The sequence below is a fragment of the Maribacter sedimenticola genome, from assembly GCF_900188415.1.
GTDB lineage: Bacteria > Bacteroidota > Bacteroidia > Flavobacteriales > Flavobacteriaceae > Maribacter > Maribacter sedimenticola.
The window spans coordinates 1-115,343 of sequence record NZ_FZNV01000008.1; the positions used below are offsets into that span (position 1 = coordinate 1).

Here is a 115,343-nt window from a genome sequence, read left to right on the forward strand (position 1 = left end):
ATTTGTCCGCATGACCATTAAATCGATTGATTTCAATTCCACTACCAACATCTAACCCCCGATTTGATAATGAATCAAATTTTACATTTCTCCAGTGAATTATTTTCCAGCAAGTACTGTCTCCCGAAATTTGAGTTTCAAATGGCTTTTTAATTCCGTTTACTTTCGCAATAGTTATTGCCTTTTGAAAAGAAACATAATATTTATTGTCAAAATCCAAAGTCTCTTTTAGCTCACCATTTCTTTTATAGAACTCCCAGACACCTATCGGAATGAAATTGTGGTAAGTTTTCTTTTTGATAAATTTCAAGTTGCCGTTTTTGTAATATTCTTTAAAAAACGTTGTGTCATTTACAAAGTCATCATAGTGTTTAAACCACAATTTTGTACTATCCGACGGATAGTATCTTACCACGGCATTGTAGTGTAATGAATCGATATAAAATCTTTTTCCGTAACCATCATTAACATGTCCAACCTTATATTCTTCATATTGAAAATAATTTGGTGTTTCTTTTTCAATTGTGGTGTCTTTTCTTACGATTGAATTTTCCGATTCCTGCTTGATTTTGTTCGTTTCAGTTTTGCAACCAACAAACAAGGCAACCAAAAATATGAGGAAGATTTTTTTCAATTGAGAATTTGTTTAAACTTACAAACAACAAGTATACATAGTTACCGGTAACTATATATTTCCCTATCAAGATATATAATCACCAGTACTTATATCCAATTTATATAAATTATTTTAGCTTAAGTAGTTGGGGGAGCGTACTTTGGTCTGTATTGCAAGTATAAGAAGTGTCCCTTGCAAAAATTTACGACTTTCTATAAAAATTTAGGAAATACACTTGTTGTTTTGTTGCGGAGTGGGGTGGGGCGTTTAGGCTACGTTCCCCATTATGATATTATTCTTAGTTTGTCAAAAACGAAACTCTGAAGGTTTGTTTTACTATTTGGCAGGTTACGGTTTTTGTATGAACAGTAGCGGATTACGTAGCAGATTTCCATCAAGACATACAAAAGTTGAAGCAGTCTGCAAGTCTGAATTTACTACTAATTAGGCTATTACTTATGCATTGTGACCATACGTTAATTTCATCATTTGTCCAACTAGTTTTTTGGATAACGGATATTTACCCTTTTTTTATAGGTCAGGCTACGCCAAATCCATTCCAAGGGGCCAAATTTATAATGTCTTAACCAGATAGTGCTAAGAATAATTTGCGATACTAAAATAAAAATGGCAATACCTGCTGTAGGTAACAAACCAATTTTACCAATTAAATTAAATCCAAAATTGTAAAATATAATAATCATGATTATGGTCTGAAACAAGTAATTGCTCAGAGCCATTCTCCCTACAGGGATTAAATATTTAAATGCTCTTTTACCTATAGAAGTTTGAACAATTTTAGAAATGGAGGTTATATAGAAAATGCACAGAAATATCTGGCCAGCTAATACTAAGAACTTATAAAGCATATTTAATGGCGTTGATGGGAACATATAGGAACTTCCACCAATCATTTTAGCTGAAAAAGTAGCTAAAAGACCTACTATTAAACTGGTTATCAACAATAAAGTTGATTTTGGCTTTTTTGTAAAAAATTCAATTGAAGCCAAATAGTAACCAAGAAGAAAGATTCCAAGGAATTTAAAATACCCGCCTGATGGAATATAACCTAAGTATTTCCAGACAAGATTATGAATGTTTAAAAAGAATAGGTCTACAATTGAACCATTCTGGAATGTATTGATAACTGCTTCAACCGTCATATCCGGATATTGAACATGTGCCAGGGCAGCCATTTTTTCAGGACTAGCAGAACTTAAAGCCTCAGAAAATGGCAAGAGACATAAATCGATTAAAAGGGGAAATAACAGGAACAATAACGACCAGAGAATAAGATTTTTTGATTTGACATTCCGGAATAAAATGAGGATAAAACCAAATATGGAATAGGCAAGTAGAATGTCTCCAAACCATATTAAACTGTGCAAAAAACCTATCAATAACAGTAGAAATAGTCTTCTTCTATATGTTTTTAAAAAATTTATAGAATCTTCTTTGTTCTTTTCATATTGAATATAGAACCCAACAGCAAAAAGAATTGAGAAAAGGGTGTAGAACTTTCCTGTGACTACGATATTTAAAAACGCATATAATTTTTCATCCAATTGAAAGTCGGTTATTTGTTTGAGCTCATCAAAGGGCATAAAAACGTATCCGCTAAAAAATCCCATGTTCATGAAAATGATTCCTAATAAAGCGAAACCTCTTAGGATGTCTAGAATTTCAATTCTTTGTTTAGGTTCAATTGGTTGATTAGATGTCATTTGTTCAATATTTTATTTAAAAGCAGAATTATATTCTTATCTAAAATTTCAATAAGGTGATTTTGACCTTATGCATGGTAAAAAGTATATATAGTTACCAGTGATTATATATTAGCATATCAACATATAAAATCACCAGTACCTATATTCATTTATATAAAATTTCCACTAAAGTAGTTGGGGGAGCGTACTTTGACCTGTATTGCAAGTATAAGAAGTTTCTCTTAGAAAATTATGCTTTCTATATAATTATAGAAAATGCACAGGATGTTTCGTTGCGGGGTATTGTGGGGCGTTTAGGCTATGCTCGGCTTTATGTCATGTAGCACATATCGACGTAGGTGTTACAAGCATACTGAACAAATGAATACTTAAAATACATATTAAAAAAGTTTATGAATAATGCAACATTATCGCTTAGTATATAAAAAGTAGGCGATTTTGAAGCACAAATTTTTCAGTTAAGCGCAAACTTTGATTCGAGTCAAGAGCGTTAATTTTATTGCTGTTTTCGCCTATTTTTCATAGGATAGATTATTGTGCTTCTTTATTCTGTTAATTGTTCTAAGGATGCAATTAATTGTTCTGCTTTTTCTTTTGTTTCTTTCATTACTTGCTGTAATGTACCTGTTGCATAATTACTTGCATAGATGGTATTAATCACATGGTCTTTACCTATTATTTCTAATGCTCGTATATTATATGCTTCATTTGAAAGTGTATAATTTGGAAATTCATTAATTAGTAGATTACTCACTTTCTTTGCATAGTAAGTTTGTTCAAGAGCCGCAATTTTTAGAACTGTATATCGCTTTTCATAGTAATCAATGATTTTAATTTCTAAAGAATCACCATAATTAGGTAAAAGTCCACTTGAAACGGATGATTTATAGACGGCATTATTTGGGCGAAAATCCCAATATCTAATATTTAAACCCAATAATTTTTTGACGTTACCAGATTTAGTATTAGAAATGCTATCAAAAATAACAGCGGAAGTATTCAATACTGAATCATTTATAATTATAGATTTATCAAAAGCTTTAATGTCACTCTCTAATTCGTTAATTATTGATTTAGATAGACTAATAATCTCCTTATTCAATTTTTTACTTTCATTCCAATTATTAATTGATAACGCAATTAAAATTCCGACAACAACAAGAATAATTTCGCCAATGGCATAAATCAAATACTTACTGAATTTGTTTTCAGAGAGTAAGTTCTGTCTAATTTTTCTAAAGAATTTTATCATTGTTTAAGGGTTGACTAAAACTAGCAATTAATTTTATACGGTGTTAGCAGTAGTTATTTCACACTTTCGCCTAGCAATATTACTTTTTTTAGCCATTTTTCTCTAAAACCCGAAGTTGAATTTTTTATTGAGGCAATATACGTTGTTTTCACAGGACTTATTCCGCAAAATTTTAAAGTTCCGTTCTTAAATTGGTTGATTGTCGGGCTTTTCATTATTAAAAAATTGTACCATTTTGGTGTATCTGCCGTAATAATCAATCGTGCAGATTTTCCTTTCAATAGCTTTTCAGGTAATGCTTTTCCTTCAATCGGTTGATATGTAATTGACGGTAAAAATGTTCTGTCTATAAATCCTTTCATAAGAGCTGGATAACCATACCACCACATTGGAAATACCCAAACAATATGGTCTGCCTTTTTAATTTTCTCGATGGCTTTTACCAGATCAGGCTCCAATTCCATTCGTTTTCGATAACCAAATTGCAGATTTGGATTAAATTCCAATTCTGCAATATTAATTTGAGATACTATAGAATTTGTTTTATTTACTCCTTTTATATAGGCTTCCGATAATGCGTAATTAAAGCTCTCTTTGTCAGGATGTCCGTTTATTATTAATACTTGTTTCATATTTGTTCTTTGTTTTGTACAAAGAACAATTCTCCATTAGTTTTTTAAAAGGACATTTGTCTAATTCGTAATCGTTTTTCTTATTCTACTTAAATGTCTTTGAGTAATTCCTAAATATGAAGCTAGAAAATTTAAGGGAATTGATTGTAAATATTCAGGTTGATTTATTAGTAAATCTTTGTATTTTATTTCTGCGGATTCTGTTTGCAACAAGAAGACTCTTTTTTCCATTTTGATGTATTCTTGTTCAGCAATTACTTTGAAAAATCTCAGCCAATTTGTACTCGATTTCTCTAGAATTAAAATTTCCTCTCTTGATATCGTTAATAATTCTATATCTGTTAATGCCTGAATATTTTCAATTGTTTTTGTTTGAGATAAGAAAGAAGAGTACGCACTTACAAAAGAGTTTGAAAAGGTAAAACAATAGGTGACTTCCTCTTCGGATGATGAATAATAGAATGACCTAAACAAGCCTGAAACCACAAACGCTACTTCTTTGGATATTCGATTTTCTTTGATGAAAAAATCTCCTTTTTTCAATCTTTTATTTTGCACTTTACGCTCAAAAAGCTCAATTTCTTTTTCGGTTAAAATATCAAATGATTGTAGGTAGTTCCTCATTTTTTTTTAATTACTGCCAACGTTTTAACTAAGCGTAGTGTGGAGACAAGGAAACTTTTCGTTTCCATCTGGTCTGTTAGCCAGAGCTTTTTGTTTTGTAATTAGTTTCTCTTTTTAATTGCCAACTTAGCGAAGCGTTATCGCGAATTCCTTTTTAAAAATAGAAATCACATGAGTAAATTCAAAAGATTTGGCGGACTTAATAAATAATACCAAGACATTAAGTTTAGCACTTTTTCGCCCTATTTGCTATAGGTATTGTTGTAACTAGTTTTTGTTAGATAGCCTAACTCAACTAATTCGCTTTTGTCATTGATTTCTTTTAAATATCCATTTTGCAAATACAAAATACTATCCGCTAAATTGATTACATTTTCATAATCGTGGTCCGTAATAATATATCCTTTGTTCAACTTCATTTTCTTAATGTATTCTATGATATAATCCCGAACAATGGGGCTTACTCCGTTAAATGGTTCATCAAGTAAAATGTACTCTGAATCAGAATAAATGATTAGTAATATTTCCACTATTCTTTTTTCGCCGCCAGATAAGTCTTGATTTTGTTTGTTCAACAATGGAATTATATGCTCGTTCTTAAATAGAATATCAGAATTCTCTTTTGAAAGAAATAGCTTTATTAATGTGCTTATTTTTATGTTATTTGGTAAGAAATTGTCTTGTGGCAAATAGTTGATTAGATTTCTACCATCTGAAATATTTTTAATTATTTTTTCACCTATTCGTACAAATTTCGATTCAGCCTTTTCAGTCCCAAATACTATTTTTAAAAGCGTAGATTTTCCAGAACCATTTCTACCAATCAAACCCGTTATTTTGCCTTTATCGCACGAAAGGAATATATCACTTAGGATGACTTTATTATTGTATTTTTTGGTTAAACTGTCAATATGTAGTCCATTCATATTAATGATAATATCAACAGATTAATTAAAGCTATTATGAATGTAGAAGCCCAAAGTTCAAGATTGCCTAATCCTAAATTATAGTAGAAGTAATATTCGTTTTTATATTTTATGTCATAGACATAATATTGAATTATTGGAGCAATGAAAATGAAACAAAATCCGATAGTAGAAAGTTTGCCGCCAAGTAATATTCCAATCAAGATTGAAATAATATACGAGATTAAAAATATTTTTTTTTGGAATAATAATATGTTTTTTAATATTCTCAAAGGTATTTTTTTAAATTACTTACAGCGGTCTAGCTAAGCATAATAAGGAGGCAAGGAAACTTTTCGATTCCGTCTGCGCATGAAGCTAAAGCTTTTGGTTTGCTTTTTCTTTTTTTGTCCAAAGCTAAATCCCAAAGATTTAGCGGACTTCATAAATATACATAGACCTTTCGATTTAGCTCTAAAGTCCGCATTACGTTTATGCTTTGTTGGCGTTAGTTTTTTATTCAGCTTGGTGAGAGTTGCATTTAATTTAAAGTCCAAAAGACCGACCTCCTCAATATTTAATTATTACAATTTATGTTCTACCGTTTTATTGGGAAACAACGAAAAATAATAAAGGATATTTCCCAATAATACACCTCCTAACGTTGCGTAAACATCTTCAATATCATAGATTAGTCCAGTTCCTTTTTGCAAAACCTCATGTCCAATTAATCCAACAAGAGCTATAATGTTTGTAGCTAATAAGACCAGTAGTTTATGCTTATTAAAAATAGTTAAAGACAATAAGTATTCTCCTATTATTATGATTGCCGCACTCCCAGATAATATTCCAAACCCCGCTAAAAAATTCGGTAACCACCCGAGTATATTGTTGATTATAGGATGTTCATTCTGATTATAAATAGGTCTAATAAATGTCCTAATTAATTCTAACCCCACAAAAATAATAGCTGGGATAAAAGAGAAATATGTTGCTTCTTTTTTTGTCATTTGGTAAAGATGCTTAATTGCATATTTGATTTTTCAAAATTAACGCCAACAAGTATATATAGTTACCGGTAATTACATATTGCCCTCTCAAGATATATAATTACCAGTACCTACTTAATTTTTATAAACTATTTCCAATCAAGTAGTTGGGGTATACTTTGGTCGGTACTACAAGTATAATAAGTTTCCTTTACAAAAACCTACGCTTTTCTGTATAATTGTAGAAAATGCACGGGTTGTTAAGTTACGGAGTTTGGTGGGGCGTTTAGGCTACGCTACCTTTTATTTGAAGCTTTTTTTAGTTTGTCAAAAAACGACATTCTGAAGGTCTGTTTTACTATTTGGTAGGTAACTGTCTTTACTATGCGTAGTTGGGTGGGTTAGCACTTTACCTTGCAAGTACACATCGCGTTGAAAATTCCGCAGGAAATTTCAAAGTAGGCAAGAACAAGCAATGATGTATGGCCATTGTTGGCATACGTATTATTCATTTACTTTATATTCAATTCCGTTTTTATAAATTGATAGCACAGTTCGGATGTTCTCAATGTTATTTAATGGATTTTCAGTTAGCACCACTAGATTTGCATACTTTCCCTCTGAAATCGACCCATATAAATTCTCAATTCCAATAACTTTGGCATTATTTAAAGTTGCCGCCTTAATAGCATCAATGCTGCTCAAACCACATTCAGTTAATAATATGATTTCATCTTGAACCCATTTAATATCTGAATTAAAATCTGTTCCTGCAGCGATTGTCACACCATTTTCATAAGCTGATAAAGTAATTGTCCGTGCCCAGTTGTCCATTGAGGCAACGTCCATTTTATTTGCAGCATTTGAAAGCTGTTTGGTTGGATTTACTTTTTCAATACTTTTATTTGCTTTAGGTTTTTCTGAACGTAATTTTAAACTCCAAGCTGATAATGTCGGTTCAAAGATTGTATTATTTGATTTCATTTTCTTGAATAGCTCTATAAATTCAATGCTAGAAGCGTCAGTATTTTTAAAGTCTTGTAATGGCACAGAGATTCTTATGGCCTCATTAAATGAAAAGGGCATTTCACTTTCCATTTCAAAAATCATCCCAACGCTATGCGATAATACGTCCACTTTGGCATTTACTGCGTCAGAGGGTCTGCTAGGGAAAATACTAGAATGACTCCACATCTTAAGGTCGTTTTTATGTGCGACATTACTAATTTTAGCAAGTAATTCCGCATTTACGTTAGAGTACACTTTTAAACCGGTGACGCCGGCTTCTTTGGCTTCAAGTACTATTTTTTCCAGATTGGAATTTTCTTCCACTAGCCGCATCCAAGGGGCTGAACCCGGTTCAAATCCCATATTGGAAAATTTGGTTCTTGGGTCTTTTAGAAAAGTAGGGCCAAAAACATTTGCAGAATAGTATATGTCAGGTCCTATTAATTTGTTCTGTCCAATTTCTTTATTCAGCGATTGATATACCCTTGCATCTCCACCCATATCGCGAACTGTAGTTATACCTGAATACAACAGTTTGGTTAAAATCTCTTTCCGATTTTTTGGTCTAAAAAGATGAACGTGTGAGTCAATAAGTCCGGGAATCACATAATTTCCCTTTAAATCAATTTTATTTGTAATTCCTTTTAAATCTATTGAGCCGCTCGGATTTATAGAGAGAATTTTGTCTTTTTCAATGATGATGGTCATATTCTCTAACTCCTGAGAACTTTCAACATCGATTATTGAAACGTTGGTTAATGCGATAGAATTTTTAGAAATTTCTTGAGAGTTGATTTGACAGACAAAAGTCAAACAGAAAGCGATCACTAAAACTATTTTAATTTTTTTCATTGCTCTGGGTTTTTTATATGTATGCCAACGGTTATACATAGTGGTAAAACGTTTTTAGTGTTTTTCAGTTTTAATACTCCGTGCATCAGAAATTAAATGTGCTGTTATAAACCAGTCGTTTGTTTTTTCAAATAATCGGTAATGTGATGTTCTTCTAATTCCCAAATCCTTGTTATCAGATGATTTCTGTCCTCTTCGCTCAACTGTGGTAATTACTAAAATGGCATTATTAGATATTTTTTTGAACTTAATAGAGGTTTGTTCCGTATTTCCCACCATTACGAAATCAAGTCCAAAAACTTCAGTTAAGTATTTTTGAATTTCCGATTTACCAATTCTATTAAATCCGAATGCATTTGTAAAATCCGCATTTTCAGAATACCATTTGCAAGCTAATTCAGCATCTTTAATTTCCCAGGCTTTGTTCCAATCATCAATTTTACTTGCAATTTTTAAGCTTTCTAATTCAGATATATTTTGGGAAAAACCTGAATGGCTTCCTATAACAATTATTAATGTCAATAAAATCTGTCTCATTTTTCATATGTTTTACAACAAGTATATATAGTTACCTGTAATTATAGATTGCCCTATCAAGATATATAATCACCAATACTAATATCCAATTTATAAAAACTAATTCCGCTTAAGTAGTTGGGGGAGAGTACTTTATCTGTATTGCAAGTATAGGTATTTTCTTTTACAAAAACTTGAGCTTTTGTATAAACTGTTGAAATTCACTGATTGTTTCGTTGCTGAGTGTTGTGGGGCGTTTAGGCTATGCTCCCTTGGGCTCAGCGTAGTGCGGTGGTAAGGAAACTTTTCGTTTCCGTCTGCGCACGTAGCTAAAGCTTATTGTTTAGTTTTATTTTATCTTTTGCAAAGCTAGATCCATAAGATTTAGCTACATCATAAATATACACAGACCTTTCGGTTAAGCCCATATGTCCGAATTACGTTTAGGTATTGTTAGACAAAGTTTTATTCACTCAATTCTTTGATCATTTTTTTTGAAAAATCAATATGACGTTGTTCATCACTGGTTGCTACCTCAATCACTTTTTTGAAATATTCAATGGCCTTTTCATTATTTCCATATTTTTTGTAATAATGAGCTAATCCAATATATCCCTCAAAGTTTTGGGGAAATTCCATTTTTACGAAAGTAAAAACATTAAAAGCATCTTCTTTTTCATCTTTTCGTAAGTAGCTAAAGCCTAAACGGGTCAAATCTTCTGTATCGACTTTGTAGTTGTCCTTACTTACGATGAGGGTATCATAGTATGTTTTTATTTCCTCACTTCCATTATTGGTAATCTCCTTTTCGATCATCACATCAATAGGTATAGGTAGTTGTCCATTGGAATATAAGCTTGCAAGAAAAGCAGCCGTACGCCGTAATCCTCCAAAATCCACGGTATTTGTAAAAATAGCTACGCTTAGTTTCTCCGAAGGAATTCTCAATGAAATGTTTATAAAACCGGTAGTACTACCACTATGCCTTAAATATTTTTTACCGTTTTCCATTTCAATAAACCATCCAAATCCATAGCCATTTCCCTCAGTTTTTCCGTTTTCGTCCCAACTGGAAAATGCATCGTTAAGCAAGTCCGATGAAACAAGGGTTTCATCATATAAACTGTTGTCCCACTTAGCATATTCGCTTACGGAGGAATAAACTCCGCCATCGCCTTGTATGGCCGACCAAATGTTCTGGTCTATATTTATGTATTTGTTGAGGGAATCATTAAATGTATAACCAAAAGCACGATTTTTAATGGGTGCGCCTTTCACATATATCGTGCTGTTGGTCATTCCAGTATTCTTAAAAATTTCTTCTTCCATAAATCTTTTAAACGTTTTTCCTGAAACCCGCTCAATAATCATGGCCAACACGGCATAACCGGAATTACTATATTTAAATTGTGTATTCACAGGAAACAAAAGACTGTCCTGCGCTATTAGAAGGTTGAGCACTTCTTTATCCACAAGCGGTATTTCTGAATCCCTTGGATATAATTTGGAATAATCCTGTAGGCCTGATCTATGCGTCAGTAAATTTTTTATTGTGATTTCTTTTCCATAGTCAGGAAATTCAGGAATTACTTGGGTCAATTTAGTTTCAAAATTTAATTTGCCTTGGTTTATTAAAATTAAAATTCCCATGGCGGTAAACTGTTTGGTTACGGATGCAAGTCTATAATTCGTTTCACAATTCGCCCGGATTTTATTTTCCAAATCGGCATATCCAAAACTTTGGCAGTCTTCTATTTTGCCATCTTTTATAACAGTAAAACTTGCGCTTGGCCTTTCACCTATGTAATTTCGGAACACAAAATTTATTAAATCTTGGTTGGTCTCCCTTTTTTTTACTAATTCTTCCGTAGGCTTACATCCACTAATGATGAATAAAAAGATTACTAATAAATATGTGTATTTCATTTTTTCAAATTTTGCCTAACAAGTATATATAGTTACAGGTAAATTATAGATTGCCCTATCAAGATATATAATCACCAATACTAATATCCAATTTATAAAAACTAATTCCGCTTAAGTAGTTGGGGGAGAGTGCTTTATCTGTATTGCAAGTATAGGTATTTTCTTTTACAAAAACCTGAGCTTTTGTATAAACAGTTGAAATACACTGATTGTTTCGTTGCAGAGTGTTGTGGGGCGTTTAGGCTACGCTCCCCATAATTTGTTATAACAATTCCCTTTGTGCGAGCGACATTAGCGAAAGCTATGGGCGAGTAGTAGCGTTGGAAAAACTAGATGTAGCACATAGGTCATAGTAGGAGTCACGAGCATAGCGAACACATGTATACCTATAAAAGCATTAAACACGTTTATGAATAATGCAACATCATTACATAAGCTAATTGCCGGCAGGCAGGTCTAGTTTTATTTTTTCTTGTCCAAAGCTAAATTTATATATTTCGCGAATGCGTAATTTTCAATTTAGCGACTTTATAAATATACCCAGACCTTTCGGTTTTACCCTAAAGTCCGGGTTGCGTTTCGGTTTTGTTGTGTGTAGTTTTTTAATTTCAGATTTGTCAACAACCACAAAGTCCATAAACGTTATAAATCTGTTTATTCCCTTTTTTATCAACTATAATCAGTTCCGCATTGTATGATGTATTCTCATACCCTTCGTCAATCTGTATTTTATTTTGAATGTAAGCAGTAAAATACGCATCGCTGTAGTTATTTCCATTTGGTTTGAGAAAAATAATTTTGTTGTCAATTGAGATTAAACAATTGTCTCCAAAGTCATCAAAGTATATATATTTTTCCGATTCAAATTCTTCTTTAGTTTTTGAAAAAAGGCACGAACATCCATATAAATACTCTGGTATTTCAGATAATTCAAATGCAGTACTATTAATTTTCCCTTTTGGATCATTACAGCTCAAAGCAAATAAAAACGTCAGAAGCAAAGAGAAATATTTCATAGATTTTTTAATTCAGTTGGTGGCGTTCTTAAATTACGGTCTCGTGTATGAGTAGTAGCGGGTTTCAACTCACAAACCTTTCGGTTTTAGACCGACCTTTATTTTATTTTTATACTTTCGTTCTATCACTTAAACCGCTATCACTTATACACAATGTTGTGGGTAGTTATTAATCTATCTTTTATTTCTTCAACCGTTTTATCGTAATCAGAATCTATCTTCTTTTTGAAGTCTTTTTCTGCATTATTCTTATCGGTGTAATTAGCTCCCCAACGATAAATATCCATAACGATAGGAACAAGGTCAAGGCCTTTTTTTGTCAAGGAATATAAATAGGCAGACCTATTATTTGAATCAACTTCTTTCTTGATAATTCCGTTTGCCAAAAGTCTATTAAGTCTATCTGTAAGAATATTAGTAGAAATACTCTCAACGCTAACCAATTGGTTGAAATGGCGATTGTCAAAAAAAATGAAATCACGAAGAATTAAGAGAGTCCATTTATCTCCGAAAATATCAAGAGATAATGTTATCGGGCAATCTGACCTCCTTTTTAGTTTATCCATATTCCAAAGGTATTAAAAAGTACTTGCATAACTAAAGTTCTTTTATATATTTGTGCTTGTAAAATGCAAGTACAAATGAAAAATAAAATTTATGTCTTATACTACAAGTGTTTCAATTAAAGCAAATTCAGAAGTTGTATTTAACGCAATAGCCCAGTCAGTTCAAAAATGGTGGGGAAATACAGATAATTCAGTTTCTTCAGTTGGTGATGAATTCACAACAAGTTTTGATAGTACTTATTGGAAGTTTAAAATCTTCGAATTTGAACCTAATACAAAAATTGTATGGAAATGTATTGAGGCTAAACATATTCACAAAGGTTATGATGGAATTGAAAAAGAGTGGGAAGGAACTTTTGTTGAATGGGTTTTGGAAGATAAAGGTCAAAACGCAACAATTCTAAATTTCGCACATAATGGATTAGTTCCCGAGTTAAACTGTTATGAGATTTGTTTTCCTGCTTGGGAAAGATTTGTAACTCAAAGTTTAAAGAGTTTTGTTGAAACTGGAACTGGTATGCCTCATCTTTCTTAAATTACCTACAACGTTGGGTGTAAGAATAATTGCGTGATTAGGCAACTAACTTACTAAAAATGGAACGGACCAGAGGAAAATCCGTAGGATTTTTCGAGTAGGTAAGACCCAAGCAATTATTTTTACAAGGTGTTGCCCACAGTCTTTATTCAACATCGAAATGTTCTGCTATCAACTTACCATTACTATCAAATACATAAGTCTCAGGTAGTCCTGTTAATTGATAAGAAATTGCACTACGATTTGAAACTTCAATTGGGTTGAAAGTCAATCCTTTTTTTTCATTTAGTTTAATTACATCTCCATAAGAACAGCCATAATATATTGGAATGAAATTCACTTTTTGTAACGCAAGTTTATTACTATTTAACTCAACTTGTTCTAGTTTCTTAACACAAGGCGCACACCATGTTGCCCAATAATAAATGACTGTTTTATTATAATCTTTAAAAATATCCGAATTTACAGTGTTGCCGTCCGATAGTTCGATAGGAATAAAATCAGAAATATAACTAATATCGTTTTTTGGTTCAAAGACAGTTTTGTTAAGCTCTCTAAAATCTGTTTTATTATCAATGGAATATGTTACCTCATTATGATTTATCTTATTAGTTTTTTTTAAAAGTGATAATATTGGTCTTCTTTTAAAGGGTGATTTCACACCATAGTAATCAATTCCTATTTCGCTGTAAATTCCATTACCATTCCAATCTATTAAATACCATTCTGTTTGATTTGCACTTAGTTTAATTCCGTTTTTATTTTCATTCTGATATAAGTATTCATCTACAAACATTGGTTCATTATCATAAACAGCAAATTCAAAACTTTCAATCATATTGGGTTCTGGGTTTTTGCAAGATTTGAAAACTGGAAAGAATATAATTAATATGATTAGTGATTTTTTCATAATTGCGTAGAACGGTTTAGCTAAGCATAATGCGGTAGTAAGGAAGCTCTTCGTTTCCGTCTTAGCACGAAGCTAAAGCTTATTGTTTTGCTTTTTCTTTTTTTGTCCAAAGCTAAATCCATAAGATTTAGCGACTCAATAAATATACACAGACCTTTCGTTTTAGCCCCAAAGTCCGCATTACGTTTAGGTTGTGTTGTACTTAGTGTTTTTTTTCTCCGTTGTAATTTCGCCCAGTTTTGAATCCGAAATAAGCTAGTAATACTAGAAGTACTATTTGAACTGTAAATAGAATTCGTGATATAATTTTCAATGCGTTTCCAACCTCATTTACTCCATCAACCATAGATTCATTATTGGGAGGTCCACTAAAAAAGTCTAGCATGCCAATTGTTTTCCCAAGAACTACTGCGACCAAAATCGTTGCAATTATCAGCACTAGATTTGCCGTAATATTTTTAAATCCATTTCGAACTGCTCTAATCAGATAAACCGTAAAAAAAATGAAAACAAATAATAGTAAAACTAAACGGACATTGGCAATAACAAAATAAGTATCATGAATATTTATAGCGAAAGTAGAATCGACATTAAATCCATCTATTCCAAATAGGATTAGAGTCCAGACTAACACAAGTCCTGCGGTTCCAAATAACCAAAAGATTTCTTTTCTATTCAAATTTTCAATTTTGGTACATTCTGCAACATTAAGCACAACGGTTGGGCTAAGCGTAGTGCGGGGGCAAGGAAACTTTTCGTTTCCGTCTACGCACAAAGCTAAAGCTTATTGTTTAGTTTTAGTTTTTTTGTTCCAAAGCTAAATCCATAAGATTTAGCGACTTCATAAATATGCACAGACCTTTCGTTTTAGCCCAAAAACCCGCATTACGTTTGGGCATTGTTGGCAAACGTTTTTATTCTATAGCTTTTTGAGGATTTTAGATGTATTCACTTAAAAGTTAAGTTTTTTTTAATAATATTTGTAATCATGACTGAATAGTTTAATATTGTACTTAACTTAAAAGTGAATTCCAACCGAGAGATAATTGTTGAATTATTTGAAGAGCATTCTGAAGTCAATTTCTACTCAATCAGATATTCTGATAATGAATTGTCTGAGGCAGATTTGTTTTTCGATAAAGTTTTGGACAATGAAGAGTTGGATGAAGATGTTGAAATATTATCCAAATTATTAGATAAAATAGGTGAGAATGGCGCAGAATTAAGGCATTTTAGGCATGCTGGTACAAAATCAGATAAAGTTGCTGCTTTACCAGAATATCTTTCAAGCACTAATCTAAGACTGTATGCGATAAGGCTTAATGAAAAAATAGTTATTCTTGGAAATGGCGGTCTTAAAAAGACAAAAACTTACAATGAAGACCCTTTTTTAAATGAATGTGTTGAAACATTAAAGCAAATTGACCGTTTTATAGGTGCCAGGATAAAAAACGGACAGACAATTGTCTTTAGAAAGGAATTAATGGGCAATTTGAAATTTTACTTTAAAGAATGAAAAAAAATAGGATATTAAACAAAATACGTAAGTATCGTTCAAAATATGTTGACATTTTTGTTGACTATACATTTGATTTATCTCATAGAATTCAATTTCTTTTGGACCAAAAGTCTATGGAACAAAAGGACTTAGCAAAAGCTTTGGGTAAAAATGAATCTGAAATTAGTAAATGGATGTCAGGTTCTCACAATTTTACTTTAAAAACTATAGCAAGAATTGAAGAAGTTCTAGGAGATAAGTTGCTTGAAATAGTTAATGAAGAAAACATAAGTAAGGGCGAAAAGGTTAGTGTGGTTTTCATTAATACTGAACACACATATACCCCTAGGCACTACATTCCTTTAAGAGAATCATCTCATTTGAAAAAGTATTCTCCAAATTATAGAAATACGGTAATTGCTGATTGTTAACTAATGAATAAAGAAGCTACAGGTTTAGGTATTAAAATTCAAGAGATAAAAGAAATTTCTTTCTTTAACAAAGTAAATGATGAGTTAGTTAAGAACTTTGACGATGAAAAAGTAGAAATTAAGTTAGGATTTGCTGTTAAAGGTGATTTCAAGAAAAATACAATTATCATTTTGATTATAGTACAATTCCATTCTCTGCATGCAGTTAAGCCAAAAGAGTTTCTGAAATTAGAGACCAGTACATCTTTTAATGTCAATAATTTTTCAGATGAGGATATCAAATTTATAGATGGAGATAAAGAAATATTTATAAATGATGAGTTAATGACTGTGTTTTTGAATACAGCAATTGGAGCTACTCGTGGTATGTTAGCATATAAAATAGCTAGTCTACCAATTAATATTTGTTTACCATTGTTTGATATGGATGATTTAATTCCCAAAAATAGTTCTTCTAAAAAGTCAAATACAAAGGTTAAAAAATAGATTTTTCAAAATGTTTGCCAACAAGTATATATAGTTACCGGTAATTATATATTGCTATATCAAGATATATAATCACCAATACCTATTTATTTTTTATAAACTATTCCCACTAAAGTAGTTGGGGTATACTTTGGTCGGTATTGCAAGTATAATATGTTTCCCTTACAAAAACTTACGCCTTTCTATAAAAATTTAGGAAATACACTGATTGTTTTGTTGCGGAGTATGGTGCGGGACGTTTAAGTTACGCTACCTTTTATTTGAAGTTTTGCTTAGTTTGTCAAAAACGAAATTCTGAAGGTTTGTTTTAATATTTGGTAGGTAACGGCCTCGACTATGAGCAACCATGTGGGTTAGCACTTAACCTTGCGAGTATAGACCAAGTTAAAAATTTCGAAGGAATTTTCAAAGTAGGAAAGAACACGCAATTAGGTATGGCCATTGTTTCCAGTAGTCATTCTTTTAACTCCATATGTAAAGTGGGATAAGGTTTTCCGGAAGAATCCAATTCAGAGCGTTTAATAGTTTCAAACCCAAAATGCTTGTAAAAACCTACAGCTTGTTCATTCTGTTCGTTTACATCAACTTTTTTTACACCCATTTGTTGAATTGAATAAACCAACAACGTTTTTCCTATTCCTTTTCCCCTAAAGTCAGGATGAATAAATAACATTTCCAAATTTTGGTCCGCCACTCCAAGAAAACCAACTATGTTCTTTTCGTTATTTCTTACGCATCTTAGTTCAACAGCATCCAAATAGGTATTTAAAATCAGAGGTTTAAAATATTTAATATCTTCCTCTTTTAGAAAGTGATGGGTCGCTCTAACGGAAGACTCCCAAACACGTACCACTTGTTGGTATTCAGATTTATGTATGGTATCTATTTCCTTTATCATTTTTTATTACGGCCAAAGGTCTTGTGTAACTACCGTGACGACTTATTGGAACACATGTTACACAATGGTACACTCAGTTTTTATTTTTCAAAATGTTCAATTCCCCAAAATCTACATCAAGTAGGTTTTCTTGGTCAATGGAGAATCCTAGTATTTCTCTTTTTGCATTAAAGTTGAACGTCAAAAACCCATCAGGAATTCTAATATCGTCCCAATCTATTTTAAACGTATCATAATGCCAATGCTCCAGTTTCCCTTTGAATACTGCAGAATGCGAAAATGAAATTTCTAATCCGCCACCCTCGGTATGATCTATTAAAATGTCACCATACATGCGGTCGCTATATTTCCCGGCATATTGCTGAATGTTTAACGAAGGTTTTGTCTTGGGCGTTTTGGCAATGGTCAATGGGCTTTCTTTATGCTCTTTTAAGTTGGCGTCTCTCCAATCCTTTATCCTGGAATATAGGTCATACGACTTGTCATCAAGGAGCTTTTCTAAAATTTTTGCAGTTAATAAAAATGTGGCCGGCTCTTCCGCTTCATTGGTAAGTATTACAAACCCTAAATTCATATCCTTTATCATCACAAGATTTGCTGCCATACCATCAATACCTCCACTATGTTCAATTATTTTGTGTCCATTTTTTGGTGTTAACCACCAGCCAAATCCATACGATGTAAACTCATTGTTAAAGGGAGCCCCCATAATAGGATATATAATTTGAGGCTTAAAAATTTCATTAATTATTGCGGGACTAACAATAGTGTCATTACCAATGACTCCATTATTTAACAGCATTCTCATGTAATTGGACATATCGTTAGATGATGAATAAATAAAGCCACCAGGAGCAAGATTGTCCCCTTTTTCCTGTTCAATAGCTACTTTTTCATAATCCTCGTTCCAAATATGTGGCTGGGCTAGATTACTGTTAGCCTCTCTTTCTGCGGATAGGGATGTGGTGTTATCCATTTTAAGTGGATCAAAAACCCGGGTTTTCACGAAATTATCCCATGACATTCCAGAAACTGTTTTCACGATTTCTGAAGCCACCACATACATTACATTTTGGTAGGCCGGCTTTTCCCGAAAGCCAGATACGGGTTCTAAATATTTTAGGCGCTTTATGATTTCTTCCCTCGTATAATCCGAGTGATACCAAAGCGTACCTCCACTAACATCTTTAAGCCCGCTTCTATGGGTGAGTACATCTCTAATCGTAAAATTATCCGTTACATACGGAGCGTATAGTTCAAAATAGGGGAGATACGTTTTAACTTTATCATCCCAATCAATTTTCCCTTCGTCTACCAAAATTCCCAAGGTTAAAGCTGTAAAGGATTTGGAAATAGAACCTATTCCAAAAATGGTATTTTCATTTACTTTTTCGTCTTTAGTTATTTCTAAGTTTCCGTAACCTTTGGAAAATAGTAGTGAATCGTTCCGTACAACACCAATAGAAAGACCAGGTATGTCAAAGTCCTTTATCAGTTGGTGAATTTGTGCATCAAGTGAATCTAATTGTATTTGTTGGGCGGATGCATTGGCGTAGAGCATTAACCCCATTACGGTTGTGAAGAATAGTTTCATTTTCATTTTTTTAGTGGTGTAGAACGGTCTTAAGTGTGGTTGGTTACGTGGTTAAGCAACTAATTTAGCAAATAAATCACAGGTAGATTATTCCGCAGGTATGTTCGTAAGTCATTAGTGACCAAGCAATTAATTGTATGTGTAATTAATTTTTATATAAATACAATAATCCATCATAAATTGCTCTTGATAACACAGAATGATGATTAGCGTTTTTGACTGGTTCAAATTTGTAATTCAAATTTTCAAGTTCTAATTCTGTTAAAATGTTATTTACACCATTATTGGAAGTTCTTATGCCCTTTATTTCCTTGTCACCATAGCTATGATAAAGTTTAATTTTACTCTTTGATTCTTTTAACTTAGAGAAATTTTCTTTAACTACTAATTCAGATGAATTCCAAGATAAAGAAGCAGATATTAATAGTAGGTCTTGGAATAATTCTGGACGATTTTGTAAAGTGTAAAATCCGAAAAGCCCTCCGAAAGAATGTCCAAGTAAACCTCTTCGTTTATTAAGGTTTGGATATTGTTTTTCTACAAATTCAATTACCTGATTCTCTAAAAAATCTAAAAATAAATTTGCACCTCCAGTACTTTCATTATTGAGTTGATTTCCACTTCCAGTTTTGACGGTAATTTTAATGTTATTATCTAGGTTGGATTTTTTTAAATCATCTAAAAGCCCAAGATTTTTAAATTGCGAAGGCGTAAAATCCATATCTCTTTGCTTATTCCATTCTTTTTGAGTGCCGTTTAATGAAATGCCAACAAAAACAACATCTTCCACATAATCGCATAAATCCAATATAGTATAAGAACCAAGAGTGATTTCTGTAAGCCAATAAGCATCTAAATAATAAAGCGTTTTATATTCTTTGTCAGAACTATAATTCCTCGGAAAAGTTATTTTTAGGATATATTCATCTTTATCTTCTGAATAGACTTTATGATTCTCTGTTGTATATCCTAATTCAGTATTTTGTCCTAAAACATTAAGGAAGACAAATAAAAATATTATAAATGTAATTTTAAATTTAATGTTCGTCATTTTTAATATTGCCAACGTCTCAGCTAAGCGTAGTACGGAAGTAAGGAAACTTTTCGTTTCCGTATGCGAACGAGGCTAAAGCTTTTTGTTTTTCTTTTTCTTTTTTAATCAAAGCTAAATCCCTAAGATTCAACGACATTATAAATATACACAGACCTTTTGGTTTTGCCCTAAAGTATGCATTATGTTTACGTTTTGTTATAATCAGTAATTTTCGCCCGAGTAAGTACTCTCGTAAAATTAGTTTGTCAATAAGCGCAAAAATTGTGTCTATGTGAGGTCAATTTGAGCAAGTTTTATTAATTATTTCAGTTTAGTCCAATTATACTTACCCAAAAATTTATTCAGTCTGACTTTCCAGTTTAATGATTTGTCCTTTTGCGCATTGTATCCACAAATGCGACATTTTCTAGAGTTGATTTCCACTTCATAGCCACCATACCCATAACTCCTTAAGTCTGTATCTTTAATTTGCATAAAGTCTGACGATTGACAACGAGGGCAATTATCAAGAGATATTTTTACTTTTTGATTTATTAAATCCATGACTTGCAAATTACCTAAATTTCTTTTCTTTAATTCCGTGCGAACTTTTTCTTGAGATTCAGGCATAAATTCAGTTTGCCGATAAGTAAAGAAAAAAGCAATTTCCCTATCGGTCATACGATTCAAAAACTCTTCTAAATTTTCTTTTTTCAAGATTAATGACAACGTTCAGTATAAGAAATCGTAGGGCAGGTAATAAGCACTTTCGTTTCGGTTTATACTTAACTAAATATAAATATTTTGCTTTTAGCTTTTTTATTATAAACGCTAAATTCTATGTTTAGCGGACTTTGTTAATATGCACAGACTTTTCGTTTTAACGATTAAACCCCTATTGTTTTTTATACAATGTTGTACGCTGGCTTTTTACACATTTTTCAAACTAGGATTCTGTTCAGTATAAAAATCTCCAACTGTGTATTTGTCAATATTTAATTCATCAGGAATAAACGAGGTTGTATATATCATCTGGTAATTTTCGGAATTAAATTTCTCTGCTTCTTCCACTAATATTTTCTGGAAATTTTCCGCTCTTATTTTCTCAATTCCTTTATCTTCCATATTGTCACAGAAAATAAATCTTGGATATCTCATTCTGTCAATTCCTATTGAAGCTAGGAAAATAGAGTATCTGGCAGAGATTTTTAAATAGAAACTCGAACTGGCTGAATATTTTGCATCTTTATCGGATATGTACGCCATGTTATTTCTGAAATCTATATGAAACTCTTTCGCCTCATAAAAGTCTTCTTGCCTTTTTAAATCATTATTTAATAAATAAATACCTTCTTTTTCAATGACATTTTTAATTTCAATTTTTAGCTTTTCTTGTTCTTCGGTTATTTGTTCAATAGAGTATTTTAGTGCTTCGATTTCTTGTTCTAAATCGGATTGCAGTTTGATTAAACTCTGATATATTTCTGCATTTTCGTATAGTGTTCGAAGCTGAATAATTTCCCCTTCAATAAATCCTTTGTCAGTGTATAATTGGTCTAGTCTTTCTTGCCTAACTGTTTTGACATCGTTGATACTACTATTAACCTTTTGTTGAAGATGGAATAATTTTAATTTGTCTGATTCAAGTTCAGCCAATAACTCAACTAGCTGTCTTCTCTTTATTCCAATAAGGTTTTTTGATTCCCTTATTTGAAAATCAATTTCTTGCTCAATTTTTCTAGCTTGTGTAATTCCAAAACTATCATCAATATCTGTTTTACAAAGTTTACATACGCTAGCGTCCTCAATTGGTTCAATAGGTGATAAGCATTCTGGACAATTTTGAATTGGAAAATTACCTAACAAATCTCTTGTTAAAATAGATTTATTTAGTGCCTTTAACTTATTTTGAAGCGCTTGAATGAAGTATTCAGTATCTTCAATTTCATAATAGTAATTCTTGATTTGCTGTTCAGCATTCTTAACTTTTGTTCTTTGGACTATATTTTCTTCATTTAGTTTTTCAAAGTCAAGTTTTGTTTTTTTAGTAAAGCGAACCTTTTTTTCTTCATTCTTTAATTCGATGATTTCATTTTCAATTTCATTAATCTCTTTTTCTTTTGCTGAAATTCTTTGGGTTAGATTACTTGGTATTAAATCATAAGGATTTTGAATGAAACGTTTTATTACTTTTATTTCTCTTTTGGTATCTTCTAATTCTTTGTCAGCTTCAACTTTTCGTTGTTTTTTGTCGTATAGTTCTTGTCTGTAAACGCCTAGAAGTAAATCGGCAGTGGTTTCTCTCGTCAATGTAGTATCAAATTCTTCATAGTAAAATAAAGAATTAGTTGGCGAATCTTGGTCTAGATATAACAATCGTAATATTTGATGGAAAGTAATATTATTGTCACCCTTAACTATTGGCAAATCAAGGTTTTCAAATAAAACGTTTGAAAAACTTTTCTTGCTATCCGTAGTGTTGAAATTGAACTTTTGCCATCCTTCAGTTTCCTTTTCCGCTTGTTCGATTTCTCCCCAATAGATAAACATTCCTTCGGTCTTGTTTGCTTTTCCAAAATTGTTTAGGTTAATTTCTCTTTTAAGCGTCAAAGTTGCTCCGTTTAATTCAACTTCAGCAATCACATATGAACATTTTTTAGCTTCTTTAACCCAATCATTAAAAGCACCTCCAAGAACATAAAACATAAAATGCGTAATAGTAGATTTACCGCTACTATTATTACCTCTTATTATGTTTATTCCTCTATGAAATTTCTCATCATAGGCAATAACACCTTTTCTGGTGTAAATTTTCATTCTATTTAAAAAGAGGTTATTATGCATCATATTTACTTTCTAATAATCCTGTTCTACTTTTAAGACCATCAATTCCAAAAAGCGAGATTTGATAAAAATGGCTTGTTAAGAGTTTAATCGCATTTTCTTCTTGTACACTTAAGTTTTTAAAGTCTTCGCTATAATCTTCGAAAATATTCTTGTTGATATTTGAGATTCTATTTTCTTGTAGATAATCTTTATTTACTATCCCATAAGAGGCAAGACATTTTATTGCTGTCATTTGATATGGTTTTATTTTTTCAAACATTTTCCTATCATTAATTACCATCTCATATGGATTGTCTTTAGTTAGAATATAATTTTTAATAATTTTTTTGATGTCTTTCTCTTCTCTTTTTAAACGAATTTTATCCATTTTATTAGGATATAATAAGTAGTAGTCCCAAATCCGTAATCTATCTATTTCAATTAAACCGTCTTGTTTAAAATGAGCTAAAAGTTTTATCATTCTATAAACTGTGTGATATAAATCAAATGCTTTTTGATAAACAATCATACTTCCCAATTTATATGGCAGTTGCCTGTTAGATAATGAAACATCCCTTGAATTTCAGTTGAAGACAAACCTATAATATCGTCACAGCCTTCGGATTCAATTAAAATTAAAATCGGATTCACGATTTCGTCCGAAATCGTTAAAAGGATTTCTCGTTCCGAAATTCCTTCTCTCAACATAGGCTTAATAAGATTTGTATATTTCTCAAGTACTATGGCTAATATGAAAGCAAATATTTCTTGAGCAGGTTCGTAATTTTGGTAATAAACTAATTTTTTATGGAACTCCTGTTTTAACCAAGCAAAGTCTTCATATAAATAGCTTTTGTCAGCATTTTTTAATTTTTCCTCTAAACCTATTGTATCTCTACGAGTTGTATACCTTTTTAAATCATCAGAAATCTGTATAATTTTCTCACTATTATCAACACTTGCTTTTAGCTTTTCGAATAAGGTTGAAAGTTTTCCATTTGAACCAAAATAGTTATTGGTTTGAGAATTATCGTTACCACCAACTATCTTGTTTCCCGAGCCTTCAATATTCGCATTATTTTGGTTAGTGTTTTTCAACATTAGCTTTTAGAGTTGTCGTCTCCACCAATTACTTTGTTTTTATTTCCTTTGATTTTGATATTGTCTTGACTAGACTTTGTATTTCGCTTTTTCGACCTATTTATCGAAATCAAAGCACCACCAATTATTGCTGTGATTAATGCAATAACTGCGATTATTATTTCTGTTTTGTTATCTTCCATATGTTTGGTTTTCAGCTTGCGTAAAACGTTTGGTATATGAAAAGTAGGCTATTTCGAAGCACTAAACTTTCGATTAAGCACCAACTTTGATACAAGCCACTAGCCTTAATTTTAGTACTATTCCGCCTATTTTTTATATACATTGTTGTGCTTTCATTATTCTTCTTTTACTACTGTTAAATCAACTAAATCTTCAAATCTTCGGAGCAAATGTTTATCTTGTATGTCGGATTTTATTGGACGTTTCTTCCTTAATCCTTCTAAAATTGTGTTGGCTTTTATTCCATCATTTTCAACTATTCTTGCAATTATAGGAGCTGCTCCATTACTAAAAAACACAGGTCTTGAGCCACTATAAGGTCCATAACTTCTTTCTCCAATGTAAAATATTACGATTGATTTCAATAAATCTTCGTAATGTTCAGTTGGGCAGTATTTTAAACCGCCTATATCTTCAAGTTTAGCACAAAACTTTTTTTGCACGCCCCAATCATTACCAATTTTTTTTGCTTCATTTTTGAGAGTACCGTAAAAATCTTTAAGTCGGACTTTTTTAAAGTAACCCATTGCTCCACAGGCATTACCTATTTTTGCTGTTTTTAAATCTATTCCTGTTCTATCTAATTTTTTTTCTAAAACAGAAGCCATTTCAATTGTAACTGTTTTATCAGTAATTGGATTAATGTGTCTCATCAATTCAACACTATTTTCTCTAACTATATCAGGTTTAGCATCATCAGAAGCAAATGATATTAGTAATTCGGATATTTCCCTTTGTCTTCCTTTTGGGGCACTTTTGTAATCCGTTAAAAACTCTTCAGTTACTGAAATATTTGTTGAAGACTCAACAAGGTCTTTTGCATCTATGACTTGTAAAAGCTCAATTGGATCTTTTGAAAGTACCACATCAATTGAAGATTTGAATATATAAAAGCAATCTTCAAGTACTGCTTCATATTCATCATCTTCGTGTTCTAAATCTCTTCTAATCTCATAACACCTATGAATTCTTCTCCACTCTGGACGAGTTAATATGCCAATTCTATACGCTAAATCAATTGTTTTAGATACGTTATATTCAAGTATATCTTCTTCTCTTTTAATAGGAGGAAGTTTATAGTTGGTTGCAATCTCATTTGCTAAATCAACTCCCATTATTAGGATTTTCTCTTTTAAATCGTGAGTGGCTGCATTAAAAAGCCTTTGACAGGCACTACTTGGGTCTATTGGTAGTAATCGAACTACTCGTTCAATTAAATTACGACCTTTCCAAACAGGTCGAATACCATTTAGTAAAGTTTGAATACCACTTTTACTAATCGGTTCTCCTGCAGGAATAATTTCGTAGTTATTATTTTCCATTCTTTATTTTTTTAATGAAGCACATCAAGTATATATAGTCTATTAGTAACTATATATTGCTATATAAACACATATAATCAGCAGTTTTGATATCAAAACTTTCCAATAAAGTAGTAGGGGGGTATACTTTGGTCGGTACTACAAGTATAAGAAGTTTCCCCTACAAAAACTTACGCTTTTCTGTAAAATTGTAGGAAATACACTTGTTATTTTGTGAAATAATTAAAAGGGTGTGTAGAAGATAGTATCCCTAACACACTGTTCTTAAACTGTTGTAATCCATTTGGGTCATTGTGGAGCGTGTTTTTACTTCAGAAAAAATGCATCGGGAGAACGGGGGAACGCCCTATTTTCCCAATGCATATATCACTTTATAGTGTAGATGCTAGTCGTCACTACACGGTAGCACCATTTCCGGTATCAATTACGGTTATTATCAAATGATTTGTCCGGGTAGGCCGGTGGGGCGGGGACTTCCCTTGGGTCTTCCTTGATCTGCTTTTTAAGGAATTCTATGGCGGCATTCAACTGCGCATCTTCCCCGTTAAAGGTGGCATGGGGCAGGTTGTCCACAACAATATCGGGCTCAAAACCGTGTCCTTCTATGATCCACTCCCCATCTTCACTATATACGCCCAACATGGGGGCTCTGGCCAGTCCGTTATCGCTCAATCGGTTACTGCTGTCCAACCAAATTTCGCCGCCCCAGGTGCGGGTACCAATGGTGGTGCCTAGGCCTAATTTCTTAAAGCCGTCCGCAAAGGCCTCGCCGTCAGAATAGGTATTCTCGTTCACAAGGACCACAATATGCCCCCTAAAGGCGTAGGGCATGTTCCAGAACGCTTCCCCAGACCTTCCTTTCCAGTACATCCAGGCTTTGCGCAGTAATTTTTCAAGCACAAAACTGTCAATGTTGCCCCCAAAATTATACCGCACGTCCACGATTAGGCCAGATTTATTGAAGACCGGGTAGAACTCCCGGTAAAACTGACTGATATCATTACTGCCCATGGCCCGTAAATGCAGGTAGCCAATGTCTTGGTCGCCCTTTTCCTCTACCTTGAGCCTGTTGCCATATTCCCAATCGCGATAGCGTAGGTTATAGGCATTACTAATCGGTTTTACGATGATGTCCCTAGAAGTGCTGCCGCGCATCACGGTAAGGCGTACCTGCTTGCCGGCCTGGTTTCTGATCAGCGCTCCCATATCCAAGGCGGTAAGGGCATTTTTTCCGTTGACATGGGTAATGACGTCCCCAACCCGTACATCTAGGTAAGGGTCGTCCAATGGCGATTTTTCATCGGGGTAATCTGGGTCCGCTTTATAAATATAGTCAATGACAAAGCCCATTTTGGGTTCGCTTCTACTGAACAGTGCCCCCAAGGTTGCCACCCCAATGTCCGCATCATCGGTCCTTTCGTCTCCGCCCCTTACGCTGGTGTGCAGTGCGGAAAGCTCGCCCACGAACCTGCCTATAAGGTCGGAGAGTTCATTACGTGTAGTTACCCGGTCTACCAAGGGCAGGTACTTGGCATGCATGGCATCCCAATCTACCCCATGCATATTTTTGTCATAGAAATAATCGCGTTCCATGCGCCATGCATCGGTAAAGATCTGTTTCCAATCTTCCTTGGGCACAATGGGAAATTTCCAATTGCTGAGATTCACCTGGTGTTTGGACAGGTCGCTGATTTCAGATGTACCCGCATCTACCATATAGATTTTGGAATCCTTGGAAAGCAGTAGCTTGGCGCCCTTACCGGCAAGCTCAAACCCATTAATGTCCTTGGCCATGGTCTTAAGGGCAATGTCCTCGTTGCCAATGGATACAAAGGATAGGTGGCTTTTGGCCTTTACCCCGGTATCACTGGCCATGAGGTACAGGGCCTTATCGGTTACCTGTAGCGCGGCATAATTACCGGCCGAAACAGGTACCTCCATAATCCTTTCCTGTATGCCTTCACGGTCTATATGTACGGTAATGGTTTCCTTGTTCCCGGCATCACTGTCCTTCTTCTTTTTATCCGTTTTTGCGGAGGGTTCCGCTTTGGTATCGTCCGCTACTAGTTCATCATTTTCCCTAAACGGGGAGCGGGTGCCTTTTTTCAAGGCTACATGGTATATTTTTTCACTGGCATCAAAATACGGTTCCGGTTGCCTTGGTCCCCACGGACTACCGACCAACGAGGTAAAACTTCTATCCGATAGAAAATAGATGAATTTTCCATCTGGGCTCCATTGGGGGTCGGTGCTATTGGCCCGATCCGTGGTCAAGTCAAACAGGTCACCGGTCTTTACGTTGTACACCTTGATCTGGGCCATGGTATTAGGGGCTCCCTGTACAAATGCCAGCCAAGTATTGTCCGGTGACCATGAAAAGGTACCAATACCTTCTTGATTGGTGGAGATTTTGGTGCTGGTTCCGCTTGCCAAATTAAGCACGTACAGGTTGTTTTCCAGGTCATTGTAGGCCATGTATTTGCCATCCTTGGAAGGCGTGCCCCCAAAACGTAATAGGCTGCCGTCACCGGTCAACTTTTTTTCTTCCCCTTGGCCATTGGCGGGCATACGAACAAATTCAAACTCCCCCGTTTGGTCAGATAGCGCATAGATATTTTCCCCGTCATGGGAGAAAACGGCATCGCGGTAGCGAACGCCCTTTTGTTCCGTAAAGGATACGAATCTCCCGGATTTTACGGGCGCCACAAAAATTCTTCCCCTTGCCGTAATGACAATATGTTCTCCCACAGGGTCCGGATGTACAGAGGTGATGTATTGGGAGGGGTTGTCATCCCACTTTTGGCGTAGCTGGTCCAAATCGGACACCAATTTTATGGTAATCTTTTTGTCGGACTTGGTATTCAGGTCATAATGCCAAAGGTCCGCCGCCTTTTGGTAGACCAGGTTTCCGTTAGAGATACTGGCGGCGCGGACATCAAAATCCTTATGGTTTGTATGTTGTTGAAGGTCCTCCCCATTTTCGGTCATGGACCAAATATTCATCATCCCGTCCCTATCCGAAATAAAGTAAACTCTGCCGTTATACCACATGGGGTGATGGCTTTCGCCCAGGTAGTCCGTGGTCAGTTTTACGGCCTCCTGTGTGCCTTCGGTAAATTTATAGATTTGCCTTGCGGTACCGCCCTTATATCTTTTCGTCACGTTCCTGTGGTATGCCGGTCTTACAAAATATAGGGTTTTGCCACTTGCGTCATAGGTGGCCTCACTGGCCTGCGCCAACGGAACTCTTTTCTTTTCCTTGGTCTTCAGGTCTATGGATACCAATTGGTTGTCCGGAACTTTGGAATAGGCACGTGTATGGTAGACCACCGCTCCGTTGGGTGTCCAGGTATTGGTGTAGGAAGCATCCCGTTCATACGTCCACCGTACGGGCAGGCCACCTTCCATGGGCATGGTGTACACTTCAATTGGGCCCTCATAGCTTGCGGAAAAGGCTATGGTTTTCCCATCTGGGGAGATAGTGGGGTAGTTCTCATCTTCGGCATGGGTGGTAAGCCGTTGTGCCATTCCGCCATTTAAGGCTACTTTCCAAAGGTCGCCCTCAGCGGCAAAAACAATGGTATTGTCGTGCAGGGCCGGATTTTGGTAATACCCTTCAAAACCTTGTGCAAAACAATTTGTAACGGATAATAGGGTAAGGATGGCCAGTAAAATAGTCTGTGGTGTTCTTAGGTAATGTGATATGCCCATAGGATTGGTTTTTGTAATGATCAGGTTATAGGATGCCAGAGGCGATTAGTTATTTTTTTTATGTGGGATTTCCGGTCGCGTGTTCTGTATGCGAAATGGTCCATAAAAGCAACTGAGGGAATGAATGTTGGCTATTACACTACAAGATACTAAGATCACGGTATTAAAGTGACAGGATGCAACAAAAAAACCTTCATGAATTTTTATGCCATGAAGGTCGATGCTTTATAGAACTATTAGGTTTACTTACACAAAGAGCAATAGAATGGTCAGGACCATGCCGCCCAAAGTGAAATAGAGCCCTTTTTTAAAGACCGTTGTTTTTGGCATGAACATCCAAAAAGAGGATATTACGAAGAAGAGTAATGACAGGCCAAAAAAGATGTTCAGAAAGTAGACCGGACTATTGGTCGTAGCCTTATGCAGATGTTCCATTTTATCTAGGATAAAGGGCAGTTCCATTTTTTTGACGGTGGCCAGCCCTGTTTCGGTATTGTATTCTCCTTGTTTAAAATAGACAACGTCCCCTAAGGTCCTTTCCGGTTTTACCCCGCCTTTTATCCGTAGTGCTCCGCTAAGCTCTTCTGCGGACATATTGGGCTTTAATTGTTGTGTGGTTATTTTTTCGCTCTTTAAAAAATCGGTCGTCCTAAAGATCATAATGATTCCGCTAATGGCATACATGGCCATAATGCCTGCCAAAAAAAAGCCTAGATAGCGGTGGATAATTCTCATGCGTAATCCGGTGGTCATTCTCATTGTAAAAAAATTATAAGGTTGTGATGTTTTGGGCCAATACCTTCACATGGATATTGACACGGGTTTAGATGCATATATGGGCCAAAGGTTTAATGGCGATGTTTATTTTTTTTATGATAATACCGGTGGCATAAAAAAGCCCCGGTAAAATAATCCTACCGAGGCTTTGGGTCACTAGTTGAGTAGTTACCTGTATTTTTTTACACGGGCATCATCAATGACCCCGTTCCAATTTAGTCCGTATGCAAAATCATATGAATTTCCATCAGCATCGGTATAAGGTTTCATATCCCTGGGTACATCTTCCAATTGTGCCTCTACGGTCAACATATCCGCCGGCATCTGAAAGGGGAGAAGGGCAGAAGGTTCCGCCGCACCCGTAAGAATTTCCATTAACGCCTGGTCCTGAACGCCCATATGTACCAAAATGGAAGCGGCACTGGGTTCTATTTCGGCGAAAACCATAGGTTTGGCCACTTTTACGGAGACAATGACCGGCTTGTCGCCCATTTTTTTCTTGGTATCGTTCACCAAATCCATATCCGTGGTATTGATCGTGGAGACCGATTTTCCTTTGTACGTACGGTTGGTAAAATCCTCCAGCGGACTACCCCCGGCCAAACTGACCTCCCGTGCGGTATCTGCGGTATAATCGCCATATTGTAAATTGATCGGTACATAGCCATTTCCTCCTTTTTCCAAGTCGGCGCTATCATACCCTACACCACCATCCGGACTATGAATGCCCACCAAGGCAAAATCCGCTTCCTCCGGGGTGCTTACCACTTCAAAAAATTTGGCGACAACCTCCATGTTAAAGGCATCTACCGTTTTTGGTTCTGTGGTGATCCCCCACCAGTTGGTAGTGGGTGCCACATAACGTTGAGGTACGTATACCTTCATTTTTTCCTTTAGCGGTAATGTCTTGTTGTGGTTTTTGAGCATGACGATGGACTTTAATTGTGCATCATAACCCGCTTTCATATATTCGCTATTCCCAACAATTGCAGTTGTTTCCGCTACATCTAAATACGGATTTTCAAAAAGTCCCACCCTAAATATATTGGTCAATAAACGAACTGCAGACTCTTCAAAACGGGCACGCATTGCCGTTTCGCCTAGTTCAGCAACCCCTAATTTATAAGCCTCCAAAACAGGTCCCATATCATTATTGCCTCCAAACTGATCCATTCCTGCTGCGATAGCCTTGTAATGGCGTTCAGCAACGGTCAAATTTTCTACACCAAAAGGTTTACCTTCAAATTTAGATACCGAAGTCATGTCTCTTGTAATGCCCCAATCGGTACATAATACCCCTTCATAGCCATATTTGCCTCTTAGTATATCGGTTATTAAATAGGTATTGTATCCATTGGCAACTTTTTCTCCTTCGCCATCAGAAATGGTATAGTAGGGCATAACGGCAGCCGCCATTTTAGTAGGGCCATCTAGTTTAAAGGCACCTTCTGTAAATGGTTTCATGTGATCTGAAATATTTTTACCAGGGTAAACGGCGTATGCGCCATAGCCAAAATGTCCGTCACGGCCGCCTTCTTCGGGTCCGCCACCGGGCCAGTGCTTTACCATAGCATTGACGCTCTCCATGCCCCAATCGCCACCATCTGTAGACTGAAAACCATCTACATAGGCACGTGCCAGGTCCGTAGCCAGATCAGGGTCCTCACCCATGGTGCCGTCAAAACGGCTCCAGCGTGGTTCTGTGGCCAGGTCTATTTGGGGCGATAAGGCCGTGGCGATACCAAGGGCCCTATATTCGGTTGAGGCTATATCGCCAAATTGTTTCATCAAGGCGGGATCAAAAGAAGCCGCAATGCCTAAAGTACCGGGCCACATAGATATATCACCACCCGCACCGGCATTGAATTCCGCATAGGAATCGCTCCCATGCCTTGGGTCTGAACTGGTGTTTACAGGAATGCCCAAATATAGGCCCTCCGCAAAGGCTTGTGCGTTATTGTTCCATTGTGCGGCCACGGCGGGACTCTCTACCGAGGTGATCAGCACATGACGTAAGTGGTCATCCGTCAAAAATTTCTTTTGTTCATCGGAAAGGTCACTGGCTTTGGCACCACTTTCTGGAAATGGTTTACCCTCATAAGTAGAAGAACCAAATCCACGGCTACTACCGGGAAGAGATTGGTGTGAGCTGTACAGCATTAGACCTGCAATATCCTCTAAGCTCATTTTTTTTGCCAGGTCCTTGGCACGCTGCGCTACCGGCAAACGCCAGTCCTCATACTCGTCCAAGGTTCCATTTTTGTTCAAATCTTTAAAGGCATACCTGTCTAAGGTCAATAGCGTTACCCCAGAGGTATTGGAGTATCCTAACGTGGCACCCTCCTCATTATGGACAAAAGTAATTTCCTCTTTGACCTCAGTGGTATATTTTTCGCCACATCCGGTCAGGATTACACCTGTAACCAGGGCGGTCAAGACATTTAAATGGTTCTTAATTTTCATATTCCGGTACATTATTTATTTCTTACAATTTCAAAAAGTTCTTTATCTAACTGTGGTTTCACTTCACAGGTAGTGTTAAAATGCATGGTGGCCGTATTCTTGCTGTTGTAGGCGGGCCATTCCGGTAACCCATCATGGTTGGGATTGCCCGTCCTGGCAAAATTAATCCATGCCTTGCTCATTTTTTTGGCTAGTTTATGGGCTTCCTCACCGCCACCGGTCATATGGTTGGCAAGGTCAATATTGTCAAACACAAAGGGAAGTTCCATGCAGTGCAGCGCCTTATATTTACCGTCAAATACAGGAGACTGCCAAGTAAATAGATACATATACACCGGGGCACCGTTAAGTGAGGATTTGTCGTTGGCCTCCATAACTGCACCGGGCCTGAACATGGTATCCACATCCAATAGGTCCTTAGGGTCGGTATCTTTTGGATAGGCCTTTTTAACGGCACCGATATAGGCATCTGCCTTGTCCTTATAGGTTTCCTTGATATGTGCCATTATGGTTTCTTCCGATGCACCTACAAAACGCATGTTTGCGAACGGGGCAAACTCATTTTTTGCGGTACCGATCATGAACGGAATATCCCTGGAGACGGCCAAGGCTTCCTTGGTACCCAATTGATAGGGCAGTACATTGCCATCTTTGCTTGGTCCCCAATTAAGACCAAAACCGATTACCGGTTTCCCGGCGGCCCTCATTTGTTCTGCAACAATTTTTAAGGCCTGGCTACTGGTGCTGGCCAAGGTCTCAAACGGGATATGTTGAATACTGTCCACCGTATTGGCATTGAGCCCTAAAATGGTCAAGGTTTCCTTTGCAATGGCCTGCGTATCCTCTTTTTCCAGCATTGCGGTCCTGAACGAACCACTCTGGTTAATGGCCTTATGGAAAAGACCTTTGGCCTTGGGCATGGCCATGAGCGTACTCACTTTTGCACCGCCGCCAGATTGCCCAAAAATGGTAACATTGTTGGGGTCACCGCCAAAATTGGCAATATTGTTCTTGACCCATTCCAATGCCTTGACCATATCCATGATGCTATTATTGGCAGACTGTGCGTATTTATCCCCGTAGGCCGATAGGTCCAAAAACCCAAGAACGTTTAAACGATGGTTGATGGATACGACCACCACATCCCCATTTTTGGCCAAATTTTCACCATCATAGGAAGGTAGTTCATGGCTGGATCCAGTGGTAAAGCCACCCCCATGGATCCAGAACAGAACCGGTCTTGTTTTACCGTCCGATACGTTTGGAGACCAAACGTTCAAACTCAAACAATCTTCATTTGGAAACCCCCAGTCATGATCGAATACAAATTCCGATTCATCTTGGATTGTTGTTGTTGGGTTTATTAATGGAGAAACTGGTCCGTACATGGTGGTACTCCTTACGGCATCCCACTTTGTAGGGTTTGTTGCCGCCTCAAAGCGGTTGGCTTGTGCGTAAGGGATACCTTTAAACGTATGTACATTGTCGTGAATGTACCCACGTACGGGTCCGTTTTCGGTTTCAATTACCGGAACCTTGGAACCGGTAATTACGATATCTTGTGCCGATGCTATGCCCGTCATCATACATAGGGCAAGCGTTAAAAGGTGATAAAATGGAATTTTCATGATGTATAGCGATTAGGTGTTTCGTTTATTTAAATCCGATCTCCTCTAGACCATCATGACTAATTTTTATGGCATCCAAAGGTTTTAATCCGTCAAAGGTCATATCCTGTTCTACCATATAGTATTTCATTCCGGAAAGTTCCTTGTTGTCCAAAATATTCTTAAACCCTATGTTACCTTTGCCTACCGGAGCAAATCTGCCCTGCTCGTCCATATCCTTTACATGCCAGATTTTAAACCTACCGGGATATTGGTGGAAATAGGCAATAGGATTGGCACCTGCTTTGGTAACCCAGTACAGGTCCATCTGAAAGTTCAATAGTTTAGGGTCTACATTTTCCAATAGATAATCTATAGGTACTATACCCTCGGCATTTTTCTTGAATTCAAAATCATGGTTATGGTACAATAATTTTAAACCGGCCTTGTTGGCTTTTTCACCTAGTGTAGTTAGAATTTGAGCCAGGTCCTGAACCGTACCGGTCATACCCATTGTCCTGTTTTCCTGGTTGAACGTAAACATTCCCATTGGTGGAATAGGCACGACAAAATATTTGAAACCGGCAGCCTTGGCATCTGCCATCATCTGGTCTGCATTGTCTAGGGTAACGGAGCTTTGGTGCGTACTGATCGGTTTTAACTTGAGCGATTTAAGCAAGTCCTTAAAATCTGCCGGAGTCATACCGTAATATTTTCCGTCTTCATAGCCCGCGGCTTCAATATTTTTATAGCCTGCATCCGCTACGGCCTGTAGGGTAGCTTTGGCATTCGTACCCATATCATCCCTAACGGTGTAAAGGGCAAGGCCGCCAAATTTTTTCTGTGCATAGGTCGTTAAGGTACCGCACATGAATAGGACCAGTGCCATACCTTTAAAAAAGTTGTTTAAGATAGATGTTTTCATAAGTGTTGTTTTAAGTATAAAGTTTTCGTTTTATTTAAAGCTATAGAGATAGGGGGCTTTGTGGGCCTTACCTTGAAAAAGTTTTTCGTGTCGTTCAAGAATATCCAAAGAGAGCATTTTACGCTGAAAAGTTGTTCTTCTTAGTTTTTGGTCCAATATGGCCTCAAACACGGATTGTAACTGTTTCATGGTAAATTTTGGCGGTAACAAGTTCATTCCGATCAGTTTTTCACTGAGATTGTTGCGGAGTACGATCAACGCTTTTTCCACAATTTGGTTATGGTCCATCATAAGATCCGGAAGTTCGTCAATGGCATACCAACCTATACTGTCCGAAAATTGGTCTGGGGTAGGGGTTACCTCCTCATAATTGATCAGGGCGTAATACCCTACCGTGTTGAAACGATCCAACATCCATTCATTCTCCTCTGTGAGGTCATTGTTGGCGATCAATATCTGGCGCATATGTTCAGGATCGGCACGGTCAACTTCCCCAAATACATGAAATTGCTCCAAAAATACATTGTCCAGTCCCGTACGATCTTTGACTCCTTTTTTTGCGGCCTCATCTATACTTTGGTCAACCTCTATAAAACCTCCCGGAAGTGCAAAAAATCCCGTGTTATGATATTCCAGTACAAGAATCTTCAACAATTTACCGTTGAACCCAAATATTACACAGTCAAAAGAAAGATTGGGTATGAAATTCTTATTTTCTAAACCTTTCATTGATTGATTTCATAAAATTTAAATGCATTTTTCAAATAAAGCATAAAATTCAATGTAAACAAAGGATTATTGTCATAAAGTGAGACAATAATAAAAAAGTACTGATTTTGAATTAATTTTCATTCAAAATCAGTACTTGATCGGGGGAAGCGGCATAATAAATACCAGCCATTACATACCCTATTAATACATGGGTAAAATGTTGATGTTACTCGTTTTTATAATACCATACGTTCATGCTTTCCATGGTATTGCGCACCATACAATTATTGGTCAGGGTACCGGCAAAAGTAAATCCGTGTTTACTAAAGGTGATGTTCAACCCATAGGAAGTAGCCCTTACCATGGCATAAACGGTTTTGCACCCGGTGGATTTCATTTGCTTTTTGATATCCTGAACCAAAAAGTACGAAAGGTTTTGCCCCCTATAGTCCGGGTGGGTCACAAAATCCACGATTTCCATATTGGATTCATGTACATGGATATCCAAGATTGCGGATACCAAAAGCTCATTATTTTCAAACAATCCGTAAAAGCTATGGTTAAGTTTTTGCAGCGTTAGAAAATACTCCACATCCTTTATCTGGTCGGGGTGGTATTTGTACGCTTTTCTATGCAATTCTTCCAATAAGGGAAAATCCTTGGCATCCAATTCTCTAATGGTGGTTTTGGATGGAATGGAAAAATGCGGGTCTGTCTGCGGTTTGCTCGCCGCAAAGGCGATCGTTTTAACCGAATCTATGGTCTTACGGCTTTTTTCATCATTAATGTGCCGTTCCTTCTTCACATAATCCGCCAAAAAATAGCCGTCAATACTACCGTTGTACAAACCGGGAATCTTTGCTTCTACTGTAAAACCGTTGGATTGCAGCACACCTCTTGCGCTTTCTGGTGCCCGCCCCAGGATTTTTTCATAATTTCTTTGCTTGGCAAGAGCCTTGATCTTTGGAACAAAAGTATTTAGGTCCGTATTATCCGCATCGGTAAAATAGATACGGTTATGCATATTGCCATGGTATACCAAGGCACCTTCTATGTTTTCAATTTTCTCGAACATGAATATAGATTTTTAGTCTTTGAGAGAGTGAATTCGTTATGCCCTGATCTGGCCATCGCCAAATATGTAGTATTTGTTGGTGACCAATTGTTTCAAGCCCAGGGGCCCCCGGTGATGCAATTTGTCCGTACTGATCGCCAACTCCGCGCCAACGCCCATTTGTCCCCCATCGGTAAAACGGGTAGAGGCATTTTGGTATACGGCCGCGCAATCTACCTCCTCCATAAATTGCAATGCATTTTCCTTGTTTTTAGTCATGATGGTTGCAGAATGTCCACCGGAATTATGGTTGATTTTTTCAATGGCCCCATTTAGGGAATCCACGGCGCCCAAACAGCATTTCATGGCCAAAAATTCCTCTTTCCAAATCTTTGGGTCTTCAATAGGGTCTGCCTCCGTAAGGAATTCATTCACTTTGGAATCTACCAAGGTTTCCACACCGTTTGCGGAGAGCAGTTTATAGAGGTCCTTTAATTTATGGGCATAATCCTCAATATTGGAACTTATCAATATTTTGTCCAAGGCATTACACGCCGATATTTTTGCGGTCTTTGCATTTAGGATCACTTGAACGCTTTGCTCCCAATTGGCATCTTCGTCTATAAAAAGAAAGTTGTTTCCACGACCACTGACCAGTACGGCACAATTGGCATGTTGCTTTACAAACGCAATAAGTCTTTCTCCTCCCCTGGGAACGATTAAATCCAATTTCTCTGGAGGGTTCATTAAAAATTGTTGGGTTTCCTGCCTATTGAGGACCAATTGCTGAATATAGTTGGTAGACAAGTTGTTTTCCTCCAATGCTCGGTGCCATAGGTTGGTAAGTGCCTTGTTGCTATGTAGGGCTTCCTTACCACCTTTTAGATAAATTTTATTATTGGCCTTGAATGCCAATACCGCTGCCTCTATGGTAACATCTGGCCTGGACTCGTAGATAATCATAATTGTGCCAAACGGTGCGGTCTTGTTCGTGATATCCAATCCGTTTTCCAATTTTTGGGAAGAAATTGTCTGTCCAACAGGATCTTCCTGGGACCTGACCTCCTTAATGGACGTGATCATGGCATCTATTTTGGCATTGGTAACGATCAGTCTATCATACATGGCCTGATCCTCAAGATCAAATTGATCCAAGTCCTGTTTGTTCGCCTTTAAAATGGCCATCCTGTTTTCGTCCAAAAGACGCTCCATACTTTGTAAAACATTGTTTTTTATTGTTGTGGATAATAATTTCATTATGCTTCTATTTTTTCTTCGAGGGTAACTTTGGTACCCACATTTTTTCCTTCTATAATATCTATTATGGTACGGGTTTTTTTGCCATTGGCTATAAACGTAGGAATATTGTTGGCAGCGGCCTGTTGGGCATAGTCCAGCTTGGAACCCATACCGCCACGGCCTTCGCCCGCCTTTTTGTTACTGTCCTTTATAAAATCATCCAGATTGTCCTCTGGGTTGACATGCTGAACAAGGTCACTATTGTCCGCATTGGGGTGACCGGTATATAAACCGTCAATATCGGTAAGGATAATAAGTTTGTCCGCATCTATCAACTGTGCAATTAAACTTGCCAGCTCATCATTATCCGAAAACATACTCATGGTTACCGAAACCGCATCGTCCTCATTGGCAATGGGTATAACCCCTTCCGATAGTAGCCCCTCTACACAATTGATCATGTTCTGCCGGTGTACCCCAGGAGTAAAATCCCGTTTTGTGGGCAATACCTGTGCGCATTTCATACCATAATCGTTAAAAATGTTATAGTAATGGCGCATCATGCGGGGTTGTCCAATAGCGGAATACACCTGTCTACGCTTGGTGTCATGTTCTATACTACTTGTGCCTAAAACCTCCTTACCGGCAATAACAGAACCAGATGATACAAGTACGGTAATAATATCCTGTTCATACAATTCTGCAATCTGTTGTACCAAATTGCGCAGAACCGGTCTAACGATACGGTTATCCTTATTGGTCATTACATTGGTACCTACCTTTATAACTATCTTTTGTTTATACATGTACTTTTTCTTTTCCTAGTTCCACGGCACGCTCAAAAGCTGCGAAAGCCGCATCCTTTATTAATTCACCTACATTGTTGTTTTCCATTGAATCCAGTGCCGCACGGGTAGTACCACCCTTACTGGCCACCTTGTCCATCCAAGAATTTGGGGATAGCTCATTTTGATTGAAAAGCTCAATGGCCCCTGTAAAGGTCTGTGCCACCAAAATTTTGGAGACGTTTGGGGTAAATCCCATTTTTAGGGCGGCCTCCATCATACTTTGCATAAAGTAAAATACATATGCCGGTCCGCTTCCGGAAATTCCGGTAGAGGCATCGATAAAATTTTCATCGCTTACCAAAACAGATTTGCCCGTGGTATCCAAAAGGCTTTCAATGGTCAACAGTTCTATTCTGGACACATCTTCAGAGGCCACAAAAGAAGTAAGTCCCCTACCTATCTGTGCAGGTAAATTGGGCATTGCCCTTACAATCTTGGTAAGTCCCGTAAGATGTTTAATGGTATCTATGGTGACACCGGCCATAATGGAAATGAGTATTTGGCCAGGTTTTACCAATGGGTTCAATTTTAGGAATACACTTTCTGCATGGTACGGTTTTACTGCAATAAAGATGATATCTGCCTGTGGGGCACATTTCTTTAGATCGTCAAAGGCATCAAACTGTGGATTATTCCTTAATTCCTCCAGTTTTTCCTCAGAGGTGTCTAGCACCATGATATTTCTTTTCTTAAGTAATTTTGATTTAGACATGCCTTCCGCATACGTCAACCCCATGTTTCCAGCTCCTATTACTAGTATTTTCATGAATTCTAATGATTATATGGATAAAATTTATTTCCGATTAAATGAATAGCATTTTCTCTATTGCGTTGTTCTTGCGCTTATGATAGATTTGTTGATAGCTATGGATTTTTTTAATAGGTATTCCTAAGAAATATCTTGTAATAGAAGTGACCTTAGAATTTTTTCTGCCGGTCTTTGTTCTATACAGTTCCTTGATAATACTCTCTCTTTTTATATAAATAAGTTTCATGTTTTCATTTCTTGTTGTAACATAACATAAGCCCATCCATGACCAAATATGGCATGTTAAGCTTGTGTTATAATGATTAAAAATTGGGTAAAGCTGCTTTGCGGCAATTGTAGAACCACATTACGGTCTAATTACAGGTACGCCCTTAGAACTTCGGTATCGGTTTTACGTCTTAGTGCCCGTAGACCTTTGTCCTTTATTTGTCTGACACGCTCACGTGTGACATCGAAAATTTCGCCAATTTCAATTAGGCTCATGGGAGGTTGTCCCTCAAGTCCAAAATAAAGTTTGATGACATCGCGCTGGCGTTCTGGAATTTTGTTCAGGACTTCGTCAATATCGGTTTCCAATGATTCGTGAATAACCGCTTTATCAGGAGTGTCCATGTCATTGGATTCAATGACATTGTATAAACTGGCGGTTTCTCCTTCCCTAAAGGGCGCATCCAAGGAAACGTGTTTTACCGAAGAATTAATGGAACTTTTAACTTTGGAAACATCAATATCAAGTTCAGATGCAATTTCGCCGGGGCTAGGTGGTCTTTGAAAAGTCTGTTCCAAGGTAGAATAAACCTGATAAATTTTGGAATTGGTGGCAATCTTGTTCTGGGGCAAACGTATAACCCTCGATTTTTTGGAAAGTGCTTGTAAAATGGATTGTCTGATCCACCAAACGGCATAGGATATAAATTTAAATCCCCTGGTCTCGTCAAAGCGTTTGGCCGCTTTTACCAATCCTAGGTTGCCCTCGTTGATGAGGTCGGTAAGTCGTAATCCCCGGTTTTGGTATTGCTTGGCGGCAGAAACCACGAACCTTAAATTGGCGTTGACCAATTTATCCAGCGCTTTTTGATCTCCTTCACGAATTTTTCTAGCCAGTTCCACTTCTTCATTTGCGGTGATTAAATCTATTTTGCTGATCTCCTGAAAATATTTTTCCAAAGATTTGGCATCGCGGTTAGTTATTTGTTTCGTGATTTTTAATTGTCGCATAGCGTGCTTTTGAATTAATGTATAACATAGTATAATTAAGTTAAAATCCAAGAAATTGACGCTTTTTATGAGTTTTTTGACTCTTTTTAATGCTTTTTTGTATAATTTTAATTGTTTTTGGTCAAAATTAAAGCTTTTTTGAAATTTTATGTTTTTAAAGGCTATTTAAATTCATTTACATTGTCGCTTAGGTCAAAAACGTTGGTTTGGGTTACGTTTTTGGCTAAAATACTAAAGCCTGCGGCACTTCTGTAACCTCCTGCGCAGTGCACCACAATGGGTTTGTCCGTAGGAATTTCATCTATAGTGTCCCGCAAGTCGTTAAGGGGTATGTTGATGGCATTATCAAAATATTGTTCTTGGTTGAATTCACTTTTATTACGGATATCTACGATAGTGTATTTATGCGTATTCTTTCTGAATTCCTCAAAATTAAACCGTTTAGATTTTTCCCTAACGGCATCACCCAAAGTCATTATGCTAAGCATTTGGCTTTCGTACCCAATTTTGGCAATACGTGATAACATATGCTTTCTTTGATTGGCTTTTTCTATAATAAGATGAAATTTCTCGTTAGGTTTTACAAGGGCTCCTAGCCAGGTTTCTATCTTATCATCCTCATTACGCGCCATTATATTTATGGAATTTGGCAAATGATTGTTCTTAAAATCCGTCTCATCCCTAGTGTCTACAATTAATTGTGTATTGCCACTGCAATCAACGTTCATGGAAAAAGGAATGTCAAAAATACTTTTCTCCATATTTTCCGCACCTTTTTTGTTGAGGTCAACATCAAACCCAAAATAAGACGGTATAAAGGGTTGTTCGTCCAATAGATGGTCTATAAACTCCTGTTCCGATAAATCTTTAAATGCCCAATTCTGTTCCCGTTCCTTCCCTAGGGTACTTGATGATTCTGAACCCATATTCTTACCGCAAAGTGATCCGGCACCATGGGCGGGATAGATTAGGGTTTCATCAGGAAGGTGATTAAATTTTGTTTTTATGGTGTTGAACATTGCCTTGGCCAGCTCTTGACGTTTCGCTTTTTTATTCCCTGCTTTTTCCCTAAGGTCCGGTCTACCCACATCGCCCACGAATAAGGTGTCTCCAGTAAACAATACAGGGGCATCATTTTCTTTTTGGGCTACTATGGATATACTGTCCGGAGAGTGCCCTGGTGTATGCAAAGCGGAAAACCTTACTTCGTCCATTGTTAGAACATCACCTTCATCAAAGCTTTTATGGGGATAATCCGCCCCTATTAATTTACTACAATATATGGTGGCTTTAGTTTCTTTGTGCACTTGTAAATGTCCACTTACAAAGTCTGCATGGGGGTGTGTTTCAAATATGGCGACAATATGTGCGTTGTGCTCATCGGCAAAGTCATAATAGGGTTTTGGGTCCCTGCTTGGATCTATAAGGGCAATACTTTTATTGCTTAAAATAGCATATGAATAATGAGCCAAAGGTTTGTCCTGAAATTGTTTTATAATCATGATCGTTTTGTTATTAGAAAAATGCTAAATTTATCTTTTTAATATGTTCTTCATGGTAACCAAAGTTACGCAACTGCTTGTTTTTAAAATTGTTAACAGTTGTGATGTTGGTTGGTTCAATGCATGTAGCTATATATTTTTCCTCTTGTTAACCCATTTAATTATGGATGTTATTAGTAAAGGTTTTCTCTTCTACAAGCTCTAAAACAATTGCTTAAATTTTTAACGCTATCGAATTTATTTTTAGAATAAAGTAGGCGTATGTACTCCAATTGATTTAATTTTAAATTTGATTTTAACGGGGAACCTAATTCCAGATTAAAAATTAAAACTTAATGGCGGACACGAATAAGGATTTTTATTTTTTGGAGGATGGTGGTGAAATGAGCCAATTAATGCGCAATAGGGACTGGTCAAAAACACCCATTGGATATCCCGAAACATGGCCCCAGACCTTAAGGACGACCATTAGCATTATGTTGAATTCTCCTTTTCCCATGTTTTTGTTCTGGGGTAAAAAATTAAAATGTTTTTATAATGATGCGTATAGGCCAAGTTTGGGAATAAATGGAAAACATCCATCTATTTTAGGAATGAGCGGAAAGGAAGCTTGGCCGGAAATTTGGGAAGATATTGCACCATTACTTCATTCGGTCACAGAAAAGGGGGAATCTATTTGGAGGGAAAATCAACTTATTCCAATTTTTAGAAATGGACGTATAGAAGATGTGTATTGGACATTCAGTTATAGTCCCGTAAAGGACGAATCCGGTAATATAGCCGGTGTGCTTACCGTGTGTACGGATACTACGGAAGCGGTTAAAGCCGCCAACAAATTACGGGAAAGTGAACGGCGATTTCGTGAAATTGCGGATTTATCCCCTATTTGGATTTGGATAACCGATGCGCAAGTCAATGTGGAATATGCCAATAAAGAACTTTTAAAATATATAGGATTAGAAAAATCTTCTGACTTTACGGGGCAGACTTGGGAGAAAATGGTACACCCAGATGATATTCAGTTGGTATATGATGGCTTTGGGGAAGCTGTTCGTAAACAGGAAAATTTTGCTTTGGAATATAGGGTCAAAAATGCAAGTACCGATCAATTTGAATGGTTCAAGGTGTTGGCCGTGCCCAGGTATGAGGACAAACAACTAAAGGGTTTTATTGGCACCGCTATGAATATAGAGCAGCAAAAGTCTTTTGCCAATAACCTGAAGAGCGAAGTGGAGGTACGTACCAGGGAGCTTGAGGACAGTAATATTCAATTGGAAAAAATGAATAAGGAACTGCAGTCCTTTGCCTATATCTCCAGTCATGACCTACAGGAGCCGCTTAGAAAAATACAAATGTTCGCAGAGGTGTTGTTGGATAAGGAAATTGATAACCTTTCTAAAAAAGGGAAGGACAAGTTTGAAAAGATACAATCTGCAGCCAATAGAATGCAATCGTTGATCAATGATCTTTTGGCCTATTCCCGAGCCGATACCGAAAAAAGGATATTCAAGAAAATTGAATTGCAACATATTATTGATGAGGTTAAAAATGATTTAGCGGAAGAATTCAAGAAAAAGAACGGACAGGTAATCGTAGAGGAAAGTTGTTCCCTGGAGGTAGTGCCATTTCAATTTAGGCAGTTGATGTACAACCTTGTTTCCAATTCCTTAAAATACTCAAAACAAGATGTTGCGCCAATAATTACCATAAAGGGCGAAATTGTCAATGAGCTGACAATTTCAGGCCTAGTATTGAAACGGAATACCCAATATGCCAAAATAACCATTACCGATAACGGTATTGGGTTTGAGAATCAATTTTCCGATAAGATATTTGAAGTATTTCAACGCTTGCACGGAAAACAAGAATATGTAGGTACCGGGGTAGGGTTGGCTATCGTTAAAAAAATAGTGCAAAACCACAATGGGTATATCAGTGCATCTGGAGAGCCCAATGTTGGATCCGTATTTCAAATTTTTATACCGGAAATCCATAAAGGATAAAAACTTAAAAAATACGTTTTGGTAAATTGCAATTGATTAGGCCTGGGGCAAGAATATTTTGAATGTTGCACCTTTGTCAGGCTCCCCATACGCAAAAATGCGCCCATGATGGTTTTCTACGATCCTTTTTGCAATGGCAAGGCCAATACCTGTAGATTTGTCATTGTTATCAGCATTTAACCGTTTGAACATTCCAAAGATACGTTCGGCATATTTTTGTTGAAAACCAATGCCATTATCCTTTACGGTAACCATACAATATGTAGTTTGGTTATTGAGTCCCTCTACATTAAATACGCCACCTTTGCCCGAAGTACATGCAATGGAAATGGTTAAGGGCCTATTGGGACATCTATACGCAATTGAGTTGGCCAATAGGCCGTAAAACAATTGTTCCAATTGTATGGGTATGGCGTTTACCTCTTCCATACTGGTCAATGATATGGTGCCCCCACATGCGGTAAGGTCCTGTTGAATACGGGTAATGGCCCGCTGTACTATTTTCTCTAAATGGGTAGTCTTAAAACGATCAACAAATTCCTCTGTTTCGGAGTAGTCCAAAAGGTCTTTAAGGATTTTACGCATTTTATTGGCTTCGCGTTCAATTCCCTTAAAATAAGTGGCCACGTTTGGAGGAAGATTATTGGCTTCCCGTTCACGAATAATCGTTGAAAATGTCTGAATCTTACGTAGCGGTTCTTGAAGGTCATGACTTGATATGAATTCAAAAGCTTCTAAACGCACATCTTGTTGTCTAACTTTCTGGCGAATTGCCCGTAAGTTTTCTATGGCCTGTAAATGAAAGGAAATAAGGTCTGCATATAGCGTAAACATGCCAATGACCTTATCATTGTTCAATTTATTGGGTTTAGGGTCTATAGCGCACAAGGTGCCAAAAAAATCGCCATTTTTTAAGATTATGGGAACGGAAATATAGCTTTGAAAACCATATTGCAACGGGGTAGGGTGGTTGCGGAAATAAGGATCAGTCTCCACATGGTCTATGACAACAAGTTTATTGGCCTGTCTTATTTCATGGCAAATGGTTGTCTCCACTACCAGTTCATCACCGGGTTTCAATCCAAAATTGACATCATCCAATGCGCTACAGGTCAACCATTTTTCTTGGGTTACCCTGGCAACCGCAATAAATCCCATTTGCGTGGTTTCCTTAATTACATTAAGAATGGTAGGGAGGACTTCAATAGATTGTATGTCTTCTATATTTCTTTTATAGGAATCGTTCAAGGGCATACTCAAATATAAGATTAATTTAAAAGGCTAATTCCCATTAATGCCATCTTTCATCATTAATGATAATGTTTAACTTGAAATTGTTATGTTGTTACTGTTAAAATAGATAATTTAGCTAAATTAAGGTGGAATTAGTTTACTAATAATGAATGGAATTTAGTCTTGTATTTGACCCGGATAAAATTGTTTCAGCATTAATTGCGGAAATAATGGGTAAAGAACAGATTGATTATGAAATCATTGAGGGTAGGACAATTAAGATTACCGAAAATATAAGTAAGGAAAATCTAGCGCTGGTTAAAGAAAGCCTAGAACGTTTTTCCATTGAATTGCGGTCAAAAAATGATCTTGATTTGGTAGAGGACATAAAATTGTGCGTTAGGGAGATGGTGCGGCAAGGGAATACTAGGAACATAAAAATGTCTGAGCGGTTAACCGATCAGTTAGGTTTCAGCTATTCTTATCTATCCAATCAATTTTCTAGTCAGACGTATACTTCAATTGAGAATTTTTATATATTAGTGCGTATTGAGAAAGTTAAGGAAATGGTATTATTGGAGAATGCTAAATTGAGTGAGATTGCCTATGAATTAAACTTCAGTAGTGTACCACATTTATCAAATCAATTTAAAAAAGTGACCGGGCTTACCATTACCCAGTATTTAAAGTTTAAAAAGAAAAAGGAGAAGAATTCTTCAGCCAATACCTAAAACAACGAAATGAATAAATTAAGAATACTTCTTGTAGATGATGATGAGGATGATAGGCAGTTTTTTGCCGATGCCCTAGAGGGTATAGAATTAAATACCCAATTGCATTTACTTGAAAACGGCAAAAGCTGTATGGAATATTTAAACAAGGAAACGGAAAATTTACCGGATCTGATATTTCTTGATTTGAATATGCCCATTATGAACGGTTTTGAATGCTTGGAGGCTATACGCAGTACACCCCATTTAAAGGATATTATGGTAGCCATATATTCCACGAGCTCTGCGGAAAGGGATATAGAGGAAACTTTTGAGAAAGGGGCCAATATCTATATTAAAAAACCTTCTAGTTTCAACGAACTTAAAAAGTCGTTAAAGCAAGTGGTGAAGATGAATTGGTCGTACCACTTAAATGATTTTAAGAAAGAAAACTTTTTATTGAAGGTTTAATTTTTATCCTAAAGAATAAATGAAAGTTGTTTCCATAGAAACAACTTTTTTAGTTTTAGCATTAGTCGTTTTAATTCATTTTTACGTATTTCGTAGTTGATTGTTATTCTTCGCTTACTTTTAGAATATCCAAATTTTTAATTAGCATGAACTTTTTGAAAAATATTGTTGACGATTCTAAGGACGCAATAGTATATGTAATGCCTATTGATCCACAAGAAAGTAACAATACGGATTTCAAGATTGTATATGCCAATGTTGCTGCGCAAACGCTATTGGTTTCATCTAAAAATACATTGGTTGACCATACAATAGCCGAAATAGAAAAATTATCGTTGATCGAAGGATTGCAAAATGCATTGCAAGAGGTTTTTGAAAGCCAAGAGCAGGTAAACATTCCCTTGTATGCTGCATTGGCAGAGCAAACCGGGTATACCTATGCCACATTAAAAGGCAATGGGGAAGGAGTTGTGCTAACGTTTTTGTTCAATATAGAAAACGACATATTAAAGACAAATGCGGGCTTTTTGGAAAGTGCCAATGATAAGCGGATTATCAATGAACAGGAGTTGGCAGGTATAATCAACAATAGTGTTCTGGATAGCTTTAATAATATTATTTGCTATGTGAAGCCTACTTATGATGCCAATGGTGAAATAGAGGATTTTAAAATAGAATATATTAATAACAGAATGGTGGAGATCACTAGGGAGGAACCTAGCTTGATCATTGGCAAGACATTATTGGAATATTATCCTCAGAATAGTACCAATGGGGTACTACAGTTGTTGAGGGAATGTTATACCACGGAAGAAAATGTAGAATTTCTAAGGCAGTACCATTTTAACGATGAAGATTTTTGGTTCAGCAACAGGGCCATAAAAATGAATGATGGGATCATGTTGTTTTCCAAGGATGTTTCTAGGGAGAAAGAATATGAGGAACAACTTTTTGTTCAGAATAGATTATTGACAGAGGCGGAGTCTGTAGCCAGTATTGGAAGTTTTAGATGGAATCTGGCAAAAACGGACGTAAAATATTCGGACAATGTATATCGCCTGTTCGGGTATGAGCCCAATGAATTTGAATCTAATTATGAACGTCTACTTTCCTTTGTCCATGTAAATGATGTAGAAAGGGTAAAAAAAGGGTTTAGGGACGCTCGTGAACACAAAGGTAGAACGGACCTGGTCTTTAGAATAATGACCAAAACAAAGGAAATCAAGTATTTAAATACCATAGGAGAATGTTTTAAGAAGGATGTAAACTGGTATATGGTTGGTGTTATACGGGATGTTACCCGGCAAATTGAAATAGAATCCAATTTACAGGCCAGAAATGCGGAGCTCAAAAGAACCAATTCTGACCTTGAGGCCTTTAACAGGGTAGCCAGTCATGATTTACAGGAACCATTGCGAAAAATTCAAATGTTCATTAGTAGGTTGAGCGATGAGGAAAAGGGACGTATGAACCAAAAGTCCCAAGGATATCTTGAAAAGGTAAAATCCTCGTCTGACCGCATGAGAAACTTGATCAACAATTTACTGTCGTACTCCAAAGTGGAGGAAGTAGTAGAATTGCCCAAAAGCGTAAATCTAAATGATGTATTGGACAATGTTTTGGATGATCTGGGAGAACGTATCAATGAATTAAAGGCACAAATTAGTGCTGACGACCTGCCCATTGTCAACGGAGTGCAATTTCAGTTAGAACAATTGTTTACCAATTTAATTTCCAATTCCTTAAAATACATTAAGCCGAATACGGAAACCAACATACAGATCAAGAGTACCATAATCTCTAAAAATGAATTGCCCCAAGAATTGAGTTTGAGCAATGATGTCTATGTAAAATTGCAGTTTTTGGATAACGGGATTGGTTTTGAAGCACAATATGAAAAGAAAATCTTTGAAATTTTCCAGCGCTTGCATGGCAAAAACGAATTCACCGGTACGGGATTAGGGTTATCTATTTGTAAAAAAATTGTAGAATCGCACAATGGTGCCATTATGGCCAAGGGCAAACCCAACGTTGGCGCTGAGTTTATCGTGTATTTGCCCGTACTTATTTAACTACATTCCTTCTTCAGTCTTACACTATTAATTGGCCAATCTTAAAATTGTGTAACTCATTCTTAAAATGATGTAACATAAAACCCCATCAATACCTAGATATTTGTAAAAGAAATTATTAGTCAGTTATGAAAAATCTACAATACGCCAGAGTTGGCATGGTAAGAAAAAAGATGGTGAGTAAGTTGAATGCCATGAACACTCCACAGGAAATGGGTGTGCCAACAAATATGGGCACGACTAATAATGCATTAATTATTAATTCTCAAAAACCATTATTATGCAAGTAGTCCACAACCAGTTAAATTATTTTAATAACGTATTAGGAGGAAGTATTTCTAGTTTTGAAGGAGATCGTATTCTTCAATACGATAATGAAAAAGGAACCGGCCGTATACAGACGGTAGCGTTGGAATCTGGAATCTCTTATACGGAATACGATTTAAGTTTGGCCCAGGACTTTAATTTTTCCCTTGAAATGAACGGTCATAGATGTTTATATTTCATCTATTGTTTAGAAGGTGATTTTACCGTACAACGCAATTACGGTACTACTAAATCCTTAAAAGTGGAAGCTTTGCAAACCGTGTTGATCGGTGGTAAAAACGATACTATTGATATAAAATTGAAAGAGGGAACAAAATCTAATATTGCCATTATCAGGGTTTCTGAGGACGATGCCCCAAAAATTCAAGGAGAAAAAGGAAGTGACCTTTATCAGCAGTTGTTTTCTTCTTTTTTACAAGAAGATAGTTATGAGCATATTGGTACGTTTAACTTGAAAATAAAGGAGCAATTGTTACAGATACGTTCCATACATCAAAAAGGGTTGGTTAGAAAATTGCTTATTGATGGTATTGTGAGCTTTACTTTGGCACTTGAAATTTTACAGTGTAGAGAAGATATCAACAATGAAGGTCAAGTGTCAACCATTTTAACCAAGAGTGAGTTGTTGAGAATTGAGGAAGCGGTGAACGCAATTAAAAGAAAACCGGAATACCCTTATACCGTTACTTATTTAAGTAGGGAATATGGATTATCCCCGACAAAATTGCAGGAAGGATTTAAGGTAATGGAAGGTACTACCGTAACCAACTTTATTAGAAATGAAAGATTAGTTCTAGCAGAAGAATTGATACAGACCTCAGATTTGAATATTTCCGAAATTGTATATACCATTGGTTTTACCAGCAGAAGTTACTTTTCTAAAATATTTAGAAATAGATTTAACTGTACGCCTAAGACCTATTTAATGAATACTAGAAAAGTATCGTTATCCGCATAATTTAAAATAAAGGACAGACATGTAAAAAGCGCCAACTATGATATAGTTGGCGCTTTTTTTATAGGTTACATTAAAATCAATGTTCAAATATTAAGGATTTTATTTGTTTCCAAAACAACCTTACCGATGCGGAATCATTGTTGTGGTAGGAGGATAATATCAATAGATTGTTTTCAAACACCTTTAATTCTACCTCATCGGTTTTTTCGTCCGGTGAATAATAGGCCATGTGCCATCCATCAAAAACCGCTTTAGTTGCTGAACCTTCCCATAATAAATTCACCTCATCATGGCGCATATCGGATTCAATATTGTTATACACATTAAAGATGTGATTTTTTGCACCTTGTAGGGTTTGTACAAACATACCTTTGTGGTAGATTAGACACCCTGTAATGTTCAAATTTTTATTGTTGGCAACTGAGGTCGTTAGAATATTTTCTAAATCATCCTTTGTAAGGTTGGACTTGGCCGTGGAACGATAGGTTAATTCGTGCATTCTTTTATTTTGGATTTATCTATAAAAAGATATTTATATCTAGCCCACAAAGTTAACCATTAACAATAGCCATAAAGTTAATTTGTATTACTATTAACTAAATATAATAAAGTTTGTATAGAAAATGAATGCGGTAATTGAAAACTAAATAGAAATCACGAACTCAGGTTCTGCAGTTTCGTTTTTGGAAGTGTTTTTAATATAGCTTAAACATTTATGCAATAATGTCTTTAGCTGATTGTAAGATGATGGTTTTTGAAGATATAACGAAGCACCCATTTCCTTTAATCGCGTAATTTCCTTTGGGTGATAGGATGTTGAGTAAATAATGATCGGTGTGTCTATATACTGCGGCAGTTCCCTAATATCCGCCAGGCATTCAAAACCGTCCATCATTGGCATTTTAAGGTCTAAAAATATAACATCTGGGCGTGTTTCGTTTTCGGATACCAAATCGGCCATTAAGTCAACACCGTTGTTAAATTCGGAGACTTTGGTTTTAATGGGTATTTCTTTCAATGCATCAGAAAAGAATGTTCTATCATCGCTATCATCATCTGCGAGGTAAACATTTATAAGGGTTTGATTCATAGTAACTAACAATTGTACATTTTAAACGCTTTTGTGGGGTAAAGAATTGTATGTAATTTTTATAATGTTAACTAATTAATAGGTCGTTGTTTAGTTCAATTGCTTTGCAATATATAAAAAATACTATTTTTTTTATATCCCAATTAACTCAAATGATGACTCAATCCGCAATTAAAAATACCTTGATTAATCGGCATAATGTATAATGGCGGTGCCACCTAAGCTATTGTTTTTAATAGAGTGTATGGTTCTACCTAGGGCAGTTGTAAGAATTTTAAACGAGGCCGGTTTATGCAAATATCGATTAGCACCCAATTCAAATAAGTTGGATATTCTATCAATATCATACAGATTGGAATAAACCACAATGGGTATGTTGTCAAAGGAACTGTTGGCCCGCAGTTCCTTTAGACATTCCTCTCCATTTTTTTTAGGCATTAGCAGGTCTAGGAATATGATATTTGGTAATGTGGAGGTCGTATCCATTTCGTGTAACAATGTTTCTCCATTATCAAAAAGTTGAATATTGATATTCTGGTCGACCTCTGCTATAGCTTCCGTAAAGATTTGCTGATCGTCGGTATCGTCCTCCGCCATAAAAATTAGAAAATCATCATTATCGATCGTGCCCATAATTCCATGCCATTTTAAGTTAACCCCCTATTATTTCTCCGCCATTGATATGAATAACCTGTCCTGTCATGTAGCTACTATCCTTACTGGCCAAAAACACGTAAGCCGGACCTACTTCAGCCGGTTGTCCCGCCCTTCCCAAGGGTACATCCTTACCAAAATTTTCAAGGTCTTCGCCCTCAAAAGTTGCTGGTATAAGCGGTGTCCAAATTGGGCCTGGGGCAACAGCATTTACCCTAATGTTTTTTGGTGCCAATGCTTTGGAAAGGCTTCGCGTAAATGAAACTATGGCTCCTTTGGTGCTAGCATAATCTATTAAATGTTCAGAACCACGGTATGCCGTTACAGATGTAGTGTTGATAATGGTATCTTCAGCGGTAAGGTGGGCCATAGCCGCCTTGGCCAAATAGAAATAAGCGTATATGTTCGTTTCAAAGGTTTTTTGAAAATTGGACGAGCTTATGTTTTCCAATCGTTCCGCAGGAAATTGCATGGCAGCGTTATTGACAAGAACATTTAATTTACCATAATGTGAAACGGTCTTGGCAATGGCAGATTTACAGAACTCCTCGTCCTTTACATCTCCTTTAAGCAGTAGACATTTACTTCCTTCGGCTTCAATTTCTTTTTTGGTCTGTTCCGCATCTTCATCCTCGTTAAAGTAGATGATGGCAATCTTGGCGCCTTCCCTGGCAAAATGTAATGCGGTACTTTTACCTATTCCACTGTCACCGCCAGAAATCAAGGCTATTTTACCAAGTAATTTTTCGCTCCCCTTATAATCTTTTCGTATGGTAATGGGGGTAGGGTTCATCTTATGCTCATTGCCAGGTTGTTTAGCCTGTTCTTCACTTTTTTTTATATCAATATCTATCATTGTTTAATGTTTAGTTATGAAAGGTTAAGATGCATCTTGGATTATATCGTTTTAATTATATAATTATCCTAGAGATGTTGTTAACCATGTATTTTTTAATAACCTAAAATTAAAACAGGATTTTACTATGGAATAACTCAAAAAAAATGAAGTTGAACGGTAAAGGATTTACGATCGTTTTTTAAGAAAAAGGTGTCTATGTCGTTTCAAGAAAATTACTTTTTTTTAATATGTTTCATGCCCTCATTACATCTTGCATAATCCATAAGCTAAGGGGTTTGTCATCTTTTTTGTGCAATACGGAAATATCTCCCGTAGTCTCAAAAACCACCGCTTTGATCTGTTGTAGGTCCGTTACGTTTGCTTCACGTAATTTTGAACGTAGGTCGCCCTCCGTAACCCTTGCCTTTAAAAGATTGGCGTCGATAATTTTTTCGCCATCCATTAATAATAGGGGAGAATTGTCCACAAGTTCTTGTATGCTTTTTTTTCTACGTGCCAATGCAATGGAAATTTGTAAACCATAAATGGCTATTAGACCAATAATACCTTCTATCAATTTTACGGAGGACGATAAAATGGTTGTAGCCACAATGGAACCTACAGCAACGGTCATCGCAAAATCAAAACTGGACATTTTTGAAAAACTACGCTTGCCACTTATTCTTGTCAAGATTATGATTGCTAAGTAAATACCAATAGCGCTAGCAATGATCAACAGTACATTTTCCCATGTAGTATCAAATAATGTTTTCATGATATTGTATTTTTAATTTGTACGTAAATAGAACAGTCAATTAAGAAGCGTGGCCCTTTGAATTATCCATTGAACACCGTACGGTATCTGTATATCAGTACGAGCATGGTACAATTTAGTACTACGGATATTCCATTGGTTACGATTATGGGAACATCGGCCTTTAATATGCCATATATGGTCCAAAGAAAAACACCAATAGTAATGATATAGAACATTTTTGGAGAAACATCATCGACCTTCTTGGAGCGCCATGCTTTATATATTTGTGGCAATGCCGCTACGGTAGTAAAAAATCCAGCGAATGTTCCTATAAGTTCTTCCATACGCATACACATTTTTTTAGAGGGCTATAACTAAAAGATAGTCGCAACGCTATGTGCGTTTTAGCAAAGTTAGTAGCATAAGTGAGATGCCTTTAATGATAACCGCTCAACTTTTAGCGCATTCACATGAATTGTTTGTTCAATTGATATTGCCATGTGCACATTATAAAATTTTGTATGATTTTTATATTTGGATATCTTTTTTAGCATGGGTATGGACGTAATACTGATCATATTGTCTGGAATATTGGGAACTATGGTAATGACCGTTTTTAGCCATATTTTGGAAAAAGTGAGCGGTCATAAATTTAATGAGGCGCATCTTCTCAATAAATTGATCGATCGTTGCGGTACATTTGATTCTGATGCTGAGGATAATGACATTAGGGGGTGGGCCATACATTTGGCCATTGGGATACTTATGGCCATGGGTCTGTATTTTTATATAAATTACGCCAAGGAATTCAGTGTATTGCTTTCTGGAGTGGTTTTAGGATTTTTTCTAGGTATCATAGGTGTACTGGGATGGACAATTATGTTTAAAAAACATTCCGATCCACCAGAGATCAATTTGGTTTATTTTTTTGTTCAGTTGATCTGTGCACATATGATATTTGGGGTATCGGCATTGTGGATATTGACCAAAGTAGGGTAGCATACCAATACATTTTAAAGCGGTGAATTTTGGGGTTCGCTTCTAATATTGAATTTTAGTTTATAAAAAATGCCAAAATCTAAAAATTCCTTTAATTTTTTGGTTTAAATGAACATTTTTATGAGGATTTACGTAAATATTATAGAACATTAAATCGCTACCTAATAGATAATCGACTACATTTAGCAATAACCCCCGTATATAGCAATAACCCCCGTATAGATGAAAGAACATAAATTACATATAGCCTTGGTAGATGATGATGAGGATGATAGGTCCTTTTTTGAAGAAGCTATAGAAGAAATTAACATAGCCACACAACTCTTTCTTTTTGAGAATGGCCAGGAAATTTTGAAGTTCCTGAACTTAAACCAACCCATCTTGCCAAAATTGATTTTTTTGGACTTGAACATGCCAATAATCAATGGCCTTCAGTGTCTAAAGGAAATCCGATCCCATAACCATTTGGATATCATAAAAGTGGCCATATATTCTACATCTTCATCTTCTACGGATATTGAAAGTGCATTTGCCGAGGGGGCCAACCTATATGTGACCAAGCCGGATTCCTTTAAAAAATTGACGGAAATCATACATAATATACTACGGATAGATTGGTCCAAGAGCGATAAGGAGTTAACCAGGGATAATTTCATTTATAGCTAACGTATGGACATTAAACGAATTTTAGCCTCTACCAAAACGTATGTATTTTTATTGATACTGGCTGCGGCCTTATTGCTATATACCGCCGGTGTAGGCTATAAGCAGGTAGAGCGGCTTTATAGTTCTGGGGAAAAGGTAACCCATACGCTTGATGTACAGCGCGCCATAGTAGAATTATCCGCAAATTTTTTATTACTGGAATCCATTCAGCTAAAAGCGCAAATACAACAAGATCACGAAAACTTGGGCGATATGGTCATAATTGAAATTGACCAAGGGCTAGAGCGTTTACAAGCGTTGACCAAGGACAATGATTCCCAACAGGAACGGGTAAAGGTATTAAAGGCCCTGAGGAACGATATGATATCTGAACTACCGGTCACACCTATATTGGACAGTACGGAAGTTGCCAATAAACAGCCCCAGCTAGACCGTTTGGAACGTATTTCCAAAATTGTGAACAAGGCCCAGGTAATCAAAAAGAATATGTTATCCGAGGAAAACTATTTAATGGTCTCCAGAAGGGAAGAGTTTACATCCCAATCATTCTTAACACCACTGTCCTCTTTATTGGTAGCCATTACATCAATGATCATATTTGTCATTGGTTTTATTAGTATTTATAGTCAAAAGCGGGAGATTACCAAAGTCAATTCCCATATTATTGAACAGAATAAAAAATTACAGGAGACAGAAACGTTTTTAAAGGGTGTCTATAAAAGTTCCAATAATGTAATCAGTCATTTTGAACCCATTAAAGATGACCAGGGTAAAGTAATTGATTTCAAATTTGTGTACGCCTCTAACGCCATTGAGGAAGTTACAGGAAGCGATCAAGCTGAAAATATTGGTAAAACGTTGGTGGAGATGTACCCTATGGTAGTAGAGAATGGTCTTTTGGACCTTATGAAACACTGTTACAATACCGGAGAGGCCCAAGAGCATGAAAGTGAATATGTCTTTGCAGATAATACAAAGACTATTTGCAACACCATTGTAAAATCTGGTGGAGGTATTACCAATACGGCATGGGATACCACCAATATTAAAAAAACGGAAAAAGCCCTTTATGAGCTTAATGAGGAGCTTAGTTTGCAGAATACCATATTTAAGGAAGCGGAAATTGTAGCAGGTATTGGCAGTTATATATGGTATTTAGATGATGGCTCGGTAACCATATCGGATAATTTTTATAGGCTATTAGGGTATGAGCCCAATAGTTTTCCCATTACCTTGGAGAACTATCGGAATATGGTTCATCCGGATGACAGGGAAGATTATGATACCTTATGTGCGGAGACCATTGAAAACGGAACCTCTTCCATTTCTACATTACGGATAATCACAAAGGATAAAAAGGTACTGCACCTTAATATTAATGGGCGATTAATACAGATAGAAAATCAACCGGTCTCTGTGGGCATTGTACAGGATATTACCGAGCAAGTCAAGAAAGACAATCAATTAATTGACAGTTACGATAAACTTAAGTTGAGCAACGAGGAATTGGAATCCTTTAGTAGGGTGGCTAGTCATGATTTACAGGAGCCGTTAAGGAAAATTCAGGTGTTTATTTCCCGTATAGAGGATGATGCGCGGGAATCCCTGCCTAAAAAATCTGTGGTCTATTTTGAAAAAATAAAGATTGCTGCCCTAAGGATGCGAGATCTCATTCAAAATCTGTTGACCTATAGCGGTATTGAAAGACAGGATGGTGAATTTGAAGAAGTAAATCTCAACGGGGTGGTGAGTAAGGTAACCGATGAATTGTCACAACTGATCAAAGAAACCAATGCCCAAATAAGCAATGGCCCTTTGCCAAAGGTAAAAGGGGTTGCCTTTAAATTAGAGCAGGTATTTGCCAATTTAATCAGCAATTCCATTAAATACAGAAAGAATGATGTAGACCCTATCATCACTATTTCATCTACGCAGGTGAACGCTCAGGAAATACAGGAAAAATTTTCCAAAAACTTTACGGCATACCACAGAATTGCGTTGGCCGATAATGGAATTGGATTTGCGCCAGAATATGCAAAGACCATTTTTGAGGTATTTCAAAAATTACATTCCAAAACAGAATATTCCGGTACCGGTATAGGGCTATCTATTTGTAAAAAGATAGTTGAAAACCACCAAGGCCATATTCATGCCGTTAGTACGCTTGGGGAGGGCGCCACTTTTGTAGTGTATCTTCCCGTACATTGATTATGTTGTTTCTAAGTTAAACGTATTCAACTATAAGGTCGGTAGGTATTAAAAAATATGCCCCGTTCAAATTATATTGACGGGGCACATTATTATTGTTCCAAAGGATATTACTTATTTGGTGAATATCAAAGCGCCATAAGCGGGAATATCCACAAAACCTGTCCATTTTTTATCATCGGTAGATTCCTCTTCAATATCCAGGTCCTTGATTTCTTCTGCTGTAAACGCATGGTCATATTCCTTGTAAACGGAATTGATTCTTAGTTTCCAATCAGAATTATCTTCAACACCAATACCGTATTCCGTATAATTCTTGTTGGTGAAATTTAAAATGATCAATACCGGTTCATTTTCCTCATTTTCATCATGACGTACATAGGCAAGGATCTTGGTATCTTGATTAAAATGCAAGATGGTAATGCCTTGGGCCCGTAGACCAAAACTACGATCGCTCTTTCCGGTACGAAGATTGATCAGGTCACGAATTAAATTTTTAATACCCGTATGCTTTTCCAATTTAGTCCAGTCTAATCCTTCCGTATCTTGAAAATACTCGTCCTCTATAAATTCCTGACCTTGGAACAGCATGGGTATACCGGGTGCGGTTAAAGTGAGTACCATACCTAGAATGGCCCTTTTCTTTGCAAAATCGCTTTCGGCATCCCCTGGTTGTATTTCCTCAGGAACCCTTGCCTTACCGTTGGCTACCTCGTCATGAGATTCCGTATAGACAATACGTTTAAAGTAGTCTCCGCTGTATTTAAATTCAAGGGCATTCACAATTTTTTGTAAATCCCTGCCATCATCATGGGTATCTTGGATTACTTCCCTTACCGGATGTACAAATTCCATATCCCATTGGCTTCCATATCCTAGTCCGCCATCTATTGGGTCGTCCGTTACACGGCTATCACCTTTTAAATCTTCTGCAATGGTAAGTACATGCGGGTATTTCTCTTTTATTTCGGCATTGATATCGCGCATAAGTATATTCCCTTCCTCAATCTCGGTATCGTATCCTAAGCCTCCACCTTCATAGCGTATATAGGATGTTGCATCCATTCTAAGTCCGTCACAATGATATTTTTCTATCCACATAAGGGCATTGTCCCTTAAGTATTGGCGCACTTCCTTTCTGCCGTAATCTGGTCGGGTATCGCCCCAAGGGGTATCACTTCTATGGTCATTGTAGAAATATATTCCTCCCTTGTCATTTTCGCTCCAACCGTCAAACTGCCATAGGTCAACATCAGAGGGGCCAAAATGGTTATAAACGACATCCATAATTACGGCAATGCCCATTTTATGGCATTCGTTCACCATTTTGGCAAATGCGTCCGGGCCACCATAATCCTGTTCAATGGCAAATGGGTGGGCCGGGTTGTAGCCCCAGGATATACCTCCGGCAAATTCAGCAACCGGCAATAGTTCAATACAATTGATACCCAGTTCCTTTAAATAGGGTAACTTCTCTATAACATCGTTGAATGTTCCTACCTGGTCCTCTTTTTTGCGGTTAAATGTACCTACATGAAGTTCATAGATGACCAGTTCGTTCCATGCCGGAATTTGAAACCCGTCATCTTCCCAATCAAAGTTCAACTGTCTAATGATAGAGTTGCCGTTACTATTGGTAACTTCAAAAGCATATGGGTCGTTGCGTTCATATGTAGTGCCGTTATTATGAATAACATATTTATATTCATCGCCTTCTTTTGCCAATTTGGTTACCCCTGCCCAATATCCGTTGGATTCAGATTCAAGTGCAACCCCATCATCCTTCCAATCATTAAAATCCCCTTTTACGAATACATTTTCCGCATGGGGTGCCCATACCCTAAAGGTAACCACGCCATGCGCTATGATAGCGCCCATGCCCGCAGACTTTTGGATATCCATATCCATAGTCACATTATTATCTATTTCCATATTTTTAATTCTATTTAAGTGTCATAATTATATAAATCCGTGTGTATTTGATTTCTTTGAAGATGAAGTATATTGGCCAAATTGCAAGGAATATCCGTAGTGCCAAGAAGTTGATCATATTGTTGAAGTTGTTCATAGGTAGCCACTTGCAAAAGATGTTCAATTTCTAACATGCTCTGTGCCGAAAACAGCTCTTGTATATCTATCCATTGTTTGGCGGGCGGTCTACATAAACTAGTTGAGCAACCATGGACCATCTTTAATTTTTTAAGTTCCGTAGTAATTTCAACGTAGAACTTATGCACGTTGGAATAGCGTTGTTTTAGTCTCAGATTTTTGGACAACCTATAATCCATCCTGTCCAATAACTGCTCTAGGACATAAAGTAGGTGGGCAGATTTTTCTGAAATCTGATACAATCTGTTGTACGTTTTATTAAATTGATTTGCTGCATTCATTATGGTGCAATTTCCAACACCTAGGGTATGCGCATTAGCATTATCAGCTTATATGTTAGCCCAAAAAGAAATAATTCAAGAAAAAATTAGGGGTAAAATTGGTTTGGGATATTTGCGCTTTTGATAGGATTAACAAACAACCTTTTAGAACCAATCTCATTTAATCTACCATGGTACTTTTAGCTTTGAACAATGCAATCTTATGGCAATTGGCAAAAAATGCCGACCGTTATAAGTTTGTCCAAATAAAAGTAGGATGAAAAAAATTCTTTGGACCATTATCGTTATTCTTGTAATAGGCTGGATGCTTGGCTTTTTAGTATTCAAAATACTAGGAGCGGTCATCCATATTTTACTTGTTTTGGCCATTGTTCTGGCCATATATAATTGGTTGAACCACAAGAATACATAAGAATAAAAATGGGCGGAAGTCCTGTAGCGGCGATCTACTAAATTCGGAAAGAAATAGGTGTAACAAAAAAGCCCCTAAAAGGGGCTTTAGAGTGATCGCAGGAGGATTCGAACCTCCGACCGTCTGCTTAGAAGGCAGATGCTCTATCCAGCTGAGCTATGCGACCGTACACTGTTTTTTCAAATGTGGGTGCAAACTTAGTGAAATTTATAGACTGGTAAAACCAAAATCACTTAAAAATTTTAATATTTCCCAATAGCCAAGTTTTAGGGCTATGAACGGCCTTCATATTGGTCAAAATTCTCATATAATTGGTCGAGCACTTTATAAAAAGTTTCAAATTCCTCTTCGGTAATACCTTGGGTACTTGCCTTTCGCAAATCCTTTATAAAAGGCATTACTTGTTGTATAAGCGCCGCACCTTCTTCTGTCATGACCAATTTATATCTTTTTTGGTCATCCCTAAACCTGGATTTTCGCAACAGGCCTTTTTTGCATAAGCCGCTAATTACTCTTGAAGTAGTAGCGCGATTCCTGAAATTGGATTTTGCAATATCCGCTTGCGACGCATCTTTTCCTTCTAGGTGTACCCGTTGTAAAATTACCCATTGCTCAATGGTAAGGTCAATGTTGTTTTCGGCGAACACCTGCAAGAACGTGCTCTGTACTTTTTTTAGGGTGCGGTCTATATACACGCCAAATCCCTCGGTCCTGTCCATAGTAAAATGATTGTAATTTCAAAAGTAACGGAGTTTATCGATAATTTTGTTGTTAATGCAACAAAATTAATTATTTTTTGTAATTTTATACTTTACAAATAGGTAGAAAAACTATGCAATTAGGATATAAGAGTTACATTTTAGAGGACAGTACCTATAAGGGTGGAGGTAAAAAGATTGTTATGCCAGATGGTATAGAGGTTCATAAGCTTTCTTCCAACGAAAATCCTTTGGGGTATTCCCCAAAAGTTAAGGAAGCTTTGGCAAGAACCTTAGATGATTTGAGCCTGTATCCGGATAATACCGATATTCGATTACGTGAGGCATTGGTAAAAGATTTTGATGGTGTACTAACAGCAGATAATTTTATTACCGCAAATAGTGGTTCAGAAATTATAGATATGATTTCCAAGGCATTTTTGAACGAAGATGATGAGGTAATTGTGAGTCAGCCATGCTTTTTGCCGTACACGGCCTTTACCCGTTGGATGGGTGCAAAGGCGATCAACGTACCCATGACCGAGGATTATGATTACAATTTGGACGGTATTCTAGAGGCCATTAACGAAAAAACAAAATTGGTTTTTCTTGCATCGCCCAACAATCCGTCAGGAAATTATATTCCACTGGCAGACCTAAGAAACTTCATTGATAAATTACCTGACCACGTGGTGCTGGTTTTGGATGAGGTGTACAGACATTTTGCCGAAGCCGAGGATTATACATCGGGAATTCCTTTTGTTATAGAAGGTAAAAATGTAATTGCGATCAATAGTTTTTCAAAGACCTATGGTTTGGCAGGTCTAAGGGTTGGTTATTGTTATGCCCCATTAGCTATTAGCAATTATATGCGGAAGATTTGCAAGCCCTTCTTGTTGTCTTCATTGGCGTTAGAAGGAGCAATTGCTGCCCTGGAAGATGTAGGGTTTGTCAATAAGACCGTAGCATTGGTTAAGGAAGAAAGAAGGTTTGTTTTGAACGGACTTGATGCAATGGATATAAAATACTGGCCAACACAGGGTAATTTTGTACTCATAGATCCGCCGATCAATGATATGGAATTCACCACTTTTTTAGAAAAAAGAGGAATCATGGTACGACCTGTAGGCAATTTTGGAGCACCTGGTAAAGTGCGTATTTCCTTTGGTACCAGAAAAGCGAACAAAGCACTTTTGGCAACCATGGAAGAACTTATAAAGAGCGAGATTACAACATAAATTTTTTTGTTATAAATGTTGCATAAGCAACAATAATTAAACTATAAAAAACTAAAACTATGTCAACTTCAACAGTAGCGGAAAACAAACACAAAGAGGCACAAGATTTTATGCCTATTAACGGTACCGATTATTTAGAGCTTTATGTAAGTAACTCTAAACAAGCGGCACATTATTATAAAACCGCTTTCGGTTTTAAATCTTTAGCTTATAAAGGTCTTGAAACCGGTAGTAGGGATTTTGAATCTTATGTGGTAGAGCAAGATAAAATTAGATTGGTTTTGACCTCACCGTTAAAGAGTGGTACAGATGTGGGTAGGCACATAGATAAGCATGGTGACGGAGTTAAGGTAACGGCACTGTGGGTAGATGATGCTACCTATGCATATAACGAGGCTATGAAAAGAGGAGCTAAAAGTTACATGGAGCCAAAAACCGAAGAAGACGAGCACGGTAAGGTGGTAAGTTCTGGTATTTATGCTTATGGTGAAGTAGTGCACATTTTTGTAGAGCGTAAAAATTATAACGGTACATTTTTACCAGGCTACCAAAAATGGGAAAGCGATTACCAGCCAACGTCTACTGGATTAAAGTTTGTGGATCACATGGTTGGCAATGTAAACGAGGGTAAAATGAATTATTGGGTAGATTTCTACGCCAATGTAATGGGCTTTAAGCAAATAATGTCTTTTGATGATAAGGATATTTCTACCGATTATACAGCGCTCATGAGTAAGGTAATGAGTAATGGTAACGGTCGTATTAAATTTCCGATCAACGAGCCTGCTCCAGGAATGAAAAAATCTCAGGTAGATGAATATTTAGAGTTTTATGAAGGTGAAGGTGTACAACATATAGCTGTAGCAACCGATGATATCGTAAAAACGGTTTCTGATTTAAAAAGTAGAGGTGTAGAGTTTTTGAGCATACCAACTACGTATTATGATGTATTGACAGAAAGAGTTGGTGAAATCGATGAGGATATTGAATCATTGAGAAGACTAGGTATTTTGGTGGATCGTGATGATGAAGGATATCTGTTGCAGATTTTCACAAAAACGGTACAGGCAAGACCAACCATGTTCTTTGAAATTATTCAGCGTAAAGGAGCAACTTCTTTTGGAAAAGGAAATTTCAAGGCTTTGTTTGAAGCTATTGAGCGCGAGCAAGAATTAAGGGGAACCTTATAAGTTCAACAGATTTCTTGACAAGCCAAGAATAGTTTAATTTTAATAAAACAGTAGTAACTAACAAAACGAACGTATATGCCTATCTATCATAAGCAAGGTGCGTTGCCGCCAAAAAGGCACACGCAGTTTAGAAAACCCAACGGGGAGTTGTACTCGGAACAATTGTTCGGTACCATTGGTTTTGACGGTATGTCCTCTTTGTTATATCATCATAATAGACCTACCATGGTCAAAGAGATCGTAAAGAGTACCGATGTGTCTCCTAAAATTGCATTGGAGAAGAATATACGTTCATTGAAGTTGGTTAGTTTTAATGCACCCGCAAAAGACGATTTTTTAATAGCTCGTGAGCCACTTTTGGTCAATAGTGATATCATCATTGGGGTAGCGGCACCACGAAAATCGTTACGCGAATATTTTTATAAGAATACCGATGCCGATGAAATGTTGTTCATACATAAAGGCTCAGGTACCTTAAGAACTATTTTTGGACAGATTCCCTTTGAATATGGTGATTATCTGATCATTCCCAGAGGAACCATTTATCAAATAGATTTTGATAGTGAAGACAATCGCATATTATATGCCGAGTCATATTCGCCGATCTATACGCCAAAAAGGTATCGCAATTGGTTTGGGCAATTATTGGAGCATTCTCCGTTCTGTGAACGCGATTATAAATTGCCACAAAACCTTGAAACATTTACCGATACCAATGAACATTTGATAAAGGTAAAAAAGCAAGGGGTCATGCATGAAATGGTGTATGTAGGGCATCCTTTTGATGTTGTGGGTTGGGATGGATATAACTTCCCATACGGATTCTCCATTCATAATTTTGAACCTATTACGGGCAGAATTCACCAGCCGCCACCAGTGCATCAAACTTTTGAAACAAATGCCTTTGTAATTTGTTCTTTTGTGCCAAGACTTTACGATTATCATCCGCAGTCCATTCCGGCACCATACAACCATTCCAATATAGATTCAGATGAAATGCTGTATTATGTAGACGGAGATTTTATGAGCAGAAACGGTGTGCAACCGGGTAATATTTCTTTGCATCCCGCAGGTATACCACACGGTCCGCATCCAGGTGCTGCAGAACGTAGCATAGGTCAAAAAGGGTCTGAAGAATTAGCGGTTATGATAGATACCTTTAAGCCGTTGATGGTTACTGAGAATGCCATGAAATTAGATGATGGCGATTATTACAAATCTTGGTTATAACAGAAATAAGAAAAACACTTGACAACACTTAAAACATGGGTCAGCGTACCCCATAATTCAGATTTTTCCATTTACAATCTTCCTTTTGGCATTTTTTCGGTGAACGATGATCGGCCAAGAGCAGGTATTGCTATTGGAGCGCAAATTGTTGATTTGGTTGTGGTATCAGAGTTAGGGTTGTTAGAGGTCGATGCCAACTATTTTAATCATTCAACTTTAAATGAATTTATCGCTCTAGGAAAGAAGATTACCAATAAAGTCCGTTTAGATATACAGCAGTTGCTGGTGATAGAAAATTCGCCATTAAAAAATCATCCTGAAGCATTTATGCAACAGAAAGACGCTACGATGCATTTACCGGTGCAAGTAGGCGATTATACCGATTTTTATTCGAGTATTGAGCACGCTACCAATGTGGGTAGAATGTTTCGTGATCCAGAAAATGCGCTATTGCCCAATTGGAGGCATATTCCGGTAGGCTACCATGGGCGAGCTTCTTCCATTGTGGTAAGTGGTACCGATATTCATAGACCTATGGGTCAAGTGAAAACCAATGAAATGGAAACACCGGTTTTTCAAGCATCGGGGCGTTTAGATTTTGAATTGGAAATGGGTTTCATAGTAGGTAAACCTACACAATTAGGAGAACGGATTGCAGTTGAAAATGCCTCCGATCATATTTTTGGATTAGTGTTGTTCAATGACTGGTCCGCTAGGGATATTCAAAAATGGGAATATGTACCTTTAGGCCCGTTTTTGGGCAAAAGTTTTGCATCATCTATGTCTCCATGGATTGTTACGTTAGAGGCATTGGAGCCATTTAAGGTTCAAGGTCCTAAGCAAGAACCAGCGGTACTTTCGTATTTACAATATGAGGGAGCCAAAAATTATGACATACAGTTAGAAGTGGGGATGTCTTCCAAATCTTCGGAAGAAACTATAATCAGTCGCTCAAACTTTAAGTACATGTATTGGAATATGATGCAGCAATTGGCGCACCATACTGTTAATGGATGTAATGTAAATGTAGGCGATGTCATGGCATCGGGTACCATATCGGGCAAAGATGAAAGCTCCTATGGATCGTTGTTGGAGATTTCGTGGGGAGGTAAAAAGCCTTTCGAATTAAAAGACGGAAGCAAACGCACTTTTATTGAAGATAATGACACCATAACCTTGAAAGGATTCGCGGAAAAAGAAGGCGTAAGGGTTGGTTTTGGTGAAGTAACGGGTACTATTTTACCCAGTAAGTAATTTAGAATATGAGCACAATGTCACAACATGAAGAAATAAATACAATAGACCCGGCAAGTATATCTCAACAAGAACTGCATGGGTATTTATTGTCTGCTGTAGCGCCAAGACCTATTTGTTTTGCCAGCACAATTGATAAGGACGGCAATGTAAATTTGAGTCCGTTCAGTTATTTTAACCTATTCAGTGTAAACCCGCCAATCATGGTTTTTTCCCCTTCTAGAAGAGGTCGTGACAATACCACCAAGCACACCTTGGAAAATGTCTTGGAAGTAAAGGAAACGGTAATCAATATCGTGAATTATGACATGGTAGAGCAAATGTCCTTGTCAAGTACGGAATATGGTGATGGTGTAAATGAATTTGTAAAATCAGGATTAACGCAAGTACCAAGTGATAAGGTAAAGCCGCCGAGAGTAGGGGAAGCTCCCGTAGCTTTTGAGTGTGTTGTTGACCAAGTAATAGCACTGGGTGATGGTCCAGGGGCAGGAAATCTAGTGTTGGCAAAAGTGGTTCAGATACACGTAAAGAAAGCATTTTTAGATGCCGAAGGAAAATTGGATACGCCCAAGTTGGATTTGGTTGCCCGTATGGGCGGTAATTGGTATTGCAGGGCTAATGGCGATGCTTTGTTTGAAATACCTAAACCTATACGAACCAAAGGTATTGGGGTAGATATGTTGCCAGAAGCTGTGCGAAACAGTACGGTACTGACGGGTAATAATTTGGGTAGATTAGGTAATCTGGAAGAGTTACCTACAAAAGAAGCAATAGCTGCTATTGCAGAACATCCTGAGGTGAAATCTATACTGAACAACGATGAAGATGCTGTAGCATTGCACCAACTGGCACAACAGTGGTTGGCAGAAGGCAATACGGAAGATGCCTTGGCCTTGTTGCATCTATAGACGGGCATTTAATATAACTTACATTTTATTTATTGATTCTCTAGCCTCTTGATTATTTCTTTCATTTGCATAATTTCGCGCTCTTGAGCTTTTATAATATCATTGGCCAGCTTTTGTACCTCTGGGTCATTGATATTGGCGTTGTTACTTGTAAGTATTGCAATAGAATGATGTGGAATCATTGCTTTCATCCATGCAATGTCGTTTATTGGTAGTTGATTTCTGACCAAAAATGTGGATATCCCCATTATCAATAGACTTACACCTACAATGGTCATATTCTTTATTTTGTTGGTATACATTTTACGCATAAATAGGAACATGATAATAGCCATTCCAGAAACGCCAATTAGGGTCATGTATAAACGTGTCCAGCTAAAATAAATATGGCTAATTTCATAAGTATTGAAATACATGGTTATATACATGGAAAATGCAGAGCAAATACACATTAATAAAAACGTGGTATATTTTTGGTTTTTATTGTTTTCAGGATGTTCCATAAACTTCTGTTTAATTGTTATTGTTTAAATTATGGTAAGGGTTTAAAAGATGCCTACATAAGGGGGAAACAATGTAGTTTCTTTTATGCCTTAATTTAAAATATGAGACTAACAATTAAAAACTATGATGTCCTTTGTGTTAGAAATTTTATGAAACGCGTCAAATTTTTTTTGAAGGACTATTCTATTTGAAAATATTGAGGTTAAAAATAGTCTTGATGTGTGGCATCATTGGGTTCAATATGAATATGGACATGGCCCAAAACGGGAATTTTTTCGCATAAATGGTCCGTTAGGTTATGCGCAATATCATGGCCTTCGGTAACGGTAATCGTTCCGTCTACCAAAGCATGTAAGTCTACATGAAATTTCATTCCAGCTTTGCGGATAAAACATTTTTCTGTTTCCGTTACACCGGGCACCTGTAAAGAGGTAACACGTATTTCTTCCAAAAGGGAATCATACCGTTGTTCGTCCATAATTTCACCCAGAGCAGGTCTTAGAATTAAATAGCTATTATATAAAATAAATCCAGCAGCAAGCAAAGCGGCCCAATCGTCCGCGGTTTCATATCCCTTGCCGAAAATAACGGCAATGGATATACCAACAAATGCCATTATAGATGTAATGGCATCACTTCTGTGGTGCCATGCATCTGCCTTTAAGGAAGTGCTATTGGTCTCTATACTTTTTTTAATAACTATTCGGTATGAGATCTCTTTCCATAAAATGATGGCACCTAGAACAAATAATGTCCAAGGTTTAGGAACTTTATGGGGAGTAAGAATATTGTCTATGCTTTCATGAACAATAACCGTAGCTGAAATGACCAAGAACGCAACTACCAAAAATGTAATTATGGGTTCAATTTTACCATGTCCGTATGGGTGGTTTTTATCTGCAGGTCTTTCCGCATACTTAAAGCCCAATAACACCAAAATAGAGGAGAAGATGTCAGTGGTAGATTCAATGGCATCTGCAATCAAGGCATAGGAATTGCCAAAAAAACCTGCCAACCCTTTTATAAGGGCCAATAGAATATTACCTATAATACTAAAGTATGTCGTTTTAATGGCAGTCTGTTCAATACTCATATAACAAAGGTACAGTGCCAAGAAAATGTATGATAACTTTATACGATATAATTGATGAAAAGGTTGTGTTAAACAGCCTTTTCATAAGCCTCTTTCAGCCAATCAATTAATTCAGTATCCACTTGTGAAGCTTCGGTAAGTTGAACCCTATGGGTACACATGGTGCCGAACGGACCGGAATTTTGCAAGCGCTCTGTAGTAGGTTTGTCTTTTATTTTAAGTCCTAAATCTATTCTGGTTTTAGTAGCAGGTTTTATCAATGCAAATTGCTTTTTGCGAATAATACTTACGGTAGTTTTCTTGGGAGTTATGGTAATATCGTCGCCAAAAGGTTTAATCGCAAGAAGGAGCTTTTCATAAATGGGTAATAAGCTTTCTTTTCCTTTATATTGCTGATCGACCAAATCTGTTGGAGCATGGTTTTCTTCTTTTGAAAGGGTAACAATGGTATTGGCAAAACCGTGGGTAACACCATGTTCTTTCTTTAAATAGTTAACACCCTCAGAATGTTTGGCAAATGATTTTTCTTTGAGAATGGTCTTCCATTCATTCAATGATTTACCTGTTTTTTCAGGCATATTGTCAATCATGGTTTGTAAGGCCTTTTCCATTGGTAGCGGTTTAAATGTGGACAAAAAAGATACAAAATTTTAGGGATGCATTCAATTAGGATTTAGATATCCTATGAATGTATTATCAAAGTTTAGGTATTTAGTTTACCGGTATTAATTTCAATTCTACCGTTTATGGCACAGGACTTCATTACCGTATTATATATTGTCCCAAATTTTTCTATATTTTTTTTAAGTAAGGATAGGTTGATATGTAGGTCCGTACTATGAATATGCAAGATGTAGTTTATATCATCCATACGTGGTGGTTTTTCTAGGCGTGTAGCGCTCAGTGTAATTTCTGCGTTCGTATACTCAAAATTCATAAATTCAGAAAATCGTTCCACATTTTTTAAGATACAGGCGGCCAACGAAGAAAGAAAGAGTTCTGCCGGGTTGGCCAAGGTTTCTGAAGTAGCTGGAGTAATGCCAAAAACAATGGTCGTTTGTTTAATATCTAGTGTAGCCTTTAATTTTGAAGTTGAGGTTGCGGTGACGGAATATTGCATGTAAGGGAATATTGATAAATGAATATTTAGGGGAGCTATTAAAGTAAGGAATTTCTATGCTAGAACCCTAATAAGGTAAGTAATAAATAAAATACGGAGGGAAAGAGTAAGCAGCCTAGCCCGGTATAAAAAGTAGCGGTTAAGGCACCGTAAGGTACAAGTTTCTCGTCAGTTGCGGCCAAGCCGGCCACTACACCACTTGTTGTACCTATTAAACCTCCAAAAACAACCGCTGCATGGGGATTGTCCAGCTTTATCCTTTTTGCGATAATAGGCGTCATTATAGTGGTAAATATGGTTTTCATGACACCTGTTGCCACACTAATGGCTATTACATCTGAACTTGCGCCTAAAGCCGTACCTGTAACAGGACCAACAATATAGGTGCCTGCCCCGGCCGCAATGGTGGTCATGCTAACCGCATCTGTATATCCCATGAAATAGGCGATCGTTGCACCAAGGGCAAAGGTAACCGTCACCCCTGCGCATAGTGCAATTATACCCGCCAACCCAGCTTGTTTTATTTTTGAAATATCAGCACTCATGGCGGTAGCGACCACTGCAAAATCGCGAAACATGGATCCCCCAAGAATGGCCATACCCGCAAATAGGGGAATATTGGCAATACCTTTTTGGTCCCCCAAAAATGCCAAGGAGAGCCCTGCAAGTATGGCAATGGCTACCCCAGGAATTTTATTTCGCAATAATTTCCTGGAAATTATAAATGAAAAAAGCATTACAAAACCAACAAAGAGAAATGCGAATATGAGTCCGTTTTTGGCAATGACCTTTTCTATAATATCCATTTCTAAATTTTTGGATGTTTATCATTTTGGCCAATTTTGGAAAGTACGGGCACAAGTAGCATACATGCAAACGTCGTTACGATACCGGCCACAACTGCCACAAAGCCGCCAGATAGCGCGGCTTTTACATTTAATGTCGCAGCCATGGCAACAATAATGGGAATATACATAGAGCTCCAGAAAAGAATGCCTTTTTCGGTTTCCGGAATTAGCCAGCCTTTCTTTCTAAGATAAATACTTGATCCGATCAAAAGAATCATGGCAAAGCCCACACCGCCAATATCACTGTCAATACCAATTAGTTTGCCCAACAGATTTCCTAAGAATTTACCCGTTAGAAAGCAAACGGCCAGTAATGCTACTCCATATATTTTCATGTTATGTTTTAAGAGGTGAACATTTTTTTGATTTCGTTTTTGGTTACTTTACCCATTACATTTCTTGGCAAATCTTCCTGAAAAATATATGTTCTGGGCGTTTTATATGCCGGTAATTTTTCCTGTATCCACTTGGTCAATTCATCTGTAGACAGTTCACCATGTTTTAAAATGATACTGGCACCTATAATTTCTCCCCATTCCAAATCTGGTATGCCAACAACTCCACAATCCTTTATTTGTGGATGTGTACGAAGAACTTCCTCAATCTCTAGGGCAGATATCTTATACCCTCCGGATTTTATGATATCTACGGAATTTCTTCCTAATATTTGATAGCTGTCCTGATCATAAATGGCAATATCTCCAGATTTGAACCATCCGTCCTTGGTAAATGATTCTGCGGTAGCATCTGGTTTTTCCCAATATTCTTTAAATACGTTGGGGCCTTTAATCTGTATTTCTCCAGGTTCACCTTCATTTACGGCTTGGTCATTCTCATCGGCTAGTCTAATGGAAACACCGTGTAACGGCTGACCAATATGGCCCGGTCTTCGTATGCCGTTATAAGGGTTGCTTATTGCCATTCCCATTTCGGTCATACCATAACGTTCCAATAAAATATGTCCGCTGATTTCCTTCCATTCTTCCAATACACTTACAGGAAGGGCCGCTGAGCCAGAAACCATTAACCTAAATCTTGATAAATGTTGTGATATGGCCGTTTTTTCCGATGGTGGTAATTCATTATAATAAGTAATCAGTTTAAAATAAATGGTAGGTACGGCCATGAACACATTGACTTCGTCCTTTAAAAAGATGTCAAAAATAGCTTTGGGGTTGAATTTTGGCAAAAACTGACAACAAGCACCGCTCCACAAGGCGCAGCTTAACATATTGATGATACCATGCACATGATGAAGAGGTAGCACGTTTAACACATGGTCGTCTTTGTTCCATTCCCAAGAGGTGGTCAAAGCCGTAATCTGTGCTTCAATATTGGCATGAGTGGTTACTACACCTTTGGGTAACCCTGTAGTTCCACTGGTATATAAAATCAGTGCGCTACGGTCTAGACTTATTTTAGGTAGCTCAGATTTTTTAGGAGCAATATCCGCATAATTTAGAAATTGAATAGTGGTGTTGTTAAAAAGAGGTGAAAGCAATTCTTCAAATGCTTCTGTATAGATGACAGTAGTAGCTTTAGTATCCTCCAGTACATATTGAATAGACGGTAAGGGATGCTTTTCACATAACGGAACCGCAATTCCACCGGCTTTCCAAACGCCCCATTGAACAGCGGCATATGAAAAACTAGCAGGAACTAAAAAGGCTATTCTAGCTTGATTTAAATCTTTTTGGTCTTGAAGTAGGTGAGCGGCAACAGATGTGGATTGCTCTAATAATTGATTGTAGGTATAATTTTGGCTATCACTTTTAATGGCTATACGGTCAGTAAATGAATTAGCTCTTTCAATTAATGTAATCATTTTTTATAGGTGCTTAAAAATTGTGTCAGCATAACAAGGTAAGCACCATAAGTGAATATGCCAAAACTGAATACATATTTACTTTTTGGCAATTTGTTTATGATATTGATAGTAGTACGGCCGTATTATCATAATAGCTGTTATTACGGAGCTGTTTTCGTTAATAAAGTATATTAGTAATTTATAGCATTCCTACCTACATCTATACTAGATTGAAGTAATGCTCAGCATTGTCTTAGAATGTAGTTATCAGGAATTTTTAAGTAAATATATTACTGTTCATGCGTGAAGAAAAGTGTAGATTTTGTGATGCGAGTGGGAAAAAGGCCATACCTACCAAATCAGTTAGTTCCCCCGAAATACTTTTTCAGTAGGATGGCCAAAATTATATGTAGAATTTACGCCCCAAACCTAAGTGCTAAAATTTTAAAATTTTTACGGTATTCCGTAATGAATTATAAAAATTACATAATACCCTTATTTTGTTGGTATTTCTAAATGGGTCAAATACAAAAACGGTTTGTGTTGTCACAAACCGTTTACGGTATTCAATATTAAATTTTCTTTTTCAATTGTAAAATAAGGTGCATTAGTTACCGCTTTTTGCCAATTTTTTATACATATCATATTGTTCCGTAGTAAGTATTTCCTCTAATTGCCTTTTACGTTCACTATCTATGGAACCCATCATTTCTCCACTGGCCATATTTTTTTGCTGTTTCTTAAATCTGTCCATTGCCGCATTATAGGTGTTGATTTGATCTTTTGTCATTCCTAATGTGGCAAATAACGTTTTGTCGTTTTCCAGGCTTTCTGTTGAGCTTGATTTTGCCAATTGGTTGTTCATTGCACCGGTAGAACCATTGGCTTGGGCAGCCGGGCTAACATTTAAATGACCGGGCGTGTTATCCGTATTTTCCATATCCGTAGGGACTTCGGGAGCTTGTGTCTTCGCGGTGTTAGTGGTTACTTCTGTTGTAGAAGTAGAAGAACCGGGATCAGTGGCAACCGTTTGTTTGGAACTGGAACAGGATGCCATAATGAGTGTAACCGCAATGGTGCTTATTGCATATTTGATCATGATTGTTTTCATTTTTAGTTTCTATTGGAAATTTAAAGCATATTTTATGCAGAGAAAGACCCTATCAATTAGATAATTGACTGGTATCATTATTAAGGTGGGTAAGGATCATTATATCAGGATAATCATGCCTAACTTTACATCGTAAATCTGTAATTAGTGAAGGAGAAACTTACGCAGTTGGAGTTGTTTTTTAAAAGCTCAAGTTTTGACCGAGGGCTAAGGTTGGGTGTGGGTATTATTGTGCCATTTGCCATTCTTTACGCAGTGGGGTATTTTGAATATGCGCCCGCAATTGTAGTAGGAGTGTTGTTAAATGCCCCAAGTGATGTACCGGGTAGTGCTACAAGGAGGGTAAATGCCATACTTATTAGTATTGTGTTGACAATGCTCGTTACACTATTGGTCTTATTTGCAAAACCTATATTTTTCATTTTAGTATTGGTTATTGCCGCTGTCTCCTTTATGGTCTCATTAATTGCCGTTTATGGATTTAGGGCGTCCTTACTTTCTTTTTCAGGTCTTTTGTCCATGGTATTGGCATTTGCTATCCAAAAGGAAACACCTTTGGAAATTTTTATTCAAGTAGGCTTAATGGGTGTAGGCGGTTTGTGGTATTTGGCGGTTTCCCTAATTTTTCAAAAATTGGCTCCGGAGAAAGATCAAAACCAATTACTATCCGACACCTTACAAGCATTAGGAACTTATTTAAGGTTACGTACCCAATTATGGGCAGGTAATGACCAACAGGAAGAACTTTTACGGGAATCATTTTTTCTTCAAAATCAGATAAACGATAAACAAGAAACCTTGCGGGAAATTTTACTCACCCAACGTAAGCGTTCGGGACTTTCCCCTTATGAGGAAAAACAATTGCTAATGTTGCGTGCTTCGGTAAATATATTCGAGCTTATAGAAGCAATGCATATCAATAATAAAGTGGTTCATAGTATTCATGCGGAACATCGCAACTATCTACTACCTTTTAAAGAGGTCAACTACATTTTGGGCAATCATCTTATCCACCTTGCGGAACTATTGATCCAGAAAGATAAAATTCCAAATAAACATGTGTTGCTGAACGCATTGGAAAAAGGCAACAAAACAATTGCCTCATATATTGCGGAAATAGGTTTGCCGGCCGCAAGGGAAGGTGCGTTGACCCTTAAGACAATTTTTGATTATCAAGAGCGATTGGTAGCCGAAATTAGGGTTGTACGGCGTATTATGGCGAATGTAAAGAATACCCCGGGCCTATCCTTGAAAAAAAAGGACTCTGCTTATTTTTTGACCAATCAAGAATTTGGTTTTAAGGTATTGACCCAAAATTTAAGTTTTAAATCTACCTTGTTTAGGCATGCATTCCGGTTCAGCGTAGCGCTTTTGTTTGCGTATCTGTTGGGGTATTTTTTGGATATACAGAATACCTATTGGATTCTCTTGACCATTGTGGTTATTATGCGGCCAAGTTACGGTCTTACAAAGACACGTTCTACAGATAGGATTATAGGAACGCTCATAGGGGCCTTGTTCGCGATAGGGGTAGTTGTGTTGACCCAAAATACAATTGTGTATGCCGTTTTGGCATTTGTTTCCTTGATTTTGGCCTTTTCCTTGATACAGAGGAATTATAAGTTTGCGGCCGCTTTAATTACTATCAGCATTGTATTCGTGTATTCACTGATAAACCCCAATGCTTTTGAAGTAATCCAATACCGCGTAATAGATACCGTATTGGGCGCCATTATTGCGGTGGTGGCCAATTATACGATATTCCCTAGTTGGGAAGCGGATAATTTTAAACAAGTGTTGTTAAATGCGTTTAAAACCAACAATGGTTATCTCTTGGCAATGCAAAAATTTTATACGGATACCGCTACGCATAAATTGGCCTATAATGTGGCAAGAAAGGAAGCCTTTTTGGCCATTGGTAATTTAAATGCCTCGTTTCAACGGTTGACCCAAGATCCAAAATCAAAACAGAAAAATTTTCAACTGTTATATGAGATGGTAACCTTGAACCAAGCTATTCTTTCCGCAATTGCCGGCATAGGTAATTTTGTGGTCAATCATAAAACCACACCCGCATCTTCGGAGTTACAGCGTTTATTCCATAGAATCTCTAGTACCCTTGGTATTGCATATGAAATTTTGGAACAGGGTAGTGCATCCAAAAATGTACCTACAGAGGCATTAATGGACGCTGAGGAAAAATTACTGGACAAGTATGTTCAATTATCTAATAGACGTGATGAGGAAATTAGCCTAGGCAAAACTACAATGGATACGGATACCTTGCACGGACTCCAAGAAGCGTATTTAATTTCAAACCATATAATTTGGCTCAAATCGCTTTCGGAAAATTTACAAAAAACAACGGAACACTATGTAAAAACTACGGTACAGGAATAGGTTGATGGGTAATCATTTTTTTTCTTCATATTCAATGAAGTCTTAAGGGGTTTAATTGGTATTTAAGGTATTATATCTCGCGTCGATTATCGAAAGTAGCTTAGAACTGGCCATAAATTATATACGGTGTCAGCCAATGGGTTTTCTTGTTTATTCATTGACGGTCCAGAGCAAAATTCTAAAGATTTGGCGGGCATTAAAAAAATATACGAACCTTTGGTTTTAAGCCCCAATCCCGTAATGTTTAAAAGTTTTGTTGCAGTGCGTATTTATTCCGTCCGAGTAGCTACAACTTCTCCAGTTTCATTCGGGACACCATAGAATTTCAAAACATTTTCATTTACCTCACTAATTGGTAAAGTGACTCCTTTTCTTCCTCGTTTAAATATGGAAATAAAATAAGTTGATTCTAATTTTTCTATTATCCATTTCGAACCTTCTTTCCATTCCAATTCTTTCAATTTTTTCTTATCCCACAGTTCTTTGTTGAAAGCTATTTTGGTTTTTGATTTACCTTCTACTTGAAATTCAAAATTTAAGCTTTCAATTTCTTCCTGGCTTAAGTCCGTCTTAGTGGGTAGAAGTCTTACAAAGTCCATTTCAATAATAACGTTATCATCGTTAAAAGTTCCATTCACTAGAAGTCTCAAAAAGTTTTCATTGAGCAACTTTAAATCCGCATATTTTTCTCCATTTTCGAGAATTAGCGTATTATCTTTTACGTTTAAATCCAATTCAGATTTTGTCAATTGCAAATTGGTAAAAAGTCCTGCTTTATTAGTTTCAAAATTTAGAATTTGAAGTCCGGGATTTTTTTTGAATTCCTTATAGCCAACTTCTTTCAGGATCCATTTTCCATCCAATTGTTGACCATTAGTAGTTTTGAAAATCATAAGTGTTGTTATCAGCAGTTTTCTTTTTTTCCAAATGCGCCACAACGGCTAAGCTATGAAAAGTTGCGGTGTGAAATCCGACAGGATTTCGGCCCGCAGACTAAATGTATTAAATATGTGTGGATTTTCTCAAGGTAAAATCCGACCGGAATTAATTGTAGGTGTTGTTACCTGTAGTTTTTATTCTGCTATTCTCTTTAATAATTCCGCTGTTTTTGATTCAATTGCTCCAATGTATTTTAAATCAATTGCTTTTTTGTGAGTCAGCATTTGATAGAAAACACAAGCATTTAAAAAAGAACCGTTCGCATTTGGATGACTATCATCATCGTAAAGTTCAATATCTGGATATTCGGTTAGGATTTCATAGTATTTAGTTCCGTTGTCGGATTTCTTAATTCCATTTTTTTCTGCAACTAAATCATAAGATTCGTTAATCAGTTTAATTTCTTGTTCTAAATTTTCAATCTTTGGCGAACAACACTTATCCTTTTCAATTGATATGTCAATCATTCTAGATTCATAACAATATTGTTTTGGATATTCCTTTTTTGAAGGCCAAGTATTGAACAATATAAATTCGCAATTAGGATTGTCTGCCAAATATTTGATATCTAAAACTGCTTTATTAACTTTTAGTTCCCTGTTTTCAGGAATAAGGACACTTACAGTCCCAGTTTGTAGAATAATAATGTCCCATTTTTTTTCTTTTAACTTTATTTCCGTTTCTGTGATTTCGCCATCTTCTTTTTTCCGAACGCTAATTCCGTTCTCTGTTCTTAAGGTTACAATGTCAGTTAAATGTCCAGATAAAGATTGTCCAGGATTTGTCATTTGGTCAATTTTTATGTTGGGATTGGTTTCATCCAACATTTTTTGAAGCGTTTGAGGCATATCGTAAAAATAAGTCAAACTATTTCCAATGAACAAGACATTCAACTGTTGGGATGATTGTTTTTTTTGAGAGTTACAACTAATAATTGTAAAAGCTAAAATGATTAGCAGAATGTTTTTCATAAATTATAGGTAACGGTTGAGTTAAAGCTTAAGGCCTTCCTGCCGGCAGAAAGGTTTAGTTTTCTTTTCTTGTCCAAAGCTAAATTTGAATATTTCGCTAACGCGTAATTTTCAATTTAGCGACATTATAAATATACACAGACCATTCGGTTTTGCCCTAAAGTCCGCATTACGTTTAGCCTTTGTTAGCTACTGCTTTATTTGTTTTTACAGACTAATACTTCCAAAAAGTTGTTGAAAATACATTTGCTTGTTTGGTGCTTTCAATTTCATAATTCTTTTACCTTTTTCGTCCGTTATTTCAATTTTATATTGTCCGTTCATTAAATCAATATTTGACTTAATCACTATCGAATCGGTTCCCCTAATAATATAATTAGCCACTATATTCTTTCTGTTTTCATGCTCCAGAAAAATAATTAATTTACCATTTTTACTAAATATTGCTGGCTTTACAATATAAGATAGTTTACTATCTAAATATCCTAAAAATTCTGTTGTGTCTAAAATAATATACTTAGCAGACCATTTCCCGACAATTTCATTTTCTGGTTTTCTGTCGCCACAAGAAAGTATTGACATTAAGTTTATTATCAATAAAGGATATAATTTGATTTTGACATTGTATTTTTTTAAGTTGTAGCTAACGCTTGAGCTATGAACAGTACGGGAGCAAACTAGCGTTTACTTTCCGCTAAGCACATAGCGAAATCTTTTGGTTTTGTTTTTTCTTTTTTTGTGTCAAAGCGAAATCCCAAAGATTTTGCGAACATCATAAAAATACGCAAACCTTTCGATTAAGACTGAAACCCGTATTGTTTATAGGTTTTGTTGTCATTAGTTTTTTCCGCAATAGTTTCTTATTTTTTGACCGCTCTAATGCACATAAAAGCTGGAAATTCATTGAGTTCTTTATAATGTTTTTGGTCTAATTCTTCAAATTCCTTCAAAGGTTTTGGTTCTACTAATTTGTCAATATAAAATCCGTTTTCTGTTAGTGGTGCAATACAATCGTGTAGTGGTCTTCTGTGACTATTAATTTCAATTGGATTACCAAAACCAGACCAAACACAGTTAACAGCTTCTGTTTTAAAGTATTCGGTCGATTTATAATAATTATATTCAAAAAAAGGATGTTCGATTGAGATGATTAATTGACCATTATTTTTGAGAACTCTATGGAATTCTTTAATTGTTAAGTCCCAATCTTCTAGGTAATGCAAAGCCAATGCGCACAGGACAAAGTCAAAGGATTTGTCTTCTATCATTGTCAAAGGCTCACATAAATCGTGGACAAAGAATGTTCCTTGATTCTTGTTTCTTTGCTTTGCAAATTTTATCATCTCTGAACTAAAATCGAACCCAGTTACTTGCGCATTTTTTGAAAGTAAGATTTCTGCATATTTACCAGGTCCACAAGCTGCATCAAGAACCGATTTGTTTTTTACTTCTTTAAGTAAATTCAATGTATTAGGTCTATCGTAATAAGCATTATGAGGTTTGTGTTCTATTAATCTGTTATAGCTTTCAGCTAATTCATTATAGGCCTTTTTGATTTTCTCATTGCTCATAGCTATTCCTTGTTATATTGAATTAATGATATTCCTGAACATAAAATCCAACCTGCGATACTAAAGACAAATATTCTGAAACCTGTAAGACTTGTAAATACAAAATTCGTAGTTGCACCGATTATCGCAAAAATTAAAATTACAATACCAAAATATCCAATCCATTTAGGTAGTTTTTTTGATTTAATCATAATTAAAGAATAAATACTTATCGCAGTACAAAATGAAATTATAAATACATAGTCCAAAGCTTTATTTACAGCAAAACCATAATTAATTATAGGTTTTATAGTTGTAATATTCTGTTCAAGGTTTTCTGAATATTGACCAAAAAAATTAGGTAAGACTAAACCATTAAAAAGTGCTGCTAGCATTGCTGAGAAAAGTCCGAATGCAATTATGATAAAAGCTAAAGATGATAACTTCCATTTGTCTGAAAGCTTAAAGGTTAGACCATAAAAACCAAACAGAATGAATGGTAAACAAAAGATTGCTAATGCGTGTGTTATCTTTAATGGTGTAGACATTTGAGTAATATGCTCAATGTTACCTCCTGATGGGTGTAACATCATTGTTGTGATAGCTAAAAAAGAGCCAACAGTTAGTGAAATTCCCGTGCTTTTGTAAAAATTTGTTTCCATTATTATTTTGATATTTTATTTAAGGACAAATATCAAAGGAATATGAAAAAATAGCACTTGATTGAGATCAAGAAACAAATTAATTTTAGATAAATCTTTTTCTAACTCTACTCAATGTTTCTGGCGTCATTTTAAGGTATGAAGCTATGATTGTTTGTGGAAATTTTTGAAGAAGGTTAGGTTTGTTTGTTATTATATAATTATACTTCTCATCAGGTGAAAAATTATTATCAAAAAAATCTATTCGTGAAGTAGATTCTTCTAGAATTTTTCCCATCTGAAGAAAAGACTGTGATTGAGCAATCAGCTTATGTATTGCATCTATAGAAATTTCATAGAAAGAACTGTCTTCAAAAGCTTGAATGGAACATTCCGATGGTTTTCTTGAAGTAAAACTTTTGTGATTTATTACCCAATCATTAGCAATATTTAGGTCGATGATATTCTTATTAAAACCGGAATCTATGCTGTATTGATAAAAGCTGCCTGAAACAATAAAACATAATGAAGAGCAAACTTTCCCTTTTTCAAGTAGAATATCTCCTTTTTTTAATTCTTTAAATTGAAGTTCTTGTTTTAGAAGTATCGATTCCTTTTCGGAAAACTTTCCTGCTTTATTTAGAAATTTCGAAATCGATTTATCCATTAGTTTAATTGTCTCTCAATGTTTCTTCAAAATTAATGCCAACGCCTGGGCTATGATTATTGCGGGGCAGAAATCCGACGGATTTCCAGCTACGCGCTAAGCTAAAGCTTTTGGTTTTGATTTGTTTTTTGTTTTGTCCAAAGCTAAATCCAACAGATTTAGCGACTTCATAAATATACACAGACCTTTCTTTTTTGCCTTAAACTCCGCATTACTTTTAGGTTTTGTTGGCAACAGTTTTTTTTATTCGGCTAATTATACTTTCTGTTTTTAGCTTATCAAAATCATCTTTTAGCTTTTTCCATTCTCGATAATCAGAATCCACTTCTTCAGGCCTTTTGCCTTTCATTTCAGAGTAATTCGTAACATGATTTACTAATTCCAAGTGAGCAAGCCTTTTGGTTAATTTACGGTCAATCTTTTCATTCCGACTAAATAGTTCTTGAAGTTTTGTTTTTAGTTCATTTGGATATCGAGTAAGTAATTCAGCCGAACCTAACAGATTAACCTCAATATTCGATTTCGTTAATAAAGTCCACAATTGGTCAAAATTCGGTTCTGGTAATTTTACAAATCCGTATTCATTTCCCCAACCAGAATCCCATAGGATTTCATTCATCCATAAATTCCCTTTTTTGTCAACAAAATGTTCTGTTCCGTCAACTTTTCTCAACCCGAAATCTTCCGGCTTACTTTTATTATATCTAAAAGAAGCTAAAAAATGCTTTTCGTTAATGTCGATGTTCTCTGGTCTCATTAAATTGTTGCCAACGTGTTTGTATATGGTTTGATGCGTGGTTAAGCACCTAATTTAGTAAATAAAAAACCGAATAGAAAATCCGCGAGGATTTTCGTAAGTAGGCTAGAACTAGCAATAAATTATACATGTTGTTAGACATAGTTTTTATTCTAAAATCAGTTTTAACTCTCCGTGTTCAGGAATCAAATTCCACTTTTTGCAAAGTTGGTCAAATTCCGATTTCATTTTTTCAATAGCTGATAAGTTCATAATCGGAACTCTAATTCCACTGATATTTTTAGATTCCCAATTTACTAATTCAATGTATTGTTCTGTTTTTGCTGCACCAGAACCAATGGATTGAAGATTTCTCGCCATAATTTCTGATAGCCAAGTTTCAGAGCCCAAATTTTGAATTATTTTTTTATCGGATAATTCTTCTATTGTCATTCCAGATTTAACCTTTCCGTAAAAACCATTTTCCAGTTTGAATCCTTTTTCAACAACATAGTGAGCAATATCATGATACGGGATATCTGGTCCAAGATTTACACTTGTTATTGTTCCATCTTTTCTTTTACAAATTAAGGTATTTCTATTTTTACCTTTAGTGATTATTATTTCCATTTCTCAAATTGCAAATAACGACTTTGATTAAGTACTAAACCACAATTATTTTTATAAGGTGTTGTAAATTTTGCTGTTACTTTATTCTACTAATTCCATCAACATTATTCTACCACCAAAATCTATTTCTTGTTTCAAAATCTTTCTTGTTGATTTATCTATGAAATAGTTCATTATTGCGGTATTATCTGAAATATCATCAGTAGTTTCAACTTTCCATACTTGAGTCTTTTTGCCATTAAAATTGATGCTTGTCTCTTCTGTGTTTTTAATTGTTGCAGTTATTACTCCAATTTTAGAATTAGGATTATAGTCAAAAATCGAAATAGTATTTGAGTAACCATTTTTTAGAGGAAGTAATCTTATTAATTGTGGATAAAAATTACTGTCAAAAAAAGGTTTATCTTCTTTTTCTAAAATTTCTGTTTTTTTGTCAGTTTGTTTATCTAAATAATAGCCTGTAATTTTTTCTCCAAATTCTAATATCATATCTCTTTGTTGATTAAATGAAGAATGATATATGGGTTTAAATGTTTTATTTTCAACTATTGTACTGTCAATCCATTTGGTTGGTGACTGTTTCATGCTGACGGTTGTGATAATATATATTTTCTCTTTTTCTTTCTGAATTTGAGTTTGTATAGTTCCTATTTGAATTTTGAGAGTATCTTGAAGCATAAACCAAGACATCTTTGATGTTTCAGAGTTTATTAGTTGTTCATTAACAGTATTATTTAACGGACTCAATAAAGTTTCTTGACTAAATAATTGAACTGAGGCTCCGAAAATAAATAGTAAAATGTAAAGGGTGTTTTTCATTTGTTTATGTTTTATATGCGCTTTTAGGCATAGATTATTAGTTAATCTCTTAATTGGAAAATAATATCCATAATTTCAATATTTGGCGCATCATTAATAGCGTAGGCTGATGGAATACTTTTGGCTAAATCAGATTCTTGGTATTTTTTTAGAGATTGTAGAGAGTCCCAAACGTATACTCCTCCATATTCTCCGTCTTTACTTGTTTTTACATAGTATTTTTGTAGAAGACCTGAGATAGATTTAAAATTAGATTCTCTTTCTTTTGCTCTTTTTAGTAACTCATCTTCTGGTAAATCCGATTTCAACTTAATAATTTGTAATACCATAATAATTAGATTTTGATTTTTAAAATCGCAATCTATTTATTTTTGATGATGGAAAATTGTAAAAATCGGTCGTTTTCATTTTTTAGCAAAGTAGAAGGTGTAAATCCTGTTATTTTCTTTATTTCTTTAATAAAATGTGATTGATCAAAATAACCTTCTAAAGGATATAACTCTCCGTTTTTTATCTGGCTATATGTGATAGCACCTTTTCGGATATTGCAATAACTTTTTAAGGAAAGTCCAAAAGTAGATTGAAAATATCTATTTATTTGTCGTTTCGACCAATTCGCTTTTTGCGAATAATATTCAACTGTTTTATTTCCTTTTGTTTGATTAATAGATTTTAAAAGAACTGATTTTCTGGAATCAATTCTCTCTTTTTCTTTAATAGACGCTAACAAACAGCTGTTGAGGTATTCAAATAACCAATCATCGCTATTTTTATTAAACTCATCAAGTCTTAAATAAGTTTTATCTATTTGTTTTATTTCATTAAGAAGTAAACTAATATTCTCTTTAATTATATTTTCGACAGCAAGCAATCTAAACTGTACTCCATATATTGTAGTTTCAGGTGAGATAACTACATTGGTTTTATGATTCCATAGACCAGATAAAAACACATTTTGTAGATTGTCATTATGATAGCAAATTAATAAATCGAAAAAGCCATCAGGAAATATTGTATACTGCTGATAATTCTCATTCTTATTTTCAATTTTCCAGTAACACCTTATATAATCTTTAAGATTTTGATGTGGTTGTTGTTGAGAGTAAATCATCCAAAACTCTATTTAATATTTGTTGCTTCTTGTTTGTTTACGTTTATTAATTCGATTTTCAATTAATTATGTACAACGCGGCGCTATGTGTAGTCCGCGATATTTTATGGAAATATAGTGAAAACCCTTTTTGGTTTTCGACGGTATTGGGAATAAAATATGGCGGTCCTTCCGAGCGTAGCGAACACATGAATTCGTTAATAAATAAACAGTTATGAATAAATTACATATAGTGACTGGATATGTTGGGTTATTTTCTTCCGTTAAGCGTCGTACTTAGAAAAGATACCCTTATCCTACGGTTTTATGTGATCTGACATAGCGCTGCGATGATGTTGCATTTCCCTTTGTGCGGGAATCGAGGTACGAGATGTAGCACATAGGGTCGACGTAGGAGAATGCAACATCATCGGTTTGGCTATGATTTCGGTGTGGAATCGTCCGCAGGACTATTCCGCAGAGAAATCAACTTAAATATATGTTTTACTTTCGGTTTTTGCACTGTCGCTACGCTGAATTATAGCCGGTGTTGTAAACCGTTTTTATTTTTTATACCGTATTTCTCCGCCAACTTATTGATTCCCTTTTTATGAACTTCAGGGCTTTGGTCTATATATTCTGGGTATAATTTTTCTAGTTTGCTTATCATTCGATATTCTCCATACATTATAAACTTAAGCAAATTCACGTCATAGTCTTTATACTCGTTTTCTAGGAAATCAATTAGGTTAAAATCATTGTCCACCTTTGAGAAAAAAGGTAAAATTTTTGTTTTTAAGACATGCACGAGTTCATGTTTTATTTTAGTCGTGTCGGTATTCTCTTCAATTTCGTACCATTTGTCATTTCCGTCTAAAAACTGTCCAATTCTTTTTCTAACCACGCAAACTGGTTCTGTCGGATATTTAGGTGGATTAGACTCATTCTTGAAGTTAAATCGTGCTTTCCAAAATACATTAGAAAAGAGTCCGGTATTAACTGTGAAGGAAATTCTATCCTTTGAACCAAACATAGTTTTCTGAATATTAATTATATGTCCGAATTCCGATAAACCTTTGTAAAAGTTGTTGGATTTTTTTTTGAATCCGAGCGGTTTTAATTCTTCATGAAAACAAGTTTTTATTATTTCTTCAAATTTTAATTCAGCATTAGTTTTCATTAGAGTGGAAATGGTTTACAACGGTTTAGCTATGAACAGTACGGGAGCAAACTAGCGTTTGCTTTCCGCCACGCACATAGCAAAATCTTTTTGTTTTGATTTATTTTTTCCTGTCCAAAGCTAAACCCATAAGATTTAGCGACTTTATAAATATATACTGACCTTTACGTTTGGCCCAAAAGTCCGCATTACGTTTAGGTTGTGTTAGCAAATGTTTTTTGGTTCTATTCAAACATAAAACTTCTTAATTCACCTTTTTTATACTGTTTTAAAGCTTTTTTTAAATTTTTATTCAAGAGTGACATGTCATTTTTATCCAAATATTCCATAAAAATCTCACCGCCTTTAAATAGTATTTCTTGAACTTCGGGTAAGTCTATAAATTTAATTCCCTCCTGTTTTTCGGGATGTACATATCTATTGTTATTTAGATGTTCATTCAGTAAATATTTAGTCATTGAAGCCATATAAATATTTTTCAGGTATGATTTTTCATCAATTATATCCATTAATTTACCACCTATTATTATTCGATAGTTGGAAGTTCCATCCATCCAAGTGATTAAGGATTTGTGTGCATAGTAGTATTTTTTTGTTTCTTCTTTGTAAGGTCGATTTAATAAATAATCAACAGCATTTTGAATATCGGAATCTACATTATCATATTCTTCTTGAGATTCGAAGTTGCTTACTTTTTTATACAATTTTTCAAAATCTTGAGAATAGCCTATTTTGAAAAATGTTAGTAGAACTATTAAGAGTATTTTTTTCATTTGATTATAATATTTGCTAACGGTTTTGTGTATGATTTCGTTGCGTGTTTCAGCAACTAAATTAGCAAATACAAACCGAATAGAAAATCCGCGAGGATTTTCGTAAGTTGGCTAGTACTAGCAATGAATTATACACGGTGTTGTGCAACGTTATATATTTTCACTTATGCAAGTTGCACCTTTTTTAATTGCTTTTATTTTCTGTTTTGTTTTTCCTTTTGCTTCTAGGTCAACATGTTCTCCTTCGTCTGTATCTGGAATTCTAATAATATCAATTTTAGATTTAGTCAAACTTTTCAATTCCGAATTGTTTAATAAAAATGTAAAAGAATAAGCTGTAAAGTTTTCAGAACTTGTTGTGTTAAACCCGCCACCAAATCCAGGGAAAAAAGGTCCGTTAGATGAAGATGTAATATTTTCAATTTTTGGTTTGGATTGTTTTATTGTTTTTAGTTCAATTTTAGAGCCGTTTTCAAGTTTAACTAATATTTCAGTTCCTTCAGGAAATTCATGCTTTCTTTCTCCCCAATAGCTAAACTTAATGTCAAATCTTATCGAGTCATTTTTTATTTCAAAATAAACAGTTTTATTATAAAAATCAAATGATGTTATTTTCTCATTTGTAAATGGGTCTTTGTCGGTTTTACACTTTTGAGAAAATGTTTTTATTGAAATTAGTAACAATAAGATTAGGGCTGTTTTTTTTCATATCGGTTTTTTCTAATGTTGCACAACGTAAGAATATAGATCATATGATCTATATATATTTCATATGCGGAACTAAGATAAAAGATTTTTTATACCATTAAAGGAGGATTCTGCCAATGGGTGTAAATTTCTGTTGTTTTGGTAGAACTATGACCCAATAATACTTGTATATGCCGTCTTCCATAAGGTGTGTGGTAAAACTGTGCTTGAGCATATGCGGGGAGCTACTTTTTATGGGTTCCCACTCTTATGGCGGCCATGGAAATCAGTTTCAATCCGTAGGATACCGTATAGGCCTTCTATTTTGGGTCTAAAAAATAAAGACCTTTGGATTTGTATTTCTTGTAATAAGTGCGAAGTTCCTTTAATAGGGTAGGGCTTAATACGGTCATTCTATCTTTCTTGTGCTTATATTTATTCGCGTCCCTCTAAAAGGGCGTTTAACGCTACAACTTTCCGGTTTTTAGGGTCATGTAACGAAAAATAGGTTTACCACTGCATTGAAAGATCACCATTGGCGGCATATATTTTAGGGACAGTAAAGTTTCGTCTTATGAATCATATGCACTTTCATATTCATTACTGTATTCAAAGGTGGGCAACTTTTTGAAATTAGGCATAAAAAAAACGGTCTAGCGAAAGCTAAACCGTAGATTTTGTTACTTAGTAGCGGGGACTGGACTCGAACCAGCGACCTTCGGGTTATGAGCCCGACGAGCTACCTACTGCTCTACCCCGCGATATGGGTTTCATCTATCTTGTTTTTCAACCTCAGTTCATTACCCTGACAAGATGAGCGCTACTATTTGTAACGGGCGACAAATATACAACCAATTTATTCTATTTTCAAAACTTATTTAAAGAATCTTTTTTGGTGCACCTGCCACTAAAAAACTTAAAATCCATAACTTCGAATTTTAAGCAATTTATGGAGACGATCAACGATTTTATTGCCAGTGCATTACCTTATACGGAATGGCCAATGTTTCTTTTACTTATTGGGGGCGGACTTTTTCTGGTCTTTTATTCTAAGTTTATGCCATACCGTTTTTTTGGTCATGCCGTAGCGATTACAGCTGGTAAATATGACAACGCAAACTCTGTAGGCGAAGTAAGTTCGTTCCAGGCATTATCATCCGCTGTGGCGGCCACAGTTGGTTTGGGTAATATTTCGGGGGTGGCAATTGCTATACATGATGGTGGTCCGGGGGTTGTGTTTTGGATTTGGATGACCGCATTGATCGGTATGTGTATAAAATTTTATTCCTGTAGCTTATCTATAATGTATAGGGGTACTGATTCTGATGGTAAGTTACAAGGAGGCCCTATGTATTATATTACTAAAGGTTTGGGGGAGAAGGCCCGTCCTTTGGCAACCTTTTTTGCCGTATGTGGACTATTTGGTTTTCTGGGCGTATTTACGGCAAACCAGTTTACGGAAACCTTTATGAGTGTGGTAGAGCCCTCAACTACAATTCTTGATATGGGAGATGAAAATTGGAAATGGACTATTGGCATTGTTCTGGCCATTGTAACCTCTTTTGTTATTTTTGGCGGACTCACAAAAATTGCCAAAGTTGCATCTGCTATAGTACCTTTTATGGTGGCGCTATATCTAGTAGCGGTTGTAGTGGTCATGGCTTTAAATTCGGAAATGATCCTGCCTTCGTTAAAAATGATCATCAGCCAGGCATGGGACTTGAAATCTGCCGCAACCGGTGGTTTCTGGGGTTTGGTGATTATTGGTGTGCGCAGGGCCATGTTTTCCAATGAGGCAGGTTTGGGTAGTGCACCAATGTACCATGGGCAATCTAAGAATGATGAGCCCATAAGGGAAGGGCTGGTTGCAATGTTGGGTCCTTTTATAGATACGATTTTGGTTTGTACGTTTACGGCTATAGTCATTATATTGAGTGGGGCCTACTTGGAAGATGTCAGTGGCATTGTAATGACCTTGTCCGCTTTTGAAACTACACTTTTTGGTTGGGGAGATGTGTTATTAATGGTCATTGTTACCGCCTTTGCATTATCTACACTATTTACCTATTCATACTATGGCGTAAAATCCCTTTCGTTTTTGACCAATGCCAAAATTGGCAAACTGTACAATTGGTATTTTGTAATCATGATTGTATTTGCAGCGGTAGCTTCATTGAATTTGGTAAAGAATTTAATTGATTTGTCTTACGCACTTATGGTAATTCCCAATATGATTGCCGTACTTTTGTTGGCTCCCAAGGTTAATGCGGAAATGAAGAAATACCTAATTAAATTAAAAGATGGCAGAGCATAAGGCAGGATTTGTAAACATTATCGGTAATCCCAATGTGGGCAAATCCACATTAATGAATGCGTTCGTAGGGGAGAAGTTATCAATAATTACTTCAAAGGCACAGACTACAAGACACCGAATTTTGGGAATCGTCAATGGTGACGATTTTCAAATGATATTGTCGGATACTCCAGGTATCATAAAGCCGGCCTATGAGTTGCAGAGCAGCATGATGGATTTTGTGAAATCTGCATTCGAAGATGCGGATGTCTTGTTGTATATGGTAGAAATAGGTGAAAAGGCGCTAAAGGATGAAGCTTTTTTCGAGAAAATAAAGAACAGTAAGATTCCTGTTTTGTTATTGTTGAACAAAGTGGATACCGCCACGCAGGAGCTATTGGAAGAACAGGTGCAGTATTGGCAGCAAATGTTGCCCAATGTAGAGTTGCATCCTATTTCAGCGCTATCAAATTTTAATATTAAAGGTGTTTTTGAGCGCATTATAGAATTGTTGCCCAACTCGCCCGCTTACTATCCAAAAGACCAATTAACGGATAAACCGGAACGCTTTTTTGTAAACGAGACCATACGCGAAAAAATCCTGTTAAACTACAAAAAGGAGATACCCTATGCCGTAGAAATCGAGACCGAAGAGTTTTTTGAAGATGAGGATATTATTAGAATGCGATCCGTAATAATGGTTGAACGCGATTCTCAGAAAGGTATTATCATTGGTCATAAAGGTTCTGCCTTAAAAAAAGTAGGGATAGAGGCTAGAAAAGACTTGGAGAAGTTTTTTGGCAAACAGGTCCATATTGAACTTTATGTAAAAGTGAACAAAAATTGGCGTAGTAACGCACGTCAATTAAAACGCTTTGGATATAATAGCTAAGAAGATTTCATAATTAATTAGTTCTTTTCGAAGAAACTTTAATTATTAACTTTTAATTAGGTTTATATTAATGTCTAATATTTAGTAAGTTATATTTTAAATTTTATTTATGCTCTTTTTTTATTGACTTAAAAAATAGAATTAATGTCTGAAAATCAAATTCCTTGTTAAAGATAAGAATGAAAATACTATCTTTGTCTTTTCGATGAAATGCATAAAAACCCGATGAAATGCACAATGTTATTATTTTTGGAGCTTCTGGACATGGAAGTGTTGTGTTGGATTGTTTAGAAAAAGAAGGTAGATATAACGTTGTTGGATTTGTCGATTCTTATAAAAAGAAAGGGACTACAATTAATGGATATCAAGTATTAGGTAGTGAATTTGATCTTCCTTTTCTAATGAATAGATTTAATATTTATGGAGGTCTAGTGGCTATAGGTGATAACTGGACTAGAAAGCTCATTGTTGATCGTATCATTAAAATAATTCCTAATTTTAATTTTGTGAATACCGTTCACCCAAAGGCTGTGATCGGAAAGGATGTTTTAATGGGCTGTGGTAGCGTAATTATGCCTGGCGCTATTGTAAACGCAAATGCCGTAATTCATGATTTTTGTATTATTAATACAAATTCTTCTTTAGGTCATGATGGCGTAATGGATAGTTACTCAAGCCTTGCTCCATCGGTATGTAGTGGTGGTAACTTAAGCTTAGGACAGTTTTCTGCCGTAAGTTTAGGTGTAAATATCATTAATGGAATTAAAATAGGTTCTCATACTGTAATAGGTGCAGGAGCATTAGTTGTTGATAATTTTGGCGATTACGTAGTTGCTTATGGCTCTCCGGCAAGGATAATTCGCAAAAGATCTAAGGGTGAATCATATTTGGGATCTTCTAAGACAAAGCTAGATGCTACAACATTAGAGTATAAAGATAAAATAGAGCTAAACCTCTCTAGTTAGGTTTTAGTGTTTGTGCCATATTAAGTGTTACCTTTGCGCCAAATTTAAGCTATGAGTGCAATTGTTGCCATTGTGGGGAGACCCAATGTAGGTAAATCAACGTTTTTTAACAGATTAATTCAAAGACGCGAGGCTATTGTAGATGCCGTCAGTGGCGTTACCCGTGATCGTCACTATGGTAAGAGTGATTGGAACGGAAAGGAGTTTTCTGTTATAGATACGGGTGGTTATGTTGTTGGTAGTGATGATGTGTTCGAAAAGGAAATTGATAGACAGGTTGAGCTTGCCATTGAAGAGGCAGATGCCATAATTTTCATGGTTGATGTAGAAACAGGGGTAACGGGTATGGATGAGGATGTGGCCAAACTGTTACGTAGGGTCAAAAAGCCTGTTTTTTTGGCGGTGAACAAGGTGGATAATGCTAAAAGGGCAGAAGATGCCGTAGAATTTTACTCATTAGGATTGGGTGAATATTATACACTTTCCAGTATAAACGGTGGTGGTACGGGAGATTTATTGGATGCGCTTGTAGAGGAATTGCCAGATGTGGTCGAGGAAAAGAGCGAGTTACCACGATTTGCTGTTGTAGGTAGGCCCAATGCGGGAAAATCTTCGTTCATAAATGCATTGATCGGGGAGGAAAGATACATAGTGACAGATATTGCCGGTACTACCAGGGATAGTATAGATACCAAGTACAACCGATATGGATTTGAGTTCAATTTGGTGGATACGGCCGGTATACGCCGAAAGTCGAAGGTAAAGGAGGACTTGGAATTTTATTCGGTTATGCGTTCCGTAAGGGCAATTGAGCATTGTGATGTATGTATACTCATGCTAGATGCCACCAGAGGTTTTGATGGTCAGGTAGAGAATATTTTTTGGCTTGCACAACGTAACCATAAAGGAATTGTAATTCTGGTAAATAAATGGGATTTGGTAGAGGATAAGGAGACCAATACCATAAAACATTATACACAAAGAATTAAAAAAGCAATTGAGCCGTTTACAGATGTGCCAATTCTATTTGTTTCGGTATTGACCAAACAACGTATTTTCAAGGCTATTGAAACTGCCGTAGAAGTCTATAATAATAGGAACAGAAAAATCATTACGCGTAAATTCAATGAGGTCATGTTGCCTATCATTGAAAATTATCCTCCACCGGCGTATAAAGGAAAATTTGTAAAGATCAAATTCTGTACACAGCTGCCTACGCCTTACCCACAATTTGCATTTTTCTGTAACCTCCCGCAATATGTGCGTGAACCCTATAAACGTTATTTGGAAAATAAAATCCGAGAGGAATTTGATTTCTCCGGTGTACCCATTACAGTATTTATGAGGAAGAAATAGTGTAATACTATCTGTTTTATTAATGGTCAAATGATTTTATTAGGTAAAATCGTTTGATCATTTTTATTGGTATTTGCCAACAATCGTAACTACCAACCACCAGAAGCGCCGCCGCCGCCAAAGCCACCGCCGCCGAAACCTCCTCCAAATCCTCCGCCGCCAAAACTTCCGCCGCCACCGCCAAAACCTCCTGATCCGTTGGAGCGTCCCATATTGCTAAGAATGATCATATCCCACGGGCTAAGACCTTTTCTTCTACCTCTACCGTTATTGTTATCATCATCTTTTCTGCTCCACAATAAAAATAAGATCAGGATAAATATTATAAACGGCAGATAAGAGGAGAACGGAGTACCACTACCGGTATCAAAGGAACGTTCTTCCTTAAACTCACCGTTCAATACTTGAAAAATGACATCTGTTCCTTTATCCAGGCCTGCATAATAGTTTCCGGTCCTGAATTCAGGAAGAATAATGTTTTCTATAATACGTTTAGATAAGGCATCGGTCAACGAACCTTCAACACCATAGCCGGTATTAATGGCTATCTTTCTATCATCCTTGGCCAATAAGATCAGTATACCGTTATCCTTGCCCTTTTGTCCAATGCCCCAGGCTTGTCCCCAATTTGCACCCAGGTAGTTGATGTTTTCGCCCATGGTACTACCAATAATGGCAACTACAATTTGGGTAGAGGTACTGTCGGAATAGCGCACCAGTTTCTGGCTCAATGCAACTTTTTGTTGACTATTTAATAGGTCTAGATAATCATATACGCTGGTTTCTAGCGCTGGCTTTTCAGGAATTTCAAATTGACTCCAAATGGGGTTGCACCAAAAAAAAAGAATTAAAAGACTAGCCTTTAGATATCTCATTGCTCAATTCATTGGTGTCGTCCGTTTGCCACGGAAAATGCGCTTTTAATTCCAAACCTGCCTTAAGGATTCCTGCTATAATACCTTCTTTGTAAGCACCTTTGATAAAATGTTTTTGAATGGTATCTTTTGTAGTTTGCCAAAAATCCGCAGGAACTACCTTATCTATGCCCTTATCGCCGCAGATAACAAATTTTCTATCATTGACCGCCACATAGAGCAAAACACCGTTCTCCTGTTTGGTGTTATCCATTTTTAAGATATGGAATACCTCCTTGGCCCGTTCATAATGATCTTTTGTGGTATGTGCCTCTATATGCACCCGTATTTCGCCAGAGGTATTGTTTTCGGCCTCTATAATAGCCTCCACAATTTCTTGTTCTTCGGTTTGTGTCAAAAAATCTTCTACTCTGGACATATAGGGATCAATCAAATTCAAAATTCACGTCAGGTGCGTTTTCAGAACCTACATCCGCTTTGTAGTATGCTAGCTCATCAAAATTCAGAAAACCTGCCAATATTGAATTTGGGAATTTTTTAATGTGCAGGTTGTAAGGCTCAACGGATGCGTTGAATCTGTCCCTGGCCACGTTTATTCTATTTTCAGTGCCTTCTAATTGTGATTGAAGTTCAAGGAAATTTTGGTTAGCTTTTAAATCAGGGTAACGTTCTACGGTCACCAATAATCTGCTCAAAGCACTGCTAAGACCACTTTGTGCCTGGTTGAACTGCGCTAATTGCTCTGGAGTTATATTGGCAGGATCAATGCTAACGGAAGTTGCTTTTGCTCTTGCTTCGATGACATCGGTCAATGTACCTCTTTCAAAATCTGCAGCACCTTGTACGGTTTTCACCAAATTGCCTATTAAGTCATTTCTACGTTGATATTGACTTTCGACATTGGCCCAACTTTTAGTGGAAGTTTCCTTTAAAGCTACGGCTGTGTTGTTGAATCCTACGCCCCATTGGTATAGCCCAAATGCAATGACGACAATTACGATTAATGCAATAATTCCTTTTTTCATAATGGTAGTGTTATATAGTGTAGTGTTATAATTGGTCCTTTATTTTGTTCAGTTCTGCTTTAACCCGTTCCAGCTTTTGAATGATATCAAAATTGGAAAGCGTTTTTTGCTTTTCTTCCTTTAAATGTATTTTGGCCCCCTCCAAGGTAAAGCCCCGTTCTTTGACCAAATGGTAGATCAGTTGAAGGTTCTTTATGTCTTGGGGTGTAAATTTTCTATTGCCCTTGGCATTTTTTTTAGGCTGTAAAACGTCAAATTCCTTTTCCCAAAAACGAATTAATGAGGCATTGACCTTAAAGGCCTTGGCCACTTCGCCAATTCCGTAATATCTTTTTTCTGGGAGTTCTATCTGCATTAATCCAGTGATTGGTTTTCCTGATTAGCGAATTTCAACATGTTTTCAAATTCTTCGGCAGATAAACTACCATAGTAGAAATTGATCGGGTTTATACGGTCATTCTCTTTCCAGACTTCATAATGTAAGTGTGGGGCCTCTGAACGCCCGGTACTTCCTACAAAACCAATTAAATCCCCACGTTTTACCTTTTGGCCCTTTTTTACATTGTATTGACTTAAATGGGCATAGAGACTTAAATAGCCGTAACCGTGTTCAATTCTAATGTGTTTGCCATAACCAGATGAATTATTGTCGGCCCGGGTGACCTTGCCATCTCCAGAAGCGTATACCGGTGTACCCTTAGGGGCGGTAAAATCCATGCCGTAATGCATTTTTCTGGCCTTGGTAAAAGGATCGGAACGCCAGCCGTAACCAGACGCCATGCGCGTAAGGTCTTCATTGTTAATAGGTTGTATGGCGGGTATTGACATTAGCAATTTTTCCTTTTCCTCCGCCAATTTGGTGATTTCATCCAATGACTTGGACTGGATCGTCATTTGTTTTTTAATGATATCAAGCCTTTTCGTGGTGGCAATGATCATTTCGCTATTGTTGAAACCTTCCAAGGATTTATATCTGTTTATACCTCCAAAACCTGCCCTACGTTGTTCGTCAGGAATAGGGTTGGCCTCAAAATATAAACGGTAGATGTTATTGTCGCGTTCTTCAATATTGCCCAAGACCTCCTCTATCTGTTCCATCTTCTTGTTCAATAGTTCATATTGAAGTTCGTAGTTCTTTACCTCACGGGAAAGTGAAAGTTCCCTTGGGGTATTGACAAGGTCTGTATTTAAAAGTAAGATAAGTCCAAGAAGTCCAAAAAGGCAAGATCCCAAAATAAAGAAGGTTATATTTCTATAACGTCTAGATTTTTCGGGCTCTATTTTACGGTACGACAGGGTGTCTGGGTCGTAATAGTATTTTACCTTAGACATGAATGTTATTTATCCTATTTTTGTGATTTAATTTTTAACGGAACAAACAAATATAAAAATTGTTTTATATAAACGGTTAAAATTTGTAAAAGCTTAGCATTTTAGATGAATTCCAAGGATACAAGAACTCAATTTCTGAATTTTTTTAAGGAAAAGGCACATAAGATCGTGCCTTCTGCACCAATGGTCATTAAGGATGACCCCACCCTTTTGTTTACCAATGCGGGCATGAACCAGTTTAAGGAATATTTTCTGGGAATAAGCCAGAGTAAAAGTCCCAGAGTGGTAGATACACAAAAGTGTTTAAGGGTAAGTGGTAAACATAATGATTTGGAAGAGGTAGGTAAGGATACGTACCACCACACCATGTTTGAAATGCTGGGGAATTGGAGTTTTGGCGATCCTGCCGGCGGGTCAGGAGGGTATTTTAAGGAAGAGGCCATTAATTGGGCTTGGGAATTGTTGACCAAGGTGTATAAAATTGATAAGGACAGTCTTTATGTTTCCGTATTTGAGGGTAGTACTGATGCGGATAAGTTGTCCATGGACAATGAGGCTTATGACCTATGGAGAAAAATTGTACCTGCAGATAGAATAATCAAGGGAAACAAAAAGGATAATTTCTGGGAAATGGGCGACCAAGGTCCATGTGGTCCATGTTCTGAAATTCATGTAGATATTCGTTCAAAGGAAGAAAAGGCCAAAGTACCTGGAGCTAGCTTGGTCAACCAAGACCATCCGCAGGTCGTTGAGATTTGGAACTTGGTATTTATGCAGTATAATCGTAAAGCAGACGGTTCTTTGGAGAGTTTACCGGCAAAACATGTAGATACCGGAATGGGTTTTGAGCGTTTGTGCATGGTGCTGCAAGGTGTTCAGTCTAATTATGATACCGATATTTTTACACCGTTGATCCGTGAAATAGAGACCATCACCAATACCGATTATGGTAAAAAGGAAGAAGTGGATATTGCCATTCGTGTTATTAGTGACCACATACGCGCCGTAGCATTTTCTATAGCAGATGGTCAATTGCCCAGTAATACAGGTGCTGGTTATGTAATACGTAGGATATTGAGAAGGGCGGTACGTTATGGTTTTACGTTTTTGAATACCAAAGAGCCGTTTATGTTCCGTTTGGTAAATGTCTTGACCAATTCGTTGGGAGATGCCTATCCAGAATTAAAGGAGCAGAAACAATTAATTGAAAACGTAATCAGGGAAGAGGAAAATTCTTTCTTGAAAACCTTGGATCAAGGATTATTGTTGTTAGATACCATCATCAAAAATGCAAAGGATAAAACTATAGATGGGGGCAAGGCGTTTGAATTGTATGATACGTTTGGTTTTCCAATAGACCTTACGGCGTTGATCTTAAGTGAAAAAGGTTATCAATTGGATGAGGCCGGATTCAATGAGGCCATGCAGCAGCAAAAAAATCGTTCCAAATCGGCATCGGCAGTGTCAAAACAAGATTGGGAAGTACTGCAAGAGGATAACGAGCAGGAATTTGTAGGGTATGATATGCTCGATGTTGAGGTGAAGATTACAAAATACCGTAAAATCGTTTCAAAGAAAGAGGGTACCCAATATCAATTGGTGTTCAATCTTACGCCATTTTATGCAGAAGGTGGTGGGCAAGTTGGCGATAAAGGGTATTTGGAAGATGCCCATGGTGATGTAATCTATATTACCGATACCAAAAAAGAAAATAACGAGATCATCCATTTTGCAAAGAACTTGCCTAAACATTTAGGGGAGACTTTTAAGGCCGTGGTCGATAAAAAACAACGTAATAGAACTGAGGCCAACCATACGGCCACACATTTGTTACATCAGGCCTTGCGAGAGGTGTTGGGCAGTCATGTGGAGCAAAAGGGGTCATCTGTTCATTCCAAATACTTGCGGTTCGATTTTTCACACTTTGCAAAATTGACCCAGCAGGAATTACAGGATGTGGAAAATTTTGTGAACGCCCGTATAGATGGTCAATTACAACTGCAGGAAGAACGTAATGTGCCAATGAAAACAGCAATTGAAAATGGTGCCATTGCCCTATTTGGGGAAAAATATGGCGATGCGGTAAGGACCATTAGGTTTGGACAATCCATAGAATTGTGTGGGGGAACCCATGTAAGGAACACTGCGGATATTTGGCAGTTTAAAATCAGGTCAGAAGGGGCAGTAGCAGCTGGGATAAGAAGAATTGAGGCCATAACCGGAGATGCCGTTAAGGATTTTCATTTGGACAATGATAAATTATTGTCTCAGATAAAGGGTATCTTGGGGAACACACAAGACCCGGTAAAATCGGTTTCCAGTTTGCAAGAGGAAAACAGCGTGCTAAAAAAGCAGGTAGCGGAATTGTTAAAGGATAAAGCGAAGAATTTGAAAGGTACATTATTGTCCCAATTAAATGAGATCAACGGAATTCAGTTCTTGGCCACGAAAGTAGATTTGGATGCTGCCGGAATAAAGGACCTTAGTTTTGAAATGGGTAATCAGAAAGACAATTTATTTTTATTGTTCGGTACCGAGCAGAACGGAAAAGCCTTATTGTCCTGCTATATATCCAAGGAATTGGTTGCTGCCAAAAATTTGAATGCAGGCACTATAGTTCGTGAACTTGGCAAGTTTATTCAAGGAGGAGGTGGTGGTCAGCCGTTCTTTGCTACAGCAGGTGGTAAAAATCCAGAAGGTATAGACAATGCCCTTTTAAAGGCAAAGGACTATATTGCCTAAAAGAACTACTATTTAAATTTTGGTTGGGCCAATTCCCTTATTGAATTGGGTATTTGGGCGAGTACGAATTTTTAACAATTGATAATACATAAATTATGAAAAAATTCTTGTTCGCTTTTATTTTGATCACGGCTTGTACCAATGAAAAAAAGTCGGATCAGGTTCGTAAGTTATCTGGTGAGGACAATAAGGTGGCGTTGACAAGGAAAGATTCCATGCGGATAAGGAAGTTTGTGGAACTGGCATTCAAAGCTCCTTTGCATTCCAAGGAGCATCAGGTCTTTTTGGATAGCGCCTTGCGTATACAACCGGATAATGCTTGGTTATGGCAGCAAAAGGCCATGCCGCTATATAAATCCAGAAAATATTCATTGGGGAAACCATTTTTGGAAAAAGCAGTGGAATATGATGCAAAACGATGGCTGGACTATAGTGGGTTCATGAAATGTATATTTTCCAAGGAATATTTAGAATCCATTACAGATTTCGTTAGATTTAAAAATGAGTTTGGTGATGGCTATGTTATGGACCACACCTATAATTTTTACATAGGATTAAGCTATCTGCAGCTTAATGAATTTAACAAGGCAAAGGAATTTTTGGAATTGAGCAAGGAGCAACAATACGCCGACTTTTCAAAAGATGCTCCTCATGAAGCCTGTCATTATTTGGATTGGTACTATCTTGGTATTGCCAATTTTGAACTGGGCAGTTACCAAGAAGCTATTTCATCTTTTGATATGGCTTTAAAAGGTTATGGTAATTTTGCGGATGCACTTTATTTTAAAGGTAGAAGTTTAACCAAATTAGGAGATCCAAAAGGTGTGGAATGGGAGCGTAAAGCATTTGAAAATGCCAACAATACCATTAACGAGGATAATGTAATCTATGAAATTTACCCCTATCAGGTATTTCATAAGTTGAATGAAAGTGTTCGCCCAAAATGAATTTTTTCACCAAAATACCTTTAAGCAAGCAACGGAATACAATAGACTACACCAGTCGTATGCTTTTATTGGGCTCATGTTTTGCTGAAAACATAGGTGGTAAATGCAGTTATTTTAAGTTTCGGACCCTACAAAATCCATTTGGTATTCTTTTTCATGCTATTGCCATAGAAAATTTGATGGCAAGGGCTCTATTGGACAACAAATATGAAGAGCAAGATGTGTTCTTCCAAAATGGCAATTGGCATTGCTATGATGCACATTCGTCATTAAGTTCAGGGTCTAAGGAGCAACTGTTGTACCGTTTAAATGCGGGATTGTCACAATTACGTAATTACATGCGCAGCGCTACCCATATTTGTATTACCCTAGGTACGGCTTGGGTCTATCGTCATAAGGATAGTGAAAGGGTGGTGGCAAATTGCCATAAAGTTCCGCAAACCAAGTTTCAAAAAGAATTGCTTAAAGTTGAGGAACTGCAAGAAAGTCTAGGTCGTATTGTACAAATGGTGCATGATGTACAACCAAGCGTTCAGGTAATTTTTACGGTGTCTCCAGTACGTCATTTAAAGGATGGGGTTGTGGAAAACCAACAAAGTAAATCACACTTAATAAGTGCCGTTCATCAGTTATTGCAAAAAGATAAAATCTCTTATTTTCCAAGTTATGAGATTATGATGGATGAATTACGGGATTATCGGTTTTATACTAAGGATATGATTCATCCCAACGATATTGCCATTGATTATATCTGGGAACGTTTTCAAGAAAGCTGGATAGCTGACGGTATTTTAGGAGACATGAAAAAGGTAGATGACATACAACGGGGCTTAGGGCATAAACCCTTTCATCCGGAAGGGGAGGCGCATCAAAAATTTTTAACATCGTTACGGGGTAAAATAGCGTATATAATACAGAAGTATCCGTTTATGGATTTTAATAGCACAAAGACATGAAAAGATTTATAGCCGGCGTTTTGGTTGCATTGACCTTGGTTTTTGTTATTCGTTCATGTAATGAGGGTAAGGAAGACAAATCAATTCTAGAGGAGAATTCAATGCTTATTCAGCAGGAGATATCCAATGTTTCCAAACTGATCGTTACAGAAGGGCATTTTGCGGAAGTGTACAATTACAAAGATTCTAAAGAGCTTTTTGGGCCGTTGTTAAGGGCTGAGAAAAAAGCTTTGGTAGTGGTCAATGCAGATGTGACCGTAGCTTATGATTTAAGTTTGATAGATTTTGAGGTGGATGAAACCGCCAAAACAGTACGGATCAATAGCATACCCGATGCCGAAATTAAGTTGAATCCAGATTTTGAATATTATGATGTAACTGCAGATTACCTAAATCAGTTTGATGCTGCGGATTATAATAAAATAAAGAAAACCGTAAGTGCCTCTTTAATGAAAAAGATAGAGGCGTCTTCATTGAGAAGCAATGCCGAAAATAGGCTGATCAGTGAACTCCAAAAGTTTTATATTCTAACCAATTCCATGGGGTGGCGTTTAGCATATAGGGAAAACACCATTGAAACCATGGAGGAAGTTAAGGAGTTTAAACCGTAGCTACCATGGTATTGCTTGCTAATGCCAAGCCATCGTCAATAAGTTGTCCTAATTTGGGTTGCTCTAACTTTAAATGTTCCAGATGGACCTTAATTTTCTGTGCCAATTGTTTATCCCCGCTTTTTATGGACAATTCATAAATTTCTATGGGTAGGAGCCAATCTGTCGGAAATTTTTCCTGAACCTCTTGAAAGACTTTGTTTCTTGAAACAATAGTGTTCTTTCCGTTTCTAAAATCCCTTATGGTCTGGTAATATAGTTCAAGTTCGCTTAGGGAGCTGTTCAAATCGGTTTGTTTTGTTTTGCTGAGTGTGTGGTCTAGAAGGTCAAAGCTTTTTAAATCTGCCGGACCATGAAAGGCAGAGACAATCTCTTCTCCTATGGCCATATTATACAATTCTTGGTTAGATTGAAAAAGTACCTTATCCTTATACGTAACCTTACAATTTTCAAATGTAATTAAGATGATTCTGCCTTGCAGGTTCCTGGTACCCGTAATAATTTTTCCGGTAACATTTATGCCTCCCGTAAAATCCAAGGAGACAATTTCCCCTTCGTAAATTTTGTAGGCTTTTAAGTCCCTTGGACTCATTTCCTCAATAGGTATATTGATTCCCTTTAATCTGCCTATTGGAGAACCAAATCCCGTTTCATGTTGATTTACGTCTTGCCCTACCAATTCTTTTTCCCTGTAGGCCAAAGCAGATTTGCCTTTGGTCTGGAAGTAAATAGGTTTGCCATCATGAGCGATCAAGGATTCAAAATTACCAGAAACTTGAAGGCCTGTACTTAGTTCAATAGTACCTAATTCCTTGGAGTTGATCAGTTTCTGTAATCCGGATAGACCGCCTGTCCGTAATGCCATGGTATTGGCAAAGTCTTCCAGTACCTGACTTAAAAAAGCAAAATCTGGGGTTACAAATAGCTGTGGTTGCGGTTTGGTAATATCAAATGAAGTTCTTGCCGCTTCAATGGAATAGGGCAGCTTTTTTACTTGGTCCGTCATACACCATTCGCTTTCACCAATAGACGACAGTAAGCCGGCTCCATAGATTTTAGGTTGTTCCAAAGTACCAATGAGTCCGTATTCCACAGTCCACCAATGCAGGTTTCTAATCAGTGCCATTTCACTTGGTTCACCCATATTGTCTTGTAAATGCGCTATATGTTTTTCGGCACTTTCTATTTCTGAGATTGGGGTGCCATTGGCTTCCTTTATAATGGAAAGGTGGCGCACGGCCTCGTATAGTTCAAAATCCTTTGCGCTGGATATCGCCTTGGAACCTATTTCGCCAAACCTTCTCAAATAAGCGGCATATTCAGGATTAGCAATAATGGGGGCATGACCGGCACCTTCGTGGATAATGTCCGGGGCCGGAGTATAGGCAATGTTTTCCAATTGACGAATATCCGAAGCGATCACCAAAACATTGTAGGCTTGGAATTCCATAAAAGCTGCTGGTGGAATAAAACCGTCTACCGCCACTGCCGCCCAGCCTAAATCCTTTAAAATTCGGTTCATGCCGTACATGTTGGGTATGTTATCTATGGAAATACCGGTTTTTTTTAATCCCTCTACATAAGATTCATGGGCAACCTTGCTTAGGTACGCCACATTTTTGCGCATTACATACCGCCATACTGCTTGATTTACTGGGGTGTATTCCTCATAATTTTGAGGTTTTATATACTGTAATAAATGTTGCGGAAGCTTATCTAAAATAGTATTGCTTTCATAACCTGTGGTATTGTTCATTGTTAAGATTTAAATGTTCAACTTCATCATCTTGCCAACCTTTTGCTGAAGCTCCAATCTATTTGGAGCCATGTTGCTGTTCAAGGTCTATTAAATATACATATTTAAGTCTTATTGGACGGTATTTATAATATTAATGGGAAAAATTACCTAAAATATGTATAAAGTAAGGAATAATATCTTTTTAGGTATATTTGACTTGCTGAAAACAGGAATTTTTATGAACGAAAAATTAGATGCCATCGACAGGGCTATTTTAGGCATATTGCAAAAGGATGCCAAAACGGTCGCCAAATCTATCGCAGAACAATTAGGATTGACAAAAACACCGGTATATGAGCGTATAAAGCGGTTAGAACAGGAAGGTTTTATAAAGAATTATGTAGCTATTTTAAACAAGGATAAAATAGCAAAAAGCATCACTGTATTTAGCTTTGTTTCCTTAGAGGCGCAAAAAGGAGCAATGATGGATGATTTTTTTGAACAGGTAAAGAAATATCCGGAAGTGGTAGAATGTTTTGTAGTGGGGGGAGAGTTTGATTTTCTACTTAAGGTTGTGGTTGAAAACTTAGATGCCTATTATGATTTTGCCAAGTTTAAGATTGCTTCATTACCTAGTATAGGGGGGGTAAAGAGTGCATTTGTACTTAATGAGGTGAAAAATAGTACGGATTTTCCGTTGTTGTAATAATATTTAAATAAAAAAAGGGCTTGAGATATATATCAACAAACCCTTGTTATTCTTTTCTGTCAATTTATTTCATGGCTACGGCATTTGGAGGATACTGCTCTAAAATTTGAGAAACAAATTCTTTGATCCGTTCTTCTTTTTTGGCAATATTTCCTGTATTTGATAGTGTGCCCACACCTTTTCCTTGCCATACCAGTTCATTGGTATTATTATCGATTAGATCTATGTAAAGAGAACCTTGTGTTCTTGTACTTACATTAGAACCACCCCATCCAAAGCCAGGTCCCCAGGCCCAAGGGTTATAACCCCAGCCCCAAGCTCCGCCCCAGCCATAGTTGTTATTGTAAACATCAACCCTTTCCTGCTCTTTGGTAAAGATACTTACCAACAAATCTGGGTTTTCGGATTTTACGAAACCCCTAGAACTCATTTCTGTTTCAATAGCACGGAGGATACGTTTTTTATCCAAATCTGAAATTTGGGCCTGATCAATTCCTGTTTTGTAGAAAGCATAGGTTTTATAACCATTAAAATCTGCTTTTTGGTCATAATCAGAAAGAACGCTAACTGATGAACAGGAAGTAATAAAAACCAAAAGGAGCAGAGGTAAACCGAGTAATTTGATGTTTTTCATAACGTTATATGTTTTTTAAGTACTTATTTTCACTGTTTTAACTAATCACAAATATCATGCCGAGCTATGTTAATATTTTATTGGCTATTGGTTTTTGCATCATAACCATAGGGGCAATGTTTGCAGCCGCTTTCACAACAATAACCACGTTTTAAATGATATTGCTCGGTAAATACCCTAAATCCGCCCTCGGCCCAATAAAAATCACCTTCTTCAATAGGTATAATTTTTTTCATCTATACTATTTCATCTCAATGGAATAAAGGTACTTCATTAAAAAGAATTTGACATCTGCTTTAACGTATTGATAATACAGGTAGGTTTTTATGTTTTTGGTGTTTAAACGGTTTTGTTTGCACTAAATCCTAGTAGTTTTCTTACAAATTATTTTGGCCTTATCTTTGTATAACAACAACCAAAAGATAAGTATGATATTGGTTTTTAAACATTTCTTCTATAAGAATTATGTAGGCTTGTCCTTATGGCCTTTTATATTTCTTAAGAATGGAAGTCTAAAAGAAGATATTGTTTTGATCAATCATGAAAAAATACATCTAAAGCAACAACGGGAATTATTTATTCTACCCTTCTATATATGGTATATCACGGAATGGTTGATACGAACGATATGTTATATGGATTCCTATAAAGCCTATCAAAATATAAGTTTTGAGCGCGAGGCTTATGCTCACGAACAAGATTTGACCTATTTGTCCAGAAGAAAAACCTTTAGCTTTATTAAATATCTTTGTCGTTAAAATACGGCCATTGCAAAGTATCAACCAACTTGTACATTTACCACTGCTTGACAAAAAACAGGTAACCCTTGTTTTAAAACGGGAAGATTTGTTGCACCCGTACATTTCTGGAAACAAGTATAGAAAGTTAAAGTACAACCTGTTGGAGGCAGGTAAACAAAACAAGAGTACGTTGTTGACTTTTGGAGGGGCTTATTCCAACCATATAGCAGCCACGGCCTATGCGGCTAACGAGAAAGGTTTTAAATCAATAGGTGTTATACGTGGGGAGGAATTACAAAATTCCTGGCAAGGCAACAATACCTTACGTCTGGCCCATGAGCACGGCATGGAATTTAAGTTTGTAAGCAGGCAAGCCTATCGTTTAAAGGATGATTTGGAATTTTTATCACAACTATCCCAAGAATATAAGGGGTTCTATTTGGTACCCGAGGGTGGCACCAATTATCTGGCCGTAAAAGGATGTGCCGAAATTCTGACCCAAGAAGATATGGGTTTTGATGTAATCTGCTGTAGTGTTGGTACGGGGGGTACCGTTGCAGGCATTATAAAATCTGCTGGAGACCATCAACAGGTATTAGGGTTTTCTGCTTTAAAAGGAGATTTTTTAAAAAAAGAAATTCAGGGTATGGTTCAGGGGCAAAATTGGAATGTTATGACCGATTATCATTTTGGGGGCTATGCAAAAATGACCAAGGAATTGGTAGATTTTATAAATGAATTCAAGGAACATACCGGTATTCCTTTAGATCCGGTCTATACGGGAAAAATGCTATTTGGGTTGGTCAATATGATCAAGCACAATACTTTTGCAGCGGGTACAAAGATACTTGCCATACATACTGGTGGCCTTCAAGGAATTACTGGCATGAATAGTGTGCTGAAGAAGAAAAATTTACCTTTGTTGAATATATGAAGAAGAAAATTATAATGTTTTTGATAATTGGAGCGTGTTTGGCTTCCTGTAAATCAAAAAAAACGTACTCCGATCAGTTGCGTACCAAAAATGTACTTAGCGAACGTAAAAAATCCACGACGGTCAAGAAAGAGACCAGGCCAGGTAATGTAGATTTACCCAGTGAACCATCTAAGTTCATTCCATTTAGAATAGAGTCCGTAGGAGAGTATATAGAAACTTTTGCAGAAACGGCTCAGTTGGAAATGATGGGTTATGGAATACCGGCTAGTATAACATTGGCACAAGGTATACTGGAAAGTGGAAGCGGAAAAGGAGAGCTTGCCATGAAGACCAACAATCATTTTGGCATAAAATGTCATAAAGGATGGGAGGGAGACTATGATTTTCATGATGACGACGAAAAGGGAGAATGTTTTAGAAAATATAATCATCCCATGTATTCGTTTAGAGATCATAGTATATTTTTAACTACACGTTCCAGATATGCATTTTTATTCAACTTAAGACATACGGATTATAAGGGATGGGCCAAAGGACTACGAAAAGCAGGGTATGCCACTGACCCTAGATATCCGCAAAAACTTATCTACCTCATAGAAAAGTACCAGCTTCACAAATATGACATACAGGTAAAGAAGGCCGGATATGACAAACAGACCATTGTGGCTACCCAGAACGATAAGGTGCATACCGTTGAAAAAGGGGATACCTTGTATTCATTGTCAAAAAAATATTATATGACGGTAAGTGAACTAATGCAATTAAATAATTTGCAAAGTTCTAATCTATCCATTGGTCAGCGTATAAAAGTGAAAGTCAATAATATCAATTAAGTTTTATGATCTATCAAAGAAGTAGTGCCTTGTTCGCAGAGGCCAAGAACTATATACCCGGTGGGGTTAATTCACCGGTGAGGGCCTTTAAGGCAGTAGGTGGTGACCCAATATTCGTTAAAGAGGCCAAAGGGGCCTATTTGTATGATGAGGACGGTAATAGGTTAATTGATTATATAGCATCTTGGGGACCTTTAATTTTGGGTCACGCCTATGAACCGGTCATTAACGCGGTAATCGATAAGGCAAAAAAAGGTACTTCTTTTGGAATGCCAACGGAAATAGAGACACAATTGGCGCAATTGGCTATATCCATGGTTCCGAATATTGATAAAATTAGGTTTGTGAACAGCGGTACGGAAGCCTGTATGAGTGCGGTACGGTTGGCAAGGGGTTACACGGGAAAGGATAAGATCATCAAATTTGCAGGGTGTTATCACGGTCATTCAGATTCGTTCTTGATCCAAGCCGGTAGTGGTGCCGTAACTTTTGGTAGTCCTAATAGTCCCGGAGTTACCCAGGGAACAGCAAAGGATACCTTGTTGGCAACGTATAATGACCTTGATAGTGTAGCGACTTTGGTAGCAGCAAACAAAGATGAAATTGCCGCAATTATCATAGAACCTATTGCGGGTAATATGGGTTGCATTGTACCTACGGAAAAATTTATACAAGGTCTAAGGAATATCTGTACCCAAGAAGGTATTTTATTAATATTTGATGAAGTAATGACCGGTTTTCGTCTTGCTAAGGGAGGCGCACAGGAAGTTTTGGACATTAAGGCTGATATTGTAACCTATGGTAAGGTTATTGGCGGAGGTTTACCTGTGGGGGCTTTTGCTGCCAAGGCGGAAATTATGGATTATTTAGCTCCAGACGGGCCGGTATATCAGGCAGGAACATTAAGTGGGAACCCATTGGCAATGAGCGCTGGTTTGGCAATGCTGACTGCACTTAATGATAATCCTAAGGTTTTTAAAAGTTTGGAAGAAAAAGCGGCATACCTGCATAAGGGTATTGCGGAAGTACTGACGAATAAAGGTGTAGACTACCAGATTAATAGGTTTGGCAGTATGATTTCAGTACACTTTACTGATGAGCCCGTGGTAGATTTTTCATCATCTGCCAAAGGCAACAATGAAACGTTCAAAAAATATTTCCATGGTATGTTGAACAAGGGTATTTATTTGCCGCCAAGTGCCTTTGAAAGTTATTTTTTAAATGATGCCCTAAGTTATGCGGATTTGGATGAAACCATTAATGCCTTAAAGGAAATTGTCCTATAAAGATCAGCTTATAATATGTGGTATAATAAATTAAAAAGCCCTCTTTTAGAAGGCTTTTTAATTTAAATTCGTTCTGTTATTTAAAATTATATTGTATACCTAACTGAAACGCATTGGAAAAGAATTCATCAATGGTATAATATGTATAGTTAAGGTTGATTTTGGTAAAGTCCTTAATACGGTAAGATAATTCACCTTGATAACGTTGAAAAGTAGGTTCGTCCTGTTCCGCAAAAAGGGAGAAATCACTACTTAGATTAAAATCAGAATCCTCATCCCCGATCTGTAAAAGAAGTCCGCCACCACCAAAAAGTCGTTCTTTGGTCAACCAATAGGGGAAACCGTTTCTTTGTTCCTCAGAACCTATAGCGTAAGCTCCTTCCAGTACAGGTCCCAATTTAAATGTATCTACGTTCAACAGATGATATTCCAATCGGGTACTACCTATGGTGTAATATTGACTATCCGTATAATAGGTGGCATCGAGCATAAACGAATGTTTTAAGCTGGACGAGTAATTAAATTGTTGTTTGGCTATTACGGACAGGTCATAAATATTGAGTGCATAACCAGGAGCATTTGTAACTGGGTGTGCGTTTATTTGTAAAGTAGTTTTTGCCGCTTTTCCAATAAAATCAATGCCGGAATTTAAGTGATAAAAGACATTGTTAAAATTGTCCATTTCAACCTTTGCGCCAATATAGAACGGGTTTTTTAAGTTGGATTCTGTCCTGTAGAGGTAGCCAACACCCAATAAATCCCTACCCTTGTCATTGACAACTATAGTATCTTTTAAAACAGCGTAAGAAGTACCTTGTTCTATTGAAAAACGATGAAAATCGAATTTCTTGTTATAGAATCCAAAATAGAAATTATTGTTGAACAGGGTAGGATCAAACTTGTCTGTAATGGCAGAAGAGGTTATCCCAATAGAATGACCTTTTTTCTTTCTGGTCTCTATGGCAGATTTTCTAACGATGGCATCGTCCATTAAAATTTTAAACTTACTAATGTATAAGGTCTGTTCTTGGTCTGTATCCTCTTTGACCTCATTATTGAAACCAATCTTAAAATCAGAATCCAGTTTAGAGGGGGGTATGGTCATGGCAACTTCACCGGCAGCTTCTATATCCCCTTTTAATAAAAGTAATTTTGCCATGTAGTTCATGGTGTCATAATCCTTGGGATTGTCCTTAATGTAATCTTTATATATGGTCTGCAACTGGTCCATTTTACCGGTTTCCATATGCCAGTCCATCAAATTGGTAATGGGAATATTAGTGGCACATGAGCTCCATTGCAATGCTTTTTCATATTGTGCATATTCTGAAAAGAGCTGTGCAATATTATTGGACAAGTCTTTTAGGTCTTCCCTACAAAATTCAACAAACTGCATTTCTTCAATGGCCCTATCCCGGTCATTGACCATCATGAACTGAATAAAATATGGGAAATCTGTAGCTCTTTTACCTTCAATGGATTTTGAATTTTGGGACCACTCCGCAATGATGTCCTGATCGAGTTCAATGCCACATTTTTGCCATTGCAATGCTTTGTCAAAATTGAGCAGATCGGCATATGCTTTGGCCATTTTAGTGGCGAAAGCTTGGTCATTTATGGAACAAGGTGCTATTTCATCCAATTTGGACAAAAGTTGTGTATTGCTAGTACGTATTAGAAAGTCATAGTAATTATTGCGGTTTTTTTGACTGGGTTCTTGCTCGTAGACAACTTCCAACACCTGTTCTATGATAACGGTGTTATCGTCCGTATTAAAATTTGTATAGTAGTCTTTTAAAAATTCCACATCTTGGCTTCCCCACTCCATTTGGCGTTCCATCCATAGCTTTTTTAGTTCAGGTGATGGGTAGTCGCTAATAGTGCTGATATCCCTTGAAAAATCGGCATAGGACGCAGATGGGTTCTTCAGGTACATGGTATTTAATTGCTCCCAAAGTTCTTTGGTCTTACCTTGTGTCTTCATTGTTTTGGCATAGGCAATGACCTGTTGCGTATTGATGAAATTGTTGTTTTGGAACAATTCTTCCATAAGTTCCGAAGCCTTTTCGTTTTTCTCTTCTACAATGGCCCGGTCTATTTTTTCCTTTAACGGTACCATGGTACTCTTACTTTCGTTAAAGGCTTTGTATTCCTTGTTCATCTTGGTAATCAAAGAAGACGTTGTTCCAATCAATGTTCTTATTTCTGGCCTTATATCCGGCACACTTATGCTAGGTGAATTGGTCTTTATATTGTAGATGAAACCATTCAATAAAGGAACTGATTGAAATTTTATTTGTTCATCGTATAGTTTTTTGTTTAATCTGTCCTTGTTGACCGCATCGACATACATTAACCAATAGGATTCTTTTTTGGCATCCCCGTTTATGGAGCTCGTTACTTCATACTGGCCTTCAAAATTCAAGTGTCTAACGGTTTGGTACCTCCAATCCATTACTGTCTCGGTGGACTTTTTTGCGGGTAAAAATCGCATGAACGGGTGTCTGCTCTTATAATCCACGATATGGACTTTTAATTCATCTATTGCTTTCTCGGCACTTGTTCTGTCAGTAATGTGCGAGGTATTCAAGGCATGGGACCATATACCCGTATAGAGATAGGTAGATTCCAATGCCCATTTTTCCTTGTCGGGTATTGTATAGCCGCTGCTTAACCGTGGGTAATCAAAAAACCGGGCATTCAACGGGTCTGGATCAAATTCCCTGTTGCCCCCTTTATCCAAATCGCCCAAGAAAGAGGTGTGCATATAATTTATGCTGGGAAACCCTTTTTTAAGGGCAGCCAATCCTAAACTATCAATTTGATTGTTTGGTGCTACATATGAGATCGGACTATTTTTAGAAACGCTTTCCTTCCACTTTTTATCAGAGGCTTTGGTAACGTCTTCCATTAAATCCGTGTCTTTCCATAAATTCTGTAATAAGGGCAAATCATTATAGCCCCTTAAACCAACTTCATGACCGGCTTTTATGAATTCATCATTGATCCAGGCATTGGCAATTTCATCATTTTTGCCATCTAAGAGGGTAGATTTGTCCCAGCTTTTAAAATTGATATTGTCCTTATTGCTTTTGTCTGCGTTGAACGTCACAAAAGCTGCATATTTTAAATCTTCCTCAATGGCCAATTCTTTCATCTTGGGCCACCAGTCCGATTTTAAAAACTCTGATTTTTGTTCTCCATTTTTTAATGCTATGGGCGCACCACTTGAATCATAAACAGATGAAGGAAAATCATCTAGGAACAAGGTTCCTATATTTGCAATAGGGTAGGGAATACCTTCTAAGCCTAATAATGTAGCGGCAAATAAGAGACCCCTCATTTCTTTCTTTAAAATTTCAGATGAATTATAGAATACCACTTTACCGTTACCTATTCTATTTTCAAGAAGTACTGGGTAGTCATGATGGGTATGGGAGGCAACAAGTACATTTACCGTACTGGAAAAATTAGAACCCTCAAAACCAAGGTGCATGGTTTTGTTATCAAAACTTCTGCCTTGCATTCCCGGAAAAAGAGGTTTTTTAAAGAATAGCCCAGAAGCTTCTATATTGGTGCTCCAGTCCGCATCTGGTGTCATACCATAGAAAAAGGACATGCGTTCATCCTTGGTGGCTTTAGTGATGAACAACGTACCCCCTTTTGAAACAAATTTCAACAAACTGTCCACTGCAATATTGCTTAGGCCGGCAGTTTCATGAAGTGTTACCACCCTTGTGGTTGGCTCAATCTTAAGTTTTTCGTTGAATTGATTGATCCATAATGTTTTATGGGCAATTTTGGAATAATCGTAAGCCTTGGCCAAATTTTCCGTTTCGTAAATGGCACTATAGTTGGTAGGTTCGATTAAAAATTGAACAAGCGGCTCTTCCGTACTTTTTTCAGGAATATTATATTTATTGTTAGACTTGTATAGTTCTTGTTGACAACTGGCTAACAAACAGATAATTATAATTAGTATACAATATCTTATTTTACTGACAATCATAGGTATTAATTTCATATTCCAAATTTTGGTTGTAAAAAAAATGATCGATTAACCAGATTTGGAACCAACTAAGTACCTAAAGAACGTTTGCAAAGTGCAATTTATTCGATAAATGTAAAATTTCCTCTATTAAACAATCTAAAAAGAAGGTTTTTAAGGTTGTTTTTAATATGTAAAATATTAGTTGACAGGTATTTATAAGTAACAAAGGCCCGCAATCAGCGGGCCTTTGTTATGATTTTTTTTTATAATATTATTCTCTAGACATGCGTCTTTCTTTTTTGTGGTCTTTTCTTTTATCGTTAAACTTGCGCTTTTTATGATGGTCCATCTTTTCCCATTTTGCGTATTGTTCCGCATCAAGAATGGATTTAATTGCATTTTTACGTTCTATTTGATGGTCTAACCGTTCATTCTGGCGCTTATACCGTTCTTCTGCTGTTAATTTTTTACCATCTTCTTTCTGTGCTTTAAAATCCTCCATTCTTGACTTGCGCATTTTGGCCTCCTCAATAAAAATGGATTTTAATTTGGATTGCTGAGTTTCGTTTAAATCCAATGCCAACGTCATTTTCTTAGTTTGTAACGTAGCTACTTGTTCTGGGCTCAGATCTTTCATGGTTCCTCTTTTATACTTCATGTCATGATCCTGTGCCGTTGCCGATAATCCTGCCATTACTAAAATGGCCAATACTAATTTTTTCATCTTTTTATTTTTTTTGCATTTGTTTCTTTGACAGCATTTTGTAGCATTGGTTTAAAAGTATTACTCATTTTGGCAATTAATTAACGGCGTGCCAAAAATTGTTAAATGCAAAAGCACGACCCTTGGATCGTGCTTTTAAGTAGGTTAGAACTGTAAATGTCTTAATTCGTTTGAACTCTGTCGTGCTCCTCGTAAGGGTTAATGACAATGTCTACTTCTTGCTCAATTGTGTTAGAGGCCAATTCTTCTTTTGCTTCTGTATTTGTAGTTTGATGATACACTACAGAGGCAAAAATAAAACAGCTTAAGTAAACTAGACTTTTTAATTTATTATTCATGATTTGGGGGTTTAAATTCAAGTCTAAACTATAGAACTAAATAACATGAAAAAGCCCATTGTTGTGAAATGGGCTTTTTTTGATGTGTAAAGTATTTAGAATGTGGTCAACCTTAAACGTTCATCGATCTTATTGGTTTTTCATCGATAGGCCACTAAAATCGGCTAAAATCAGCAACAATTATTTTGGGTCCAAAATGTCGTTAATACGCTCAAAAACATCGTTGTAATGATATGTTGTCATTAAATTGGATGTCCTATTTCTTGCATTCCTGATTTCACGTCTTAAAATGTTCAATTCTGCCCGCGCTATGGTGCGAATATCAGATTGGCTAGTGTTGACAACTGTCGATTTTCTGTAGCCACCGTAATCAGACGCCTTAGTTTGGTTTTCTGCGGTCAATAGATATGCTAAACGGTCTATATGAGCTTTTTGAAGGTTTCTTCTATAAGTATCCACAGCTTTCCCGTTTTTGGTTTCGGACCAGATGCCGGTTCTAAGTTCACCCATCATTTGCGCAAGTGAATAGGCATTCTTTTGGTCTAACGTTTCATTTTCTATAAGTCTTGCCATTTTGCCTAGGCTCAGTACATTGTTCAAGGTGCGTACCTGCATGCTACGCATTTGCTCTAAAAATCCGGAGTATTCCGTACGTTTAAGAATTTCCTCGTCCAGCATCCACGTGGGGGTAGAAAATAACTCTTCGTTCAGGAATGCCATGGCCCTTTGTTGATGATCTTTGGGAACCGCCGTATAAACCGCACCCTCTTGATCATAGGTCTTATGGTTTTCGTATACCCCGCCAATATTGTTGGATACATGTCCCATATATCTATTGAATTGGGCAAAGACCTGTCCGTATAGTTTATCTAGGTCTTCATAGTTCTTGCCGTCTTCTGCCGTCCATTCTATTAATTTGGGTACAATACGTTTTAAGTTGGCAATACCATATGCACTTGCTTTCATGGCATCGTCACCTAAATCTTCGGTCTGTGAGCTTGGATCTACGATATCGCCTACCTGCTGATGGCCAAAACGGTATAACGGATCACCGGCATGTGCCAATATCCATTTATCCAAAATGGGTTTTTCCTCTTCAGCAGATGTATTCAAAATAGGCTTGTAACCCCATTGTATGGCATATTTGTCATATATGCCAATATTTGGCATTAATGCAACCCCTTCATCTCCTGGTTGGGCTATATAGTTAAATCGTGCATAATCCATAATGGAAGGTGCCGTACCGTATTTTTGGGTAAAGGTTTTGGATCGTAACGAGTCTACAGGATAAGCAACACTGCTACCCATATTATGTGGCAGCCCCAATGTATGGCCAACTTCGTGTGACGAAACAAACCGTATGAGCCTACCCATAATTTCATCATCAAAAGATACACCCCTGGCAGCTGGGTTTATGGCCGCAGTTTGTACAAAATACCAGTTTCTCAACAAAGTCATGACATTATGGTACCAGTTGATGTCCGATTCAAGAATTTCACCGCTACGTGGATCGCTAACATGCGGTCCGTTTGCATTGGGTATGGGTGATGCAAGGTACCGAACAACGGAATACCTTACATCTTCTGGAGACCATTCCGGGTCTTCCTCTACCGTTGGGGGTTCCTTGGCAACAATGGCATTTTTAAAACCGGCGGCTTCAAAGGCTACTTGCCAATCTTCAATTCCTTGTTTTATATAAGGAACCCATTTTTTAGGGGTTGCCCTATCAACATAATAAACAATCTGTTTTTTTGGTTCAACGAGTTCGCCATTGTTATATTTTTCAATGTCCTCATCCCTGACCTCCAAACGCCAACGGTCTAGAAATTTAATGGTTTTACTTTCTTGGGCATCTAGGCCATAATCTACTTGACCACGTGCAAACCAACCTACACGCTCATCAAAGTATCTGCGTTTCATAGGTTCCTCAGGTAACAGTACCATAGAGTTATTGATTTCTACCGAAATTGAACCTAAGGTAGAATTACTTGGTGGGTTACTGGCCAAATACGTTTTTACATGGCGCACTTCTACATTTAAAGGATAGCTCTTTATAGACTCAATGTAGCCCCTGCCTTCATCTAAACGCGAAACCTTGTATCTCTTTCGGTACCGTTCTGGCATTCCAAAAGCTTTGGTATCCTTGGTAAAAATATCATTTACCTCAATGACCGTACTGGGCGAGAGCGAATCTTTTTTTACGGCCTTTATATCAAAGGAAAAAAGCACAGGCTCAAAATTAGAATTGACAACCGCTTCATGTACAGGTAGGGAATCTGCCGCCACTACGTCATGTGAAACCACACGAAGCAATACTTTTTTATCTTTCTTTTCCCAACGAAGTACCTGAGTATTGATTTTTCCACCACCAAACCCTATTCCCGATGCGGTTTTGGAAATACGGCTTACCATCAACATTTCTTTATTGAAAAGCGAATCCGGTATTTCAAAAAAGTGATTTTCATCTACCATATGGGTGTTAAATAGTCCCGTATCGCTAATAGCGTCCTTGGTAATAACCTTGCTATAGGGCTGGATCTTGTCTTTAGAGGGTTTACCGGTTTCCTGCTCGGTATCTTTTTTCTTTTTCTTAAAAATTTGTGCTTCGGTATTCTGATAACCAAAAACACATACTAGAACGAGTAACTTTAGAAGTAGTTTTCTTTTCATTTTCTTGAGTTAGTTAGGTAATTTTCAAAGATTGAAATAATATCTGTAACAAATAGTTAATAATTTCTTAAGCCTATTTGTAACAATGTCCGGAAAAAGGCGTCTATTAAGTAGGAATAATCATTTTTTCATTCTGAATTAGTCAATTATAAAGCCTTTGCAAACCGCAAGGGCTTTATTTTATATTATGGATTAGTGAATATAATGGGAAGGATAAAATGGAACATTCCAATAAGCAATAGAACGGCAATGAGGTTTAATACAACACCGGCACGTGCCATTTCATGAACCTTAATATAACCACTGGCAAAAACGATTGCATTGGGCGGTGTGGCCATAGGAAGCATAAATGCACAACTACTGGCTATGGTAATAGGTATAAGTAGATGTACGATCGGTAATCCCAAACCTAAGGCAATACCTGCGACGACCGGTGCCAAAACGGCTACAAGGGCAACGTTGCTCATTAATTCTGTCATAAAGAGCATTAAGATAATTAATAGAGTAGCGGTAAATAGAATGCTAAGGTTACTCTGTCCTATAAGCTCTGCAACCAAATCCACAATAC

General features: G+C 36.7%; 113 protein-coding genes and 2 tRNA genes (1 of these 115 running past the window's edge). 32 read left to right on the forward strand and 83 right to left on the reverse strand.

Annotated elements, in window-relative coordinates; translation table 11 throughout:
• The 12 genes from CHB68_RS16005 to CHB68_RS16065 form a co-directional block, all read right to left on the reverse strand.
• Positions 1-634: hypothetical protein (locus CHB68_RS16005; protein WP_143815224.1), on the reverse strand; the 634-nt coding region annotated here is incomplete at its 3' end.
• Between the two features lie 479 nt (positions 635-1,113).
• A complete protein-coding gene (locus tag CHB68_RS16010) occupies positions 1,114-2,340 on the reverse strand; it encodes a DUF418 domain-containing protein (RefSeq protein WP_089262498.1) in 1,227 nt (408 codons plus the stop codon).
• A 547-nt stretch (positions 2,341-2,887) separates the two neighbouring features.
• A complete protein-coding gene (locus tag CHB68_RS16015) occupies positions 2,888-3,595 on the reverse strand; it encodes a DUF6090 family protein (RefSeq protein WP_089262500.1) in 708 nt (235 codons plus the stop codon).
• Positions 3,596-3,648: 53 nt separating this feature from the next.
• Entirely contained in the window at positions 3,649-4,227 is a 579-nt protein-coding gene (locus tag CHB68_RS16020; RefSeq protein ID WP_089262502.1) for an NAD(P)H-dependent oxidoreductase, read from the reverse strand.
• A 60-nt stretch (positions 4,228-4,287) separates the two neighbouring features.
• Complete coding sequence (locus CHB68_RS16025; RefSeq protein ID WP_089262504.1) at positions 4,288-4,851, reverse strand: Crp/Fnr family transcriptional regulator; 564 nt, start codon at positions 4,849-4,851, stop codon at positions 4,288-4,290.
• 242 nt (positions 4,852-5,093) lie between these two features.
• Positions 5,094-5,777: an ATP-binding cassette domain-containing protein gene (locus CHB68_RS16030; protein WP_089262506.1), complete on the reverse strand. Its 684-nt coding sequence runs from the start codon at positions 5,775-5,777 to the stop codon at positions 5,094-5,096.
• Positions 5,778-6,340: 563 nt separating this feature from the next.
• Positions 6,341-6,766 (reverse strand): hypothetical protein, encoded by a 426-nt coding sequence (locus tag CHB68_RS16040; protein ID WP_089262510.1) that lies wholly within the window; start codon positions 6,764-6,766, stop codon positions 6,341-6,343.
• A 483-nt stretch (positions 6,767-7,249) separates the two neighbouring features.
• Positions 7,250-8,605 (reverse strand): amidohydrolase family protein, encoded by a 1,356-nt coding sequence (locus tag CHB68_RS16045; protein ID WP_179213218.1) that lies wholly within the window; start codon positions 8,603-8,605, stop codon positions 7,250-7,252.
• Between the two features lie 54 nt (positions 8,606-8,659).
• The gene (locus CHB68_RS16050; protein WP_089262514.1) at positions 8,660-9,142 is read right to left on the reverse strand and encodes a Cif family virulence factor; all 483 of its coding nucleotides are present in this window, start codon (positions 9,140-9,142) and stop codon (positions 8,660-8,662) included.
• 444 nt (positions 9,143-9,586) lie between these two features.
• Positions 9,587-11,047, reverse strand: coding sequence for a serine hydrolase (locus CHB68_RS16055; RefSeq protein ID WP_089262516.1), 1,461 nt, complete (start codon positions 11,045-11,047; stop codon positions 9,587-9,589).
• 617 nt (positions 11,048-11,664) lie between these two features.
• On the reverse strand, positions 11,665-12,063 hold the full coding sequence (locus CHB68_RS16060) for a hypothetical protein (protein WP_089262518.1): 399 nt from the start codon (positions 12,061-12,063) through the stop codon (positions 11,665-11,667).
• Positions 12,064-12,203: 140 nt separating this feature from the next.
• On the reverse strand, positions 12,204-12,629 hold the full coding sequence (locus CHB68_RS16065) for a winged helix-turn-helix transcriptional regulator (protein ID WP_089262520.1): 426 nt from the start codon (positions 12,627-12,629) through the stop codon (positions 12,204-12,206).
• A gap of 91 nt (positions 12,630-12,720) precedes the next feature.
• On the opposite strand from CHB68_RS16065, the gene CHB68_RS16070 reads away from it, so the two are divergent.
• A complete protein-coding gene (locus CHB68_RS16070; RefSeq protein WP_089262522.1) occupies positions 12,721-13,164 on the forward strand; it encodes an SRPBCC family protein in 444 nt (147 codons plus the stop codon).
• Positions 13,165-13,309: 145 nt separating this feature from the next.
• Here the strand turns inward: CHB68_RS16070 and CHB68_RS16075 are convergent, their stop codons facing one another.
• Together CHB68_RS16075 and CHB68_RS16080 are read right to left on the reverse strand one after the other, a co-directional pair.
• Positions 13,310-14,074, reverse strand: a complete 765-nt coding sequence (locus CHB68_RS16075; protein ID WP_089262524.1) for a TlpA family protein disulfide reductase — start codon at positions 14,072-14,074, stop codon at positions 13,310-13,312.
• A 202-nt stretch (positions 14,075-14,276) separates the two neighbouring features.
• On the reverse strand, positions 14,277-14,753 hold the full coding sequence (locus tag CHB68_RS16080; protein WP_143815225.1) for a hypothetical protein: 477 nt from the start codon (positions 14,751-14,753) through the stop codon (positions 14,277-14,279).
• Between the two features lie 345 nt (positions 14,754-15,098).
• Between CHB68_RS16080 and CHB68_RS16085 the strand changes: the two genes are divergently transcribed.
• Genes CHB68_RS16085 through CHB68_RS16095 form a run of 3 tightly spaced genes read left to right on the forward strand, consistent with a single transcriptional unit; the run spans position 15,099 to position 16,489 of the window.
• Entirely contained in the window at positions 15,099-15,590 is a 492-nt protein-coding gene (locus tag CHB68_RS16085) for a hypothetical protein (RefSeq protein ID WP_089262528.1), read from the forward strand.
• Positions 15,587-16,003, forward strand: a complete 417-nt coding sequence (locus tag CHB68_RS16090) for a helix-turn-helix domain-containing protein (RefSeq protein ID WP_089262530.1) — start codon at positions 15,587-15,589, stop codon at positions 16,001-16,003. Before CHB68_RS16085 ends, CHB68_RS16090 begins: the two co-directional genes overlap by 4 nt.
• Positions 16,004-16,006: 3 nt before the next feature.
• Positions 16,007-16,489 (forward strand): hypothetical protein, encoded by a 483-nt coding sequence (locus tag CHB68_RS16095; RefSeq protein ID WP_089262533.1) that lies wholly within the window; start codon positions 16,007-16,009, stop codon positions 16,487-16,489.
• A 454-nt stretch (positions 16,490-16,943) separates the two neighbouring features.
• Here CHB68_RS16095 and CHB68_RS16100 read toward each other — a convergent pair whose 3' ends face one another.
• The 22 genes from CHB68_RS16100 to CHB68_RS16205 all read right to left on the reverse strand — a co-directional run bounded on the left by CHB68_RS16100 (position 16,944) and on the right by CHB68_RS16205 (position 42,309).
• Complete coding sequence (locus CHB68_RS16100) at positions 16,944-17,387, reverse strand: GNAT family N-acetyltransferase (RefSeq protein ID WP_089262535.1); 444 nt, start codon at positions 17,385-17,387, stop codon at positions 16,944-16,946.
• 73 nt (positions 17,388-17,460) lie between these two features.
• A complete protein-coding gene (locus tag CHB68_RS16105) occupies positions 17,461-18,981 on the reverse strand; it encodes a serine hydrolase (protein ID WP_179213219.1) in 1,521 nt (506 codons plus the stop codon).
• Positions 18,982-19,126: 145 nt separating this feature from the next.
• Positions 19,127-20,032: an alpha/beta hydrolase gene (locus CHB68_RS16110; RefSeq protein ID WP_089262539.1), complete on the reverse strand. Its 906-nt coding sequence runs from the start codon at positions 20,030-20,032 to the stop codon at positions 19,127-19,129.
• Between the two features lie 303 nt (positions 20,033-20,335).
• The gene (locus CHB68_RS16115) at positions 20,336-20,731 is read right to left on the reverse strand and encodes a hypothetical protein (protein ID WP_143815226.1); all 396 of its coding nucleotides are present in this window, start codon (positions 20,729-20,731) and stop codon (positions 20,336-20,338) included.
• A 213-nt stretch (positions 20,732-20,944) separates the two neighbouring features.
• The gene (locus CHB68_RS16120; protein ID WP_245838969.1) at positions 20,945-22,831 is read right to left on the reverse strand and encodes a coiled-coil domain-containing protein; all 1,887 of its coding nucleotides are present in this window, start codon (positions 22,829-22,831) and stop codon (positions 20,945-20,947) included.
• 19 nt (positions 22,832-22,850) lie between these two features.
• Positions 22,851-23,369 (reverse strand): ABC-three component system middle component 5, encoded by a 519-nt coding sequence (locus CHB68_RS16125; RefSeq protein WP_089262545.1) that lies wholly within the window; start codon positions 23,367-23,369, stop codon positions 22,851-22,853.
• Positions 23,366-23,941, reverse strand: coding sequence for an ABC-three component system protein (locus CHB68_RS16130; protein ID WP_089262547.1), 576 nt, complete (start codon positions 23,939-23,941; stop codon positions 23,366-23,368). The genes CHB68_RS16125 and CHB68_RS16130 overlap by 4 nt, the downstream gene beginning before the upstream one ends.
• Positions 23,941-24,123, reverse strand: coding sequence for a hypothetical protein (locus CHB68_RS16135; RefSeq protein ID WP_089262549.1), 183 nt, complete (start codon positions 24,121-24,123; stop codon positions 23,941-23,943). The genes CHB68_RS16130 and CHB68_RS16135 overlap by 1 nt, the downstream gene beginning before the upstream one ends.
• A 156-nt stretch (positions 24,124-24,279) precedes the next feature.
• Positions 24,280-25,485, reverse strand: coding sequence for a hypothetical protein (locus tag CHB68_RS16140; RefSeq protein ID WP_089262551.1), 1,206 nt, complete (start codon positions 25,483-25,485; stop codon positions 24,280-24,282).
• 420 nt (positions 25,486-25,905) lie between these two features.
• Complete coding sequence (locus tag CHB68_RS16145; protein ID WP_089262553.1) at positions 25,906-29,196, reverse strand: S41 family peptidase; 3,291 nt, start codon at positions 29,194-29,196, stop codon at positions 25,906-25,908.
• Between the two features lie 246 nt (positions 29,197-29,442).
• Complete coding sequence (locus CHB68_RS16150) at positions 29,443-29,955, reverse strand: PepSY domain-containing protein (protein ID WP_089262555.1); 513 nt, start codon at positions 29,953-29,955, stop codon at positions 29,443-29,445.
• A 186-nt stretch (positions 29,956-30,141) separates the two neighbouring features.
• Positions 30,142-32,436, reverse strand: coding sequence for a glycoside hydrolase family 3 protein (locus CHB68_RS16155; RefSeq protein WP_089262732.1), 2,295 nt, complete (start codon positions 32,434-32,436; stop codon positions 30,142-30,144).
• An 11-nt stretch (positions 32,437-32,447) separates the two neighbouring features.
• Positions 32,448-34,064: a carboxylesterase/lipase family protein gene (locus CHB68_RS16160; protein ID WP_089262557.1), complete on the reverse strand. Its 1,617-nt coding sequence runs from the start codon at positions 34,062-34,064 to the stop codon at positions 32,448-32,450.
• A 25-nt stretch (positions 34,065-34,089) separates the two neighbouring features.
• Positions 34,090-34,932, reverse strand: coding sequence for a sugar phosphate isomerase/epimerase family protein (locus tag CHB68_RS16165; protein WP_394339892.1), 843 nt, complete (start codon positions 34,930-34,932; stop codon positions 34,090-34,092).
• 66 nt (positions 34,933-34,998) lie between these two features.
• On the reverse strand, positions 34,999-35,697 hold the full coding sequence (locus tag CHB68_RS16170) for an NUDIX hydrolase (protein WP_089262561.1): 699 nt from the start codon (positions 35,695-35,697) through the stop codon (positions 34,999-35,001).
• Between the two features lie 208 nt (positions 35,698-35,905).
• Positions 35,906-36,754 carry a putative beta-lysine N-acetyltransferase gene (ablB, locus tag CHB68_RS16175; RefSeq protein ID WP_089262563.1) on the reverse strand — a complete coding sequence of 283 codons (849 nt, stop codon included), beginning with the start codon at positions 36,752-36,754 and terminating at the stop codon, positions 35,906-35,908.
• Positions 36,755-36,790: 36 nt separating this feature from the next.
• A complete protein-coding gene (locus tag CHB68_RS16180; RefSeq protein WP_089262565.1) occupies positions 36,791-37,990 on the reverse strand; it encodes a glutamate-5-semialdehyde dehydrogenase in 1,200 nt (399 codons plus the stop codon).
• On the reverse strand, positions 37,990-38,778 hold the full coding sequence (proB, locus tag CHB68_RS16185; protein ID WP_089262567.1) for a glutamate 5-kinase: 789 nt from the start codon (positions 38,776-38,778) through the stop codon (positions 37,990-37,992). The genes CHB68_RS16180 and proB overlap by 1 nt, the downstream gene beginning before the upstream one ends.
• Complete coding sequence (gene proC, locus CHB68_RS16190) at positions 38,771-39,586, reverse strand: pyrroline-5-carboxylate reductase (RefSeq protein ID WP_089262569.1); 816 nt, start codon at positions 39,584-39,586, stop codon at positions 38,771-38,773. The genes proB and proC overlap by 8 nt, the downstream gene beginning before the upstream one ends.
• A gap of 37 nt (positions 39,587-39,623) precedes the next feature.
• Positions 39,624-39,815, reverse strand: a complete 192-nt coding sequence (locus tag CHB68_RS16195) for a hypothetical protein (RefSeq protein WP_143815227.1) — start codon at positions 39,813-39,815, stop codon at positions 39,624-39,626.
• Between the two features lie 131 nt (positions 39,816-39,946).
• Positions 39,947-40,807 carry a sigma-70 family RNA polymerase sigma factor gene (locus tag CHB68_RS16200; RefSeq protein WP_089262573.1) on the reverse strand — a complete coding sequence of 287 codons (861 nt, stop codon included), beginning with the start codon at positions 40,805-40,807 and terminating at the stop codon, positions 39,947-39,949.
• A 161-nt stretch (positions 40,808-40,968) separates the two neighbouring features.
• Entirely contained in the window at positions 40,969-42,309 is a 1,341-nt protein-coding gene (locus CHB68_RS16205; RefSeq protein WP_089262575.1) for an MBL fold metallo-hydrolase, read from the reverse strand.
• Between the two features lie 335 nt (positions 42,310-42,644).
• Between CHB68_RS16205 and CHB68_RS16210 the strand changes: the two genes are divergently transcribed.
• Positions 42,645-44,312, forward strand: coding sequence for a sensor histidine kinase (locus CHB68_RS16210; protein WP_089262577.1), 1,668 nt, complete (start codon positions 42,645-42,647; stop codon positions 44,310-44,312).
• Between the two features lie 36 nt (positions 44,313-44,348).
• Here the strand turns inward: CHB68_RS16210 and CHB68_RS16215 are convergent, their stop codons facing one another.
• A complete protein-coding gene (locus CHB68_RS16215) occupies positions 44,349-45,566 on the reverse strand; it encodes a GAF domain-containing sensor histidine kinase (protein WP_089262579.1) in 1,218 nt (405 codons plus the stop codon).
• Between the two features lie 149 nt (positions 45,567-45,715).
• Here CHB68_RS16215 and CHB68_RS16220 point away from each other — a divergent pair, with 149 nt between their 5' ends.
• From CHB68_RS16220 to CHB68_RS16235, 4 genes are all read left to right on the forward strand, one after another.
• A complete protein-coding gene (locus CHB68_RS16220; protein WP_089262581.1) occupies positions 45,716-46,276 on the forward strand; it encodes a helix-turn-helix domain-containing protein in 561 nt (186 codons plus the stop codon).
• Positions 46,277-46,285: 9 nt separating this feature from the next.
• Positions 46,286-46,726, forward strand: a complete 441-nt coding sequence (locus tag CHB68_RS16225) for a response regulator (protein WP_089262583.1) — start codon at positions 46,286-46,288, stop codon at positions 46,724-46,726.
• A gap of 146 nt (positions 46,727-46,872) precedes the next feature.
• Positions 46,873-48,798 (forward strand): PAS domain-containing sensor histidine kinase, encoded by a 1,926-nt coding sequence (locus tag CHB68_RS16230; RefSeq protein WP_089262585.1) that lies wholly within the window; start codon positions 46,873-46,875, stop codon positions 48,796-48,798.
• A gap of 280 nt (positions 48,799-49,078) precedes the next feature.
• Positions 49,079-50,083, forward strand: coding sequence for a helix-turn-helix transcriptional regulator (locus CHB68_RS16235; RefSeq protein WP_089262587.1), 1,005 nt, complete (start codon positions 49,079-49,081; stop codon positions 50,081-50,083).
• 76 nt (positions 50,084-50,159) lie between these two features.
• Here CHB68_RS16235 and CHB68_RS16240 read toward each other — a convergent pair whose 3' ends face one another.
• From CHB68_RS16240 to CHB68_RS16265, 6 genes are all read right to left on the reverse strand, one after another.
• Entirely contained in the window at positions 50,160-50,582 is a 423-nt protein-coding gene (locus tag CHB68_RS16240) for a BLUF domain-containing protein (RefSeq protein WP_089262589.1), read from the reverse strand.
• A gap of 144 nt (positions 50,583-50,726) precedes the next feature.
• Complete coding sequence (locus tag CHB68_RS16245) at positions 50,727-51,173, reverse strand: response regulator (RefSeq protein WP_089262591.1); 447 nt, start codon at positions 51,171-51,173, stop codon at positions 50,727-50,729.
• Positions 51,174-51,359: 186 nt separating this feature from the next.
• Entirely contained in the window at positions 51,360-51,806 is a 447-nt protein-coding gene (locus tag CHB68_RS16250; RefSeq protein WP_089262593.1) for a response regulator, read from the reverse strand.
• 19 nt (positions 51,807-51,825) lie between these two features.
• Positions 51,826-52,683 (reverse strand): SDR family oxidoreductase, encoded by an 858-nt coding sequence (locus CHB68_RS16255; RefSeq protein ID WP_089262595.1) that lies wholly within the window; start codon positions 52,681-52,683, stop codon positions 51,826-51,828.
• 235 nt (positions 52,684-52,918) lie between these two features.
• Positions 52,919-53,440 carry a DUF421 domain-containing protein gene (locus CHB68_RS16260; RefSeq protein ID WP_089262597.1) on the reverse strand — a complete coding sequence of 174 codons (522 nt, stop codon included), beginning with the start codon at positions 53,438-53,440 and terminating at the stop codon, positions 52,919-52,921.
• Between the two features lie 62 nt (positions 53,441-53,502).
• The gene (locus CHB68_RS16265; RefSeq protein WP_245838970.1) at positions 53,503-53,766 is read right to left on the reverse strand and encodes a SemiSWEET family sugar transporter; all 264 of its coding nucleotides are present in this window, start codon (positions 53,764-53,766) and stop codon (positions 53,503-53,505) included.
• A 214-nt stretch (positions 53,767-53,980) separates the two neighbouring features.
• On the opposite strand from CHB68_RS16265, the gene CHB68_RS16270 reads away from it, so the two are divergent.
• From CHB68_RS16270 to CHB68_RS16280, 3 genes are all read left to right on the forward strand, one after another.
• Positions 53,981-54,421, forward strand: a complete 441-nt coding sequence (locus CHB68_RS16270; protein ID WP_143815228.1) for a hypothetical protein — start codon at positions 53,981-53,983, stop codon at positions 54,419-54,421.
• A 222-nt stretch (positions 54,422-54,643) separates the two neighbouring features.
• The gene (locus tag CHB68_RS16275; protein WP_089262603.1) at positions 54,644-55,087 is read left to right on the forward strand and encodes a response regulator; all 444 of its coding nucleotides are present in this window, start codon (positions 54,644-54,646) and stop codon (positions 55,085-55,087) included.
• Between the two features lie 3 nt (positions 55,088-55,090).
• On the forward strand, positions 55,091-57,295 hold the full coding sequence (locus CHB68_RS16280; RefSeq protein WP_089262605.1) for an ATP-binding protein: 2,205 nt from the start codon (positions 55,091-55,093) through the stop codon (positions 57,293-57,295).
• Positions 57,296-57,409: 114 nt separating this feature from the next.
• On the opposite strand, the gene CHB68_RS16285 is transcribed toward CHB68_RS16280, so the two are convergent.
• Both CHB68_RS16285 and CHB68_RS16290 read right to left on the reverse strand, forming a co-directional pair.
• The gene (locus tag CHB68_RS16285) at positions 57,410-59,227 is read right to left on the reverse strand and encodes an alpha-amylase family glycosyl hydrolase (RefSeq protein WP_245838971.1); all 1,818 of its coding nucleotides are present in this window, start codon (positions 59,225-59,227) and stop codon (positions 57,410-57,412) included.
• Positions 59,228-59,241: 14 nt separating this feature from the next.
• Complete coding sequence (locus tag CHB68_RS16290) at positions 59,242-59,685, reverse strand: hypothetical protein (protein ID WP_089262607.1); 444 nt, start codon at positions 59,683-59,685, stop codon at positions 59,242-59,244.
• Between the two features lie 256 nt (positions 59,686-59,941).
• On the opposite strand from CHB68_RS16290, the gene CHB68_RS18450 reads away from it, so the two are divergent.
• Positions 59,942-60,097: a lmo0937 family membrane protein gene (locus tag CHB68_RS18450; RefSeq protein ID WP_143815229.1), complete on the forward strand. Its 156-nt coding sequence runs from the start codon at positions 59,942-59,944 to the stop codon at positions 60,095-60,097.
• A 92-nt stretch (positions 60,098-60,189) separates the two neighbouring features.
• On the opposite strand, the gene CHB68_RS16295 is transcribed toward CHB68_RS18450, so the two are convergent.
• Both CHB68_RS16295 and CHB68_RS16300 read right to left on the reverse strand, forming a co-directional pair.
• A tRNA-Arg gene (locus tag CHB68_RS16295) sits at positions 60,190-60,263 on the reverse strand.
• A 106-nt stretch (positions 60,264-60,369) separates the two neighbouring features.
• The gene (locus tag CHB68_RS16300; protein ID WP_089262609.1) at positions 60,370-60,816 is read right to left on the reverse strand and encodes a MarR family winged helix-turn-helix transcriptional regulator; all 447 of its coding nucleotides are present in this window, start codon (positions 60,814-60,816) and stop codon (positions 60,370-60,372) included.
• Positions 60,817-60,929: 113 nt separating this feature from the next.
• On the opposite strand from CHB68_RS16300, the gene CHB68_RS16305 reads away from it, so the two are divergent.
• The 5 genes from CHB68_RS16305 to CHB68_RS16325 all read left to right on the forward strand — a co-directional run bounded on the left by CHB68_RS16305 (position 60,930) and on the right by CHB68_RS16325 (position 66,615).
• Positions 60,930-62,033, forward strand: a complete 1,104-nt coding sequence (locus CHB68_RS16305; RefSeq protein WP_089262611.1) for a pyridoxal phosphate-dependent aminotransferase — start codon at positions 60,930-60,932, stop codon at positions 62,031-62,033.
• Positions 62,034-62,092: 59 nt separating this feature from the next.
• Positions 62,093-63,223, forward strand: coding sequence for a 4-hydroxyphenylpyruvate dioxygenase (gene hppD / locus CHB68_RS16310; protein WP_089262613.1), 1,131 nt, complete (start codon positions 62,093-62,095; stop codon positions 63,221-63,223).
• 75 nt (positions 63,224-63,298) lie between these two features.
• The gene (locus tag CHB68_RS16315; protein ID WP_089262615.1) at positions 63,299-64,453 is read left to right on the forward strand and encodes a homogentisate 1,2-dioxygenase; all 1,155 of its coding nucleotides are present in this window, start codon (positions 63,299-63,301) and stop codon (positions 64,451-64,453) included.
• Between the two features lie 18 nt (positions 64,454-64,471).
• On the forward strand, positions 64,472-65,707 hold the full coding sequence (fahA, locus tag CHB68_RS16320) for a fumarylacetoacetase (RefSeq protein WP_089262617.1): 1,236 nt from the start codon (positions 64,472-64,474) through the stop codon (positions 65,705-65,707).
• An 8-nt stretch (positions 65,708-65,715) separates the two neighbouring features.
• On the forward strand, positions 65,716-66,615 hold the full coding sequence (locus tag CHB68_RS16325) for a flavin reductase family protein (protein ID WP_245838972.1): 900 nt from the start codon (positions 65,716-65,718) through the stop codon (positions 66,613-66,615).
• 29 nt (positions 66,616-66,644) lie between these two features.
• Here the strand turns inward: CHB68_RS16325 and CHB68_RS16330 are convergent, their stop codons facing one another.
• The 8 genes from CHB68_RS16330 to CHB68_RS16365 all read right to left on the reverse strand — a co-directional run bounded on the left by CHB68_RS16330 (position 66,645) and on the right by CHB68_RS16365 (position 73,098).
• Entirely contained in the window at positions 66,645-67,118 is a 474-nt protein-coding gene (locus CHB68_RS16330; protein WP_089262621.1) for a DUF305 domain-containing protein, read from the reverse strand.
• 203 nt (positions 67,119-67,321) lie between these two features.
• The gene (locus CHB68_RS16335) at positions 67,322-68,212 is read right to left on the reverse strand and encodes a cation diffusion facilitator family transporter (protein WP_089262623.1); all 891 of its coding nucleotides are present in this window, start codon (positions 68,210-68,212) and stop codon (positions 67,322-67,324) included.
• Between the two features lie 68 nt (positions 68,213-68,280).
• The gene (locus CHB68_RS16340; protein ID WP_089262625.1) at positions 68,281-68,823 is read right to left on the reverse strand and encodes a DUF4287 domain-containing protein; all 543 of its coding nucleotides are present in this window, start codon (positions 68,821-68,823) and stop codon (positions 68,281-68,283) included.
• Between the two features lie 92 nt (positions 68,824-68,915).
• A complete protein-coding gene (locus tag CHB68_RS16345; protein ID WP_089262627.1) occupies positions 68,916-69,332 on the reverse strand; it encodes an OsmC family protein in 417 nt (138 codons plus the stop codon).
• A gap of 59 nt (positions 69,333-69,391) precedes the next feature.
• Positions 69,392-70,138 carry a malonate transporter subunit MadM gene (gene madM / locus CHB68_RS16350; RefSeq protein ID WP_089262629.1) on the reverse strand — a complete coding sequence of 249 codons (747 nt, stop codon included), beginning with the start codon at positions 70,136-70,138 and terminating at the stop codon, positions 69,392-69,394.
• A 2-nt stretch (positions 70,139-70,140) separates the two neighbouring features.
• On the reverse strand, positions 70,141-70,515 hold the full coding sequence (gene madL, locus CHB68_RS16355) for a malonate transporter subunit MadL (protein ID WP_089262631.1): 375 nt from the start codon (positions 70,513-70,515) through the stop codon (positions 70,141-70,143).
• An 8-nt stretch (positions 70,516-70,523) separates the two neighbouring features.
• Positions 70,524-72,005, reverse strand: coding sequence for an acyl-CoA synthetase (locus CHB68_RS16360; protein WP_089262633.1), 1,482 nt, complete (start codon positions 72,003-72,005; stop codon positions 70,524-70,526).
• 589 nt (positions 72,006-72,594) lie between these two features.
• Positions 72,595-73,098 carry a hypothetical protein gene (locus CHB68_RS16365; protein WP_089262635.1) on the reverse strand — a complete coding sequence of 168 codons (504 nt, stop codon included), beginning with the start codon at positions 73,096-73,098 and terminating at the stop codon, positions 72,595-72,597.
• A 147-nt stretch (positions 73,099-73,245) separates the two neighbouring features.
• On the opposite strand from CHB68_RS16365, the gene CHB68_RS16370 reads away from it, so the two are divergent.
• A complete protein-coding gene (locus CHB68_RS16370) occupies positions 73,246-75,498 on the forward strand; it encodes an FUSC family protein (protein WP_089262637.1) in 2,253 nt (750 codons plus the stop codon).
• A 269-nt stretch (positions 75,499-75,767) separates the two neighbouring features.
• On the opposite strand, the gene CHB68_RS16375 is transcribed toward CHB68_RS16370, so the two are convergent.
• The 15 genes from CHB68_RS16375 to CHB68_RS16445 form a co-directional block, all read right to left on the reverse strand.
• Complete coding sequence (locus tag CHB68_RS16375) at positions 75,768-76,391, reverse strand: hypothetical protein (protein WP_089262639.1); 624 nt, start codon at positions 76,389-76,391, stop codon at positions 75,768-75,770.
• Between the two features lie 180 nt (positions 76,392-76,571).
• On the reverse strand, positions 76,572-77,408 hold the full coding sequence (locus CHB68_RS16380) for an SGNH/GDSL hydrolase family protein (RefSeq protein WP_089262641.1): 837 nt from the start codon (positions 77,406-77,408) through the stop codon (positions 76,572-76,574).
• A gap of 207 nt (positions 77,409-77,615) precedes the next feature.
• Positions 77,616-77,990, reverse strand: coding sequence for a hypothetical protein (locus CHB68_RS16385; RefSeq protein ID WP_089262643.1), 375 nt, complete (start codon positions 77,988-77,990; stop codon positions 77,616-77,618).
• Between the two features lie 278 nt (positions 77,991-78,268).
• The gene (locus CHB68_RS16390) at positions 78,269-78,979 is read right to left on the reverse strand and encodes a class I SAM-dependent methyltransferase (RefSeq protein ID WP_089262645.1); all 711 of its coding nucleotides are present in this window, start codon (positions 78,977-78,979) and stop codon (positions 78,269-78,271) included.
• 2 nt (positions 78,980-78,981) lie between these two features.
• Positions 78,982-79,620 carry a hypothetical protein gene (locus CHB68_RS16395; protein WP_089262647.1) on the reverse strand — a complete coding sequence of 213 codons (639 nt, stop codon included), beginning with the start codon at positions 79,618-79,620 and terminating at the stop codon, positions 78,982-78,984.
• A gap of 85 nt (positions 79,621-79,705) precedes the next feature.
• The gene (locus CHB68_RS16400) at positions 79,706-80,266 is read right to left on the reverse strand and encodes a Crp/Fnr family transcriptional regulator (RefSeq protein WP_089262649.1); all 561 of its coding nucleotides are present in this window, start codon (positions 80,264-80,266) and stop codon (positions 79,706-79,708) included.
• A 217-nt stretch (positions 80,267-80,483) separates the two neighbouring features.
• Positions 80,484-81,023, reverse strand: coding sequence for a hypothetical protein (locus CHB68_RS16405; protein WP_089262651.1), 540 nt, complete (start codon positions 81,021-81,023; stop codon positions 80,484-80,486).
• Between the two features lie 147 nt (positions 81,024-81,170).
• The gene (locus tag CHB68_RS16410; protein ID WP_089262653.1) at positions 81,171-81,632 is read right to left on the reverse strand and encodes a hypothetical protein; all 462 of its coding nucleotides are present in this window, start codon (positions 81,630-81,632) and stop codon (positions 81,171-81,173) included.
• A gap of 81 nt (positions 81,633-81,713) precedes the next feature.
• Positions 81,714-82,451 carry a DUF3108 domain-containing protein gene (locus tag CHB68_RS16415; protein ID WP_089262655.1) on the reverse strand — a complete coding sequence of 246 codons (738 nt, stop codon included), beginning with the start codon at positions 82,449-82,451 and terminating at the stop codon, positions 81,714-81,716.
• 41 nt (positions 82,452-82,492) lie between these two features.
• The gene (locus CHB68_RS16420; RefSeq protein ID WP_089262657.1) at positions 82,493-82,780 is read right to left on the reverse strand and encodes a YdhR family protein; all 288 of its coding nucleotides are present in this window, start codon (positions 82,778-82,780) and stop codon (positions 82,493-82,495) included.
• 32 nt (positions 82,781-82,812) lie between these two features.
• Positions 82,813-83,562 (reverse strand): helix-turn-helix domain-containing protein, encoded by a 750-nt coding sequence (locus tag CHB68_RS16425; protein WP_089262659.1) that lies wholly within the window; start codon positions 83,560-83,562, stop codon positions 82,813-82,815.
• Between the two features lie 517 nt (positions 83,563-84,079).
• Positions 84,080-84,721, reverse strand: coding sequence for a DUF4304 domain-containing protein (locus CHB68_RS16430; protein WP_089262661.1), 642 nt, complete (start codon positions 84,719-84,721; stop codon positions 84,080-84,082).
• Between the two features lie 224 nt (positions 84,722-84,945).
• Complete coding sequence (locus CHB68_RS16435; protein WP_089262663.1) at positions 84,946-85,494, reverse strand: hypothetical protein; 549 nt, start codon at positions 85,492-85,494, stop codon at positions 84,946-84,948.
• 150 nt (positions 85,495-85,644) lie between these two features.
• On the reverse strand, positions 85,645-86,178 hold the full coding sequence (locus tag CHB68_RS16440) for a hypothetical protein (RefSeq protein WP_089262665.1): 534 nt from the start codon (positions 86,176-86,178) through the stop codon (positions 85,645-85,647).
• A gap of 691 nt (positions 86,179-86,869) precedes the next feature.
• A tRNA-Met gene (locus CHB68_RS16445) sits at positions 86,870-86,942 on the reverse strand.
• 188 nt (positions 86,943-87,130) lie between these two features.
• Between CHB68_RS16445 and CHB68_RS16450 the strand changes: the two genes are divergently transcribed.
• The 4 genes from CHB68_RS16450 to der all read left to right on the forward strand — a co-directional run bounded on the left by CHB68_RS16450 (position 87,131) and on the right by der (position 91,687).
• Positions 87,131-88,495: an alanine/glycine:cation symporter family protein gene (locus tag CHB68_RS16450; protein ID WP_089262667.1), complete on the forward strand. Its 1,365-nt coding sequence runs from the start codon at positions 87,131-87,133 to the stop codon at positions 88,493-88,495.
• Positions 88,482-89,366 carry a GTPase Era gene (gene era, locus CHB68_RS16455; protein WP_089262669.1) on the forward strand — a complete coding sequence of 295 codons (885 nt, stop codon included), beginning with the start codon at positions 88,482-88,484 and terminating at the stop codon, positions 89,364-89,366. Before CHB68_RS16450 ends, era begins: the two co-directional genes overlap by 14 nt.
• Before the next feature lie 230 nt (positions 89,367-89,596).
• Positions 89,597-90,331: an acetyltransferase gene (locus CHB68_RS16460; protein WP_089262671.1), complete on the forward strand. Its 735-nt coding sequence runs from the start codon at positions 89,597-89,599 to the stop codon at positions 90,329-90,331.
• A gap of 51 nt (positions 90,332-90,382) precedes the next feature.
• Positions 90,383-91,687, forward strand: coding sequence for a ribosome biogenesis GTPase Der (der, locus tag CHB68_RS16465; RefSeq protein ID WP_089262673.1), 1,305 nt, complete (start codon positions 90,383-90,385; stop codon positions 91,685-91,687).
• An 89-nt stretch (positions 91,688-91,776) separates the two neighbouring features.
• On the opposite strand, the gene CHB68_RS16470 is transcribed toward der, so the two are convergent.
• The 5 genes from CHB68_RS16470 to CHB68_RS16490 are packed head-to-tail and all read right to left on the reverse strand — an operon-like array spanning position 91,777 to position 94,919.
• The gene (locus CHB68_RS16470) at positions 91,777-92,562 is read right to left on the reverse strand and encodes a TPM domain-containing protein (RefSeq protein ID WP_089262675.1); all 786 of its coding nucleotides are present in this window, start codon (positions 92,560-92,562) and stop codon (positions 91,777-91,779) included.
• Positions 92,543-92,980, reverse strand: a complete 438-nt coding sequence (locus CHB68_RS16475; RefSeq protein WP_089262677.1) for a TPM domain-containing protein — start codon at positions 92,978-92,980, stop codon at positions 92,543-92,545. Before CHB68_RS16475 ends, CHB68_RS16470 begins: the two co-directional genes overlap by 20 nt.
• A 7-nt stretch (positions 92,981-92,987) precedes the next feature.
• Positions 92,988-93,587 (reverse strand): LemA family protein, encoded by a 600-nt coding sequence (locus CHB68_RS16480; protein WP_089262679.1) that lies wholly within the window; start codon positions 93,585-93,587, stop codon positions 92,988-92,990.
• Between the two features lie 25 nt (positions 93,588-93,612).
• Complete coding sequence (locus tag CHB68_RS16485) at positions 93,613-93,942, reverse strand: MerR family transcriptional regulator (protein WP_089262681.1); 330 nt, start codon at positions 93,940-93,942, stop codon at positions 93,613-93,615.
• Positions 93,942-94,919, reverse strand: coding sequence for a M23 family metallopeptidase (locus CHB68_RS16490; RefSeq protein ID WP_089262683.1), 978 nt, complete (start codon positions 94,917-94,919; stop codon positions 93,942-93,944). The genes CHB68_RS16485 and CHB68_RS16490 overlap by 1 nt, the downstream gene beginning before the upstream one ends.
• A gap of 105 nt (positions 94,920-95,024) precedes the next feature.
• Here CHB68_RS16490 and alaS point away from each other — a divergent pair, with 105 nt between their 5' ends.
• From alaS to CHB68_RS16510, 4 genes are all read left to right on the forward strand, one after another.
• The gene (gene alaS / locus CHB68_RS16495; protein WP_089262685.1) at positions 95,025-97,661 is read left to right on the forward strand and encodes an alanine--tRNA ligase; all 2,637 of its coding nucleotides are present in this window, start codon (positions 95,025-95,027) and stop codon (positions 97,659-97,661) included.
• 95 nt (positions 97,662-97,756) lie between these two features.
• Positions 97,757-98,608, forward strand: a complete 852-nt coding sequence (locus CHB68_RS16500) for a tetratricopeptide repeat protein (RefSeq protein ID WP_245838973.1) — start codon at positions 97,757-97,759, stop codon at positions 98,606-98,608.
• Positions 98,605-99,564: a GSCFA domain-containing protein gene (locus CHB68_RS16505; RefSeq protein WP_089262687.1), complete on the forward strand. Its 960-nt coding sequence runs from the start codon at positions 98,605-98,607 to the stop codon at positions 99,562-99,564. The genes CHB68_RS16500 and CHB68_RS16505 overlap by 4 nt, the downstream gene beginning before the upstream one ends.
• Positions 99,561-100,175, forward strand: a complete 615-nt coding sequence (locus tag CHB68_RS16510) for a DUF4230 domain-containing protein (protein ID WP_089262689.1) — start codon at positions 99,561-99,563, stop codon at positions 100,173-100,175. Before CHB68_RS16505 ends, CHB68_RS16510 begins: the two co-directional genes overlap by 4 nt.
• On the opposite strand, the gene CHB68_RS16515 is transcribed toward CHB68_RS16510, so the two are convergent.
• Entirely contained in the window at positions 100,165-101,931 is a 1,767-nt protein-coding gene (locus CHB68_RS16515) for an aromatic amino acid hydroxylase (RefSeq protein ID WP_089262691.1), read from the reverse strand. The genes CHB68_RS16510 and CHB68_RS16515 overlap by 11 nt on opposite strands.
• A 220-nt stretch (positions 101,932-102,151) precedes the next feature.
• Here CHB68_RS16515 and CHB68_RS16520 point away from each other — a divergent pair, with 220 nt between their 5' ends.
• Positions 102,152-102,619 carry an Lrp/AsnC family transcriptional regulator gene (locus CHB68_RS16520; RefSeq protein ID WP_089262738.1) on the forward strand — a complete coding sequence of 156 codons (468 nt, stop codon included), beginning with the start codon at positions 102,152-102,154 and terminating at the stop codon, positions 102,617-102,619.
• A gap of 67 nt (positions 102,620-102,686) precedes the next feature.
• On the opposite strand, the gene CHB68_RS16525 is transcribed toward CHB68_RS16520, so the two are convergent.
• Positions 102,687-103,256 carry a DUF4136 domain-containing protein gene (locus CHB68_RS16525; RefSeq protein ID WP_089262694.1) on the reverse strand — a complete coding sequence of 190 codons (570 nt, stop codon included), beginning with the start codon at positions 103,254-103,256 and terminating at the stop codon, positions 102,687-102,689.
• A 77-nt stretch (positions 103,257-103,333) separates the two neighbouring features.
• On the reverse strand, positions 103,334-103,492 hold the full coding sequence (locus CHB68_RS18625; RefSeq protein ID WP_179213220.1) for a DUF5522 domain-containing protein: 159 nt from the start codon (positions 103,490-103,492) through the stop codon (positions 103,334-103,336).
• Positions 103,493-103,684: 192 nt separating this feature from the next.
• Here CHB68_RS18625 and CHB68_RS16530 point away from each other — a divergent pair, with 192 nt between their 5' ends.
• The 4 genes from CHB68_RS16530 to hemL are packed head-to-tail and all read left to right on the forward strand — an operon-like array spanning position 103,685 to position 107,052.
• Entirely contained in the window at positions 103,685-104,014 is a 330-nt protein-coding gene (locus CHB68_RS16530) for a hypothetical protein (RefSeq protein WP_089262696.1), read from the forward strand.
• A gap of 10 nt (positions 104,015-104,024) precedes the next feature.
• The gene (locus CHB68_RS16535) at positions 104,025-104,930 is read left to right on the forward strand and encodes a 1-aminocyclopropane-1-carboxylate deaminase/D-cysteine desulfhydrase (protein ID WP_089262698.1); all 906 of its coding nucleotides are present in this window, start codon (positions 104,025-104,027) and stop codon (positions 104,928-104,930) included.
• Positions 104,927-105,766, forward strand: a complete 840-nt coding sequence (locus CHB68_RS16540; protein ID WP_089262700.1) for a glucosaminidase domain-containing protein — start codon at positions 104,927-104,929, stop codon at positions 105,764-105,766. Before CHB68_RS16535 ends, CHB68_RS16540 begins: the two co-directional genes overlap by 4 nt.
• 5 nt (positions 105,767-105,771) lie before the next feature.
• A complete protein-coding gene (gene hemL / locus CHB68_RS16545) occupies positions 105,772-107,052 on the forward strand; it encodes a glutamate-1-semialdehyde 2,1-aminomutase (protein ID WP_089262702.1) in 1,281 nt (426 codons plus the stop codon).
• Positions 107,053-107,128: 76 nt separating this feature from the next.
• Here the strand turns inward: hemL and CHB68_RS16550 are convergent, their stop codons facing one another.
• From CHB68_RS16550 to CHB68_RS16565, 5 genes are all read right to left on the reverse strand, one after another.
• Positions 107,129-111,013 (reverse strand): DUF2194 domain-containing protein, encoded by a 3,885-nt coding sequence (locus CHB68_RS16550; protein WP_218822514.1) that lies wholly within the window; start codon positions 111,011-111,013, stop codon positions 107,129-107,131.
• A gap of 301 nt (positions 111,014-111,314) precedes the next feature.
• Positions 111,315-111,767 (reverse strand): hypothetical protein, encoded by a 453-nt coding sequence (locus CHB68_RS16555; protein WP_089262706.1) that lies wholly within the window; start codon positions 111,765-111,767, stop codon positions 111,315-111,317.
• A 161-nt stretch (positions 111,768-111,928) separates the two neighbouring features.
• Complete coding sequence (locus tag CHB68_RS18630; protein ID WP_179213221.1) at positions 111,929-112,105, reverse strand: hypothetical protein; 177 nt, start codon at positions 112,103-112,105, stop codon at positions 111,929-111,931.
• A 180-nt stretch (positions 112,106-112,285) separates the two neighbouring features.
• Positions 112,286-114,775 (reverse strand): zinc-dependent metalloprotease, encoded by a 2,490-nt coding sequence (locus CHB68_RS16560; protein WP_089262708.1) that lies wholly within the window; start codon positions 114,773-114,775, stop codon positions 112,286-112,288.
• A 185-nt stretch (positions 114,776-114,960) separates the two neighbouring features.
• A protein-coding gene (locus CHB68_RS16565; protein ID WP_089262710.1) for an SLC13 family permease crosses the window boundary here: on the reverse strand, positions 114,961-115,343 show its 3' end. It continues 1,057 nt past the right edge of the window; only the last 383 of its 1,440 coding nucleotides appear in the window; its start codon lies off the right edge, out of view — the gene reads right to left on this strand; it ends in the stop codon at positions 114,961-114,963.

Excerpts from the sequence above, each read along its gene's own strand:
- CHB68_RS16010 (WP_089262498.1), bottom strand. The coding sequence starts at position 2,340 with ATGACATCTAATCAACCAATTGAACCTAAACAAAGAATTGAAATTCTA.
- CHB68_RS16015 (WP_089262500.1), bottom strand. The coding sequence starts at position 3,595 with ATGATAAAATTCTTTAGAAAAATTAGACAGAACTTACTCTCTGAAAAC.
- CHB68_RS16020 (WP_089262502.1), bottom strand. The coding sequence starts at position 4,227 with ATGAAACAAGTATTAATAATAAACGGACATCCTGACAAAGAGAGCTTT.
- CHB68_RS16025 (WP_089262504.1), bottom strand. The coding sequence starts at position 4,851 with ATGAGGAACTACCTACAATCATTTGATATTTTAACCGAAAAAGAAATT.
- CHB68_RS16030 (WP_089262506.1), bottom strand. The coding sequence starts at position 5,777 with ATGAATGGACTACATATTGACAGTTTAACCAAAAAATACAATAATAAA.
- CHB68_RS16040 (WP_089262510.1), bottom strand. The coding sequence starts at position 6,766 with ATGACAAAAAAAGAAGCAACATATTTCTCTTTTATCCCAGCTATTATT.
- CHB68_RS16045 (WP_179213218.1), bottom strand. The coding sequence starts at position 8,605 with ATGAAAAAAATTAAAATAGTTTTAGTGATCGCTTTCTGTTTGACTTTT.
- CHB68_RS16050 (WP_089262514.1), bottom strand. The coding sequence starts at position 9,142 with ATGAGACAGATTTTATTGACATTAATAATTGTTATAGGAAGCCATTCA.
- CHB68_RS16055 (WP_089262516.1), bottom strand. The coding sequence starts at position 11,047 with ATGAAATACACATATTTATTAGTAATCTTTTTATTCATCATTAGTGGA.
- CHB68_RS16060 (WP_089262518.1), bottom strand. The coding sequence starts at position 12,063 with ATGAAATATTTCTCTTTGCTTCTGACGTTTTTATTTGCTTTGAGCTGT.
- CHB68_RS16065 (WP_089262520.1), bottom strand. The coding sequence starts at position 12,629 with ATGGATAAACTAAAAAGGAGGTCAGATTGCCCGATAACATTATCTCTT.
- CHB68_RS16070 (WP_089262522.1), top strand. The coding sequence starts at position 12,721 with ATGTCTTATACTACAAGTGTTTCAATTAAAGCAAATTCAGAAGTTGTA.
- CHB68_RS16075 (WP_089262524.1), bottom strand. The coding sequence starts at position 14,074 with ATGAAAAAATCACTAATCATATTAATTATATTCTTTCCAGTTTTCAAA.
- CHB68_RS16090 (WP_089262530.1), top strand. The coding sequence starts at position 15,587 with ATGAAAAAAAATAGGATATTAAACAAAATACGTAAGTATCGTTCAAAA.
- CHB68_RS16095 (WP_089262533.1), top strand. The coding sequence starts at position 16,007 with ATGAATAAAGAAGCTACAGGTTTAGGTATTAAAATTCAAGAGATAAAA.
- CHB68_RS16100 (WP_089262535.1), bottom strand. The coding sequence starts at position 17,387 with ATGATAAAGGAAATAGATACCATACATAAATCTGAATACCAACAAGTG.
- CHB68_RS16105 (WP_179213219.1), bottom strand. The coding sequence starts at position 18,981 with ATGAAACTATTCTTCACAACCGTAATGGGGTTAATGCTCTACGCCAAT.
- CHB68_RS16110 (WP_089262539.1), bottom strand. The coding sequence starts at position 20,032 with ATGACGAACATTAAATTTAAAATTACATTTATAATATTTTTATTTGTC.
- CHB68_RS16120 (WP_245838969.1), bottom strand. The coding sequence starts at position 22,831 with ATGAAAATTTACACCAGAAAAGGTGTTATTGCCTATGATGAGAAATTT.
- CHB68_RS16125 (WP_089262545.1), bottom strand. The coding sequence starts at position 23,369 with ATGATTGTTTATCAAAAAGCATTTGATTTATATCACACAGTTTATAGA.
- CHB68_RS16130 (WP_089262547.1), bottom strand. The coding sequence starts at position 23,941 with ATGTTGAAAAACACTAACCAAAATAATGCGAATATTGAAGGCTCGGGA.
- CHB68_RS16135 (WP_089262549.1), bottom strand. The coding sequence starts at position 24,123 with ATGGAAGATAACAAAACAGAAATAATAATCGCAGTTATTGCATTAATC.
- CHB68_RS16140 (WP_089262551.1), bottom strand. The coding sequence starts at position 25,485 with ATGGAAAATAATAACTACGAAATTATTCCTGCAGGAGAACCGATTAGT.
- CHB68_RS16145 (WP_089262553.1), bottom strand. The coding sequence starts at position 29,196 with ATGGGCATATCACATTACCTAAGAACACCACAGACTATTTTACTGGCC.
- CHB68_RS16150 (WP_089262555.1), bottom strand. The coding sequence starts at position 29,955 with ATGAGAATGACCACCGGATTACGCATGAGAATTATCCACCGCTATCTA.
- CHB68_RS16155 (WP_089262732.1), bottom strand. The coding sequence starts at position 32,436 with ATGAAAATTAAGAACCATTTAAATGTCTTGACCGCCCTGGTTACAGGT.
- CHB68_RS16160 (WP_089262557.1), bottom strand. The coding sequence starts at position 34,064 with ATGAAAATTCCATTTTATCACCTTTTAACGCTTGCCCTATGTATGATG.
- CHB68_RS16165 (WP_394339892.1), bottom strand. The coding sequence starts at position 34,932 with ATGGCACTGGTCCTATTCATGTGCGGTACCTTAACGACCTATGCACAG.
- CHB68_RS16170 (WP_089262561.1), bottom strand. The coding sequence starts at position 35,697 with ATGAAAGGTTTAGAAAATAAGAATTTCATACCCAATCTTTCTTTTGAC.
- ablB (WP_089262563.1), bottom strand. The coding sequence starts at position 36,754 with ATGTTCGAGAAAATTGAAAACATAGAAGGTGCCTTGGTATACCATGGC.
- CHB68_RS16180 (WP_089262565.1), bottom strand. The coding sequence starts at position 37,990 with ATGAAATTATTATCCACAACAATAAAAAACAATGTTTTACAAAGTATG.
- proB (WP_089262567.1), bottom strand. The coding sequence starts at position 38,778 with ATGTATAAACAAAAGATAGTTATAAAGGTAGGTACCAATGTAATGACC.
- proC (WP_089262569.1), bottom strand. The coding sequence starts at position 39,586 with ATGAAAATACTAGTAATAGGAGCTGGAAACATGGGGTTGACGTATGCG.
- CHB68_RS16195 (WP_143815227.1), bottom strand. The coding sequence starts at position 39,815 with ATGAAACTTATTTATATAAAAAGAGAGAGTATTATCAAGGAACTGTAT.
- CHB68_RS16200 (WP_089262573.1), bottom strand. The coding sequence starts at position 40,807 with ATGCGACAATTAAAAATCACGAAACAAATAACTAACCGCGATGCCAAA.
- CHB68_RS16205 (WP_089262575.1), bottom strand. The coding sequence starts at position 42,309 with ATGATTATAAAACAATTTCAGGACAAACCTTTGGCTCATTATTCATAT.
- CHB68_RS16210 (WP_089262577.1), top strand. The coding sequence starts at position 42,645 with ATGGCGGACACGAATAAGGATTTTTATTTTTTGGAGGATGGTGGTGAA.
- CHB68_RS16215 (WP_089262579.1), bottom strand. The coding sequence starts at position 45,566 with ATGCCCTTGAACGATTCCTATAAAAGAAATATAGAAGACATACAATCT.
- CHB68_RS16220 (WP_089262581.1), top strand. The coding sequence starts at position 45,716 with ATGGAATTTAGTCTTGTATTTGACCCGGATAAAATTGTTTCAGCATTA.
- CHB68_RS16225 (WP_089262583.1), top strand. The coding sequence starts at position 46,286 with ATGAATAAATTAAGAATACTTCTTGTAGATGATGATGAGGATGATAGG.
- CHB68_RS16230 (WP_089262585.1), top strand. The coding sequence starts at position 46,873 with ATGAACTTTTTGAAAAATATTGTTGACGATTCTAAGGACGCAATAGTA.
- CHB68_RS16235 (WP_089262587.1), top strand. The coding sequence starts at position 49,079 with ATGCAAGTAGTCCACAACCAGTTAAATTATTTTAATAACGTATTAGGA.
- CHB68_RS16240 (WP_089262589.1), bottom strand. The coding sequence starts at position 50,582 with ATGCACGAATTAACCTATCGTTCCACGGCCAAGTCCAACCTTACAAAG.
- CHB68_RS16245 (WP_089262591.1), bottom strand. The coding sequence starts at position 51,173 with ATGAATCAAACCCTTATAAATGTTTACCTCGCAGATGATGATAGCGAT.
- CHB68_RS16250 (WP_089262593.1), bottom strand. The coding sequence starts at position 51,806 with ATGGGCACGATCGATAATGATGATTTTCTAATTTTTATGGCGGAGGAC.
- CHB68_RS16255 (WP_089262595.1), bottom strand. The coding sequence starts at position 52,683 with ATGATAGATATTGATATAAAAAAAAGTGAAGAACAGGCTAAACAACCT.
- CHB68_RS16260 (WP_089262597.1), bottom strand. The coding sequence starts at position 53,440 with ATGAAAACATTATTTGATACTACATGGGAAAATGTACTGTTGATCATT.
- CHB68_RS16265 (WP_245838970.1), bottom strand. The coding sequence starts at position 53,766 with ATGGAAGAACTTATAGGAACATTCGCTGGATTTTTTACTACCGTAGCG.
- CHB68_RS16270 (WP_143815228.1), top strand. The coding sequence starts at position 53,981 with ATGGACGTAATACTGATCATATTGTCTGGAATATTGGGAACTATGGTA.
- CHB68_RS16275 (WP_089262603.1), top strand. The coding sequence starts at position 54,644 with ATGAAAGAACATAAATTACATATAGCCTTGGTAGATGATGATGAGGAT.
- CHB68_RS16280 (WP_089262605.1), top strand. The coding sequence starts at position 55,091 with ATGGACATTAAACGAATTTTAGCCTCTACCAAAACGTATGTATTTTTA.
- CHB68_RS16285 (WP_245838971.1), bottom strand. The coding sequence starts at position 59,227 with ATGGAAATAGATAATAATGTGACTATGGATATGGATATCCAAAAGTCT.
- CHB68_RS16290 (WP_089262607.1), bottom strand. The coding sequence starts at position 59,685 with ATGAATGCAGCAAATCAATTTAATAAAACGTACAACAGATTGTATCAG.
- CHB68_RS18450 (WP_143815229.1), top strand. The coding sequence starts at position 59,942 with ATGAAAAAAATTCTTTGGACCATTATCGTTATTCTTGTAATAGGCTGG.
- CHB68_RS16300 (WP_089262609.1), bottom strand. The coding sequence starts at position 60,816 with ATGGACAGGACCGAGGGATTTGGCGTGTATATAGACCGCACCCTAAAA.
- CHB68_RS16305 (WP_089262611.1), top strand. The coding sequence starts at position 60,930 with ATGCAATTAGGATATAAGAGTTACATTTTAGAGGACAGTACCTATAAG.
- hppD (WP_089262613.1), top strand. The coding sequence starts at position 62,093 with ATGTCAACTTCAACAGTAGCGGAAAACAAACACAAAGAGGCACAAGAT.
- CHB68_RS16315 (WP_089262615.1), top strand. The coding sequence starts at position 63,299 with ATGCCTATCTATCATAAGCAAGGTGCGTTGCCGCCAAAAAGGCACACG.
- CHB68_RS16325 (WP_245838972.1), top strand. The coding sequence starts at position 65,716 with ATGAGCACAATGTCACAACATGAAGAAATAAATACAATAGACCCGGCA.
- CHB68_RS16330 (WP_089262621.1), bottom strand. The coding sequence starts at position 67,118 with ATGGAACATCCTGAAAACAATAAAAACCAAAAATATACCACGTTTTTA.
- CHB68_RS16335 (WP_089262623.1), bottom strand. The coding sequence starts at position 68,212 with ATGAGTATTGAACAGACTGCCATTAAAACGACATACTTTAGTATTATA.
- CHB68_RS16340 (WP_089262625.1), bottom strand. The coding sequence starts at position 68,823 with ATGGAAAAGGCCTTACAAACCATGATTGACAATATGCCTGAAAAAACA.
- CHB68_RS16345 (WP_089262627.1), bottom strand. The coding sequence starts at position 69,332 with ATGCAATATTCCGTCACCGCAACCTCAACTTCAAAATTAAAGGCTACA.
- madM (WP_089262629.1), bottom strand. The coding sequence starts at position 70,138 with ATGGATATTATAGAAAAGGTCATTGCCAAAAACGGACTCATATTCGCA.
- madL (WP_089262631.1), bottom strand. The coding sequence starts at position 70,515 with ATGAAAATATATGGAGTAGCATTACTGGCCGTTTGCTTTCTAACGGGT.
- CHB68_RS16360 (WP_089262633.1), bottom strand. The coding sequence starts at position 72,005 with ATGATTACATTAATTGAAAGAGCTAATTCATTTACTGACCGTATAGCC.
- CHB68_RS16365 (WP_089262635.1), bottom strand. The coding sequence starts at position 73,098 with ATGAAAACAATCATGATCAAATATGCAATAAGCACCATTGCGGTTACA.
- CHB68_RS16375 (WP_089262639.1), bottom strand. The coding sequence starts at position 76,391 with ATGATTTTCAAAACTACTAATGGTCAACAATTGGATGGAAAATGGATC.
- CHB68_RS16380 (WP_089262641.1), bottom strand. The coding sequence starts at position 77,408 with ATGAAAAACATTCTGCTAATCATTTTAGCTTTTACAATTATTAGTTGT.
- CHB68_RS16385 (WP_089262643.1), bottom strand. The coding sequence starts at position 77,990 with ATGTCAATACTTTCTTGTGGCGACAGAAAACCAGAAAATGAAATTGTC.
- CHB68_RS16390 (WP_089262645.1), bottom strand. The coding sequence starts at position 78,979 with ATGAGCAATGAGAAAATCAAAAAGGCCTATAATGAATTAGCTGAAAGC.
- CHB68_RS16395 (WP_089262647.1), bottom strand. The coding sequence starts at position 79,620 with ATGGAAACAAATTTTTACAAAAGCACGGGAATTTCACTAACTGTTGGC.
- CHB68_RS16400 (WP_089262649.1), bottom strand. The coding sequence starts at position 80,266 with ATGGATAAATCGATTTCGAAATTTCTAAATAAAGCAGGAAAGTTTTCC.
- CHB68_RS16405 (WP_089262651.1), bottom strand. The coding sequence starts at position 81,023 with ATGAGACCAGAGAACATCGACATTAACGAAAAGCATTTTTTAGCTTCT.
- CHB68_RS16410 (WP_089262653.1), bottom strand. The coding sequence starts at position 81,632 with ATGGAAATAATAATCACTAAAGGTAAAAATAGAAATACCTTAATTTGT.
- CHB68_RS16415 (WP_089262655.1), bottom strand. The coding sequence starts at position 82,451 with ATGAAAAACACCCTTTACATTTTACTATTTATTTTCGGAGCCTCAGTT.
- CHB68_RS16420 (WP_089262657.1), bottom strand. The coding sequence starts at position 82,780 with ATGGTATTACAAATTATTAAGTTGAAATCGGATTTACCAGAAGATGAG.
- CHB68_RS16425 (WP_089262659.1), bottom strand. The coding sequence starts at position 83,562 with ATGATTTACTCTCAACAACAACCACATCAAAATCTTAAAGATTATATA.
- CHB68_RS16430 (WP_089262661.1), bottom strand. The coding sequence starts at position 84,721 with ATGAAAACTAATGCTGAATTAAAATTTGAAGAAATAATAAAAACTTGT.
- CHB68_RS16435 (WP_089262663.1), bottom strand. The coding sequence starts at position 85,494 with ATGAAAAAAATACTCTTAATAGTTCTACTAACATTTTTCAAAATAGGC.
- CHB68_RS16450 (WP_089262667.1), top strand. The coding sequence starts at position 87,131 with ATGGAGACGATCAACGATTTTATTGCCAGTGCATTACCTTATACGGAA.
- era (WP_089262669.1), top strand. The coding sequence starts at position 88,482 with ATGGCAGAGCATAAGGCAGGATTTGTAAACATTATCGGTAATCCCAAT.
- CHB68_RS16460 (WP_089262671.1), top strand. The coding sequence starts at position 89,597 with ATGCACAATGTTATTATTTTTGGAGCTTCTGGACATGGAAGTGTTGTG.
- der (WP_089262673.1), top strand. The coding sequence starts at position 90,383 with ATGAGTGCAATTGTTGCCATTGTGGGGAGACCCAATGTAGGTAAATCA.
- CHB68_RS16470 (WP_089262675.1), bottom strand. The coding sequence starts at position 92,562 with ATGAGATATCTAAAGGCTAGTCTTTTAATTCTTTTTTTTTGGTGCAAC.
- CHB68_RS16475 (WP_089262677.1), bottom strand. The coding sequence starts at position 92,980 with ATGTCCAGAGTAGAAGATTTTTTGACACAAACCGAAGAACAAGAAATT.
- CHB68_RS16480 (WP_089262679.1), bottom strand. The coding sequence starts at position 93,587 with ATGAAAAAAGGAATTATTGCATTAATCGTAATTGTCGTCATTGCATTT.
- CHB68_RS16485 (WP_089262681.1), bottom strand. The coding sequence starts at position 93,942 with ATGCAGATAGAACTCCCAGAAAAAAGATATTACGGAATTGGCGAAGTG.
- CHB68_RS16490 (WP_089262683.1), bottom strand. The coding sequence starts at position 94,919 with ATGTCTAAGGTAAAATACTATTACGACCCAGACACCCTGTCGTACCGT.
- alaS (WP_089262685.1), top strand. The coding sequence starts at position 95,025 with ATGAATTCCAAGGATACAAGAACTCAATTTCTGAATTTTTTTAAGGAA.
- CHB68_RS16500 (WP_245838973.1), top strand. The coding sequence starts at position 97,757 with ATGAAAAAATTCTTGTTCGCTTTTATTTTGATCACGGCTTGTACCAAT.
- CHB68_RS16505 (WP_089262687.1), top strand. The coding sequence starts at position 98,605 with ATGAATTTTTTCACCAAAATACCTTTAAGCAAGCAACGGAATACAATA.
- CHB68_RS16510 (WP_089262689.1), top strand. The coding sequence starts at position 99,561 with ATGAAAAGATTTATAGCCGGCGTTTTGGTTGCATTGACCTTGGTTTTT.
- CHB68_RS16515 (WP_089262691.1), bottom strand. The coding sequence starts at position 101,931 with ATGAACAATACCACAGGTTATGAAAGCAATACTATTTTAGATAAGCTT.
- CHB68_RS16520 (WP_089262738.1), top strand. The coding sequence starts at position 102,152 with ATGAACGAAAAATTAGATGCCATCGACAGGGCTATTTTAGGCATATTG.
- CHB68_RS16525 (WP_089262694.1), bottom strand. The coding sequence starts at position 103,256 with ATGAAAAACATCAAATTACTCGGTTTACCTCTGCTCCTTTTGGTTTTT.
- CHB68_RS18625 (WP_179213220.1), bottom strand. The coding sequence starts at position 103,492 with ATGAAAAAAATTATACCTATTGAAGAAGGTGATTTTTATTGGGCCGAG.
- CHB68_RS16530 (WP_089262696.1), top strand. The coding sequence starts at position 103,685 with ATGATATTGGTTTTTAAACATTTCTTCTATAAGAATTATGTAGGCTTG.
- CHB68_RS16540 (WP_089262700.1), top strand. The coding sequence starts at position 104,927 with ATGAAGAAGAAAATTATAATGTTTTTGATAATTGGAGCGTGTTTGGCT.
- hemL (WP_089262702.1), top strand. The coding sequence starts at position 105,772 with ATGATCTATCAAAGAAGTAGTGCCTTGTTCGCAGAGGCCAAGAACTAT.
- CHB68_RS16555 (WP_089262706.1), bottom strand. The coding sequence starts at position 111,767 with ATGAAAAAATTAGTATTGGCCATTTTAGTAATGGCAGGATTATCGGCA.
- CHB68_RS18630 (WP_179213221.1), bottom strand. The coding sequence starts at position 112,105 with ATGAATAATAAATTAAAAAGTCTAGTTTACTTAAGCTGTTTTATTTTT.
- CHB68_RS16560 (WP_089262708.1), bottom strand. The coding sequence starts at position 114,775 with ATGAAAAGAAAACTACTTCTAAAGTTACTCGTTCTAGTATGTGTTTTT.